The 110030-nt window shown below is 68.0% G+C and carries 106 protein-coding genes, 2 tRNA genes and 1 pseudogene (2 of these 109 only partly in view); 46 read left to right on the top strand and 63 right to left on the bottom strand.

The features are described from left to right. A protein-coding gene (locus tag AC1Q6E_RS09530; RefSeq protein WP_296557206.1) for a Bug family tripartite tricarboxylate transporter substrate binding protein crosses the window boundary here: on the bottom strand, window positions 1-155 show its 5' end (the start). Its footprint begins 856 nt before the window's first position; 155 of the gene's 1011 nt are visible here — the first part of the coding sequence; it begins with the start codon at window positions 153-155; its stop codon lies off the left edge, out of view. Between the two features lie 198 nt (window positions 156-353). Beyond that, window positions 354-1499 (bottom strand): 2-methylaconitate cis-trans isomerase PrpF family protein, encoded by a 1146-nt coding sequence (locus tag AC1Q6E_RS09525; protein ID WP_492572618.1) that lies wholly within the window; start codon window positions 1497-1499, stop codon window positions 354-356. Window positions 1500-1645: 146 nt separating this feature from the next. On the opposite strand from AC1Q6E_RS09525, the gene prpR reads away from it, so the two are divergent. Then, window positions 1646-3574, top strand: coding sequence for a propionate catabolism operon regulatory protein PrpR (gene prpR / locus AC1Q6E_RS09520; RefSeq protein WP_296557210.1), 1929 nt, complete (start codon window positions 1646-1648; stop codon window positions 3572-3574). 157 nt (window positions 3575-3731) lie between these two features. Next, entirely contained in the window at window positions 3732-4661 is a 930-nt protein-coding gene (locus tag AC1Q6E_RS09515) for a LysR family transcriptional regulator (protein ID WP_296557212.1), read from the top strand. On the opposite strand, the gene AC1Q6E_RS09510 is transcribed toward AC1Q6E_RS09515, so the two are convergent. From AC1Q6E_RS09510 to AC1Q6E_RS09490, 5 genes are all read right to left on the bottom strand, one after another. Beyond that, a complete protein-coding gene (locus AC1Q6E_RS09510) occupies window positions 4658-4816 on the bottom strand; it encodes a hypothetical protein (protein WP_296557214.1) in 159 nt (52 codons plus the stop codon). The two genes, AC1Q6E_RS09515 and AC1Q6E_RS09510, sit on opposite strands and share 4 nt — an antisense overlap. Before the next feature lie 17 nt (window positions 4817-4833). Continuing rightward, window positions 4834-7779: a putative bifunctional diguanylate cyclase/phosphodiesterase gene (locus tag AC1Q6E_RS09505; RefSeq protein WP_152798535.1), complete on the bottom strand. Its 2946-nt coding sequence runs from the start codon at window positions 7777-7779 to the stop codon at window positions 4834-4836. A 75-nt stretch (window positions 7780-7854) separates the two neighbouring features. Then, window positions 7855-8607 carry a hypothetical protein gene (locus AC1Q6E_RS09500; RefSeq protein ID WP_152798536.1) on the bottom strand — a complete coding sequence of 251 codons (753 nt, stop codon included), beginning with the start codon at window positions 8605-8607 and terminating at the stop codon, window positions 7855-7857. Window positions 8608-8759: 152 nt separating this feature from the next. Then, window positions 8760-9512 (bottom strand): sulfite exporter TauE/SafE family protein, encoded by a 753-nt coding sequence (locus AC1Q6E_RS09495; RefSeq protein ID WP_152798537.1) that lies wholly within the window; start codon window positions 9510-9512, stop codon window positions 8760-8762. 41 nt (window positions 9513-9553) lie between these two features. Next, window positions 9554-10345 carry an IclR family transcriptional regulator gene (locus AC1Q6E_RS09490; protein WP_152798538.1) on the bottom strand — a complete coding sequence of 264 codons (792 nt, stop codon included), beginning with the start codon at window positions 10343-10345 and terminating at the stop codon, window positions 9554-9556. A 96-nt stretch (window positions 10346-10441) separates the two neighbouring features. Here AC1Q6E_RS09490 and AC1Q6E_RS09485 point away from each other — a divergent pair, with 96 nt between their 5' ends. Then, window positions 10442-11410, top strand: coding sequence for a tripartite tricarboxylate transporter substrate binding protein (locus AC1Q6E_RS09485; RefSeq protein WP_152798539.1), 969 nt, complete (start codon window positions 10442-10444; stop codon window positions 11408-11410). Window positions 11411-11428: 18 nt separating this feature from the next. On the opposite strand, the gene AC1Q6E_RS09480 is transcribed toward AC1Q6E_RS09485, so the two are convergent. Further along, window positions 11429-12922, bottom strand: coding sequence for a class I adenylate-forming enzyme family protein (locus AC1Q6E_RS09480; protein WP_152798540.1), 1494 nt, complete (start codon window positions 12920-12922; stop codon window positions 11429-11431). Then, window positions 12919-13947, bottom strand: a complete 1029-nt coding sequence (locus AC1Q6E_RS09475; RefSeq protein ID WP_152798541.1) for an alcohol dehydrogenase catalytic domain-containing protein — start codon at window positions 13945-13947, stop codon at window positions 12919-12921. Before AC1Q6E_RS09475 ends, AC1Q6E_RS09480 begins: the two co-directional genes overlap by 4 nt. A 131-nt stretch (window positions 13948-14078) precedes the next feature. Between AC1Q6E_RS09475 and AC1Q6E_RS09470 the strand changes: the two genes are divergently transcribed. After that, window positions 14079-14828 (top strand): enoyl-CoA hydratase/isomerase family protein, encoded by a 750-nt coding sequence (locus AC1Q6E_RS09470; RefSeq protein WP_152798542.1) that lies wholly within the window; start codon window positions 14079-14081, stop codon window positions 14826-14828. Between the two features lie 9 nt (window positions 14829-14837). Here AC1Q6E_RS09470 and AC1Q6E_RS09465 read toward each other — a convergent pair whose 3' ends face one another. Then, on the bottom strand, window positions 14838-15764 hold the full coding sequence (locus tag AC1Q6E_RS09465; protein ID WP_152798543.1) for a LysR family transcriptional regulator: 927 nt from the start codon (window positions 15762-15764) through the stop codon (window positions 14838-14840). Between the two features lie 132 nt (window positions 15765-15896). Between AC1Q6E_RS09465 and AC1Q6E_RS09460 the strand changes: the two genes are divergently transcribed. The 3 genes from AC1Q6E_RS09460 to AC1Q6E_RS09450 are packed head-to-tail and all read left to right on the top strand — an operon-like array spanning window position 15897 to window position 18688. Next, window positions 15897-16871, top strand: coding sequence for a tripartite tricarboxylate transporter substrate binding protein (locus tag AC1Q6E_RS09460; protein WP_152798544.1), 975 nt, complete (start codon window positions 15897-15899; stop codon window positions 16869-16871). A 33-nt stretch (window positions 16872-16904) separates the two neighbouring features. Then, the gene (locus AC1Q6E_RS09455) at window positions 16905-17531 is read left to right on the top strand and encodes a DUF4286 family protein (protein ID WP_152798545.1); all 627 of its coding nucleotides are present in this window, start codon (window positions 16905-16907) and stop codon (window positions 17529-17531) included. Continuing rightward, entirely contained in the window at window positions 17528-18688 is a 1161-nt protein-coding gene (locus AC1Q6E_RS09450) for a mandelate racemase/muconate lactonizing enzyme family protein (protein WP_492572617.1), read from the top strand. Before AC1Q6E_RS09455 ends, AC1Q6E_RS09450 begins: the two co-directional genes overlap by 4 nt. A gap of 12 nt (window positions 18689-18700) precedes the next feature. Here the strand turns inward: AC1Q6E_RS09450 and AC1Q6E_RS09445 are convergent, their stop codons facing one another. The 4 genes from AC1Q6E_RS09445 to AC1Q6E_RS09430 all read right to left on the bottom strand — a co-directional run bounded on the left by AC1Q6E_RS09445 (window position 18701) and on the right by AC1Q6E_RS09430 (window position 23494). Beyond that, on the bottom strand, window positions 18701-20056 hold the full coding sequence (locus AC1Q6E_RS09445) for an amidase (protein ID WP_492572616.1): 1356 nt from the start codon (window positions 20054-20056) through the stop codon (window positions 18701-18703). A 198-nt stretch (window positions 20057-20254) separates the two neighbouring features. After that, window positions 20255-21361, bottom strand: coding sequence for a mandelate racemase/muconate lactonizing enzyme family protein (locus AC1Q6E_RS09440; protein WP_152798548.1), 1107 nt, complete (start codon window positions 21359-21361; stop codon window positions 20255-20257). A gap of 10 nt (window positions 21362-21371) precedes the next feature. Further along, on the bottom strand, window positions 21372-22355 hold the full coding sequence (locus tag AC1Q6E_RS09435; protein WP_152798549.1) for a tripartite tricarboxylate transporter substrate binding protein: 984 nt from the start codon (window positions 22353-22355) through the stop codon (window positions 21372-21374). A gap of 161 nt (window positions 22356-22516) precedes the next feature. After that, on the bottom strand, window positions 22517-23494 hold the full coding sequence (locus AC1Q6E_RS09430) for an asparaginase (protein WP_492572615.1): 978 nt from the start codon (window positions 23492-23494) through the stop codon (window positions 22517-22519). Between the two features lie 65 nt (window positions 23495-23559). Between AC1Q6E_RS09430 and AC1Q6E_RS09425 the strand changes: the two are divergent. After that, window positions 23560-24429: pseudogene (locus tag AC1Q6E_RS09425) on the top strand (LysR family transcriptional regulator); the annotation flags it as partial. Between the two features lie 20 nt (window positions 24430-24449). Here AC1Q6E_RS09425 and AC1Q6E_RS09420 read toward each other — a convergent pair. Together AC1Q6E_RS09420 and AC1Q6E_RS09415 are read right to left on the bottom strand one after the other, a co-directional pair. Continuing rightward, window positions 24450-25556: an NAD/NADP octopine/nopaline dehydrogenase family protein gene (locus AC1Q6E_RS09420; RefSeq protein WP_492572614.1), complete on the bottom strand. Its 1107-nt coding sequence runs from the start codon at window positions 25554-25556 to the stop codon at window positions 24450-24452. A 1-nt stretch (window position 25557) separates the two neighbouring features. Beyond that, a complete protein-coding gene (locus tag AC1Q6E_RS09415) occupies window positions 25558-26535 on the bottom strand; it encodes a Bug family tripartite tricarboxylate transporter substrate binding protein (protein WP_152798553.1) in 978 nt (325 codons plus the stop codon). A gap of 151 nt (window positions 26536-26686) precedes the next feature. Here AC1Q6E_RS09415 and AC1Q6E_RS09410 point away from each other — a divergent pair, with 151 nt between their 5' ends. Continuing rightward, the gene (locus AC1Q6E_RS09410; protein WP_492572613.1) at window positions 26687-27697 is read left to right on the top strand and encodes an LLM class flavin-dependent oxidoreductase; all 1011 of its coding nucleotides are present in this window, start codon (window positions 26687-26689) and stop codon (window positions 27695-27697) included. A 7-nt stretch (window positions 27698-27704) separates the two neighbouring features. On the opposite strand, the gene AC1Q6E_RS09405 is transcribed toward AC1Q6E_RS09410, so the two are convergent. Further along, window positions 27705-28070 carry a DOPA 4,5-dioxygenase family protein gene (locus AC1Q6E_RS09405; protein WP_152798555.1) on the bottom strand — a complete coding sequence of 122 codons (366 nt, stop codon included), beginning with the start codon at window positions 28068-28070 and terminating at the stop codon, window positions 27705-27707. A gap of 80 nt (window positions 28071-28150) precedes the next feature. On the opposite strand from AC1Q6E_RS09405, the gene AC1Q6E_RS09400 reads away from it, so the two are divergent. The 3 genes from AC1Q6E_RS09400 to AC1Q6E_RS09390 all read left to right on the top strand — a co-directional run bounded on the left by AC1Q6E_RS09400 (window position 28151) and on the right by AC1Q6E_RS09390 (window position 30932). Then, window positions 28151-28939 carry an SDR family NAD(P)-dependent oxidoreductase gene (locus AC1Q6E_RS09400; protein WP_296554994.1) on the top strand — a complete coding sequence of 263 codons (789 nt, stop codon included), beginning with the start codon at window positions 28151-28153 and terminating at the stop codon, window positions 28937-28939. Between the two features lie 116 nt (window positions 28940-29055). Next, window positions 29056-29493 carry a MarR family winged helix-turn-helix transcriptional regulator gene (locus tag AC1Q6E_RS09395; protein WP_152798556.1) on the top strand — a complete coding sequence of 146 codons (438 nt, stop codon included), beginning with the start codon at window positions 29056-29058 and terminating at the stop codon, window positions 29491-29493. A gap of 5 nt (window positions 29494-29498) precedes the next feature. Beyond that, window positions 29499-30932 carry a DHA2 family efflux MFS transporter permease subunit gene (locus tag AC1Q6E_RS09390; RefSeq protein ID WP_152798557.1) on the top strand — a complete coding sequence of 478 codons (1434 nt, stop codon included), beginning with the start codon at window positions 29499-29501 and terminating at the stop codon, window positions 30930-30932. Between the two features lie 269 nt (window positions 30933-31201). Here the strand turns inward: AC1Q6E_RS09390 and fumC are convergent, their stop codons facing one another. Continuing rightward, window positions 31202-32581: a class II fumarate hydratase gene (gene fumC, locus AC1Q6E_RS09385; protein WP_492572612.1), complete on the bottom strand. Its 1380-nt coding sequence runs from the start codon at window positions 32579-32581 to the stop codon at window positions 31202-31204. 132 nt (window positions 32582-32713) lie between these two features. Here fumC and pap point away from each other — a divergent pair, with 132 nt between their 5' ends. Together pap and AC1Q6E_RS09375 are read left to right on the top strand one after the other, a co-directional pair. Continuing rightward, complete coding sequence (pap, locus tag AC1Q6E_RS09380) at window positions 32714-34180, top strand: polyphosphate:AMP phosphotransferase (RefSeq protein ID WP_492572611.1); 1467 nt, start codon at window positions 32714-32716, stop codon at window positions 34178-34180. Then, on the top strand, window positions 34170-35411 hold the full coding sequence (locus AC1Q6E_RS09375) for an MFS transporter (protein WP_492572610.1): 1242 nt from the start codon (window positions 34170-34172) through the stop codon (window positions 35409-35411). Before pap ends, AC1Q6E_RS09375 begins: the two co-directional genes overlap by 11 nt. On the opposite strand, the gene AC1Q6E_RS09370 is transcribed toward AC1Q6E_RS09375, so the two are convergent. After that, complete coding sequence (locus AC1Q6E_RS09370) at window positions 35392-36831, bottom strand: M20/M25/M40 family metallo-hydrolase (protein ID WP_492572609.1); 1440 nt, start codon at window positions 36829-36831, stop codon at window positions 35392-35394. The genes AC1Q6E_RS09375 and AC1Q6E_RS09370 overlap by 20 nt on opposite strands. 247 nt (window positions 36832-37078) lie before the next feature. Between AC1Q6E_RS09370 and AC1Q6E_RS09365 the strand changes: the two genes are divergently transcribed. Continuing rightward, the gene (locus tag AC1Q6E_RS09365) at window positions 37079-37273 is read left to right on the top strand and encodes a DUF1328 domain-containing protein (protein WP_152798563.1); all 195 of its coding nucleotides are present in this window, start codon (window positions 37079-37081) and stop codon (window positions 37271-37273) included. 53 nt (window positions 37274-37326) lie between these two features. Further along, the gene (locus tag AC1Q6E_RS09360) at window positions 37327-39321 is read left to right on the top strand and encodes a hybrid sensor histidine kinase/response regulator (protein ID WP_492572608.1); all 1995 of its coding nucleotides are present in this window, start codon (window positions 37327-37329) and stop codon (window positions 39319-39321) included. 20 nt (window positions 39322-39341) lie between these two features. On the opposite strand, the gene AC1Q6E_RS09355 is transcribed toward AC1Q6E_RS09360, so the two are convergent. Both AC1Q6E_RS09355 and AC1Q6E_RS09350 read right to left on the bottom strand, forming a co-directional pair. Continuing rightward, window positions 39342-39569 (bottom strand): hypothetical protein, encoded by a 228-nt coding sequence (locus AC1Q6E_RS09355; protein ID WP_152798568.1) that lies wholly within the window; start codon window positions 39567-39569, stop codon window positions 39342-39344. Between the two features lie 58 nt (window positions 39570-39627). Continuing rightward, complete coding sequence (locus tag AC1Q6E_RS09350) at window positions 39628-41925, bottom strand: mechanosensitive ion channel domain-containing protein (protein WP_152798569.1); 2298 nt, start codon at window positions 41923-41925, stop codon at window positions 39628-39630. Window positions 41926-42078: 153 nt separating this feature from the next. Here AC1Q6E_RS09350 and AC1Q6E_RS09345 point away from each other — a divergent pair. Next, a tRNA-Lys gene (locus AC1Q6E_RS09345) sits at window positions 42079-42154 on the top strand. A gap of 199 nt (window positions 42155-42353) precedes the next feature. After that, window positions 42354-43265, top strand: a complete 912-nt coding sequence (locus tag AC1Q6E_RS09340) for a bifunctional GNAT family N-acetyltransferase/nucleoside diphosphate kinase regulator (RefSeq protein WP_492572607.1) — start codon at window positions 42354-42356, stop codon at window positions 43263-43265. 36 nt (window positions 43266-43301) lie between these two features. Here AC1Q6E_RS09340 and AC1Q6E_RS09335 read toward each other — a convergent pair whose 3' ends face one another. After that, window positions 43302-44009 carry a TerC family protein gene (locus tag AC1Q6E_RS09335; protein WP_152798573.1) on the bottom strand — a complete coding sequence of 236 codons (708 nt, stop codon included), beginning with the start codon at window positions 44007-44009 and terminating at the stop codon, window positions 43302-43304. A 271-nt stretch (window positions 44010-44280) separates the two neighbouring features. Here AC1Q6E_RS09335 and AC1Q6E_RS09330 point away from each other — a divergent pair, with 271 nt between their 5' ends. Beyond that, window positions 44281-45387, top strand: coding sequence for an acyltransferase family protein (locus tag AC1Q6E_RS09330; protein WP_492572606.1), 1107 nt, complete (start codon window positions 44281-44283; stop codon window positions 45385-45387). 19 nt (window positions 45388-45406) lie between these two features. Here AC1Q6E_RS09330 and AC1Q6E_RS09325 read toward each other — a convergent pair whose 3' ends face one another. After that, window positions 45407-46135 carry a GntR family transcriptional regulator gene (locus AC1Q6E_RS09325; RefSeq protein ID WP_152798577.1) on the bottom strand — a complete coding sequence of 243 codons (729 nt, stop codon included), beginning with the start codon at window positions 46133-46135 and terminating at the stop codon, window positions 45407-45409. Window positions 46136-46360: 225 nt separating this feature from the next. On the opposite strand from AC1Q6E_RS09325, the gene AC1Q6E_RS09320 reads away from it, so the two are divergent. The 11 genes from AC1Q6E_RS09320 to AC1Q6E_RS09270 all read left to right on the top strand — a co-directional run bounded on the left by AC1Q6E_RS09320 (window position 46361) and on the right by AC1Q6E_RS09270 (window position 55141). Then, window positions 46361-47245 (top strand): gallate dioxygenase, encoded by an 885-nt coding sequence (locus AC1Q6E_RS09320; protein WP_152798579.1) that lies wholly within the window; start codon window positions 46361-46363, stop codon window positions 47243-47245. Between the two features lie 10 nt (window positions 47246-47255). Further along, window positions 47256-47615 carry a protocatechuate 3,4-dioxygenase gene (locus AC1Q6E_RS09315; protein WP_152798581.1) on the top strand — a complete coding sequence of 120 codons (360 nt, stop codon included), beginning with the start codon at window positions 47256-47258 and terminating at the stop codon, window positions 47613-47615. Between the two features lie 153 nt (window positions 47616-47768). Continuing rightward, window positions 47769-48950 (top strand): ABC transporter substrate-binding protein, encoded by a 1182-nt coding sequence (locus tag AC1Q6E_RS09310; protein WP_296556734.1) that lies wholly within the window; start codon window positions 47769-47771, stop codon window positions 48948-48950. 68 nt (window positions 48951-49018) lie between these two features. Further along, window positions 49019-49888 carry a branched-chain amino acid ABC transporter permease gene (locus AC1Q6E_RS09305; RefSeq protein ID WP_152798585.1) on the top strand — a complete coding sequence of 290 codons (870 nt, stop codon included), beginning with the start codon at window positions 49019-49021 and terminating at the stop codon, window positions 49886-49888. 2 nt (window positions 49889-49890) lie between these two features. Then, window positions 49891-50877, top strand: a complete 987-nt coding sequence (locus AC1Q6E_RS09300; RefSeq protein ID WP_152798587.1) for a branched-chain amino acid ABC transporter permease — start codon at window positions 49891-49893, stop codon at window positions 50875-50877. Further along, window positions 50874-51632, top strand: a complete 759-nt coding sequence (locus tag AC1Q6E_RS09295) for an ABC transporter ATP-binding protein (RefSeq protein ID WP_492572605.1) — start codon at window positions 50874-50876, stop codon at window positions 51630-51632. The genes AC1Q6E_RS09300 and AC1Q6E_RS09295 overlap by 4 nt, the downstream gene beginning before the upstream one ends. Next, window positions 51625-52338, top strand: coding sequence for an ABC transporter ATP-binding protein (locus AC1Q6E_RS09290; RefSeq protein ID WP_296556736.1), 714 nt, complete (start codon window positions 51625-51627; stop codon window positions 52336-52338). The genes AC1Q6E_RS09295 and AC1Q6E_RS09290 overlap by 8 nt, the downstream gene beginning before the upstream one ends. A gap of 5 nt (window positions 52339-52343) precedes the next feature. After that, window positions 52344-53069 (top strand): alpha/beta fold hydrolase, encoded by a 726-nt coding sequence (locus AC1Q6E_RS09285; RefSeq protein ID WP_492572637.1) that lies wholly within the window; start codon window positions 52344-52346, stop codon window positions 53067-53069. Window positions 53070-53133: 64 nt separating this feature from the next. Then, window positions 53134-54336: a formaldehyde dehydrogenase, glutathione-independent gene (gene fdhA / locus AC1Q6E_RS09280; protein ID WP_492572604.1), complete on the top strand. Its 1203-nt coding sequence runs from the start codon at window positions 53134-53136 to the stop codon at window positions 54334-54336. A gap of 151 nt (window positions 54337-54487) precedes the next feature. Then, window positions 54488-54691, top strand: a complete 204-nt coding sequence (locus AC1Q6E_RS09275) for an endonuclease toxin domain-containing protein (protein ID WP_492572603.1) — start codon at window positions 54488-54490, stop codon at window positions 54689-54691. Between the two features lie 18 nt (window positions 54692-54709). Next, a complete protein-coding gene (locus tag AC1Q6E_RS09270; protein WP_492572602.1) occupies window positions 54710-55141 on the top strand; it encodes a hypothetical protein in 432 nt (143 codons plus the stop codon). Window positions 55142-55303: 162 nt separating this feature from the next. Here AC1Q6E_RS09270 and AC1Q6E_RS09265 read toward each other — a convergent pair whose 3' ends face one another. From AC1Q6E_RS09265 to AC1Q6E_RS09240, 6 genes are all read right to left on the bottom strand, one after another. After that, complete coding sequence (locus tag AC1Q6E_RS09265) at window positions 55304-55654, bottom strand: hypothetical protein (protein ID WP_492572601.1); 351 nt, start codon at window positions 55652-55654, stop codon at window positions 55304-55306. A gap of 581 nt (window positions 55655-56235) precedes the next feature. After that, window positions 56236-56529 (bottom strand): hypothetical protein, encoded by a 294-nt coding sequence (locus AC1Q6E_RS09260; RefSeq protein WP_492572600.1) that lies wholly within the window; start codon window positions 56527-56529, stop codon window positions 56236-56238. Continuing rightward, window positions 56513-57061, bottom strand: coding sequence for a hypothetical protein (locus AC1Q6E_RS09255; RefSeq protein ID WP_492572599.1), 549 nt, complete (start codon window positions 57059-57061; stop codon window positions 56513-56515). Before AC1Q6E_RS09255 ends, AC1Q6E_RS09260 begins: the two co-directional genes overlap by 17 nt. Before the next feature lie 271 nt (window positions 57062-57332). Further along, window positions 57333-57620 (bottom strand): hypothetical protein, encoded by a 288-nt coding sequence (locus AC1Q6E_RS09250; RefSeq protein WP_152798601.1) that lies wholly within the window; start codon window positions 57618-57620, stop codon window positions 57333-57335. A 2-nt stretch (window positions 57621-57622) separates the two neighbouring features. Further along, the gene (locus AC1Q6E_RS09245; protein WP_492572598.1) at window positions 57623-58384 is read right to left on the bottom strand and encodes an alpha/beta hydrolase; all 762 of its coding nucleotides are present in this window, start codon (window positions 58382-58384) and stop codon (window positions 57623-57625) included. An 83-nt stretch (window positions 58385-58467) separates the two neighbouring features. Then, window positions 58468-58761: a hypothetical protein gene (locus AC1Q6E_RS09240; RefSeq protein ID WP_492572597.1), complete on the bottom strand. Its 294-nt coding sequence runs from the start codon at window positions 58759-58761 to the stop codon at window positions 58468-58470. 266 nt (window positions 58762-59027) lie between these two features. Here AC1Q6E_RS09240 and AC1Q6E_RS09235 point away from each other — a divergent pair, with 266 nt between their 5' ends. After that, window positions 59028-60008: a tripartite tricarboxylate transporter substrate binding protein gene (locus AC1Q6E_RS09235; protein ID WP_492572595.1), complete on the top strand. Its 981-nt coding sequence runs from the start codon at window positions 59028-59030 to the stop codon at window positions 60006-60008. Between the two features lie 6 nt (window positions 60009-60014). On the opposite strand, the gene AC1Q6E_RS09230 is transcribed toward AC1Q6E_RS09235, so the two are convergent. Next, a complete protein-coding gene (locus tag AC1Q6E_RS09230; RefSeq protein WP_492572594.1) occupies window positions 60015-61130 on the bottom strand; it encodes an alpha-hydroxy acid oxidase in 1116 nt (371 codons plus the stop codon). Between the two features lie 20 nt (window positions 61131-61150). Then, the gene (locus AC1Q6E_RS09225; protein ID WP_492572593.1) at window positions 61151-61831 is read right to left on the bottom strand and encodes a Fe2+-dependent dioxygenase; all 681 of its coding nucleotides are present in this window, start codon (window positions 61829-61831) and stop codon (window positions 61151-61153) included. 130 nt (window positions 61832-61961) lie between these two features. Between AC1Q6E_RS09225 and aptA the strand changes: the two genes are divergently transcribed. Next, window positions 61962-63284 (top strand): omega-aminotransferase AptA, encoded by a 1323-nt coding sequence (gene aptA / locus AC1Q6E_RS09220; protein WP_492572592.1) that lies wholly within the window; start codon window positions 61962-61964, stop codon window positions 63282-63284. Window positions 63285-63437: 153 nt separating this feature from the next. Here aptA and maiA read toward each other — a convergent pair whose 3' ends face one another. Genes maiA through gtdA form a run of 3 tightly spaced genes read right to left on the bottom strand, consistent with a single transcriptional unit; the run spans window position 63438 to window position 65878 of the window. Then, the gene (gene maiA, locus AC1Q6E_RS09215; RefSeq protein ID WP_492572591.1) at window positions 63438-64073 is read right to left on the bottom strand and encodes a maleylacetoacetate isomerase; all 636 of its coding nucleotides are present in this window, start codon (window positions 64071-64073) and stop codon (window positions 63438-63440) included. Window positions 64074-64089: 16 nt separating this feature from the next. Continuing rightward, window positions 64090-64788: a fumarylacetoacetate hydrolase family protein gene (locus AC1Q6E_RS09210; RefSeq protein WP_152799397.1), complete on the bottom strand. Its 699-nt coding sequence runs from the start codon at window positions 64786-64788 to the stop codon at window positions 64090-64092. A 37-nt stretch (window positions 64789-64825) separates the two neighbouring features. Next, window positions 64826-65878, bottom strand: a complete 1053-nt coding sequence (gene gtdA / locus AC1Q6E_RS09205) for a gentisate 1,2-dioxygenase (RefSeq protein ID WP_152799400.1) — start codon at window positions 65876-65878, stop codon at window positions 64826-64828. 331 nt (window positions 65879-66209) lie between these two features. Between gtdA and AC1Q6E_RS09200 the strand changes: the two genes are divergently transcribed. The 4 genes from AC1Q6E_RS09200 (at window position 66210) to AC1Q6E_RS09185 (ending at window position 70369) form a co-directional block, all read left to right on the top strand. Continuing rightward, on the top strand, window positions 66210-67661 hold the full coding sequence (locus tag AC1Q6E_RS09200) for a circularly permuted type 2 ATP-grasp protein (RefSeq protein WP_296556779.1): 1452 nt from the start codon (window positions 66210-66212) through the stop codon (window positions 67659-67661). Next, window positions 67655-68608: an alpha-E domain-containing protein gene (locus tag AC1Q6E_RS09195; protein ID WP_152799402.1), complete on the top strand. Its 954-nt coding sequence runs from the start codon at window positions 67655-67657 to the stop codon at window positions 68606-68608. Before AC1Q6E_RS09200 ends, AC1Q6E_RS09195 begins: the two co-directional genes overlap by 7 nt. A 12-nt stretch (window positions 68609-68620) precedes the next feature. After that, complete coding sequence (locus AC1Q6E_RS09190) at window positions 68621-69412, top strand: transglutaminase family protein (RefSeq protein WP_152799405.1); 792 nt, start codon at window positions 68621-68623, stop codon at window positions 69410-69412. Window positions 69413-69499: 87 nt separating this feature from the next. Beyond that, window positions 69500-70369, top strand: coding sequence for a proteasome-type protease (locus AC1Q6E_RS09185; RefSeq protein WP_152799408.1), 870 nt, complete (start codon window positions 69500-69502; stop codon window positions 70367-70369). 9 nt (window positions 70370-70378) lie between these two features. On the opposite strand, the gene AC1Q6E_RS09180 is transcribed toward AC1Q6E_RS09185, so the two are convergent. After that, entirely contained in the window at window positions 70379-72127 is a 1749-nt protein-coding gene (locus AC1Q6E_RS09180; RefSeq protein ID WP_152799411.1) for a sensor domain-containing protein, read from the bottom strand. Window positions 72128-72423: 296 nt separating this feature from the next. On the opposite strand from AC1Q6E_RS09180, the gene AC1Q6E_RS09175 reads away from it, so the two are divergent. The 3 genes from AC1Q6E_RS09175 (at window position 72424) to AC1Q6E_RS09165 (ending at window position 75540) form a co-directional block, all read left to right on the top strand. Further along, complete coding sequence (locus tag AC1Q6E_RS09175) at window positions 72424-73668, top strand: LysR family transcriptional regulator (protein ID WP_492572590.1); 1245 nt, start codon at window positions 72424-72426, stop codon at window positions 73666-73668. A 319-nt stretch (window positions 73669-73987) separates the two neighbouring features. Further along, a complete protein-coding gene (locus tag AC1Q6E_RS09170) occupies window positions 73988-74995 on the top strand; it encodes a Bug family tripartite tricarboxylate transporter substrate binding protein (RefSeq protein ID WP_492572589.1) in 1008 nt (335 codons plus the stop codon). A 254-nt stretch (window positions 74996-75249) separates the two neighbouring features. Beyond that, window positions 75250-75540, top strand: a complete 291-nt coding sequence (locus tag AC1Q6E_RS09165; RefSeq protein WP_296556744.1) for a hypothetical protein — start codon at window positions 75250-75252, stop codon at window positions 75538-75540. An 80-nt stretch (window positions 75541-75620) separates the two neighbouring features. Here AC1Q6E_RS09165 and AC1Q6E_RS09160 read toward each other — a convergent pair. The 8 genes from AC1Q6E_RS09160 to ybgC form a co-directional block, all read right to left on the bottom strand. After that, a tRNA-Lys gene (locus tag AC1Q6E_RS09160) sits at window positions 75621-75697 on the bottom strand. Window positions 75698-75840: 143 nt separating this feature from the next. Continuing rightward, the gene (gene ybgF / locus AC1Q6E_RS09155; RefSeq protein ID WP_152799420.1) at window positions 75841-76614 is read right to left on the bottom strand and encodes a tol-pal system protein YbgF; all 774 of its coding nucleotides are present in this window, start codon (window positions 76612-76614) and stop codon (window positions 75841-75843) included. 12 nt (window positions 76615-76626) lie between these two features. Next, window positions 76627-77163 carry an OmpA family protein gene (locus AC1Q6E_RS09150; RefSeq protein WP_152799423.1) on the bottom strand — a complete coding sequence of 179 codons (537 nt, stop codon included), beginning with the start codon at window positions 77161-77163 and terminating at the stop codon, window positions 76627-76629. Window positions 77164-77318: 155 nt separating this feature from the next. Beyond that, complete coding sequence (gene tolB / locus AC1Q6E_RS09145; protein ID WP_152799426.1) at window positions 77319-78680, bottom strand: Tol-Pal system beta propeller repeat protein TolB; 1362 nt, start codon at window positions 78678-78680, stop codon at window positions 77319-77321. Further along, window positions 78677-79639, bottom strand: coding sequence for a cell envelope integrity protein TolA (gene tolA, locus AC1Q6E_RS09140; RefSeq protein ID WP_296556745.1), 963 nt, complete (start codon window positions 79637-79639; stop codon window positions 78677-78679). Before tolA ends, tolB begins: the two co-directional genes overlap by 4 nt. Window positions 79640-79645: 6 nt before the next feature. Continuing rightward, window positions 79646-80092, bottom strand: a complete 447-nt coding sequence (tolR, locus tag AC1Q6E_RS09135) for a protein TolR (RefSeq protein ID WP_152798759.1) — start codon at window positions 80090-80092, stop codon at window positions 79646-79648. Next, on the bottom strand, window positions 80092-80769 hold the full coding sequence (gene tolQ / locus AC1Q6E_RS09130; RefSeq protein WP_124690732.1) for a protein TolQ: 678 nt from the start codon (window positions 80767-80769) through the stop codon (window positions 80092-80094). Before tolQ ends, tolR begins: the two co-directional genes overlap by 1 nt. A 50-nt stretch (window positions 80770-80819) precedes the next feature. Next, complete coding sequence (gene ybgC, locus AC1Q6E_RS09125; protein ID WP_296556746.1) at window positions 80820-81257, bottom strand: tol-pal system-associated acyl-CoA thioesterase; 438 nt, start codon at window positions 81255-81257, stop codon at window positions 80820-80822. Window positions 81258-81877: 620 nt separating this feature from the next. Here ybgC and AC1Q6E_RS09120 point away from each other — a divergent pair. Further along, entirely contained in the window at window positions 81878-83479 is a 1602-nt protein-coding gene (locus AC1Q6E_RS09120; RefSeq protein WP_492572588.1) for a hypothetical protein, read from the top strand. A gap of 7 nt (window positions 83480-83486) precedes the next feature. On the opposite strand, the gene ruvB is transcribed toward AC1Q6E_RS09120, so the two are convergent. The 11 genes from ruvB to AC1Q6E_RS09065 all read right to left on the bottom strand — a co-directional run bounded on the left by ruvB (window position 83487) and on the right by AC1Q6E_RS09065 (window position 93889). Further along, window positions 83487-84557: a Holliday junction branch migration DNA helicase RuvB gene (gene ruvB, locus AC1Q6E_RS09115; protein WP_152798764.1), complete on the bottom strand. Its 1071-nt coding sequence runs from the start codon at window positions 84555-84557 to the stop codon at window positions 83487-83489. A gap of 70 nt (window positions 84558-84627) precedes the next feature. After that, window positions 84628-85275, bottom strand: a complete 648-nt coding sequence (locus AC1Q6E_RS09110; protein ID WP_152798766.1) for a glutathione S-transferase family protein — start codon at window positions 85273-85275, stop codon at window positions 84628-84630. A 19-nt stretch (window positions 85276-85294) separates the two neighbouring features. Then, window positions 85295-85870 carry a Holliday junction branch migration protein RuvA gene (gene ruvA, locus AC1Q6E_RS09105; protein WP_152798768.1) on the bottom strand — a complete coding sequence of 192 codons (576 nt, stop codon included), beginning with the start codon at window positions 85868-85870 and terminating at the stop codon, window positions 85295-85297. 30 nt (window positions 85871-85900) lie between these two features. Then, window positions 85901-86449, bottom strand: a complete 549-nt coding sequence (ruvC, locus tag AC1Q6E_RS09100; protein ID WP_152798770.1) for a crossover junction endodeoxyribonuclease RuvC — start codon at window positions 86447-86449, stop codon at window positions 85901-85903. A gap of 104 nt (window positions 86450-86553) precedes the next feature. After that, a complete protein-coding gene (gene purH / locus AC1Q6E_RS09095) occupies window positions 86554-88140 on the bottom strand; it encodes a bifunctional phosphoribosylaminoimidazolecarboxamide formyltransferase/IMP cyclohydrolase (protein WP_492572587.1) in 1587 nt (528 codons plus the stop codon). 61 nt (window positions 88141-88201) lie between these two features. Continuing rightward, window positions 88202-88438, bottom strand: coding sequence for a helix-turn-helix domain-containing protein (locus AC1Q6E_RS09090; protein ID WP_087781600.1), 237 nt, complete (start codon window positions 88436-88438; stop codon window positions 88202-88204). Window positions 88439-88461: 23 nt separating this feature from the next. After that, complete coding sequence (gene dusB, locus AC1Q6E_RS09085) at window positions 88462-89463, bottom strand: tRNA dihydrouridine synthase DusB (protein ID WP_492572586.1); 1002 nt, start codon at window positions 89461-89463, stop codon at window positions 88462-88464. Between the two features lie 100 nt (window positions 89464-89563). Then, a complete protein-coding gene (locus AC1Q6E_RS09080; RefSeq protein ID WP_296556781.1) occupies window positions 89564-90742 on the bottom strand; it encodes a UbiH/UbiF/VisC/COQ6 family ubiquinone biosynthesis hydroxylase in 1179 nt (392 codons plus the stop codon). Window positions 90743-90749: 7 nt separating this feature from the next. After that, a complete protein-coding gene (locus AC1Q6E_RS09075) occupies window positions 90750-92099 on the bottom strand; it encodes an aminopeptidase P N-terminal domain-containing protein (protein ID WP_152798777.1) in 1350 nt (449 codons plus the stop codon). A 33-nt stretch (window positions 92100-92132) separates the two neighbouring features. Next, complete coding sequence (gene murU / locus AC1Q6E_RS09070; RefSeq protein ID WP_296556749.1) at window positions 92133-92810, bottom strand: N-acetylmuramate alpha-1-phosphate uridylyltransferase MurU; 678 nt, start codon at window positions 92808-92810, stop codon at window positions 92133-92135. Next, window positions 92810-93889, bottom strand: coding sequence for an aminoglycoside phosphotransferase family protein (locus AC1Q6E_RS09065; RefSeq protein WP_152798781.1), 1080 nt, complete (start codon window positions 93887-93889; stop codon window positions 92810-92812). Before AC1Q6E_RS09065 ends, murU begins: the two co-directional genes overlap by 1 nt. Window positions 93890-94055: 166 nt before the next feature. On the opposite strand from AC1Q6E_RS09065, the gene AC1Q6E_RS09060 reads away from it, so the two are divergent. The 4 genes from AC1Q6E_RS09060 to rsmA all read left to right on the top strand — a co-directional run bounded on the left by AC1Q6E_RS09060 (window position 94056) and on the right by rsmA (window position 99815). Next, complete coding sequence (locus tag AC1Q6E_RS09060) at window positions 94056-96332, top strand: LPS-assembly protein LptD (protein ID WP_296556750.1); 2277 nt, start codon at window positions 94056-94058, stop codon at window positions 96330-96332. A gap of 23 nt (window positions 96333-96355) precedes the next feature. After that, window positions 96356-97825, top strand: a complete 1470-nt coding sequence (locus AC1Q6E_RS09055) for a peptidylprolyl isomerase (RefSeq protein ID WP_296556751.1) — start codon at window positions 96356-96358, stop codon at window positions 97823-97825. Between the two features lie 203 nt (window positions 97826-98028). Then, window positions 98029-99039: a 4-hydroxythreonine-4-phosphate dehydrogenase PdxA gene (pdxA, locus tag AC1Q6E_RS09050; protein WP_492572585.1), complete on the top strand. Its 1011-nt coding sequence runs from the start codon at window positions 98029-98031 to the stop codon at window positions 99037-99039. Next, window positions 99036-99815, top strand: coding sequence for a 16S rRNA (adenine(1518)-N(6)/adenine(1519)-N(6))-dimethyltransferase RsmA (gene rsmA, locus AC1Q6E_RS09045; protein ID WP_296556753.1), 780 nt, complete (start codon window positions 99036-99038; stop codon window positions 99813-99815). Before pdxA ends, rsmA begins: the two co-directional genes overlap by 4 nt. Window positions 99816-99842: 27 nt before the next feature. Here rsmA and AC1Q6E_RS09040 read toward each other — a convergent pair whose 3' ends face one another. Together AC1Q6E_RS09040 and AC1Q6E_RS09035 are read right to left on the bottom strand one after the other, a co-directional pair. Continuing rightward, a complete protein-coding gene (locus tag AC1Q6E_RS09040; protein ID WP_152798791.1) occupies window positions 99843-100811 on the bottom strand; it encodes a tripartite tricarboxylate transporter substrate binding protein in 969 nt (322 codons plus the stop codon). Between the two features lie 54 nt (window positions 100812-100865). Continuing rightward, a complete protein-coding gene (locus AC1Q6E_RS09035) occupies window positions 100866-101726 on the bottom strand; it encodes a polysaccharide deacetylase family protein (RefSeq protein WP_492572584.1) in 861 nt (286 codons plus the stop codon). A gap of 131 nt (window positions 101727-101857) precedes the next feature. Between AC1Q6E_RS09035 and AC1Q6E_RS09030 the strand changes: the two genes are divergently transcribed. After that, window positions 101858-102796, top strand: a complete 939-nt coding sequence (locus AC1Q6E_RS09030; protein ID WP_492572583.1) for a LysR substrate-binding domain-containing protein — start codon at window positions 101858-101860, stop codon at window positions 102794-102796. On the opposite strand, the gene AC1Q6E_RS09025 is transcribed toward AC1Q6E_RS09030, so the two are convergent. Both AC1Q6E_RS09025 and AC1Q6E_RS09020 read right to left on the bottom strand, forming a co-directional pair. Further along, a complete protein-coding gene (locus tag AC1Q6E_RS09025) occupies window positions 102778-104007 on the bottom strand; it encodes a nucleoside recognition domain-containing protein (protein WP_492572582.1) in 1230 nt (409 codons plus the stop codon). The genes AC1Q6E_RS09030 and AC1Q6E_RS09025 overlap by 19 nt on opposite strands. Before the next feature lie 78 nt (window positions 104008-104085). Beyond that, entirely contained in the window at window positions 104086-105027 is a 942-nt protein-coding gene (locus AC1Q6E_RS09020) for an AraC family transcriptional regulator (protein WP_152835787.1), read from the bottom strand. 128 nt (window positions 105028-105155) lie between these two features. Between AC1Q6E_RS09020 and AC1Q6E_RS09015 the strand changes: the two genes are divergently transcribed. Then, a complete protein-coding gene (locus tag AC1Q6E_RS09015) occupies window positions 105156-106325 on the top strand; it encodes an FAD-dependent oxidoreductase (RefSeq protein ID WP_296556757.1) in 1170 nt (389 codons plus the stop codon). A gap of 21 nt (window positions 106326-106346) precedes the next feature. On the opposite strand, the gene gloA is transcribed toward AC1Q6E_RS09015, so the two are convergent. The 5 genes in view from gloA to glyS are tightly spaced (at most 51 nt apart) and all read right to left on the bottom strand, a layout consistent with a single transcriptional unit that may run on beyond the window. Next, window positions 106347-106742, bottom strand: a complete 396-nt coding sequence (gloA, locus tag AC1Q6E_RS09010) for a lactoylglutathione lyase (protein WP_152792330.1) — start codon at window positions 106740-106742, stop codon at window positions 106347-106349. Between the two features lie 51 nt (window positions 106743-106793). Continuing rightward, the gene (locus AC1Q6E_RS09005; protein ID WP_152835789.1) at window positions 106794-107726 is read right to left on the bottom strand and encodes a M48 family metallopeptidase; all 933 of its coding nucleotides are present in this window, start codon (window positions 107724-107726) and stop codon (window positions 106794-106796) included. A gap of 5 nt (window positions 107727-107731) precedes the next feature. Beyond that, window positions 107732-108484, bottom strand: coding sequence for a lysophospholipid acyltransferase family protein (locus tag AC1Q6E_RS09000; RefSeq protein WP_152796076.1), 753 nt, complete (start codon window positions 108482-108484; stop codon window positions 107732-107734). Next, window positions 108484-109059, bottom strand: a complete 576-nt coding sequence (gene gmhB / locus AC1Q6E_RS08995; protein ID WP_152796078.1) for a D-glycero-beta-D-manno-heptose 1,7-bisphosphate 7-phosphatase — start codon at window positions 109057-109059, stop codon at window positions 108484-108486. The genes AC1Q6E_RS09000 and gmhB overlap by 1 nt, the downstream gene beginning before the upstream one ends. A gap of 1 nt (window position 109060) precedes the next feature. Continuing rightward, window positions 109061-110030, bottom strand: partial view of a glycine--tRNA ligase subunit beta gene (gene glyS, locus AC1Q6E_RS08990; protein WP_492572581.1) — the 3' end only. Its footprint extends 1223 nt past the window's final position; only the last 970 of its 2193 coding nucleotides appear in the window; its start codon lies off the right edge, out of view — the gene reads right to left on this strand; it ends in the stop codon at window positions 109061-109063.

Here is a 110030-nt window from a genome sequence, read left to right as displayed (position 1 = left end):
AAGGGCACGATCAGCTTGATGGGTTTGGTCGGGTAGTCGGCCGCCCGCGCGGCCTGCGACGAAACGGCGGCCAGCGTGCCCACCATCGCGGCGAGCAGGGTGCGGCGGAATGCCTTGAACGCCGAACCGGCGCGAGGCGTGAGGGGGTACGTCATGTAGGGTCTCCGGGGACGGTTCTTGTGTCTGGATGGAAGAACTGCCGAGCAAGGCGCGTGCCATGGGCCGCGGCCAGCAGGGGGGCCAGGGTCAAGTCGTTGATTCGTATGGAGTTTCGGGGCGCGGCCATGGTCGGTGGCAACGCGCCTCGGGAGTCCTGATGTTTCAATAATGTAACGCTTTTCGGTGAAACGGCATCACCGCCCGATGGGGGCGTAGACCTCGCCCCGCATCAGGCGGCGCGCGGTGCGCGTGACGGTCGTGCTTTCGACGCGTGGCTGCTGGCCGCCGCTGACGGCTGCGCCCACCGGCAGTGAGCCCGAGGCATGGCCGATGACGATGTCGCGGCCGTCCGCGGGGACGCGGCCCAGCTCGGCGCCCAGGGTGCCGGGCAGGCGCACGCAGGCGGCCAGGCACATCGCGCCCGTCAGCGGGCTTGCCCGGTGCGGCTGGCCGGCCGAGAACATGCGGGCGGTGATGTCCACGTCCTGGGCCCGCAGCGGCGCGCCCGAGGGCAGCACGACGTCGGCGGGCGGCGACAGCAGGCAGACCAGGGGCAGGTTGCGCAGGCGGGTACGCGCTTCGTCTTCGGTGGCGAGCCCCATCAGGATGGCGGCGGCCACGCGCAGTTCCTCGCATTGCCGGACCAGGTCCGGCCGCGCATCGATCTGCGCCGCCGATTCCGTGCCGGCCAGGCCGAAGTCCGCGGCGCGGGCGAAGACCGTCGGGTTGGAGACGTCGACGCAGGAGATCTCGATGGCGCCCACGCCGGGGATCGTGACGGTGTCGCGCGCGGCGCCGGTGGGGAGCAGCTTGCCGGTCGCGGCGCCGCCCGGGTCGAGGAACGACAGCCGGATGGGCGAGCCGGTGCCCGCCACGCCGGGCAGCACGAAGTCGCCCGCGACCGCGGCGCGGCCGTCGCTGAGAGCGAAATCGGCCACGATGATCTTGCCGGTGTTGGTGTTGTGGATGCGGACCGAGGCGCGGTCGCCCGATGCCCGCACCAGTCGTTCGTCCACGGCATAGGGGCCGATGGCCGACGAGATGTTGCCGCAGTTGCCGCGGTACTGGACCAGCGGCGCGTCGATCGCGACCTGGCCGAAGGTGTAGTCCACGTCGGCATCGTCGCGCGAAGGGGCGCCGACCACGGCGATCTTCGACAGCGACGAGATGCCGCCGCCCAGGCCGTCCAGTTGCCGCTTGCCGGGATCCGGGCTGCCCAGCGCGGCCAGGAAGACATGGTCGCGCGCGTCGCGGCCGGCGGGCAGGTCGCGGTCGTTGAAGACCAGGGCGCGGCTGGTGCCGCCGCGCATGTAGACGGCTGGATAAGCGGCTTGAGGCATCGAATTCTCCGGAAAGGGATGGCCGCCTGCTGCAAGGCCCATGCCAGCAAGTCCGCGCCGCGCGGGAGCCCGGCGCCGCGCGGCGGCGGGCCGGCGATGTTTCACCAGGAGGTTGGTTCGTGTTTCAATATTGAAAAGGAGTGAAAATGAGCATCGCCGCCTCCGATGACCGCCGGCCCCTGATCTGGGCCATCAGCGCGCACCGGCTGACCGAGGTCTTCCGCACCGTCAGCCCCGAGCTGGCCGACCGGGCCGCCATCGAGATCATCGACAAGGGCTTCGACGACGCGATCGCCGAGATCGCCCGGCGCAGCGACAAGCGGGCCTGCGACGTCATTGTCGCGGCGGGCGCGCACGGCGCCTATCTGCGCCAGAACGTCACCATCCCCGTGGCTTTCGTCAAGGTGGGCGGCTTCGACCTGATGGCCGCGATCTGCAAGGCGCGGCAGTTTTCCGACCGCATCGCCATGGTGATGCACCGGCGCGTGCCGCCAGCGCTGAACCGCTTCGCGACCTTGTTCTCGCTGCCCATGCAGATCCGCGCCTATCAGACGGCCGAGGACGCCCGGCACTGCATCCAGGAACTGGCGGCGGCCGGCGTCGAGGTGGTGGTCGGCCCCGGACTGATCGCCAACCTGGCCGATGAGGCCGGACTGACGGGCATCCTGGTCTATTCGCTGGATTCGGTGCGCGCCGCCTTCGACGACGCGATCGAGATCGCCGCCGCGCAGAAGGCCGAGAAGTCGCGCCGCACGCAGCTCGATTCGGTGCTTTATCACTTGAACGACGGTGTCATCGCCGTGGACATGGCCGGCCGCATCGTCGCCGCCAATCCGTCGGTGGACAAGCTGACCGGCCGCCGCGTGCGGGAGGCGCTGGGCCAGCCGCTGCGCCAGGTGTTGCCCGACCTCGAACCGGGGCAGGTCATGACCCGCGGAGCGAGCGAGATCGGCACCGTGCAGGAGATGGGCGGCAAGTCCGTCGTGGTCGACCGCGTGCCGCTGCTGGACGAAGGCATGCAGACCGGCGCCATCTTCACGCTGCATGGGTCCAGCGAACTGGAGCGCGCCGTCAGCAAGCTGCGGGCGCACACGCACCGGCGCTCGCGCGTGGCCCGGTACCGGCTGGACGACGTGGTGGCCGAGTCCGCCGCCATGCGCCAGGTGATCGCGCAGTGCCGGGTCTTCGCCGAGCACAGCGACGCGGCCGTGCTGATCCACGGCGAAAGCGGCACGGGCAAGGAGCTGTTGGCCCAGGGTCTGCACAACGCCAGCCGGCGCCGCCGGCATCCCTTCATCGCCATCAACTGCGGCGCTTTTACCGAGACGCTGCTGGAAAGCGAGCTGTTCGGCTATGACGAAGGCGCCTTCACCGGCGCGCGCCGGCAGGGCAAGCCCGGCCTGTTCGAGTCCGCCAATGAAGGAACGCTGTTCCTGGACGAGATCGGCGAGATGCCGCTGCCGCTGCAGACCCGGCTGCTGCGCGCCCTGCAGGAGAAAGAGATCACGCGCGTGGGCAGCGTCGACACCATTCCGGTCGACGTGCGCATCGTGGCCGCCACCCATCGCGACCTGCTGGCCATGGTCAGGGCGGGGGCCTTCCGCGAGGATCTGTACTACCGCCTGAACATCCTGCAGGTGGTGGTGCCGCCGCTGCGCGACCGGCCCGAGGACACCGAGGCGCTGGCCCGGCGCCTGCTGCCCGCGGCGTTGGGGCGGGCCGGCTTGCAGGACGCCGTGGCGCCGATGCTGGAGGCGGCGCTGCCCGTCCTGAAGGACGGTGCGTGGCCGGGCAATGTCAGGGAATTGGAGAACGTGTCGGAGCGCCTGACCATGGCCTGCCTGACCGAGGGGCGGCCACTGTCGCGCCGCGAGGTGCGCGCCATGCTGGCCGGCGCGCCGGCCCGGCGGCAGCCGCAGGCGGCGCGCAGCCTGTCGGTGGTGCGGGCCAGCCAGGAGGCCGCCCATGCCCGCGCGGTGCTGGCCGAATGCGCGGGCAACCACCAGGAGGCGGCGAGGCGGCTGGGCATCAGCCGCACCACGCTGTGGCGCAAGATCAAGGCGGTGCAGGCCTAGGGCCGACAGGCCCCGGAGGCGGCGATCCCGTGCCGGGGGCAGCGTAGGCTCCACCGTACAGAACTTGACAGGGTAGCCATGAACGTCGATTGTTTCTTCCTTGGCGGATACGATCGTGCGGCCGGAACAGGGTGGCGGATCGCTACTGGGAGACTTGGTGAAACTTACGACCCTGAGCGCGCTCGTCGCGGCGGTGGAGGAAGGCAGTCTGCGCGGAGCGGCGCGGCGGGTGGGCACGTCGCAGCCGGCGCTGACCAAGATGATCAGGGAGTTGGAGCTCGAGCTGGGCGTGACCCTGCTGCAGCGGACCTCGCGCGGAGTCGTTCCCACGGCCCAGGGCCGTGTCCTGTATGAGCGCTCGGTCAAGGCCCGCCGCGAACTGAACCTGGCGCTGGACGAGATCCGGCAGATGTCCGGTTCCATGGTGGGCGAACTGCACCTGGGCGCGGTGCCGGTAGCGGTCATGCTGCTGGTGCCCGAGGCCCTGAGGACCTTCAGCCAGGAGTTTCCCGGCATCCGCCTGCGCGTGAGCGAGGAGCTCTACGTCGCGCAATTGCAGAAGCTGCGGGCGCAGGAAGTGGACGTGACCCTGGGCGGCATACCGGAGGACCTGTCGGCGGGCGAGTTCCACATCGAGCCCCTGATCCGCACCTCGATGGTTCCCACCGCGCGACGTGGCAGCCCCTGGCTGAAAGCGCGCACGCTGGCCGACCTGCAGGGGGCCCGCTGGGTGTTCACCGGCTCCGATGGCGAGTCCGGCTATGCCCGGCCCCTGTTCGAGCAGCACGGCCTGGAGCCGCCCGCGGTGGCGGCGGTGGCGAACTCGACGCTGGCGCTGCTGTCCTTGCTGGCGGCGGGCGACTATGTCGGCCTGATGCCGCGCCAGATCGCCATGCAGCCCCTGGCGTCACAGTTCATGTCGGTGATCGAGGTCGAGGAGAAGGGCCACGACCTGACGGTGGGGGCCATCCTGCGCAGCGATTCGCTGCCGTCTCCGCTCATCCGGCACCTGATCACCCATCTGCACAGGGCTGCCCACCACGTCGGACACGACGGTGCGGGCTTCGTGCCGGTCCGGCACACCTAGGGCCGGTTGACCACCACGCCGGCGTCTATGGTGCCGTAGACGCTGATGCCGTTGCCGCCTTGCGCGGAGTCGGAGGGCGAGCGCGGTGCCGGGGTACAGGCCACGCAGAGGGCCGCCAGCAGCGGCCAGGTTGATTTGAGCAAACGTCCAGGCATGAGATTTCCTTTCCGCGTCAATGCAGGCCCCAGGCGGAGATGCCGTCCGGCTGTCCCGGCTGGGCGCCGCCGGCGATGAATGCCCGGACCTGTTCGTCGGTGATGAAGCTCGCGGAAGAACTGGCGCGCAGGATTTCCCCGGGCGCCATGGGCTTGGCGATGGCCCAGCCCTGCACATAGTCTACTCCCAGCTCCGCCAGGGCTTCCACGGTGGGATAGTCTTCCACCCATTCGGCAATGCTGCGCATGCCGAGGTTGCGCGCCAGTTCGACGATGGCCTCGACGATGGCGTAGTTGGCGGGATGCTCGTGCATGCGCTTGATGAAGCCGCCGTCGATCTTGAGCGCGTCGGCCGCGAACTCTTTCAGGTACGAGAACGAGGTATAGCCCGCGCCGAAATCGTCGAGCGCGATCTTGGCGCCGCAGGATTTCAGCCGGTCGATGAAGCGGCGCGAGTTGGCGATGTCGTGCAGGGCCACGCTTTCCGTGATCTCCATGCACAGGTATTTCACCACCGGTCCGAAGCGCGACAGGATGCGGAAGGTATCCTCGATGAAGGCTTCGTCGTTCAGCGACGCGCCGCTCAGGTTGACGCAGACGAAACGGGTCTTGGGCAGGCGCGGCAGGTTCTCGGTCAGCCAGACCAGCGTCGAGGTCAGCACCCATTTGTCCAGTTCGCCGATGGTGCCGTTGGCCTCCGCCGCCGCGATGATCTTGCCGGCCGGAACCATGGCGCCGGCGGAGTCCTGCATGCGGATCAGGACCTCGAAATCGAGCGAGGCCTCGGGCGCGCGCAGCGACATGATGGGCTGCATGACCAGCGACAGGCCCGTGGGCGTGAAGGTGCTGCCGAGTTCTTCGATCAGCCGCAGTTCTTCGGCGCGTTCCTGGAAGGCGGGCGCGTTTTCTTTGTAGATGACCAGGTGGCCGTGCTTGCCCTTCTTGGCTTCGCGACAGGCGCGGTCGGCCGCCGATACGGCATCCTGGACGCGCATCTTGGGCGTGATCTCGATCAGTCCGATGGACATCTTGACCTGGAACGAGCGCCGGCGCAGCTGGAACGGCATGTCGCAGATGTCGCTGATGATGCGGCGGCAGAGGTCGGTGGCCGGCAGCATGGCGGTATCGCGCAGGACCAGGATGAACTCGTCGCCGCCGATGCGGCCGACGTGGTGGTCTTCCCCCAGCGACCACTTGACCCGCTGGCATACCTGCTTGAGGACTTCGTCGCCGGTCTGGTGGCCGTACAGGTCGTTGATCAGCTTGAAGCGGTCCAGGTCCAGGTAGGCCAGGGCGATCGGGTGCGCCGGATCGAACTGCTTAAGCGAGGCTTCGAGGATGTGCTCGATGCCCCGGCGGTTCAGCGCGCCGGTCAGCGTGTCGTTGTTGGCCAGGAAGCGCAGCCGCTCGGTGGCCTTGCGCCGCTCGGTGATGTCCTGCAGCGAGCCTTCGATCCGGGTATGGGCCAGCGTGGCCTTGGCCAGGTACCAGCGCGGCTCCATGCCGCCTATGGGCTGGGCCTGGATTTCCGCTTCGCCGCCGCGGTCGGCGATGTCCTTGAGCCGTGCCAGCGCGCCCGGTTCGAAGTAGTTCTGCCAGCGCAGTTCATGCAGCGGCCGGCCCTCCAGGCCGAGCCTTTCCTGCATGGCGGTATTGGCGCGCACGAACCGGCCGTCGGGTTCCAGCGTGAACAGGCCCACGGGCGTGACTTCGTAGGCGCGTTGCAGCTCGGCCTCGGCATGTTCGCGTTCGATCCGTTCCACGCGTATCTGCTCGGCGAAGGCGAAGGCCGCCACGAGGCTGGACGCCAGCGCGGCCGTGACGCTGTTGAGCGCGCCGACCAGGGCCTTGAAGTCGAATGCCGCGGCGATGACCTCGGAGAAGGTGGAGAACAGGACGATGCCCAGCGCCGCGGCGTACCAGAGCGCGATGCGCGAACGCGTGACGACGACGATGCGAGCCAGGAAGAAGATGACGACGAAGATGCCGAACGAGGCCACCACCCACATGGCGGGCAGGAAAGAGGCGAAGCTCAGGACGAGGGCCAGGACCAGCAGGACCAGGCCGGAGCGCGAACCCGCGCGCAGCAGCCAGCCGTAGCCCACGCGGCTGAGCTCGGTCCGCATGAACTGGCTGAACAGGGTGTAGGTGACGATGTAGTAGGCGGCGATGGTCAGCTTGCGGGTCATCGCCATCCATTCGTTGGGAATGGTGCGTTCCAGCCATTGCGTGTCGAAGCCCATGGTGATGCCGCCCAGGCGCAGGTTGCCGACCAGCCAGATCGCGAACAGCAGGTAGCGCGCATCGCGATTGATCAGGGCCGTCATCAGCGTGAGCACCGTGAGTGTCAGCAGCCCGCCTTCGAGCACGCCGGTCGCGTGGTGATAGGCGAGATGGGACAGCGCCAGCTCCGATTCGGGCCAGGCCTCGACGGTGATGCGGGCGGGCCCCGAGAAGTGCGCCTGGCACAGTACGTCGTGGGGATGCGGGTGCGCGCCCAGGTCCAGCGCGAAGCCGGATTTCACCGATCGCAGGCTGCCGGACGTGCCGGCGCGCGTGGCCGTGCCCAGGGGCGCCAGGCTGGTGGCGCTCCAGCATGAGATGTCCTGTGCATGGCGAGAGGGGAGTTCCACGCTTTGGGGCGTGTTCGAAGGCGGGGCGGTGAAGCGGAACCAGAACGGCGTTTCGGCCAGGCGGGTGTCGTGGAACTGGACACCGGGTTTGGAAGCCAGGGCGGTCAGCGCTTGCGAAGCGGTCAGGCCCGTGTCGTCGGCAACCACCGCGAAGGACAGGACGCGGTTGTCGTTGGTGTCGTAGATGCTGTGTTCCAGCGTGAGCGCCACCAGCGAGAAAACGAAGATCGCGGCCGGCACGAGGTAATACGAGAAGTTGCTTAAGAACCAGTCGATCTTGGCTGTAACCCAGGCTATGCGGGTAGAGGGTTCCGCCGGAGGGGGCTGCATGTTCGCCTTGTCAAGGAGGGGTCTTTTCGTTTCGTGGGCGGCCCGCCCCCCGGGCGGGCCGCCGATCGTGCCGGATCAGGCCTGCGGTTGAAGGAGGTCTTCCCGTTCCCGCGAAGCACTGCGCAGTGCGTCAATGTTAATCAAATTCCCATCGATGCGAATGTCCGGATGATGGGTCTTGAACACAAATTGATACAAAGGATGGCTGCCTTCGCGCCACCGTTTTTCGGCCGTCGAGATTTCGAAAGCCAGCACCCGGTGCGGGATGTTGCCCGCGTGGCGCATCGGCATGAAACCTTGGCCGGGGAATACCTCGCGGAACATCAGCGCCTCGTATTGGCGATCGAGCGGAGACCGCCCGGCGATAACCATCCAGTCTATGCCAGCTTGCACGCAAAAGAGGAAATAGGCTTTGAAAAGAGCCGTTTTCGCGACACGGCCCATGCGTTCGCTGGCGACGCCCAGCCGGGTGGCTTCGGCCAGGGCGTAGCCCGAGAGCCAATCGGGCAGGGTGACCGATTGTTCCAGCCACAGCGGACCGCACATGTTGGTCTGGACGCGCATGGTTCCGAGCGGAGCGCCGTCGAACTTGGATTCGGCCAGCAGCACGACGGAGCCGGGATCGTGGTCGTGAAGTTCCGGTTCGCCCAGGTTGCGGGCGATTTCCGGCACGTGGCGGCCGTAGGCCGACTGCCGCATGGTGATGGCTTTGTCCATGGCTTCGTCGTCCCGGGCGATGCGGACGATGAAGGGCAGGTTCTCGGCGGTTTGCTCGGAAAGTGGCAGCAGCAGGCCGGACCGGGTGGGGAGAGCGTTGTCGTAAGACATTTGACTTCCTTGTGATGATGAGAAGGCGTGCCCGTTGCGGATATCGCAGCGGTGACACCAGATTCGCATGTCTCGGCGGGAAGTTGCTTACAACGGCGGGGGAAAAGGGGGTTATGGCCCGGTTTTTGTTGTGCAATGCACAATAAACGGTTTCAGTTGTTCAGGCTGGCCCAGATCAGGCTGGCGCCGGCCAACATGAGCAGTGCGCACACCAGCCATTCGATGGTGCGCCGGGAGATCGGCGGCGGATGCTTGGCCTGCCACCACGACACGCCCGCGACCACGGGAACGGCGCAGACGCCCAGCAGCAGCGAACGCCATTCGAAATGCCCGCTGGCGGACACCAGCACCAGGCGCAGGGCGGCGCTGGCGGCGAACATCATGAACAGGCACTCGCGCACCAGATCCCGGTCCAGGGGCTGCCGGTACAGGTGATAGACCATGGGCGGCCCCGACGTCGAGAAGAGGCCGCCGAGCAGCCCCGACAGGACGCCGAAGAACCAGAGCGCCGGCTTGCCCGACGGCTGGGAGCGGGGAGCGGCCTGCACGAGCAGGAGGATGGAGCAGCCGATGATGGCCACGCCCAACAGCAGGCGCAACGTCGTGACCGCGTTGGCGCTGAGCCAGGCCAGCAGCGCGACGCCGCCGAGCACGCCCAGCAGGCTGCTGATCAGGATGGGGCGCAGCAGGGGCCAGTCGAAGGTGACGCGGTTGTAGCGCCAGTAGGCCCAGGCGTTCGCCAGGCTCAGGACGCTGGCCACGTTGGCCGCCTCGGGAATGGGCATCAGTCCGAAGGCGCCGACCATGCCGAGCAGCAGCAGGGCGAAGGCAAAACCGGTAAGGTTCTGGCAGTAGGCCGACAGGCCCACGCAGGCGAGGAACAGCAGGAAGGTCAGTACGGTCATGAACCCGGAATACTAACCGAAAAGGACGGTCTTTCCCGGGGCTAGCTCGCGCGCAGCACGGCCGAGATATTGGCCGCGCTGCGCAGCGCGTGCTGGGCCAGGGGGGCCTCGGGATCGAGTTCTTCCTCCAGCGCCAGCCCGGCCACGATCAGCGCGGCCACCGCCTCGCCGCCGCGGCCGAACACCGGGCATGCGAGCGTCCCCACGCCGGGCCGCATCTCGCTCAGTCCGAACGACAGGCCCCGGGCCGCGCGTATCGACTCCAGCCGTTCCGCGGCGGCGGCATAGCGTTCCTCGCCCACGTGCGCGATGCCCTGCTCGCGCGGCCAGGCCGCCAGGATCGCGCGTCCGCTCACGCTGGCGTCCAGCGGGAAATGGGTGCCGATGTCGGTGATGATGTTCAGCGGCACGGATGGGGCCCAGATGCGTTCGATGATCACCACTTCATCCAGCGCCGGCACGGAGATCGAGACGATCGCGCGGCGCTTGCCCACGCCTTTCTCCTGCAGCTCGATCGCGTGCGGCAGGGCGGCCCGCCGTATGCCGAGCCGGTCGTGCTGGGCCGTTCCCAGCACCAGGCACTTCGGCCCCAGGGCGTAGACGCCTTCCCGCGCTTGCACCATGCCCCAGAAGGCCAGGGTGCGCAGCACGCGATGGACCGTGGTGCGGTCCAGTTCCGTCGCCTGGGCCAGTTCGAGCGCCGACGCGCCCCGCGGCATGCGCATCAGCACGTCGAGCAGGAGCATGGCCCGGTCGATGACCTGGACCCGATTGCCGGGCGGCGCTGCGGAAGTGGAGGGCTGGCGGGGCATGGGCACGATAGCGGGAATCATTGACGTCGCGACATGGTATCGCTAATCTTTGAGTGCGTATTACAAGCTTGTAGTGCGTAATATGCACAATACCAACGATCATGAGAGGTTGTGGCCATGCCGTCCCTGCGTGCTTACTGGTTTGCGTCGTTTTTCGTGCTGGCCGCTGTGCCCGCGGCGGCGGATGAATACCCCTCCCGGCCGGTCAGGCTGATCGTGCCGTTCGCGGCCGGCGGCGCGGTGGATGCGGTCGCGCGCACGCTCGCGGTGCGCCTGTCCGAGCAGTTCTCGCAGAAGGTGGTGGTCGAGAACCGCGCCGGCGCTTCCGGCAACATCGGCGCCGATGCGGTGGTCAGGGCACCGGCCGACGGCTATACGCTGCTGTTCACGGCGTCGACCCTGGTCGTCAATCCGCTCATCATGAAGGACAAGCCGCCCTTCGATCCCGGCAAGGACCTGACGCATCTCGCGCTGGTCGCGTCGGGGCCGCTGCTGTTCGTCACGCCGGCGTCCGCGCCGGCCGAGTCGGTGCAGGACTTCGTGGCGAAGGCCAAGGCGGCGCCTGACCGGTACAGCTTCGCGGTGGGAGGTTTCGGCGCGGCCGGCCATCTGGCGGTGGAGTCTTTCAAGTACCGGGCCGGGCTGGCCGTGCCCACCGTGCTCTACAAGGGCACGGGGCCGGCGCTGGTGGACCTGATGGGCGGCCAGGTCAGCGGCATGATCGATCCGCTGCTGACGTCGTTGCCCCCGGTCAAGGCCGGCAAGCTCAAGGCGCTGGCGGTCACGGGGAACAAACGCAGCGCGTTGGCCCCCGAGGTGCCGACGTTTGCCGAGGCGGGCTATCCCGAGGTCAATTTTTCGACCTGGTACGGGTTGTGGGGGCCGGCCGGCCTGCCCGCGCCCGTGGTGGACAAGCTGGAAGCCGCCGTCAAGCGCTTCGTGGCGGAGCCGGATACGCGCGCCTGGTTCGAGCGCCAGGGGCTCGAACCGTCGGGCGTGTCCGGCGCCCGTTTCCGGGCGTTCATCGACCAGGAAACGGCCAAGTCGCGCGAGATCGTGAAGCTGGCCAATATCGCGGAGCAGTAACGCCCGGGCTTGGCGTCCTCAGGCCTCGTCCACCAGCAGCGCACGTACCTTGGCCCGCTGCACCTTGCCGTAGTGGGACTTGGGGATGGCCGGGGCGAAACGGATCACGCGCGGCTTCTTGAAGCCGGACAAGGACTGGCGGCAGTGTTCCATCAGTTCCTCGGCCGTGGCCGCCGCACCCGCGCGCAGCACGACCGCGGCGCCGACGATCTCGCCCCACTCCGGGTCGGGAAGTCCGGCCGCGGCCGCTTCGGCCACCGCCGGGTGGCTGCACAGCGCGCGTTCCACCTCGTCCGGAAGAATGGACTTGCCGCCGCTGCGTATCACTTCCTTGAGCCGGCCGGTGATGCGCAGCACGCCCGACGCGTCGAGGATGCCGAGATCCCCGGTGCGGAACCAGCCGTCGCGGAATACCCGGGCGGTCAATTCCGGCTGCCGCCAGTAGCCGGCCGCGACGTGCGCGCCGCGTATCAGCACTTCGCCTTCGGTGTCCGCCGGCGCGGGATTTCCATCGTGTTCGATGCGGATCTCGCAGCCGAACACCGGCCGGCCCACGCTGCGCACGGCCTGTGCCCGGCCGGCGGGATCGGCCAGCGCGTCCGGCGGCTGGTAGCAGCTCCACGACGCTTCGGTCAGTCCGTACAGGATGCCCAAGCGCGGTCCGAAAGCTTCGATGGCGGCCAGGAAGGTGTCGGGCGGAATGGCCGCCGCCCCCACGTCCATGCTGCGCAGCGCACTCAGATCGTGGTCGGCGGGCCGGGTTTCTTTCAGCAGCCGCACCAGGTGCGTGGGAACCAGGGAGGTCGAGGTGGCGCGGTGATGGGCCAGCAGTTCCAGGAATCGAACGGGCTCGAAACGGCCGGCAAGCACGACCGCGCCGCCCGCGGCCAGCTGGGCCAGCACGATGATGGCGGCGATCGGCCACAGCGGCCGCATGTTGAGCATGACGTCGCCGGGATGCTGGCCGCGGGCCATGGCGATGTTCTGCAGGGCGGAGGTGATGCTGCCGTGGGTGATGACCACGGCCTTCGGGGCGCCCGTGCTGCCGCCCGTGTAGTTGAGCGAGGCCATGGCGTCGGCGGCGGGGGTGGCCGCGGGCGTCTCGCGGCTGCCCGCGTCGGCCTCCAGCGGGCGCAGCCGCAGTCCGGGCACGCGGGCAGCCAGTTCGCGCGCGCGTTCGCCGTATTCGGCGCCGTATGCCAGCAGGCTGGCCTGGGCGTCGGCCAATTGCGCCGCCTGCTCGTCGGCGCTGAGCGCCGGATCGAGCGGCACCCGGACCAGCCCCGCCGACATCGCGCCATAGTCCCAGACCAGATAGGCGGGCGTGTTGTCCCCCAGGATGGCGATGCGTTCACCGTCGCCGAGTCCGTCCGCGCGCAGCGCGTGGCCCAGTCCGAACACGCGCGCGGCGAACGATTGGAAATCGAGGACGCTGCCGTCGCGCGCGTCCACGACCGCGGGCTGGCGGGGCCAGCGCTGGGCACACTGCCGAAGAAGGGCGCCGATGTTCATAGCCAGCCCTGCATGATCACGCGGCCTTCCACGGCCTTGGTGTCGAGGAGTTCGTGGGCGCGGCGGATCTCGTCAAAAGGCAAGGTGGCGGAGACCACTGGGCGGATCTGGCCGGAAGCCAGCATCGCCAGCGCCTGGCGGATGTCTTCCAGCGTACCGCTGCCCGACCCCATGACGCGTATCCTGCGGCCGATCAACAGGCCGGGCAGCACGTCCACCGCCTGGCCGCCGATGTTGCCGAGCACGACCACCGTGCCGCCCTGGGCCATGCTGCGCAGGGTCTCGGGCAGGGACAGGCCGAGGTTGTCGATGGCGATGTCCACGCCCTGCTTGCCTGTGAGCTGCCAGGCCTGGGCGCTGAATTTCAGGTCCGGGGCCACGATCACTTCGTCCGCCCCGAGCGACCGCAGATGCGCGGCCTTGGCCGGACTCGAGGTGACGGCGATCGAACGCGCGCCCAGGGCGCGCACGATCTGGATCTGATGCATGCCCAGGCCGCCGCTGGCGCCGGTGATGAGGACCGTATCGCCGGGATTGGTGCCGGCCAGGGTCCGCAGCGCGCGCAGGCTGGTGCCTATCGGGCAGCACGACAGCGCCGCGGCTTCCCAGGGCAGGCCGCGCGGCACGGGGATGGCCATGGGCGCGGGCACGCAGACATATTCCGCGTAGCCGCCCACGGTATCGACGGCGGGCAGGCCCAGTGCCCGGCACATGTCCTGCCGGCCGCGCAGGCAGTTGCGGCACAGGCCGCAGAACTGCCGCTGGTAGATGACCACGGGGTCTCCCACGCTGTGCGTGAGCACGCCGTCGCCCACCGCCACGACCTCGCCCGCGGTCTCATGGCCCAGGACAACGCCGGCGCGCGCGCCCGGCAGCTTGCCCGCGCGATGCAGGACGTCGTGATGGCAGATGCCGGCCGCCTTGACCTGCACCAGGACCTCGCCGGCCGTGGGCGAGGGGGTGGGGATCTCGCGGATCTCCAGGGTATCGGGGGCGCCGAAGGCGGAAAGAATGACGGCTTTCATGGTAAGGGCATCCTGGGTTGAAAGTGCATAATATGCACATAATGTTTACTATTCACACATGAGGTATAGTTTGCATAGCCGGCGTCGACCTGTCAACGTATCGCCGGCGCCATTCACGCGTAGAGGCCAGCATGGGTATCGACTACCGTCCGCTCGACAGCGGCATTCACGAGATCGTCATCAATCGCCCGGAGCGCATGAATGCGCTGGACGTGCCCGCGAAGCGGGAACTGGGCCGCATCTGGCGTGAAGCCGCCCAGGATCCCGCCGTATCGGTGTTGCTGCTGCGCGGCGCGGGCGAGAAGGCCTTCTGCGCGGGGTCGGACATCAAGGAGATGCAGGCCACCGGCACCATGGTGGACACGCGGACGCTGATGGACGCGATCCCCGGCATAGGCGTGGAACTCCACAAGCCGGTCGTGGCCGCGCTGCACGGCTTCACCATAGGCATGGGGCTGACCCTGGCCATCCATGCCGATTTCCGTATCGCCGCCGAGACCGGCAGGCTGGGGTTTCCCGAGGTCCAGCACGGCATGCTCTCGGGCGTCAGCGCCGTCACCCTGCCGGGGCTGGTGGGCGAGCCGCGCGCGCTGGACCTGATGCTGACGGCCCGGCTGATCGAACCTCGGGAAGCGCTGCGCATCGGGTTGGTGGACGAGGTCGTGCCCGACAGCGTCGCGGCCGCGCTGGCCCTGGCCCGGCGCATCGCCTCGAACTCCGCGGCCGCGGTGGCGCAGACCAAGCGCCTGATCCTGCTGGAGCGCCGCCGCCGCGCCCGCGAACACGCGGCCGTCATCGACGAGGCGCGGCTGGCGATTCTCGAATCCCGTGAGTTCGGCGACGTGGTGTCCCACAAACCGGGAGCGGGCCGCATCCGCTAGCCGGCCAGTCTATCCGTCTATCCGCCGTCCCGCGTCGAGCAGGCGGCCGATGTCCTGCGCGGCCAGCAGGGCCACCGTGCCCTGCGCGAGTTGCGACAGCGGGCGCTCGCGGGCGGTGGCCAGTACGAGGTTGTTGCGCATGCGGGGCGAAGCGATGGTGGAGATCCTGAACGGACCGCCTTCCACCCGGCTGGCGGTGGGCGCCGCGCTGCGCGGCACGATCGCATAACCCTGGCCGCTCAACGCCAGCTTGAGCAAGGTGTGCACGGCGTCGACCTCGGCCACGACGTTCAGCTTGATGCCGTGCGGCCGGCAGCCGGCCTCGATCACGTTGCGCACGGCGTTCGGAATGCTGGGCACGAGGACCGGATACCGCTCCAGTTCCCGGGCCGCCAGCCTGGCGGGCAGCGGGAACGCTTGCTTGGGACGCCCGCACAGCACCATGTCCTCGCGGTACAGGCTGAGGTATTCGAGCCGGGGGCTGGGCGGCGGATCGAACAGCAGCGCGATCTCGATCTTGCCCAGTATCAGGTCTTCGCGCAGCGCGACGCTCAGGCCCTCGGAAACGGAAATCGATGCTTCCGGATACAGGCGCCGGAATTGCTTGACCAGCTCCGGCGTCAGTACGTGCGCGATACGCGGGGGCAGGCCCACGGTCAGCCTGCCGGTGGGCTGTTCGCGCAGCGCCTGGATGTCGGCGCGGGCCTGCCGCGTCAGCTTCAGGATGGCGTTGCCGTAGGAGAGCAGGCATTTGCCGGATTCGGTCAGTTCCACGCCGCGGCCGGTGCGGACCAGCAAGTGGGATTTCAGCTCGAGTTCCAGCAGGCGGATGTGGCGGCTGAGCGTGGGCTGGGAGACACCCGCCACCAGCGCGGCGCGGGTCAGGCTGCCGAGTTCGGCCACGCGCACGAAGGATTCCAGCTGCTGCAGGTCCATGGTATTTAATTTGTGGATATCAGATGTAGAAGCTATTTTATTGATGAAAACGGCATGCGTGCGCACAATGCCGCCTCTTGATGAAACACCGCCAGCGGGATACCGCCAAGGCGGCATGCACGAGGAGACCCCATGCATATGTCCCGCAAATTCCTGGTCCCGGCGGTTGCCGTGGCACTGGCCGCCACGCTGGGCGCCGCGCGCGCCGAGGACTATCCCGGCCGCCCCGTGCGCATCGTGATCCCGTTCGCGCCCGGCGGCAGCAACGACATCGTCGGCCGCCTGATCGGCGAGGAGTTGACCAAGCGGCTGGGCCAGCCGTTCATCGTCGACAACCGGGGTGGCGCGGGCGGCACCATCGGCACCGAGGTGGTGGCCAAGGCCCGTCCCGACGGCTATACGCTGCTGCTGATCTCGACGCCGCACACGGCGAATTCGACGCTGTACAAGAAGCTGTCCTACGATCCCGCCAAGGACTTTTCTCCCGTTGCCCGGCTGGCGACCGCGCCGCTGCTGGTCTCGGTCTACCCGGGCCTGCCGGTCAAGACGCTGTCGGATCTGATTTCCTACGCCAAGGCCAACCCGGGCAAGCTCAACTATGTGTCGTCCGGCGTGGGTAGTTCGCAGCACCTGGTCAGCGAGCTGTTCGAGATCCGGGCCGGCATTTCCATGACGCACGTGCCGTACAAGGGCGCGGGCGCGGCCTTGACGGATGTCGCCGCGGGCCATGCGCAGGTGTCGGTCGGCACCGTGCTGCAGGCGCTGCCGCACGTCAAGGCCAACCGCCTGCGGCCGCTGGCCGTCAGCGGCCCCAAGCGCCAGCCGGTGCTGCCCGACGTGCCCACGGTCCAGGAAGCGGGCCTGCCGGGCTACGACGGCGACAACTGGTGGGGCATCCTGGCGCCGGCCGGTACGCCGCCGGCCATCGTCGACAAGCTGAGCAAGGCCATCGGCGATATCCTGGCCCAGCCGGACATGCGCCAGCGCCTGGAGGCCGAGAGCGCGTCGGTGGCCTATCTGTCACCCGAGCCTTTCGGCAAATTCCTGGCCGGCGAGACGACCAAGTGGGCGGAATTGATCAAGCGCCTCGGCATCCAGGCCGATTGACGCGCCTGGTCGTGACTTCTGGAAGATGCATCTATGAGTAGACCCGCCGCAGTGCTGTTGCGGTATTCCCCGGTGCCCGCCGACCTGGCGGCCATCGAACGGCTGGGGGCCGAGGTCGTGGCCGCCCACCCCGGGTGCTTCGAGCGCGTGGACGCCAATCGCGCGCTCGACGGTTCCCAGCTGTACCTGTATTTCTGGTCCGCCCGGCCCGGCGGGGTGGAACTGGCCGGCGCCATCGCCGAGCGGGCCGGGCGGTTGCTGCCGGCCCAGGCGCCGGACGTCCTGGTCCTGTCGCCGGTGCAGGACCTGCCCGGTGTCTCGCAAGGCCAGCCGGCCACGCATCACTATGTGGTCGAGACCGATGTGCGCCCGGAAGTGGCCGAGGACCTGTCGAGCTGGTATGGGCAGGAACACCTGCCCGGGCTGGCCGCGGTGGCTGGCAACGTGCGCGCGCGCCGGCTGGTGGCGGACAATGCCGACGGCAGCCAGCGGTCGCTGGCCTGCTATGACCTCACGACGCCCGCGATCCAGCAGGATCCCGAGTGGATGGCGGTGCGCGCGACCGACTGGAGCAGCCGCGTGCGCCCGCATTTCCAGAATACGCGCCGGGTCATGTGCGAACGGATCTACGCACTCGAGCCCGGCCAAGGAGCGATATGACTTCCGCAATCCGACAAGACGGCGCGCCGGCCCTCGTCGACGCCCGCATCACCCGCATCGAGACCATTCCGCTGCGGGTGGAACTCGAGCGCCCGGCCACGGGTTCGACCTTGAAGCTGACCCATCGCTGCACCATCGTCACGCGCGTGCACACCGACGCCGGCGTGGTGGGCGAGTGCTTCAACGGCAACGACGACGAATTGCAGCCGGCCATCATCAGCCTCATCCATGACGAACTGGAGCCGCTGCTCAAGGGCCGCCGCGTGGCTGTCATCGACGACGCATGGGCGGCCACGCGCCGCGCGACCGAGCCTTTCCTGCGCGACCGCCGGGTGGCGTTGCGGGCCCAGGCCTGCGTGGACAGCGCGCTGCACGATGCCGTGGGCAAGCTGGCCGGCCTGCCGCTGCACCTCATGTGGGGCGGCGCGCGCGAACGGGTGCCGGTGGTGGCGCTGGGCGGGTATTACCGCCAGAGCGGCGACCTGGAAGCCCTGGCGGACGAGGTGGCCGAACTGAAGGCTTTCGGCATCCACGGCCTGAAGCTCAAGCTGGGCGGCAAGACGCCCGCCGAGGACGCCCTGCGTGCCCAGACCGTGCGCCGGGCCGGTGGCGACGCCTTTGTGCTGGCCTGCGATGCCAACCAGGGCTGGAGCCGCGAGGAAGCGCTGGAGTTCGTGCGCCGGACCCGCGACCTGAACCTGGCCTGGTTCGAGGAGCCCTGCCGCTGGGACAACGACCGCGCCGACATGGCGGTGGTGCGGACCGTGGGTGGCGTGCCGGTGGCCGCGGGGCAGAGCGAGCTGTCGCGCTTCGGCTGCCGCGATCTGCTGGTGGCCGGCGCCATCGACATCTGCAACTTCGACGCCAGCTGGGGCGGCGGTCCGACCGAATGGCGGCGCGTGGCGATGCTGGCCTCGGCCTTCAACGTATCGATCATGCAGCACCTGGAGCCGCAGATCGGCCTGATGATGTCGGCGGGCGTGGCCAACGGCCGCTATGCAGAAGTCATGCTGCCCTGGCGCGATCCGTTCTTCTACAAGCTGATCGCGAACCAGCCGGCACGGCCGTTCGTGGATGGGTTCTACACGCTTCCGACCGCGCCGGGCTGGGGCATGAGTTTCGACCCCGAGTACCTGGAGTTCGCGCGGCGCAAGTAGGCGTCCGCCGGGTCAGCGCGCCGCGAGCAGGGCCTCGACGGCGCGCGCCGCCGCCAGCAGGCGGCGGTCCTGGCCGCCCAGGGCCGCCAGCATGAGTCCGACGGGCGCCGTGCCTGGTTCGTGGCAGGGCAGGGATATGGCGCATCCGTCCAGGAAGTTGACGAAGGTCGGGTTGCGCAGCACCAGCAGGTTGGTCCGGCCATAGGCCTCGTCGCTGGCCAGTTCCCGCACCGCCGGCGCGATGACGGGCACCGTGGGACAGGCGATCAGGTCCAGCGTCTCGAAGTGCCGGCTCGCGCGCCGTATCCAGTCGGCCCGTTGGGCGTGCAGCGCGGCGATGTCCTGGGCGGTGAGCCGCGTGCCTTTCTCGATGCGCACCCTGACGCGCGGGTCGTACCGATCGCCATGCCGGGCCATCATGTCCCGGTGCAGCGGATAGGACTCGGCGGCCGTGTAGCCGCCCTTGGCATTGATGGCCGCCAGCTCCGAGAGCTCCGCGAAAGGCAGGTCCACGATGGCGGCGCCGGCCTGCGACAGCCGCCGCAGCGAGGCCTCGAACGCCGCGGCGACGTTGCCGTCCATGCCGTCCAGCACGAGGGTCCGGGGCACACCGATGCGCAGGCTGGCAAGCGGCGCCTGTTCGTCCGGATACGCCGGGTCGCCCGACAGGACGGCGTCGACGGCGGCGCAGCAATTCACCGTGTGGCCGATGCCGCCTATGCTGTCCAAGGTCGTCGAAAGCGGAAAGGCGCCGGTGGCGGGCACGCGCGCCGCGGTGGGCTTGAAACCGGTCAGTCCTGTGAGCGCGGCGGGGATGCGGCAGGAGCCCCCGGTATCCGTGCCCAGGCCCACGGCGGCCATGCCGTCCGTGACCGAGACGGCCGCGCCCGAGGACGAGCCGCCGGGGATCCGGCCGGTCTTGCGGTCGTAGGGATTGAGCGGCGTGCCGTAGTGGGGATTGAGTCCCAGCCCCGAATAGGCGAACTCCGTCATGTTCGTGCGGCCGATGATGACGAAGCCCGCCGCGCGCAGGCGGGCGACCGCGGCGGCATCGCGCGTGGCGGGCGGGGCATCGGCCAGCACGCGCGAGCCGGCCGCCGTGACCTGGCCTTCGATGTCGAACAAATCCTTGATCGAAATGGGGATGCCCGCGTGGCGCCGGGTACGTTCCCCGCGCGTCCGGGCGGCATCGGCCGCATCGGCCGCGTGCCGCGCCCCGTCCGCGTCCACGCGGGTGTAGACGCGCGTGCCTTCGCCGGATGGGTCGGCGATACGCGCCAGGCAGGCCTCCACCAGCTCGCGGCTGGTCAGGCGGCCGGCGTCCAGCCCGGTGCTCAGGTGTTCGAGGGACATGTCGGGCGGAGTCATATCAATCATCTATGCCGAAGCGGTGTTGTCGACCCGGGGCACGGCGGATCCGGCCCGGCCGGTCCGCCCGCGCCGCCCGAAGGGCGCAGGGCCTCGTACCGGATTCCCGTAGTGTATTGCCAGTGGCCGACAGCCCCCGTCCGGGCCGGATGGACCGCGTATCGGGTTCCGGGCGCCGCGTGGCGCCCGTTGTGTCCCTCAGGACGCGGACATCGGCAGGCGGTGCCGCTCCAGCCGTTCGAGGTCTATCCAGTCGTCCAGGGAAGGGGACGCCGGCAGCGTCACGCGGCCGCGCCGGATGACCGGCTCGGCGGGCACGATCTGCTCGGCCAGCGTCAGGAAGAACGTCTGTTCCGCCGCGAAGGCGCAGTCGGCGGCCGGGACGGCCGCGGCCTGCTGCAGGTTGATCAGGGTGCCCAGCGCGCTTTCCGCATAGATGCCGGTGGCGACGCGGGCGCCGTGCCTGCGCGCGAGATCGCCGATGGCCAGCGTCTCGGTCATGCCTATGCGTCCGGGCTTGGCGCTGAGCGCGCGCGCGCCCCGTTCCAGGAACAGCGCCGCATCGGCGGCCGTGGCGCAGGGGCTGTCCACGAGGATGGGCAGGACGGTGCCGCGCTGCAACGCCTCGAAATGGGCGTCCGGGCGCAGCGGGCAGGGATCTTCCGCGGTCTCGACTCCTTCGTCCTCGAGCAGTCGCAAGTAGGCCGCGGCCTCTCCCGGCGTGTAGGCCGAGTTGGCGTCCACGTTGAAGACCGCGCCGTCGCCCACCGCCCGGCGGATGGCCCGCAGCGCCTGCCGATCGATGTCCATGCCTTGCCCGCCCTTGATCTTGAAGGCGCGGATGCCATGGCGCTCGGCCGCGCCGGAAGCTTCGCGGGCCATGACTTCCGGCGGCTGCCGGGTCACGGTCCAGGTCACTTCGACATCGGGCGTGCCGTTCCAGAATTGCCACAACGGCTGGTTCGCGCGGGCGGCGCGCAGCATCCAGCAGGCGGTTTCCAGCATGCCCTTGGCCATGCGGTTCTCGGGCAGGGGAGCCAGTGCCTGGCGCAGCGTTGCCGGATCGGAAACGTCCAGGCCGGCGGCCGCAGGCATCACCAGGTCCCGGAAGGCCGCGGCTAGCGAGGCCGGCGACACGCCGGACCAGGTCGCCTTGACGGTGCCCTCGGCCATCCCGGCCAGGCCATCGTCGGACTGGACGCGCAGCAGGGCGTAGACGCCCGCGTCCTCGATCGCGTTGGCCCAGACCACCTGGCGGCGGTAGGGCAGGCGGTAGAAATCCAGCGACCAGCGGGCGATCTTCATGGCAGGCGGGTCAGCCCATCGTGATGTTGGCTTTCTTGATCAGCTTGCGCCAGGTCTCCATCTCCTGCTCGACGTGGTTCCGGAATTCATCCGGCGTGGTGCCCAGCATCTGGACGCCCTGGGACTTGAAGTGCTCCCTGAACTCGGCGGACTGCACGATCTTGTTCAACTCACGGTTCAGCTTGTCGACGATGGGCTTGGGCGTGCCGGCCGGCGCAACGTAGCCCCACCAGCCCGAGGCATCGTAGCCGGGCAGGGTCTCGGCGATGGTGGGCACGTTGGGCAGTACCGACATGCGTTCCTTGCCTGTGACGGCGATCGCCTTCACGCGCCCGGGTTGCAGGTAGGCCATCGCGCCGGTATAGGTGCTGAACGTCAGTTGCACCTGTCCGCTGGCGACGTCGTTCAGGCCCTGGGCCAGGCCTTTGTAGGGGATGTGCATCAGGTCGACCTGGGCCATGTCCTTGAGCAGTTCTCCCATGAGGTGGGCGCTGCCGCCGTTGCCGGTCGAGGCGTACGAGATCTTGCCAGGCTGCGACTTGGCCAGCGCGATCAGTTCGGGGACCGTGTTGGCGGGCAGGCTGGGCGTGGCGGTCATCACGTAGGGCGAGGTACCCACCAGGGTGATGAAGCTGAAGCTCTTGATCGAATCGTAGGGCAGCTTGGCGACCAGGCTGGGATTGATCGAGTGGGAAGCCGCCGTCTGCAGCAGGGTGTAGCCGTCGGGTTCGGCGCGCGCGACGTATTCCGTGCCGATGACGGTGCCGCCGCCGGGCTTGTTCTCCACGACGACCGACTGCTTGAGCGCCTCGGACAGTTGCTGCGCGATGCGGCGCGCCAATACGTCATTGATCGCGCCGGGCGTGTAGGGAACGATGATGCGTATCGGCCGCGACGGGTAATTGGCCGCGGAATCGCTTTGCGCCCAGGCGGGCAGCGTCATCGCCACGGCAGCCGCGGCTGCTCCCAGTTGAAGGGCGAAACGGGTCTTCATGCTGTCTCCTCGATGGGGCTGTCCCGGGGACTGGGCGTCCTTGCCGGGAAAAACAGATTGTTGTTTAAATCAACTATGGACTTTATCAACTATACCGTAACAAGTTGCCGTTTTCAACGATGGGGCGCTGGGGAAAACCCCGGGCGCCCCGCCCGCATCATTCATTCGTAGGAGAGCGTGTCGAACAGGGATTGCAGGTCCGACGGCGGGATGCCCGCGGCCAGCGCGAGCATCAGCGCGATGCGCGCCTTGTAGGGATCCAGGCCGGCAGCCTGGATGAAGCCGTCCGTGCCGGGGCGTCCGACCCGGCCGGCGCCGGTGCGGGTGGCGAGCACGACCGCCAGGCCCTGCCGGCCCGCTTCGCGCAGGAGCGGTTCGATACGGCCGCTGATCGAACCGTTGCCGTAGCCGGCCCAGACCAGCCCGCGCGCGCCGCCGCGCAGGACCGCATCCACCATCGCGGTGGAGATGCCGGGATAGTCGAACAGGATGTCCACGGGCGCGAGCGGGGTTTCCGGCGCGAAGCGCGGCGCGGGCCGGTGGGCCGGCGAGAGCCAGCCGACGTATCCGTCCTGGATGAAGCCGGCGGGGCCGGCCTCCGGGCTGTCGAAGGCATCCACGCGATGCGTGTGCGTCTTGCGCAGATGGCGGGCGCGATGGATCCGGCCGTTGAGGACGGCAAGCACGCCGTGCCGCGCCGCCTGCGGGCAGGCCGCCACCTGGACGGCCTGCAGCAGGTTCATGGGGCCGTCGGCGGAAGCCGCGGTGGCCGGACGCATGGCCCCGGTGACGACCAGCGGCTTGGCCAGCGCCAGCGTCAGGTGGAGGAACCAGGCGGTCTCCTCCAGGGTGTCCGTGCCGTGGGTCAGCACCACGCCGTCGACGTCCGGGTCCGCCTGCGCCCGCGCGAGTTCGCCGGCCAGCATCTGCCAGAAGCCGGGCAGCGCGTCCTTGCTGTCCAGCGAGGCCAGTTGCCGTGCATCGAGACGGATGTCGTCCAGGGCGGGAAGGGCGGCCAGCAGCGCATCGACCGGCAGGGCGCCGGCACGGTAGCCGCTGGTGTCGCAGGGCGAAGGCGCGGCGCCGGCGATGGTGCCGCCGGTGGCCAGGATGCGCACGGCGGGCGGACGGCGCGTCATGCCGCCTCCACGGGGTATGCTCGGGTGGGGGCGCGAGGCCGCGCCCGGCAGTCAGGACGATCCGTATGCACGATGCGACACACCGGTTGCTGGCCGCGCTCAGGATGCGCCAGCTCGAACTCATCAGCACCCTGGCCGACGCCGGCAACATGCGGGCGGCGGGCCAGCGGCTGCACCTGAGCACCGCGGCGGTCAGCAAGGGGCTGCGCGAGGTCGAGGCGCTGTTCGGCACCGCCGTCTTCCATCGCCTGCCGCGGGGTGTGGTCACGACCGCGGCCGGAGACCTGATCGTGCAGCGCGCGCGGGTGTTGCTGGGCGAGGTGGCCCAACTGGCGGATGAACTGGCCGCGCACGGCATGCCGGCCGACCAGGGCATACGGGTGGGCGCGCCGCCGTTCATCGCCTGGACGCTGGTGCCCCGCCTGCTGCGCGACCTCGCGGCCCATGGCGGCCTGCCGCCCGTGCGTATCGTGGAGGGACGCCTGGCCGACATGTGCCAGAAGCTGGAAGCCGGCGATCTCGACGTGCTGGTCACCATGAATACGCCGTCCGAACTCGGCGGCCTGAGACCGGACGGTTTCGTGATCGAACAGATCGGCACAGAGGAGTGGACCGTGGTCTGCGCGCCGGCGCATCCGCTGGCCGCGGACCGCCGCCGGCGCCATGCCTGGCGGGCGCTGCGCGACGAGGCCTGGATACTGCCGCCGCGGCCGACCAATGCCCGCATGATGGTGGAGCAGGTCATGCTGCAGCACGGGCTGGCGCCCATCGTGCCCCGGATCGAATCCACCAATGCCATTACCAACCTGCAACTGGCCGAGCAGTCGCTGGGCGTGACGCTGGCGGCGCGCTGCGTGATCGAGGACCGCGTGCGGCGCGGGACCCTGGTGGAGATCGGCATGGAGGATCTCCCCGCGCCGGTCCCCATCGCGATGGTCTATCGCTTCAGCGGCGCTCATCGCGGCGGCGTGTCGGCGCTGCGCGAGGCGGCGCAGCGGCTGCGCAGCGCCGACACGCCGTCCGAGGCCAGCCCGAGTTCCTCCACCAGGAAGTTCTCGGCCCGGAAGTCGCGGGCGTAGGCGGCTTCCAGGATGTCGATGCAGGCCGACAGCAGCGGCGACTCCACGCCCGCCGCCCGGGCCAGCGCTTCCTGGAACGCCAGTCCGAAGGGCGCGTCTTCCAGCACGTAGCGGTGGTCGAGGCGCGCGGGGCCCGAGGGCCCCATGCCGCGTGCCTGGATGGCGGCGGCCATCTCGTGCAACGGCCCGGCCTCGATATGGTAGGAGCGGCTGTAGTGCTCGGCCAGCGTGGGCAATGCGAACCCCAGCGCCGCGGCGGTGGCCAGGCGTTCCCGGTCGAGTCCCTCGGCCAGCCGGCCGACCACCGGCGTGAAGCAGCCGAACAGCGGCCAGTCCTCGCCCCGGTCCATGCGGGTCAGATTGGGGATCACCTCGGCGGCGTGGGCGATGGGATTGATGTTGGCCAGCGTCGGCGCCAGCAGATCGCCGGCATCGACGAAGCGGTCGCCCAGCAAGGCCGCGCAGAGCCCGAGGATGCGGTCGCCCGCGCCGGTCGCCGCCATGTCGATGCGATGGCGCAGCGGATTCGCGTGCAGGCGGCCGTCCGGCAGGAAGTGCGCGGTGGTGGGCGTCGTGGCCCAGCCGGCGGCATGCAGGTCGCAGCCGCGCCGCGCCGCGCGCTCGCGCAGCCAGAGCGGCGCCAGGCTGAGCGCGCCGCTGACAATGATGGTCTGGCCGTCGCGCCACAGCGGCGACAGCCGTCCCAGCACGTCGGCATAGGCGTTGCCGGGCAGGCAGACAATGACGGTGTCGAAGCGGGCCAGCCGCTCCGGCGCGTCGAGCAGGTCGATCTCCACGTCGCCGTCCAGCGCGCCCGTGCAGGCGATGCTGGCCATGTCGCCGTGGCGCTTGAGCCGCGCCGCGGTGGGAGACCACAGGAAGGGACGATGTCCGTGACGAAGCAGGTAGGCCGCCGTGGCGCAGCCGATGGGCCCGGCGCCGACGACCGCGACGTCGAGCGCGGGGTGGGGAAGCGATGCCATCCTAGTCCAGCACGATGCGGCGTTCGCTGATGATGCGGGCCCACTTGGCGCTTTCGGCGGAGGCCGCGCGGCGCAGTTCGTCGGGCGAGCCGTCGACGATTTCCACGCCCTGCCGGCGCAGCCTGTCGCGCAGGTCGTTGCCCGCCAGGACCTTGTGCACGGCCTGGTGCAGGCGATCGATGATCGGGCGCGGGGTGCCGGCCGGGGCGAACAGCGCGAAATTGGTGGTCGACTCGAAGCTGGGCACGCCGGATTCGCCCACGGTGGGAACCTCGGGCAGCAGCGGCGAGCGGGCGGCGCCCGTCACGGCGATGGCCTTCAGGCGGCCGGCGGAGGCGAACGGCAGGGCGACTCCCAGGTCCAGGAAGGCCGCGTCGACCTCGCCCGCGGCCACCGCGTTGTTGGCCGGGCCGCCGCCCTTGTAGGGCACGTGCACCATCGAAATGCCGGTCTGGCTCATGAACAGTTCGGCCGCCAGGTGGCTGGTCGAACCGTTGCCGCCCGATGCGATGTTCAGGCGGCCGGGCTGCTTGCGGGCCAGCGCCAGCAGCTCCTTCACGCCGCCTGCCTCCAGCGTGGGGCGCACGGCCAGGATGAGCGGGCTCGAGGCCAGCAGCGAGATCGGGGCGAAGTCGCGTTCGTGCCGATAGGGCAGCGACTTGTACAGGTGCTCGGCGATGGCGTAGGTGCTGTTGGTGGCCAGGATCAGCGTGTAGCCGTCGGCCGGGGCGGCCGCCACCTGGCCGTGGCCGATGGTGCCATTGGCGCCCGGCCGGTTGTCCACCACCACCTGCTGGCCCAGTTGCGCGCTCAGCTCCGTGGAGACCATGCGGGCCAGCAGGTCGGTCGCGCCGCCGGGAGACCACCCGACCACCATCTTGATGGGACGGGTGGGATAAGCGCCGGATTGCGCCTGGGCGGCCGGCATGGCGGCGATGGCCAGCGCGGTCCATAGGCTTATGGCGGGTAAGGTTTTCATCGAGTGGAGTCCGGGGTGAAGGGTACGATGAGTGTATTGAGCGCCCCCCCGCCTGACGAGCGACGTCTTTTCAAGTCTCGTCAACCCACGGTTAACGCAGCGTGGCCATCGCCCGCTCCGCCGGTGGGCGCATCCCTCGCACGAGAGCAGAATGACCGCACTGTCCGTATTGGATCTGTCACCGATCTGCGCCGACGGCACCGCCGCCGACGCCTTCCGCAACACGCTGGACCTGGCTCGGCATGCCGAGCGCTGGGGCTATCGCCGCTACTGGCTGGCCGAGCACCACAACATGCCCGGCATCGCCAGCGCCGCCACGGCCCTCGTGATCGCCCACGTGGCCGCCGGGACGCGGCACATGCGCGTGGGCGCCGGCGGCATCATGCTGCCCAATCATGCGCCGCTGGTCATCGCCGAACAGTTCGGCACGCTGGCCTCGCTGTATCCCGGCCGCATCGACCTGGGCCTGGGCCGGGCGCCCGGATCGGACCAGGCCACGGCCCGCGCGCTGCGCCGGGGGCAGGGCGATACCGCCGACCGTTTCCCCCAGGACGTGGCCGAGTTGCAGCACTATTTCCAGGCGCCGAGTCCCGGGCAGCCGGTACAGGCCGTGCCCGGCGGCGGGCTGGACGTGCCGCTGTGGCTGCTGGGGTCCAGCCTTTTCAGCGCGCAGCTGGCGGCGCAGATGGGGCTGCCCTTCGCCTTTGCCTCGCACTTCGCGCCGGGCTATCTGACGGCGGCCCTGGATCTCTACCGCACGCGCTTCCAGCCTTCCGAGGCCTTGCGGCAGCCCTATGTGATGCTGGGCATCAACGTGTTCGCCGCGGACACCCGGGACGAGGCGCACCGTCTGTTCACGTCGCTGCAACTGCAATTCGTCAATCTGATCCGGGGCATGCCCGGCAAGCTGAACGCCCCGGTCGACAACATCGGGGAAATCTGGAGCGGAGCCGAGAAGGCGCACATCGAGCGTTCGCTGTCCTGTGCGGTGGTGGGGACGCCGGAAGACGTCGAGACCGGACTGGACGAGTTCGCGCGCCGCCACGGAGCCGACGAGCTGATGGTGACCGCCCAGGTCTACGACCATGCGGCGCGCCTGCGCTCGTTCGAGATCACCGCCGCGGCCGGCGCCCGGCTGGGCTGGCTGGAAAACGCGGCGTGAGGGAGGCTCAGTCGTCGCGCTCGGGCAGGCGCTCGGCCTTCAGCGGCAGCACCCGGCCCAGCCAGAATCCGTGGACCAGGTGATCGCGGCGGGGGAGGCCGGTGTCCGGATGCACCAGCACGTCCAGCCCGCGCCGGTTCAGCATCAGCCAGGGCACGAGCGAGGCGAAGACGCCGGGATCGAACAGCAATTGGTACATCGCCTGGGTATGCGGGCCGACGGGCACGTCGTGCCAGCGGCCGGCGCGCAGGGGAAAACGCGCGATGGCTTCCTCGCGCACGGCCGCGGCCACGTCGCGGGTGGTCGCGGGATCGTAGTAGACATGGGCATGGAATGCGCGAATGATGCCGGTGTCGTAAAAGTCTGCCTGCATGGCGATAGGCCTGGATAGCGGTGCGGATTGCGGTGGTGGATGGAGGGCGAGGCGGTGGCCGCGCCCTGTTTGGATTCTATGTGACGGAGCGACAAGTGGATCTGGGATTGAAAGGAAAAGTGGCGGTGGTGACGGGCGCGACGGCCGGCATAGGCCTGGCGGCCGCGCTGAAATTCGTGGAAGAGGGCGCCCGGGTGGCGATCTGCGCGCGCAGCGCCGACAAGCTCGCGGCCACCGTGGAGCTGTTGCGCGCCAAGGGCGGCGATGTCTTCGGGCTGGCGACGGACATTTCCAGGCCTGAAGAGATCGAGCGGTTCTTCACCGCTGTCGCGGGCCATTTCGGCCGCATCGACATCCTGGTCAACAATGCCGGCACGTCGATGCGCGGCCCGTTCCTGAAGGTCAGCGACGCCGACTGGGACGCCGACCTCGAACTGAAGCTGTACGGGGCGATCCGCTGTTCGCGCCTGGCCGTCCCGCACATGAAGAAACAGGGGGGTGGCCGCATCGTCAACATCTCGACCATAGGCGGCAAGCAGCCCGCCGCCACCTCGATGCCGACCTCGGTGTCGCGTGCCGCCGGGCTGGCCCTGACCAAGGCGCTGTCGCGCGAGTTCGCGGCCGACAACATCCTCGTGAACGCGGTCTGCATCGGCAAGATCAAGGCCGGGCAGCATGAGCGCACCGCCGCCTCCAAGGGGCGCGATGCCGACGACCTGTACCGCGAGTTCGCGCAGGACATCCCCCTGGGCCGGGTGGGCGAGGCCGAGGAAGCCGCCAACGTCATCGTCTTCCTGGCGTCCGGGGCGGCCAGCTATGTGACCGGCTCCAGCGTGAACCTCGACGGCGGCGCCTCTTCCGTCATGTGACGGCGGCGCGGATCCCGGTCCGCGGCGGGGCTTGCAATTCCCGGCCCGCGTCTATATAGTTAGTTCAACTAACTAACTTATTGGACGCGGCGCCCACGCGCGCGTCCGCCAGGACCATGCTGGATCCCACCGGTAACGAAGCGATCGATCTGGCCGCGCAATTGCGGCCCGCCATCCTGCGCCTGAACAGGCTGCTGCGGCGCGAGACCCAGGCTTTCGGCGTCTCGCCGCTCATGGTCATGCTGTTGTCGACCATTGACAAGGAACCCGGCATCGGTGTCAACGATCTCGCCAACCGCGAGAACATGCGTGCCGCCAGCATGAGCAACCATGTCAAGCAGCTCGAGGCCGCCGGCTACATCCAGCGCGACCAGACCCTGCATACGGACAAGCGCCGTGTCGGGCTGGCGGTGACCCCGGAGGGGCGCAAGCTGGTTGCCGAGGTGCGCAAGCGCCGCACCGACTGGCTGGCCGGCCGCATCACCACGCTCGACCCCGACGACCGCGCCGCGCTCGCCCGCGCGGTGGGAGCCCTGCGGCACCTTGGGGAGTGAAAGACATGGCCTTGTCCACCAACGATCATGTTTCTTTCGTCTCCCGCATCACGCAGCGGCTCGCGCCCATGGTCGTGCCGCTCATCGTCGGCTGCGCGCTGTTCATGCAGATGCTGGACTCCACCGTCATCGCCACGGCCCTGCCGGCGATGGCGCACTCCTTCGGCGCGGATCCGGTCCGGCTCAACGTCGCGATCACCGCCTACCTGCTCAGCGCCGCCGTGTTCGTGCCCATCTGCGGCTGGGCCGCCGACCGGTTCGGCGCGCGCCAGGTCTTTGCCTCCGCCATTGTCCTGTTCACCATCAGCTCCACGTTGTGCGGCTTGTCGCAGACCCTGGGCCAGATGGTGGCCGGACGGATGCTGCAAGGATTCGCGGGCGCGATGATGGTCCCGGTGGGACGCATCGTGCTGCTGCGCACCGTGTCCAAGTCGGAACTGGTGCGCGCCATGTCCTTTCTCAGCATGCCAGCGCTGCTGGGCCCCATCTTCGGGCCGGCGGTGGGCGGTTTCCTGGTCGAGTACGGCTCCTGGCGCTGGATCTTCTTCATGAACCTGCCCATCGGCGTCCTGGGCGTGATCCTGGCGCTGCGCTACATCCACGATACCGAGGCGGGCCAGCCGCAGCCGCTGGACGTCATCGGTTTCCTGTTGACCGCCGTCTGCCTGGGCACCCTGGTGTTCTGCTTCGAGGCCGTGGGCCACGGCGTGCTGTCGACGCCCATGCTGCTGGGGCTGCTGGTGCTGGGCGGCGTGTGCGGGCTGCTGTATGTCAGGCACGCGGAGCGTTCGCCCCATCCCATCCTGGACTTCCGCCTGCTGAAGATCCCGACCTTCTCCATCGCGCTGTTGGGCGGCAATCTTTGCCGGCTCGCGGTCGGCGCCGTGCCCTTCCTGCTGGCCATGCAATTGCAGGTGGCGTTCGGCATGGGCCCCTTCGCCGCGGGGATGCTGACCTTCGCCGGCGCGCTGGGCGCGCTGATGATGAAGATGAGCGCCAGCCCCATCATCAAGCGCTTCGGCTTTCGCCGCACGCTCGTGGTCAACGCCTTCCTGACCGGGGCGTCCATCATCGGCTGCGTGCTGTTCACCCCGGTCACGCCGCATGCCGTCATCATCATCGTGCTGCTGCTGGGCGGGTTCTTCCGGTCGCTGCAACTGACCGGCGTCAACTCGCTGGCCTATGCCGACATCGGCCCCGACCAGATGGGGCGTGCCACCGGCATGGCCAGCGCGGTCCAGCAACTGGCCATCAGCCTGGGCGTGGCCGTCGCCGCCTTCGCGCTCAAGGTCAGCATGGCCACGCGCGGCACCGCCACGCTCGACGCCTACGACGTGATCCCCGGCTTCCTGGTCATCGGCATCACGATGATGCTGTCGGTGCTGTTCTTCAGCCGCCTTTCCGCCAGCGCCGGCTCCGCCGTCAGCGGAAAAAGATAGCCCCCCCCTACGCCCTTCGGGCGCCCCCCAGGGGGCGATGCGGGTGGACCGGCGGAGCCGGATCCACCGCATCCTGGGTCTAGTACCGCTGTCTTGGGTTGTGGCGCAGGTGCTTCGCTGGCAGCCAGCGGTAGCAACCGTGCTTCAGTCCAAGATAGCTTCCCTAGACCCCGGAAACCGCGGATCTGGCTCCGCCAGTCCGCCGGTTTCGCCCCCTGGGGGGCGCCCGAAGGGCGTAGGGGGGGGCTTTCCTAGGGGACGTTTTCCCTCTAGACCATGTTTCTTGGGATGACCCACTGGTCGAACTGCTCGTTCGTCACATAGCCCAGGGCCAGCGCGGATTCGCGTAGCGACAGGTTTTCCTTGTGCGCCTTCTTGGCGATCTGCGCGGCCTTGTCGTAGCCGATGTGGGGATTGAGCGCGGTGACCAGCATCAGCGAGCGCTCCACCAGTTCTGCGATGCGGTCGCGGTTGGGTTCCAGGCCGGCCACGCAGTTCTTCTCGAAGCTTTCCATGCCGTCGGCCAGCAGGCGCACCGATTGCAGGAAGTTGTGGATCAGCATGGGCTTGAAGACATTCAGCTCGAAGTTGCCGCTGGCGCCGCCGATGTTGATGGCGACGTCGTTGCCCAGGACCTGGGCGCCCAGCATGGTCAAGGCCTCGGACTGGGTCGGGTTGACCTTGCCGGGCATGATGGAGCTGCCGGGTTCGTTCTCGGGGATGCTGATCTCGCCCAGTCCCGAGCGCGGGCCGCTGGCGAGCCAGCGCACGTCGTTGGCCAGCTTGATCAGGCCGGCGGCCAGGGTCTTCAGGGCGCCATGGGAGAACAGCAGGCCCTCGTGCGAGGCCAGCGCCTGGAACTTGTTGGGCGCCGATTCGAAGGGCAGGCCGGTTTCCCGGGCCAGCTCGGCGGCCACTTTCGCGCCGAATTCCGGAGGGGTGTTCAGGCCGGTGCCGACCGCGGTGCCGCCTATGGCCAGCTGCAGCAGGCCGCGCTGGGCGTGGCGGATCTGTTCCTCGGCCAGCAGGAGCTGGGCTTCGTGGCCGGACAATTCCTGCCCCAGGGTCAGGGGCGTGGCGTCCTGCAAGTGGGTGCGGCCGATCTTGACGATGCCGGCATAGGCTCGCGCCTTGTCGCCCAGCGTCTTGCGCAGGCGTGCCAGGGCGGGCAGCAGGCGGGCGTGGATCTGCAGCGCCGCCGCCACGTGCATGGCCGTGGGGAATACGTCGTTGGAGGACTGGCCGCGGTTGACGTGGTCGTTGGGATGGACCAATCGCGCCTCGCCCCGTTCGCCGCCGAGCAGTTCCGAGGCGCGATTGGCGAGCACCTCGTTGACGTTCATGTTGGTCTGGGTGCCGGAGCCGGTCTGCCAGACGCTAAGGGGGAATTCGTCCGGCCAGCGCCCGGCGATGATCTCGTCGGCGGCGGCTTCGATGGCATGCGCGGTCCGGCCGTCGAGCAGGCCCAGGCCGGTGTTGACGCGGGCGGCGGCGCGCTTGACCTGGGCCAGGGCCGTGATCAGCGGCTGGGGCATCTTCTCGTGGGAGATCGCGAAGAACTGCAGCGATCGCTGGGTCTGGGCACCCCACAGGTGATCGGCGGGAACGTCGATCGGACCGAAGGTGTCCTTTTCAACACGGGTATGCATGGCCATCTCCTTGCCTGCCCGGCCTGCGGGCCTGGATGAGCCCAGGTTAGCAGAAGCCTTTCGCGCACCGGCTTGTGTCCCTGCAAGCGACTGTGGTAAAGGATACGCGGTACCAGAACCAGGGAGCTTTTCGTGTTCGAACGAGCCGAGCGGGACCCGTCCATGGACGAGAAGGAGTATGAGCGGCGCGAACTCGTGCTCAGGACGGAACTGCTCCAGCAGCAGTACGAACTCCTGAAACAGCGCGACCGCGCCGTGCTGATCGTGGTGGCGGGGGTCGACGGCGCGGGCAAGGGATCCGCGATCAACCTGCTCAACGAGTGGATGGACCCGCGCCACATCCGGACCCTGGCCTTCGGTGCTCCCAGCGTGGACGAGGCCCAGCGGCCCGCCATGTGGCGTTATTGGAATGCGCTGCCCGCGCTGGGGCAGACCGGCATCGTCTTCGGCTCCTGGTATGCGCCTCTCTTCAAGGAAGCGGCGCGCAAGAAGCCGGACATGGACCGCATCGAGGCGATGGCGGCCGAGATCCTGCGCTTCGAGGCCATGCTGGCCAGCGAGCGGGTGCGGATGCTCAAGCTCTGGTATCACTTGTCGCGGGGGGCGCAGATCGCCCGTATCGACGCGCAACTGGCGGATCCCGCGACGGCCTGGCGGGTGTCCGAGGCCGACTTGAAGGTCCGCAAGAAATTCGATCGCCTGCGCGCGGCGGGCGAGATCGTGCTGGGTGCCACGGACGCCACCTATACGCCGTGGCGGGTGGTGCCGGGTGCGGACGACCGGCTGCGCGCCGTCGAGACGGCTTCGGCCGTCTTGCAGGCGATGCGCGAACCGCTGCCGCGTGCGCCGCGCCGGCCGCCGTTGCAGGTCGTGCGCCATGGCGGCCGGTCCAAGGCGGTACTGGAGCCCATGCCTGGCGGCGGCAAGCTGGACGAGGTCGACTATGAACGGCAACTGGCCGGCTGGCAGGCCCGTTTGTCGGAGCAGGTCCGCGCCAAGCGCTTCCGCAAGCGCTCGCTGGTGCTGGTGTTCGAGGGGGTGGACGCCGCCGGCAAGGGCGGCGCGATCCGGCGCGTCTCGCACGCGCTGGACGTGCGGGACTTCGGCATCGTGCCGATCTCCGCGCCCAGCGACGACGAACTGGCCCATCCCTATCTGTGGCGGTTCTGGCGGCACCTGCCGCTGCATGGCAGGGTATGCATTTTCGACCGCTCCTGGTATGGCCGGGTGCTGGTCGAGCGGGTCGAGTCGCTGATCCCGCCCGCCACCTGGCGGCGCGCCTACGACGAGATCAACGACTTCGAGGACCAGTTGCGCCGTGGCGGGGCGGTGGTGCTGAAGTTCTGGCTGTCGGTCTCGCGCGAGGAACAACTGCGCCGCTTCAAGGAGCGCCGCGATTCCCCCTTCAAGAGTTTCAAGCTCACGCCGGACGACTGGCGCAACCGGCGCAAGTGGGACGACTACATGTCGGCCGCGCGCGAGATGATCGCGCGCACGGACTCCGCGCACGCGCCCTGGGTCGTCGTCGCCGATGACGACAAGCGCACTGCCCGGATCAAGGTCCTGGAGCACATCGTGCGGGCCATGGATGACGCCTAGCCCGCGCCAGCCTTCCACGGCGTGGGTACTGGCCGTCACGCTCGCGATCCAGTCGCTGGCCTCGGCCGCCACCATCGCGCCGGCCGTGGTCGCCCCGGTGGCCACGCGCGAACTCGGCCTGCCTTCCAGCGCCATCGGTTTCTACATGGCCCTGGTCTACCTGGGCGCGATGTTCACCAGCGTGATCGGCGGCACCCTGGTCAATCGGCTGGGGGCGGTGCGCTGCAGCCAGGCGGCGCTGCTGTTGTGCGGCCTGGGCATGGGGCTCCTGTGCAGCGGCGGTCCCGTGCTGGCGGGCTTGGGGGCGCTGGTCATCGGTGCCGGGTATGGTCCCATCACGCCCTCCAGTTCGTATCTGCTGATGCGCAGCACGCCTGCCCATCGCATGTCCCTGGTGTTCTCGGTCAAGCAGACCGGCGTGCCGCTGGGCGGGGTGCTGGCCGCGCTGGCCAGTCCGCAGATCGAGCACGTGTTGGGCTGGCGCTGGGCGCTGGGGGGGTGCGCGGTGGCCTGCCTGCTGTGCATGTTGGTCGCGCAAAGCGTGCGGCGCAGCCTGGACGTGCCGGGCGAGCCCGCCGCCCCGTGGCGCTGGCAGGACCTGGCGCGGCCGGTCGGACTGGTCTGGCGCACGCCCGCGCTGCGCCTCATGGCGGTGTGCTCGCTGTTGTTCTCGTTCATCCAGTTGGCGATCACGGCCTACCTGGTGACCTACCTGAACCTGTCGCTGGGATGGACGCTGATCGCGGCGGGCGTCATCCTGTCCTTGTCGCAGGTCGCGGGCGTGGCCGGTCGGATCCTGTGGGGCATCGCGGCCGATCGCTGGGCGCCGCCGCGCAAGGTCCTGGGCGGATTGGCCCTGACGATGGCGGCAAGCTGCGTCGCCACCGCCTTCCTGCAGCCTTCCACGCCGTGGATGCTGGTGGCCGCCGTCGCGGTGTTGTTCGGCGCCTCGGCGATCGGCTGGAACGGCGTGTTCCTGGCCGAGGTCGCCCGGCGCGCGCCGGCGGGGCAGGCCGGCGTGGCCACGGGCGGGACACTGCTGTTCACCTATTTCGGGGTACTCGTGGGCCAGCCCTTGTTCAGCTACGTGGCGTCGCTGACGGGCCGGGCCGGCCAGCCGGGTTATGCCTGGGCATACGGGCTGCTGGTGATTCCCGCGCTGTTCTGCGCCACCTGGCTGCTGCGCGCGCGGGACCCGGTACGGGCAGGCCCTAGCGAACCTGCGCGATGACGTGGGCCACGGCCGCGGTCAGCTTCTTCACGTAGGGAATGTGCAGGAACTCGTTGGGCCCGTGGGCGTTGGACCGGGGGCCCAGCACGCCGGTGATCAGGAACTGGGCCTCGGGGAATTTCTCGCCCAGCATGCCCATGAAGGGAATGGTGCCGCCTTCGCCTATCCACGCCGTGCCTTGCCCGAACGCCGACTGCGACGCCGCGCCCAGCGCGCGGGCGAGCCAGGGGGCGGTCGGCGGCGCGTTCCAGCCGCCGGCGCCGCCCTCGCTCTCGAACCTGACCCGGGCCTGATAGGGCGGATCCTTTTCCAGCGCCGCTTTCATCGCATGCGTGGCCCGTTCGGCGTCCACCGTGGGCGGCAGGCGCATGCTGAGCTTGAGCGAGGTCTTGGGGCGCAGCACGTTGCCGGCGGCGTCGATGGACGGCAGGCCGGCCGCGCCGGTCACGGACAGGGCCGGCCGCCAGGTGCGGTTCAGGATGCCTTCGACCGGGTCGGTGGTGGTGGGCTGGGCGTGGGCATGGCCGTCGGCGCCGTGCGAGCATCCCACCCACGGAAATTGTTTCCACACCTGGTCGCCCAGGATGGCGCCCGCCGTGTGGGCCTGGGCCAGGCGTTCGTCCGGGATGCCGGCATGGAGCTCCGGCAACAGCACGCGCCCGGTGGCCGGATCGTCGATCCGGTTGAGCAACTGGCGCGCGATCCGGAACGAGGACGGCACCAGGCCGCTGGCCATGCCCGAATGGACGCCTTCGTCCAGGATTTCCACCGTCAGCACGCCGCCGGTCAGCCCGCGCAGCGAGGTGGTCACCCACAATTGCTCGTAGTTGCCGCAGCCCGAGTCCAGTCCCACGACCAGCGTAGGCGGCCCGATGCGGGGGGCGAGCAGGTCCAGGTAGGCCGGCAGGTCGTAGCTGCCGCTTTCCTCGCAGGTCTCGATCAGCCCCACGCAGCGGGGGCGGGGGATGTCCTGGGCGTCCATCGCGGCCAGCGCCGCGAGGGCGGCGTAGATGGCGTAGCCGTCGTCCGCGCTGCCGCGTCCGTACAGCTTGCCGTCCTCGATCTTCGGTGTCCACGGGCCCAGGTCCGCGCGCCAGCCGGTCATCTCGGGCTGCTTGTCCAGATGGCCGTAGAACAGCACGGTGCGGTCGCCGCCCAGGCCCTGGGTGGCAGGCGCCTCGAAATACAGGCAGGGGGTGCGGCCCGGGATGGCGACGATCTCGACCTTCAGCCCGGTGACCGGCTGAGCGCGCGCCCACTTCGCCGCCGCGTCCACGACCGCGGCCAGATGACCGTGCTTGGCCCAGCTGGCATCGAACATGGGCGACTTGGCGGGGATGCGCACGTAGTCGGCCAAGAGGGGAATCAGTTCGTCGTCATAGCGGCGCGCCAGCACCGCGGCAAGGTCGGACAGGTCCATGAGGGGCTCCCGGGTCAGCCTTCAGTGTAGAACTTGTAGCGGAGGACGGCAGCCGGTCGCCTGCTTGCAAGATTTACATGTAATTCTTACCTTGGGCTGAGACAGGGGCCATGCAAATCTTATAAGGACGGGCTCGCGTCCTCTCTGCGCCGGCGGTTTTCCGGCCGCGACACCGGGCATGGTACGGAACCTGCACGTCACCCGCGCGGTGCCGTGCAGTTTTCCGGGAAAGCCAAGGAGAAGAATCATGTTGCGCTGGGCTACTATCTTTTTCGTGATTCCCTTGCTGGCCGCCGTTGTGGGAATCAGCGACTTCGCGGCCAGTGCCGCGCACATCGCCATTGCCTTGTTCCTGGTTTCGCTGGGGGCCTTTCTCGCCACCTTCTTCGTCGATCCCCCGGATGGCGGGGAAGAGGACTGCGAGGGGGAATGGTCGCTTTGATTGCGGAGGGCAGGCAAGCCGATGGACACGCAGCTCCTTTCTCGCCGGTGAACATGGTTGCAAGACGCGCCTCGCGGGCGGCCGGGCCGCCCGATTCCTCCTATCGCCGGTTGGCGGAGCACGCGCCCGGCGTGCTCTGGGCAGCCGCGACGACGGGTGAATGGCTGTACGTGAATCCCGCCTGGACCCGGCTGACGGGGCAGTCCGCCGACGCGGCCCTGGGGTGGGGCTGGCTGGACCGTGTGCCGGCCGACCAGCGTGACCGGGTCGGGGCGGCCGTCGCCCAGGGGGCCGCCGAGGGCGTTTCTTTCGACATGGTCCATGGGCTGATCGCCGCCGATGGCCGGCAACTGGACGCGCATACGCGGGCCCATCCCAGCCTGGAGGCCAATCGGCAGTTCGTGGGCTTCAGCGGTACCTGCCTGCCTTTGCGCGAGGCCGCCGCGGCCAGCCTGGCGGCCGACGACGGCATCGACGGGCGGCAATTGCTGGACCTGCTTCCCCAGGCTTGCGTGGCCTACGATGCGTCGTTGCGCTATCTGTACGCGAATCGGGCGGCCGGCGAGCTGTTCGGCATCGAACCGGCCGTCTTTCCCGGCAAGACCGCTCGGGAGCTGGGCGTGGCGCCCTATATCGCGTCGGCGCATGAACAGGCCGTGGCCGACGCGCTGGCCACGGGCACGCCGCAGGTTTTCGACTACCGCATCGACACCGGATCTTCCACGCACCACTTCCGCGTCCGTGTCGTGGCCGACCGCGACGGCCGGCGCGCGGTGGCGTCGACCACCGACGCCACCGCCTGGGTGCGCGGCCAAGTGGAGCTCGATACGTTGCTGTTGCGCGAACAGGCAGCCCGGACGCAGGCGGAGACGGCCGTCGGAATACGCGACCAGTTCCTGTCCATGGTTTCCCACGAATTGCGCTCTCCGCTCAACGGTATCCAGAGCTGGGCGCATGTGCTGGAGAGCCGGGTGGATGCCGGCGTGCCCACGGTCGCGCGGGCCCTGGCGGGCATCCGCACGGGCGTGCAGCAGCAGGTCAGGCTGATCGACGAACTGCTCGATGCCACGCATGCGATGACGGGGCGCCTCCGGTTGTCGATGACGCTGGAGGCGCTGGCGCCCATCGTCGAGCGCGCGATCGCCGGCGCCGCTCCCAAGGCGGCCGGGCGCAACGTGCGGCTGCGGGCCGAGTTGCCGCCCGGCGAGATCCTGGTATGGGGCAGCGCCGAACGCATCGAGCAGATGGTGGGGCATCTGTTGACCAACGCCATCAAGTTCAGCCGGGAGGACGGCCAGGTCTCGGTGCGGGTCGAGGCGGTACAGACCGACGCGCGGATCGCTGTCGGGGATACCGGCAAGGGTATCGCGGCCGACGTCATGCCCTATCTGTTCGATCCTTTCCGCCAGTTCGATGCCTTTCGCGCCCGCCGTCCGGACGGCCTGGGACTGGGGTTGACGCTGGTGCGCCACCTGGCCGAACTGCAGGGCGGCAGGGTGGCCGCCCAGAGCGCGGGCGAGGGGCAGGGGGCGGTCTTCTCGATCTATCTGCCGCTGGCCGGCGAAGGCGGAGCACCCGCGCCTCCCGAACGGCGCGAGGCGGACGGGACGCCCGCCGGCACCCTGGGCGACGTGCGCATCCTGCTGGTCGAAGAGCATGCCGAGGCCCGCGGCGCGCTGGCCGAATCCCTGCGGCAGTCGGGGGGCGCCGTGGTCGCGTGCGACTCCGGCGCGTCGGCCCTGGAGCACCTGCGCCGGACGGAGCCGGGCCAACTCCCCCATGTCATCGTCAGCGACATGACGCTACCCGGCATGGATGGCAGCGACACGCTTGCCCGTATCCGCGAACTCGAACGCGCCGCGCCGGACCGTTTTCCCGTGCCGACTCCCGCGGTCGCGCTGACCTCGGCCAGCCGGTGCGAGGACCGTATCGGCGCGCTGGCGGCCGGCTTCCAGGTCTACCTGGCCAAGCCGGTGGAGTTTCCGCAACTGGTGGGATTGATACAGAGCCTGGCGCGACGCTGCGGCCCCGCTTCGTCACCGGGGTAGTCCGGGCCGCGCGCGGCCCGCTATTTCCTGGGGTGGCTGGGCTTGAGCTTCCAGTCCTTGTCGTCCTTGCCGGTGCTGATTGCCTTGTCCGCGTGGGCGGCGGCCCCGGGCGAGATCGGATCGCTTGCCGGGAAGGTGTCCTCCAGCGAGTCGTCCAGCAGTTCCTGGTAGGTCGGCAGTCCTTCGCCGGACTGCGTGGCCTTGTCCTTCGGATCCTTCCCGGGACGGTGCTTGGGTCCTGTCTTCATGCCATGCTCCCGCAAGTTGTCGCGTGCCTGGTTCAGCGGCAAGAGTCGTGCCCGGGCCTCAGGCCCCCGCGGCACCGTCCGCCGCCGGTCGCGGTGCCGCGGTCCGTGGCTCGTCGCCGTCCAGACGGCGGACGAAACTGGCCTGCGGATTCGCGAACTGTATTCCCAATTGCCTGAAACGGCGATAGATGCGCTGGTTGAAACCGCGCTGCACGGCAGTCCTGCCGCGATCCAGCGTCCGGATCTGTCCCGCCAGCGTGACCGAGGCGCCGTCCACCTGGTCCACGCCCCACAAGTCCAGGTCCGCCAGCATCAGCGGCCCCAGGTTGGGATCGTTGCGCATTTCCTCGCCCACGTTGCGGATCGCGGCGATGACCTCGTCCAGGTCCGAATCGGCGCTCACGCTGACCCGGACGGACGCGTTGCCGATGCCGCGGTTGCTGTTCGAGACGGTCCCCACCGCGCTGAACGGGACCACGTGCAGGGATCCGTCTCCCGCGCGCAGCCTGACCGTCCGTATGGACAGGTACTCGACCGTGCCGGACACGCCCGCCAGCGTCACCGAGTCGCCCACCTGCATCGCGTTCTCCATCAGCAGGAAGATGCCGGTGATGAAATCCTGCACGAGTTTCTGCGAGCCGAAACCGATGGCCACGCCGATGATGCTGGCGCCGGCCAGCAGCGGCGCGATGTTGATGCCCAGTTCATTGAGCGCGGTGAACAGCACGATCAGCGCGATCACGATGAACAGCGTCGTGCGCAGGATGGGGACCAGCGTGCGCAGCCGCGTGGCGCGGGCGAGGTCGCCGGCCCGGGTCCAGCGTTCCATGCGCCGGTTGATCGACAGATTGGCGGCTTCCCAGGCGGCCAGCGCCAGGATGCAGGACACCGCGATGGTGGCGGTGGCCGAGACCAGCCTGCGGCCCACCGTGCCGGTCTCGAACCAGTCCAGCGCATGCACGCCCCAGACCTCCAGCAGCGCGATGGCGGTGGCGGCGAAGACCAGGATCATCACCACGCGCTGCGCCAGCGTCTGGTAGGGCCGCCGGCCCGGCTGGCCGTCGCCGGCGGCGGGAGTGTCGCTGTAGAAGGCCCGGTCCAGCGCTCCCAGCAGGATCATGCTGAGCACGGTGGCCGCCAGCATGACCAGCGCCGTGCGCCAGACGTAGTGCAGCAGTTGCGACAGCCCGCTGGCCGTGCCCAGCGCCCACACCACCCAGAGCCCGGCGATGACCACGATGGCGGTGGGCGCCCAGACATTGGCCAGCACCGCCCGCAGTCCTTCGCGTTCCTGCCCGCGTATCCAGTGCGAGACCTGGCGCCGCCGCTGGACCACCATGACGATCAGCATCGTGTGCACCGCCAGGCCGACCAGCTTGGACAGCGCATTGCGCGCGTCGTCGCCGGCCCCCAGCAGATAGGCGATCTCGGTCGCGGCCACGCCGAAGGCGCCGACCGCCACCACGCGCCGCAGCCACGTATCCAGGTAGCGCGCCGATTCGTCGCCCAGCCGGGACAGGCGCAGGCAGGCGGCGGACGGCGAGGTCAACAGCCGCAGCGCGGTCATCGTCAGGCGCATGGCGAGATAGGCGCCGATCAGCGGCAGGATGAACGGATAGAAGCCGGCGGTCGGGGCGCCGAACAGCGTCATCAATACCGTCGCCACGGCCAGGAAGCCCGCCAGGGGCACCAGGGACAGGACGGCGCGGACCAGCGCGGCGGGCAGCCGGCGCACGATGCGCAAATGCTGGTCGGGCTCGGCGGGCGTTTCCGTGTCGGGGTCCGGCGCGGAGGGCGGGACGGTGTCCGGGGTGTGCCGCCGTTCCGCGTAGGCCAGCAGCCTCGCGCGCGGGCGGCGCAGCAGCAGCCCGATCCCGGCTTCCACACCCAGCGCCGCCGCCAGGATCAGCAGGATCGTGCCCAAGCCCTGGAGGGTGGCCGCGCGGGCTTCCGGCGTACCGAGGTAATACTGCCACCACGCGCCCGCCGAACGCAGCGACAGCAGCGTGGCGCCGGTCAGCCGCAACTCGCCCAGCGCCGAGTCCACCCACTTGCCCGCCTGCGTGAAGGCCTGGGCGATCAATCCGTCTTTTTCCAGCGCGACGGGCACCTCGGGCGCGGCGGGTTCGGCTGTCTGGGGGGGCGCCTGCTGTTCCACCGCCTCGGCGATGACGCCGAGCGTTTGTTCCAGCTCCGCCCGCCGGGCATCGTCGCGCAGCAGGTCCAGGACGTGGCGCGCCTCGGCCGGCGTCACGGCAGGTGCGGGCGCCTCGGCGGCGTTGGCGGGCGGCGGCATCCAGAGGGCCAGGCCTAGCAAGGCGAGGGCGGTCCAGGGGCTTGGGCGTCGTGTCTGCATGGGGGCGGTCGGAAGGGGGGATACAGCGATTCTACCCAGCCGCGTCGTCCTCCTGGCCAGGGAGTTGCAGCGAAAGTTGACCGCGGCGGCGGCGGGGCGAAGATCCTGATTCGCACAAGTCAAAAAAAGTCGATATAATCTTTCTTCTTTGCAGGGCTGTTAGCTCAGTTGGTAGAGCAGCGGACTCTTAATCCGTAGGTCGAGTGTTCGAGCCACTCACAGCCCACCAGAATTCAGTAAGGAAACAATGCCTTAGGCGCTCCGGCGGCCTAGGGCGTTTTTCTTTTTGGCGCGCCCGCGCACGAAATCGACACCTACCGCGTGTCGAGTGCCAGCCGCGGCTCTTGGAATGAGCACTCTGTCGAAAGAACCGTCATGGCCGTGGCCATGAAGGGCTTTCATTTTCGCAACCATACATGGTGAAGACGATGAGCAAGCCTTTCATTTCGCTGTGTCCAGAGATCACTCGGACAGACGCACTCACTCTGATGGACTGGCTGGAAGACGAGCGTGTCATCCGCTATCTGAGCGATTCGCGTCATGTCTCCCGGTTCATCGAACAGGTCGTCGGCCGGGTCCAGTTGCCGATCCTGACCCATCTGTTCAACCAGGGCGGCCGGTTCTTCATGGCCTACGACCGGCATGACGTGCCGGTGGGGTTCGTGCGTCTCGTCAAGACGGGTTCGAACTGCGAGATCGTCCTGGTCATCGGCAACCGCGACAACTGGGGCCGCAAGCTCGGCGCCAGCGCCATCCACGAAGGCATGAAGCTCGCCTTTCTCGAGATGAGGGCCGAGAAGCTCATCGCCAAGGTTCATCCGGACAACGCGCGCTCGCTGAAAGCCTTCCTGCGCTGTGGTTTCCTGCTTGAAAGCGAAACGCCGACGATCAAGTCCTTTTCCATGACGTCCGAGCGCTATCTCCAGCTGCTGCGCGAAAACGCCGTGGGTGATTCCTCCGACATCTACATCACTGAAATCGACAAGGCCCGGCTCGGCAGCCTGATTGCGCTCGAAGAGGGCCCGGCTGTCGTCGACCTCGAGCACGAGATCGAGCGCGCCATCGTCGTCGATCCGCGTCAGGTGGCGCGCAATGTCGTCACGATGAACTCCCGGGCCTTGCTGCATCTGGGCGACCAGGAAGTGGAAGTCTCCCTGGTCTACCCTCAGGACGCCGATGGCAGCGCCGGGAAACTGTCGGTGTGCTCCGACTTCGGCGCGGCGATCCTGGGCTACCAGGAAGGCGATACCATCGACTGGCGGATTTCGGACCGGACCCGCTGTATCAGCATCGAGAAAGTGCTGTACCAACCGGAAGCCGCGGGGGATTTCCACCTGTAGGGCCGTACGCTGGCTGCGGCTGATCGGGACGGCACACTAGCCAATGGAAGGCTGATGCCGCCGGTGCATGGCCAGCCACTTGCCCACGGCGATGACCGACAGGGCGGCGATGATCTCCACCGTCAGTTCGACCACGGGGCCGGGTTCGCCCAGGTGTTCGACGACGAAGGTATCGCTGATCAGCATGCCGCCGGCGATCCATCCCAGCATGCCCGCGCCCAGCATGACGATCGCGGGGAAGCGGTCTATCAGTTTCAATACCAGCGTGCTGCCCCACACGATGATGGGCACGCTGACGCACAGGCCGAAGATCACGTAATACAGCTGATGCCCGAGATGGGCGTTCTCGGCCGCGCCGGCGATGGCGATGATGTTGTCCAGGCTCATGGCGAAGTCGGCGATGATGATGGTCCTGATGGCGGCGAAGACAGACGTGCCGCCGTCGATGTCGCCGTGCCCGTCCTGGTCCTGGGCGAGCAGCTTGATCCCTATCCATATCAACAGGGCACAGCCCACGATCTTCAGGAAAGGCATGCTCAGCAGCGCCAGGGCGAAAGCGATCAGCAGCACGCGGAGCAGGATGGCGCCGGCGGTCCCCCAGAGAATGCCCTTGATTCGTTGGCCGGAAGGCAGGTTGCGGCAGGCGAGGGCGATGACGATGGCATTGTCGCCGCCCAGCAGGATGTCGATCAGGATGATCTGGAAGACGGCGCCCCAATGGAGCGTCTCGACGAATTCGAGCATGGCCCTGGCCTCCTGAAAAGAACGAGGAATGCTGCATCGATGCGCTCGCACCGGATGAGCTGCCACCCATTCTAGGCAGGGGCCGCTGGAAACGTTCTAATAATAGTACTATTGGTGTGGTCACTCCTCGCGGACCGTGTGTGAGGGGCCGCGCCGAAGAGTGTTGTAAAAAGGCCGTTTCCCCAGGCCGGCCGGGCCGTCCGGCGCTAAGATACGCGCCACCCCCGAACAAACGCGTCGCGTCGAACGCCGGTTCGCCACACACCTGGCCATGTCCTCCACTTCTTCCCGCATGCCCCTGATCGATGCGATCAAGGCCGTTGCCTGCCTGTCCATCGTGCTGCATCACCTGGCCTTTTACGGGCCCATGTCGGAGGTCGCCCATCCGCTCATGCCGCGTGTGCTGGATGCGTTGCAGCACTACGGCAGGATGGCCGTCATGGCGTTCTTCGTGGTGTCGGGATTCCTGGCCGCCCGCGCCCTCGCTCCGGCGGGCGTGTCGCGGCTGGAGCAGCCCCTGGCGGTGATCAGGCAGCGCTATGTCAGGCTGGCCGTGCCGTTCCTGGCGGCGCTGGTCGTGGCCATGGGTTGCGCGGCGCTGGCGCGCGCCTGCATGCAGCACGATTCCATCCCGGCCTCGCCCACGGCGCAGCAACTGGCCGCCCACGTGCTGCTGAGCAACGGCCTGCTGCGCCAGGAATCGCTGTCTGCGGGGGTCTGGTACGTGGGCATCGATTTCCAGTTGTTCAGCGTCATGGCGCTGGTGCTGTGGCTATCGCGCTGGATCAGCCTGCGGCGTCCGGCCTGGGGGTGGCTGGGGGCGGGGGCGATAGGCGGCCTGACGGTGGCATCGTTGTTCATCTTCAATCGCAATCCCTATTGGGACGAGACCGCGCTCTACTTTTTCGCCTACTACGGCCTGGGATGCTGCGCCTACTGGCTGACCGGCCGGGCCAGGGGCGGGCTGTGGCTGCTGGCCATGGCGGGGGTGGTGGCCGTGGCGCTGGCGGCGGATTTCCGCGAACGCATCGTGGTGGCGACGGCCATCATGCTGCTGCTGGGAGGGGCCCGCCAGGCGGGCTGGCTGGAGAGCGTATCGGTGCCGGGCTTCGTCAGCCGGCTCGCGCGGATTTCCTATTCGGTGTTCCTGGTGCATTTTCCGCTGTGCCTGGTGGTCAGCGCGCTGGTGTTCCGCCTGTATCCCGAACAGGCCGCGGCCAATATGCTCGGCATGGGGTTGGCGCTGCTCGTCAGCCTGGCCGGAGGCGCTCTCTTTCACCGATGGGTGGAGCGCCGGATGCTCGAGCCCATGGTGCGGCGCGCCGTCATGGCGCTCTTCGCCGTGGGCGGCGTGCTGGCGGTCTACGCGCACGCCTGAGGCGCCGCCGCCCGTCGCCCTACATCAATCTCGGACCCTGGCGGCCGCGCCGCCCTTCGGCGGCCGAGGTCAGCCCGGCTTCTTTTTCGAAGTCCGCCCCCTGGCTCTGGACCTGGGTATAGGCATGCTCGCGGAACAGGTTCTCGGCCCGGTCGGGCTGCCCGCTTTCTATGGCCGTGACGATGGCGTGATGCTGCCGGTGGGCGTAGAACAGGAAGTTGAACATCATGTCCCGGCTCTGTGTATCGAACGCCAGCGTGAGCGGGTCGGTGAACGGCACGATGTTGCAGCGGCTGACCAGGCTGGCCAGCAAGGGCATGTCGGCGCCTTCCAGGATCAGCGTATGGAAGCGCGCATTCATTTCCGCGTACCGGATCTCGTCGTCGTCCGACAGCCTGCGGTCGGTGAAGATGCGGTCGCCCTGGGCCAGGCAGTCCTTGAGTTCGGCCAGCAGCTCGGCGCTGGCGCCGTTGGTGGCCAGCGCGCGCGCCGCCAGCCCCTCCAGCGCGGCGCGCACGTGCAGGGCCTCCGTGCTTTCGCGGGCGGAAAAGGCGCGGACCGCGAAGCCGCGCGCGCCGGAAGGTACCAGCAGGCCTTCCTGGGCGAGCGCGGGCAGGGCCTGGCGCACGGGCGTGCGCGACGTGCCCAGCCGTTCGGCCAGATCGGCTTCCCGTACCCGTTCACCCGGCGCGAGTTCGCCCCGGAGGATCATTTCACGAATATGCAGCATGGTCGTGGTCTGCTGCATGCCTGCTCCCTGAGTGATGATGTGCCTGCCTCGCGGCTGGCGAGGTGGGTGCAAGTATAAGACCCATTTGGGATCCCGTATTGGATCCAAAACGGGCGACTAACCCCGAAAAAACCCTTTATTGCTTTATTTCGGGATCCCATATAATCTCCGCTACGCATAAAAAGGGTCGGTGGCGCACGGCGATGCGGCCGCGCCGGCTTCATTCCAGACGGAGTACGCACCATGGCAAGAATCATCGGCGGCATCGGCAGCTCGCACGTGCCGACCATAGGCGTCGCCTATGACAAGGGCAAGCAGAACGATCCGGCCTGGGCGCCGCTGTTCGACGGCTACAAGCCGGTCGCTGCCTGGCTGGCTGAAAAGCAGGCCGACGTGCTGGTGTTCTTCTACAACGACCATTGCACGACCTTCTTCTTCGACATGTATCCCACGTTCGCGCTGGGGGTGGGCGAACGTTTCCCCATCGCCGACGAGGGCGCGGGCCTGCGCAACCTGCCCGCCATCCGCGGCAACGTCGATTTCCAGGCCCACATCGCCGAGTCCCTGGTGAACGACGAGTTCGATCTCACCGTTTTCCAGGACAAGCCCATCGACCACGGTTGCGCGTCGCCGCTGCCGCTGCTCTGGCCGCACCAGCCCGACTGGCCGGGCACCGTGGTGCCCGTCGCGATCAACGTGCTGCAATATCCGCTGCCCACGGCGCGCCGCTGCTATCGCCTGGGCCAGGCCGTGCGCCGCGCGGTGGAGTCCTATCCCGAGGACCTGAAAGTGGTGGTGGTCGGCACCGGGGGCCTGTCGCACCAGGTCCATGGCGAGCGCACCGGCTTCAACAATACCGAGTGGGACATGGAATTCCTGCGCCTGCTGGAAGAAGATCCCGAGGCGCTGACGCGGATGAAGCATGCCGACTACGTGCGCCTGGGCGGCGCCGAGAGCGTGGAGCAGATCATGTGGCTGGCCATGCGCGGCGCGCTGGGCACCGGCCCGCTGCGCAAGCTGCACCAGAACTACTACCTGGCGACCACCACCGCGATGACCGTGGTGCTGTACGAAGAAGGCGAGCCCGTCGCCCGGCAGGCCGGCCAGGCCGCCACGGCCGTGGCCTGAGGAGCACGCGATGAATCCGCAACTGGAAGGCATCGAGCAGATTCCCGGCACCTACGCGTTCGACCTGCGCGTCAGCAACCGTACGCTGAAGATCAACCGCTTCTTCTGGAACATGATAGGCGCCGACTGGCGCGAGCGCTTCGTCGCCGACGAGGAAGGCACGATGGATGCCGCCGGGCTGACGGAAGAGGAAAAAGCCCTGGTGCGGGCGCGCGACTGGCTCGGCTTGATACAGCACGGTGTCAACTTCTTCGTGCTCGAGAAGTTCGGCCGGGTCGTCAAGAAGACCAACCTCGAGATCTACGCCATCATGCGGGGCGAGTCCTTCGAGGAATTCATGAAGACGAGGCTGGTCCCCGACGCTAGGTAAAGCACCCCCAGGGGAAGCCCCCCGTACGCGCTTCGCGCGCCCCCCAGGGGGCGGCACTGACGGACCGGCGGAGCCGGATCCGCTGTGCCCTGGCTATACCCATTACATCGCAACACCACCGACAAAGGGCGCAGCGCGCCAAGGAGAGAGACTATGCGAATCGCGAAACGCGTGGCGGGGCTGCTGTGCGCGGCCGCGGCCGTGGCGGCGGCGGGAACGGCCGCCGCGGCGGAAATCAAGGTCGGCCTGTTGAGCCAGTTCTCGGGCGCCTACACCTGGTGGGGCCGGGAGTACCAGCGCGGCGTCGACCTGTACCTGGCCCAGCGTGGCGGCAAGTTCGGCGAGCACACCATCACGGTGCTGTCGCGCGACGAGGCCGGCTCCAACCCCCAGCGCGCGAGGCAACTGTCGCAGGAGCTGGTGGTGCGCGACAAAGTGCAGTACCTGATCGGCGGCGTCTTCACGCCCACGGTGCTGGGCGCCGCCGATGTCATCAACCAGACCAAGACGCCCTACGTCATCCTGAACTCGGGCACGTCCAGCGTGACCGACAAGTCGCAGTACTACGTGCGGGCCGGGTTCACGCAGTGGACGGTCAGCATCCCGCTGGTGCAGTGGGCCTATGACCAGGGCATGAAGAATGCCGTGGTCCTGGCGGCGGACTATGCGCCGGGCCACGACGCGCTGGAAGCCTTCGGCCAGACCTTCACCAAGCTGGGCGGCAAGATCGTCGGCGAGATCAAGGTGCCCATGGGCACCACCGATTTCTCCAGCTACCTGCAACGCGTGCGCGACCTCAAGCCGCAGGCCGTGTTCATGTTCATGCCCGTGGGCCCCATGTCGGCCGGCATGATCCGCAGCTTCAAGGAGCGCGAGCTGGACAAGGCCGGCATCACGCTGCTGGTGACCAACGAGGCGCAGGAAGAGGACATCGCGCCCATCGGCGACGCCGCGCTGGGCCTGACCTCGGCGCTGCACTATTCGCCTTACCTGGATACGCCCCTGAACAAGGAGTTCGTGACCGCCTACAAGGCCAAGTACGGCAAGGATGAGCTGCCCAGCGTCGCATCGGTGGCGGCCTACGATGGCATGCGGCTGATCGAGCAGATGGTGCGCGCCACCAACGGCGTGAAGGACGGCGACAAGGCCATGGCCGCCATCAAGGGCTACAAGTGGGACAGCCCGCGCGGCCCGGTCAGCATCGACCCGCGTACCCGCGAGATCGTCCAGAACGTCTACATGCGCAAGGTCGAGAAGATCGACGGCAAGCTCGGCAACAAGGTGTTCCACACCTATCCGGCCGTGAAAGATCCCTGGCACGAGATCAACAAGTAACAGACTCCCCGCGCGGACGCGGCCCTGGCGCCGTGTCCGCCCCCTCCCTTCCTCGCGCCGGATGACGCATGACTTCGACGCTCGCCACTTTCCTCAGTCTTGCCGTGGACGGTATCGCCTACGGCATGATGCTGTTTCTCATCTCGGTCGGCCTGACCATCACGCTGGGCGTGATGCGCGTGGTCAACCTGACTCACTCGGCCTTCGCCATGATCGGGGGCTATATCGCGCTCTGGTTCATCCAGCGCGCGGGCGTGCATTTCTTCCTGGCGGTGCCGCTGGCGGTCGTGGTCACCATGGCCATCGGCGCGGTACTGGAACGCACGCTGTACCGCTGGGTCTACGGCACCCACGGACTGGGCCAGTTGCTGATGACCATCGGCCTGACCTTCATCATCACGGCCATCGTCAAGAACCTGGCCGGCACGCAGTTGCAGTCCCTGCCGCTGCCTTCCTCGCTGCAGGGCAATTTCAGCGTGGGGCCGCTCACGCTGTCGGTCTACCGGGCCTTCCTGATCGGCGCCAGCGCGGCCGTCGCGCTCGCGCTGTGGCTGGGCATCGAGCGCACGGCCTTCGGCGCGCGCCTGCGCGCCGCGGTCGACAACCAGCGCATGGCGCGCTGCGTGGGCATCAACGTGCCGGCGGTGTTCTCGGCCACCTTCGCCATCGGCTGTGGGCTGGCGGCGCTGGGCGGCGCGCTGGGCAGCCCCATGCTGCCGCTGGAGCCCTACTATGGCCTGAAGTACCTGGTCATCGTGCTGATTGTGGTGGCCGTGGGCGGCCTGGGCAGCCTGCGCGGATCGCTGTACGCGGCCCTGCTGCTGGGCCTGATCGACACGCTGGGCCGCTACTACCTGCCCGCCCTGGGCGCTTTCGTGATCTACCTGGCCGTGCTGGCGATCCTGCTGGTGCGTCCCCGTGGCCTCGTGGCGAACTGATCATGACGACTCCTTCCCTGAACTCATCCGTCGCGCGCGCGTTCTCGCGCCACCGCTACAACCTGCTGGACCTGGTGCTGCTGGGCGCGGCGGTCGCGACTTTCTTCCTGGCCGACCTGTACCTGGCCCTGGCCACCGCCGTGCTGATCATGATCGTGTTCGCGCTGTCGCTGGACATCGCGCAGGGCTATGGCGGGATCGAGACCCTGGGCCACGCGGCCTTCTTCGGCACCGGCGCCTATGCCGCGGGCCTGTACGCCATGCACGTGTCGCCCGAGCCGATCTCGGGCCTGTTCGTGGGCATGGCGGCGGCCGCCGTGGTCGGGTTGCTGTCCGGCCTGGCCGTGCTGCGCACCGCGGGCCTGACCCAGATCATGCTGACCCTGGTCTGCGCGACACTGCTGCTGGAGCTGGCCAACGTGGCCAAGCCGCTCACCATGGGCGATGACGGCCTGACCGGCTACTCGGTGGCCCCGGTGCTGGGCCTGTTCCAGTTCGACATCGAAGGCCGCACCGCCTACTGGTACGCCTTGGCCGTGCTGGTGCTGGTCTATGCCTTCTGCAAGTTCCTGGTCAGCTCGCCGCTGGGCCTGACGGCGCAGGGTGTGCGGGAGAACCCCACGCGCATGGCGCTGCTGGGAGTGCCCGTGCGCCGGCGCCTCTTGACGCTGTACGCCATCTCGGCCGCGCTGGGCGGGGCGGCGGGCGCGCTGTCGGCCCAGGTCAACAACATCGTCGGGCTCGACAGCCTGGGTTTCACCATGTCCGCCAACGTGCTGGTCATGCTGGCGCTGGGCGGCACGGGCCGGCTGTACGGCGCCTTCCTGGGGGCCATCGTCTTCATGCTGCTGGCAGACCGCGCGGCGGCGCTGGACCCGACCAACTGGCTGGCGGCACTGGGCGTGCTGCTGATCGTCGTCGTGCGCTTCGCGCCCACCGGATTGTCGGGTTGCCTGGCGCGGTGGACGAGCAGGGAGGGCACGCAATGAGCGCCCCTCCGCTGCAACTCGTGGGCCTGTGCAAGCAGTACGGCGCGCTGAGCGTGACCCGCGACGTGAACCTCACGCTGGAGGCGGGCGCGCGGCATGCGCTGATCGGCCCCAACGGCGCGGGCAAGAGCACGCTGGTGCACCAGATCACCGGCGTGATCCGGCCCAATGCCGGCAAGGTCCTGCTGGAAGGGCGGGACGTCACCGACATGCCGGCCGAAAAGCGCGTCAAGCTGGGGCTGGCGCGCACCTTTCAGATCAATTCGCTGTTCAACCACCTGACCGTGGGCGAGAACATCGGCCTGGCGCTGTCGGCGCATCGCGGCCTGGACGGCCGCATCGGGCCACCGTTGACGGCGCGTCCGGTGTTCGTCGAGGAAGCGGTGGAGTGCCTGCGCGAGCTGGGGTTGCTCGACCTCGCGGGCAGGCGGGTGAGCGAACTGGCCTATGGCCAGCGCCGCCAGATCGAGATCGCGCTGGCCCTGGCGCTCAAGCCGCGGGTGCTGCTGCTGGACGAACCGGTGGCCGGCGTGCCGTCGACCGAAGGCAAGCGCCTGTTCGAACTGCTGGAGCGCCTGCCGCGGGACGTGGCCGTGCTGGTGATCGAGCACGACATGAGCCTGGTGTTCCGCTTCGCGCGGCGCATCACCGTGCTGGTCGAGGGAGCGGTGCTGCTCGAGGGCGGCGTGGACGAGGTCCGGACGGATCCGCGCGTGCGCGACGTCTACCTGGGCAAGCGGGGGCATCATGACTGAGCGAGTGCTGGAACTGCGCGACCTGAGCGCCGGTTATGGCGAGACCGTGGTGCTGGAGGACGTGTCGCTGCACGTGGACGCCGGCGAGGCGCTGGCGCTGCTGGGCCGCAACGGCGTGGGCAAGACCACGCTGCTGACCACCCTGCTGGGCCTGAACACCGTGCACCGCGGCAGCGTGCGCTACGTGGGCCAGGACATCGCCGCCTGGCCGGCGCACGTGCGCGCGCGCAAGGGCCTGGGGCTGGTGCCGCAGGAGCGGGAGATATTCCCGTCGCTGACCGTGCAGGAGAATCTGACCGTGGCCGCCACGGCGGGGACCTGGACCCTGGAGCGGGTGTACGAATTGTTTCCCCGGCTGGCGCAGCGGCGGCGCAACCTGGGCTATCAGTTGTCGGGCGGCGAACAGCAGATGCTGGCGATCGGCCGCGCGTTGATCGGCAACCCCAAAGTGTTGCTGCTGGACGAACCGTTCGAAGGACTGGCGCCGGTGATCGTCGATGCCCTGGTCGATGCCTTCGGCAAGTTGCGCGAAGGCGGGGCGCTGTCCATCGTCCTGGTCGAGCAGCATGCGGAACTGGCGCTGGACCTGACCGAGCGCGCCGTGGTGCTGGACCGGGGGCGCATCGTCTGGCAGGGCGCGAGCCCGGATCTGCGCGGTGATCCGGAGCGGTTGGCGTCGTTGATAGGTTTGGAGGAAGTGCAATGAGCAGTCTGTCGAATCCGCCCCTGGTGCTGCTGCCGGGCCTGCTGTGCGATGCCACCGTCTGGGAGGACCAGCGCGCGCGCTTCGGTGCGCAACGCGAGTGCCAGGTGCCGGACTACGGCACGCTGGATACGCTCACGGCCATGGCCGAGCATGTGCTGCAACATGCGCCGGCCGACCGCTTCAACCTGGCTGGCCACTCCATGGGTGGCCGCGTCGCCCTGGAGGTCACGCGCCTCGCGCCCGAGCGCGTGCTGCGCCTGGCGCTGATGGACACCGGCTACCAGGGCCTGGCCAAGGGCGTGGCGGGCGAATCCGAGCGCGCCGGTCGGCTGGCGCTGCTCAAGACCGCGCGCGAACAGGGCATGCGCGAGATGGGGCGGGTCTGGGCGCGCGGCATGGTGCATCCCGACCGGCTGGACGGGCCGGTGTTCGAGGCCGTGCTCGACATGATCGAGCGCCGCACCCCCGAAGTGTTCGAGGCGCAGATCCATGCCCTGTTGAACCGGCCCGACGCCTCGGACCAACTGGCCGGTATCGCCTGCCCGACGCTGGTGCTGTGCGGCCGGCAGGACACCTGGAGCCCCTTGTCGCGCCACGAGACCCTGGCCGCCGGCATCCCGGGCGCGACGCTGGTCGCCATCGAGGATGCCGGCCACATGACCACCATGGAGCAACCCGGCGCGGTCAACGATGCCCTGGCGCAATGGCTGCGGGCGGAGGTTGGCCACTGATTTCGCAACCCTTCGCGCGGGGCCGCGCGGCTCGCGGCGCGAAGTCATCACTGAGGAGACTCACATGTCGTCCAATCGCGGTGTCGTCTACGTAGGTCCCGGCAAGGTCGAGGTGCAAGGCATCGCCTTCCCCGAACGGGTGAGTCCGGCCGGCAAGTCCATCGAGCATGGCGTCATCCTCAAGGTGCTTTCCACCAACATCTGCGGTTCGGACCAGCACATGGTGCGCGGCCGGACCACCGCGCCGGCGGGGCTGGTGCTGGGCCACGAGATCACCGGCGAGGTGCTCGAGGCCGGGCGCGACGTCGAGACCCTGAAGAAGGGGGACATCGTCTCGGTGCCGTTCAACGTGGCGTGCGGCCGCTGCCAGCTGTGCAAGGAACAGCAGACCGGCGTCTGCCTGAACGTGAATCCCTCGCGCGCCGGCGGCGCGTACGGCTACGTGGACATGGGCGGATGGATAGGCGGGCAGGCCGAGTACGTCATGGTGCCGTACGCCGACTTCAACCTGCTGAAATTCCCCGACCGCGACCAGGCCCTGGCCAAGATCCGCGACCTGACCTGCCTGTCGGACATCCTGCCCACCGGCTATCACGGGGCGGTCACGGCGGGCGTGGGGCCGGGCAGCACGGTATACGTGGCCGGCGCCGGACCGGTGGGCCTGGCGGCCGCCGCCTCGGCCCGCCTGCTGGGCGCGGCGGTGGTCATCGTGGGCGACGTGAACCCCGCGCGGCTGGTGCATGCGCGCAAGGTGGGCTTCGAAACCGTGGACCTCTCGAAGGATGCCTCGCTGGGTGACCAGATCGCCCAGATCCTGGGCGTGCCCGAAGTGGACAGCGCGGTCGACGCGGTGGGCTTCGAGGCCCGCGGCCATGGACACGAAGGCGCTCGCCACGAGGCGCCGGCCACCGTGCTCAACTCGCTGATGGAAGTCACGCGCGCCGCTGGCAAGATCGGCATTCCCGGCCTGTACGTGACGGACGATCCCGGCGGCGTGGACAAGGCCGCCCAGCATGGCTCGCTCAGCATCCGCCTGGGCCTGGGCTGGGCCAAGTCGCACAGCTTCTTCACGGGCCAGACGCCGGTGATGAAGTACAACCGCGCCCTGATGCAGGCCATCCTGTGGGACCGCATCAAGATCGCCGAGATCGTGGGCGTGGAGGTCATCACGCTGGACGAGGCGCCCAAGGGGTATGCCGAGTTCGATGCCGGCGCGCCCAAGAAATTCGTCATCGATCCGCACGGGCAGTTGCCGAAGGCGGCTTGATTGAGTTTGGCGCGGGGAGACCCGCGCCGGATATTCTTGGCGAAGATCTGCGCAGCTTGATGATGAGGTCTGGAATTCCGTATTTAGGGTGGCGGAGGTGAGTAAGCCTCCAACCCAATCAGCGCGAAGTTCGACTATCCGAGGAACAGCGATGGTAGCGATCGTCACGGGTAGCAGACTTTCAGGGGTGGACATGGGCCGGTTTTCTCGTATTCGGCAGCAAGACATTACGGGGCGTGCGCTCGACCTTGCGATCCCCCACAGCGACTCGGCGGCGCCGCTGACTATCATCAATCAAACAGTGAGGTATGGAGTCTCACGCGGCATCACTGTGAACGTCACACCTTTTCCCTAGTCGAGACGAGCTTGATCAATGAAAGCTGCAACAATCTACGAGCGAAAAGACAAGCTGTATGTTCACAGCTCATCAAAAACGACTGCCGGGGTTTGGGTTATTACTGCCCCGATTCTGGCCGTTGATAAGAAAAATCCTGAAGAAGTTGGTCGTGCGCTTAGGGAGTGTCTGGCGGCCTCTCGCGAGGGCGTTTCGCACCCGAAGTCGTTCACAAGCTTGTTCAATCCAGTGCTTGATCTTGCGGGTGTCAAGTCGCTCAGTACGTTCGTAAAGTCGGCCAAATGCATAGAAGTCGAGACGCGTGACGATATGGCTGTAACGTTGATCCCGACACGAAACGAGGGCGTCGATGAAGGGTTCGCCCCGTTGCCCAACAAGACGGAAACCACCCCTGGCTCAGATGAGGCTTTGGGTTCTTTAGTGGGTACGGTGCTCGCAATGGCGGAATGATGAGCGCGAATTTTAGGCAGGAAGGTAATCCCCCCATTTTTAGCGTTTGCTAGAAGCAGGACCCTGCTGCCTTGGCCAGCCGCTACTTTGAGGCAAGTCAGCAACGCCCCACCTGTTATACAGAGCTATCACGGGGCTGAGGCAACCATCAAACATATAAACCTATCTGACCACACCTTCATCTTCAACGAGAAACAGGCTCTGCAAATCTCCGCTCAGCTTCTGGTCTTGATCGTAAAGAAGGATGAAGCCCGCTTGTCCTTCCTCAAGGGTGTTCACTCCGTCGATTACTCCCAGCACGTTCGATGTGGTATCGACGCTCACTTGGCGAATGACTTCAAAGAACACGGACCGTTGCTCATCGGACAACGAAGCAAAGAGAGCAAGGGCTCGTTTCCAATACTGATCGGAAGCCGCATCCGGTGAAGTTTGTGAGAACAGCGTACGATAGATTGCCATATTCTCATCAACGACTTCCCGCATCAGCCCAGCGGCCAAATCCTTTGGTGTCATGCTATTTTCCTCTCGTGAAGGACTACGAATAATGGGTCTTGTTCATGTTGACTAGTGCCTGAAATCTAGCATTAGGGATGTCAGGATAAACTCGTCGAAGCTCCACAATGTCCCGCCCGACCACCTGCCTCGGTGTGGTCAGTCCGAATACCCTTCGAGAAATAATTCCGCTCGGCCCATGAATCGTATGCCCGGCCTTTGGGATCAATATCGAGAGGGCTGTCAGCGGATCGTATCCGGGAATCATATCTCCCAGTAGGGCCTTCTGGCCTACATGGTGCGGATCCAGACCAGGGACGGCACCCCCGATATCGTTGTAAGGGCCGACTCGATAGAGACTGGCTCTTGAGCCAAGACCTTCAATCCCTGAGATGCCACGAACGCCAGCTCCTTCCAAAGCAACAGGCTTGACACTAGGCACAATCGTACTCGTGTTTCCCTTCTCTACTCACATCCCAAACCTCTCTTGCCATCGCATATCGTATGTGGCCGCGCCAGATTCGCTACCATCTCGGCCGTGAGATTACTTTCTCTCCAATACCTTACCGTATGGCAGGTGTAGATAGCACCCTTTCAAAGGCTCAGTTCTTGGCCACTTGATACTTGATGTCCGATGGATCCACAGCGATTACGCCGGTCACTGTGCGGATCCAGACCCTCCCTGCTTTTTCCATGACAAGCGAACCCATCATTTCGAAATCGAAACGAGGGCTTATATATGGAGAGCTGTAAGTAATCTTACGTTCTTGGGCGATCGCTTCATCCTTTTCGCCAGCGATATACGTCAGCAGTGCTTTATAAGCAGCAACGCTGGCTATTTGAAGCTCTGAGGTCTTGGTTTCTGAAAACGCAGAAAGCTCATCCAGGGTATACATTCCGGGCAATTGGTATTGATACCGCCTTACCCATTTTTTTTTGCTCATCCTGTCCCTCAAAAAGAATAACCGATGAGACATGAACGGTTGTTTCATTCGTCTTTGAGATGAATGCAAACGGAGTGACCTTGATATCACCTTGGGTCACCGAGAGTTGCAGCGGGAAATCTGTAGAAGATGCTGCCTGTTGCAACTCAGCCTCAGGATTCAAGTTGATCTTGCCTTTGAGTTTTTCTACGTCCCCCATCGTGACGCTTTCGATCATTTTCATATTTGCGGCGGCACCCAGCGGCCCCAAGAGCAGCCCCAGGCCAACACCACCGCCCCCCTGGTTCTGAAAATAGAAGATGGACTGCCCTTCATTTAGGGACTGAGTCATATGGTCGGTTTTTGCTATGGACTCATTCTTGGCAAGACCGTATTTTTGATTCTGAGACGAGATTGGTCGAGCGCCTTGCAAGGACGGAGCGGTTGCGCAACCCGCTAAACCAGCAACGCCAATGACCAAGCATGCCACACGTATCGACCACATGAATTCTTTCCTCTTGGTTTGAGAGTCACTGTTTAGCCTCCGTGATTCTTAGGAGGGGGCCGTCTACTGATAGGTATGGAGAAGAAAGGGCACTAGCATTGGTGTTGACGGGCATTTCAGCAATTTCGTATTCAAACTCATCATTTGATCGCATCAAATAGCGAGCCTTGTCACGCTGCTCTAGGCGTTCCTGGCTGGAATACTCCTGGACCCAAAGAACGTCGGCAATAACGCAAATGACATGGGAAATGCCGCAGCAGCCCAAGTTTCTTTACTCGATGTAGAACTTCACTGGTAACACAATCACCATAACTACAGGAATCACCGTCGCCAGCCAGTATGCCCAGTCCAGCCATTTCCTGCGCTCCAGCACTCGACCAATCAGCCACAACAACGCGCTGACAACCACATACTCCGCGATGAACAAGGCGCTGAATGAACCTATTCCCTTGCCAGCGATCAGAAGCGGCCAATGGATGGCGATCACAAAAATCGTCCCTCCCACGCTGATGACTAAACTGAGAAAATACAAAGCCGTACTCAAATTTTTACGCAACATGATCACCTCAAACCGCTGCGATAAGGCGTTGTAGCTAAGTCATTTCGCCTTGCTTGACCAACAGCAGTGTTGGGCGCGTAGTAGAAGTGTCCGGTACCTTGAGTCATCTGATAGCCAAGCGTCGGCGCAGCAATGATTAGTTCAGTCCGGCTCATCCCCGCCTTAATTGGATCGCCCTGCGCTGTAAGGTCCATCACCACCACGTTCTTGATATTTGGCGTGTTCCTTAGCTCATTGAGGAACTCTTTTTCAATCGGCGAGCCGAGCAGGACCAAATTGTCCACCTGCGTTCCTGCCTGCGCGTAGTTGATGGCAACTTGCGAAGCTGCAAGAGAGCCATAGGAGTAGCCTATCAAGTTGAACTGTTGTCCTCCCTGTTTGAAGTCGTCCAACAAAACTTGGATCGGCTGCTTACCAGTCCTAAACAGATCCACCCCGAGGGTTGCATCAAGGGCCGTCCCGCCGGACCATTTGTTCATATCAACAGGCGTGAGAGCGATGCCACTCTCACCAAAGGCGCGAACCATGTCTTTGATATAGGGCCCATCCATGCCAGCCCCACCAAAGAACAAATTGCCCTTGATACTCTCTCCTGGCTGCAGCGCGCGCGGCTGCACGTCTGCAACGAGCCCCAATCCCATACCCATAGCTACCATGGAACCTGCTTGCCCACCAGTCAACAGCGCTTCGCCTCCATAAGTCTGCACATACTTGTCGGCTATCGACGGTAGCGGATCACTGTCTCTCATGTAGCCACTGTTCACGCTGCGTTCTACGTAAGTGGATAATCCGTCAGGGCTATTCCCTACTTTCGGCGTGGCTACTTTAGCAGAGGACTCTTGATCGTTTACCACCGGCAATAGTCCAATAGGCCCGTGATCCGGCGCGTGTCGCCCGTGCGCCAGTCCGGCCCCACCCCCGTGCCCAGGCTGTTGTACGAACGGTAGACCGCCGCGTCCGGCCCCTGGCCCACCAGCCACTGGTCCTGCGCCCCGATCACCAGGTTGCCGTTGGCCGCGTTCACATAGGCCTGGTCCCGCCCTCGTCCGAGCTGCGCCTGCCCAAGCTGACCCGCGCTGCCCAGCACAAGACCCGACCCCGCCTGGACACCCAACCCGCTACCCGTGACGATCGCTACCATCGATGTATCCCCGACCCTAGGACCGCCCGGCAACATGCCCGCGTCCCCTCGAATCAAGTTATCCAGCGATTCCGAAAAAAGTTTAGGCGGTCGGGTTGGGGTATGTACCTAGACTCACGGCGCCCGCCAACGATTGACGTTGCGAGCGCCGTGTTCCATTATTCTCCTGCAATTCACCAAAAGGTGAATTAAGCGCGGATGGCAAGGTTCGGTCTCCGCGCCGCACCGGTTGCATGCGTATAAAGACACCGCACCAGGAGACAACCATGAACTTCGTCCGCGCCGCAGCACTCGCTCCGGTATCGTGCCTGATCGCCCTGGCCCACGCGCCGGCCGGCGCCCAGGAGGCCGCCTATCCCACCCGGCCCATCCGCGTGATCGTGCCGTTCACGGCGGGCAGCACGACCGACATCATCGCCCGCGCCATTACCGACAAGCTCGGTTCCAGCCTGGGCCAGCCGGTGGTGGTCGAAAATCGCGCCGGGGCCGGCGGCACCATAGGCGCGGCCCAGGTTGCCCAGGCCGCGCCCGACGGCTATACGATCCTGATCCATTCGTCATCGCATACGGTCAATCCGTCCACCTTCGCCAAGCTGCCGTTCGATACGGTGAAGGACTTCGCGGGCGTGACGCCGATTTCGACGCTGCCCAACGTGCTGGTGATCGCGCCGTCCAAGAACATCAAGTCGCTGTCGCAATTGCTGTCCACCGCGCGCAGCCGCCCCGGCAGCCTCAACTACGCGTCCTCCGGCACCGGCAGCGCCACGCACCTGAACGCCGAACGTTTCCGGCTGCAGGCCAAGATCGACGCCACGCACATTCCCTTCAAGGGTTCGCCCGAAGCCGTGTCCGAGGTCATCAGCGGCCGGGTCGACTACTACTTCTCGCCCGTGGCGCCGGTCATCGGGCAGATCAAGGAAGGCCACCTGGTGCCGCTGGCGGTCGGATCGCCGCGCCGCTCCAGCATCCTGCCGGACGTGCCGACCACGGCGGAGGCGGGCGTGCCGGGCTCCGAGTTCAACTTCTGGATAGGCATGATGGTGCCGTCCAAGACGCCGCGCCCCATCGTCAACAAGCTGCAGGCCGAGGTCGCGAAGGCGCTGGCCACGGAAGAGGTCAAGGCGCGCTTCGCCGCGGTGGGCGCCGATGCCTTCGTGCTGGCGCCCGAGAAGTTTGATGCCTACATCAAGGATGAGATCGAGTCGAACGCCCAGTTGGTGAAGGCGGCCGGCATCGAACCGATGTAGCAGGTTCTAGGCGATGGCCGGGTGGGGCCAGAGCGCGGCGCGGTCGATGTCCCGCAGTGTGCGGCAACCCGCCAGGGCCATCGCGATCTCGAATTCCGTGCGCAGCATGTGCAGCACGTGGATGACGCCCACGGCGCCGGCCGCCGCCAGCGCATGCATGTAGCCCCGGCCCACCATCACGGCGGTGGCGCCCAGCGCCAGCGCCTTGAAGACGTCGGTGCCGCGCCGGATGCCGCCATCCACCAGGACGGGCAGGCGGCCAGCCACTTCGGCTACCACCCAGGGCAGGGCCTCCAGCGTGGCGGGCAGCGTATCCAGGCCGCGCCCGCCGTGATTGGACACGACGATGGCGGCCGCGCCGGCCTCGATCGCCAGTCGTGCATCGGCCGGCGCCAGGATGCCCTTGAGCACCAGCGGCAGCCGGGTGGCCGAACGCAGCCACGCGATGTCGTCCCAGGACGGCGCGCCATCCAGCATGCCGCCGCCGAAGACGGCGCTTTCCCCGGCCCGCGCCACCGTGCTTCCCATGGGGCGCATGCCCCGCAGGTTGACGGCTTCGACGCCTGGCGGCAGCGTGAAGCCCAGCCGTTGCTCGCGGTTGCGCACGCCGTTGACGGGCGCATCCACGGTGACCACCAGCGCGCGATAGCCGGCGGCTTCGGCGCGTCGGACCAGTTGCAGGGTGTCGTCGCGTTCGCGCTGGAAATAGAGCTGGAACCACAGCGGCGTTTCGGCCGGGCGCGCCAGGTCTTCGAGCGCGACGCTCGATTGCGTGCTGGCCACCATCACCGTTTTCATGGCGGATGCCGCCAGCACGGCGGCCAGTTCGCCTTGCGGATGGAACAGCTTCTGGTAGGCCACCGGCGCGAGCAGGATGGGGAAGGGCAGCGGCGTGCCCAGCAGGGTGAGGCCGGTGCCGCCGCCCGTCAGGTCGCGCAGGACGCGCGGCAGTATGCGCACGCGCGCGTAGGCCTCGCGATTGGCCCGCAGCGTGTGTTCGTCGGCCGCGCCGCCCGACAGGTAGGCCCAGGCGGCATCGCTCATGCGCTCCCGCGCGTAGTCCTCGTAGTCGGCCACGGCGGCGATCTGCGCGGGGATCTGTGTCAGGGGAGGCAGGGGCATGTCGGCTCCGGGGCACCGGTTCAGGTCTGCGACCATTGCCGCAACAGGTTGTGATAGATGCCGGTCAACTGGACCACGGCGTCGCTGCCTGGGACTTCGCGGGACAACTGCTGGATGGCCGTGTCCATGCGGTACAGCGTCTCGCGTTGCGTCTCGTCGCGCACCAGGCTCTGTACCCAGAAAAAAGCCGAGACGCGGGCGCCGCGGGTCACGGGGGTGACGCGGTGCAGGCTGGTGCCGGGATAGATCACGAGGTGGCCGGCGGGCAGCTTGACGCGGTGGGCGCCGTAGGTGTCCTCGACCACGAGTTCGCCGCCGTCGTAGTCTTCCGGCGGCGTCAGGAACAGGGTGGCCGAAATGTCGGTGCGCACGCGGTGGGCGGAGCCGGGCAGGCTGCGGATGGCGTTGTCGATGTGGTTGCCGTAGTTGCCGCCGCCTTCATAGCGGTTGAAGGCCGGTGGCAGCACCTTCAGCGGCAGCGTGGCGGAAATGAACAGCGGGTTGGCGCCCAGCACGTCCAGGATCTGGTTCCCCAGTTGCGGGCCCAGCGGATCGTCGGCGGCCAACTGCCGGTTGTGCTTGGCATGGGCCGCCATGTGCCCGGCCGTGGCGCGGCCATCGACCCAGGCGGCACCCGCCAGCGCCTGCCGGCAGCGCGCCACCTGCTCGGCCGTCAGCACGTCGGGAAGGGTCAACATCATGACGGAGTGTCCTCGTGGGGAGTCCCGGCAAGTTTACCCCCGCCGCCCGGCGTTTTCCCCGGGGGTGGATCTCAATACACTAGAGGGCAGGCGCGCAAGGCCCGCCGCGCCGCCCACCCAGGAGCCCCGCATGTCCGCCGAGATGCCCGATCTGCAATCCCTATGGATGCCCTTCACCGCCAATCGCCAGTTCAAGGCCGCGCCCCGGCTGCTGGTGTCGGCCAAGGGCATGTACTACACCGATGCCGATGGCCACCGGATCCTGGACGGCACCGCCGGCCTCTGGTGCTGCAACGCCGGACATGGGCGCGAGGAGATCATCGAGGCCGTGCACATGCAGATGCGCGCGCTGGACTATGCGCCGCCTTTCCAGATGGGGCATCCGCTGGCCTTCGAGGCGGCGCGCAGGCTGGCCGCGCTGATGCCGGCGGGCCTGGACCGCATCTTCTTCACGAACTCGGGGTCCGAGTCGGTCGATACCGCGCTCAAGATCGCGTTGGCCTACCACCGCGCGCGCGGCGAAGGGCAGCGCATGCGGTTCATCGGCCGCGAGCGTGGCTATCACGGCGTGGGGTTCGGCGGCATGTCGGTGGGCGGCATCGGCACCAACCGCAAGGCGTATGCGGGCAACCTGATGCCGGGCGTGGACCACCTGCCGGCCACGCTGAACATCGCCGAGGCGGCATTCACGCGCGGGCAGCCGGCCTGGGGCGCGCACCTGGCCGGCGACCTGGAGCGGTTGCTGGCCTTGCATGATCCTTCCACGGTGGCGGGGGTCATCGTCGAGCCGATGGCGGGTTCGGCGGGCGTGATCGTGCCGCCGGTCGGCTACCTGGAGCGCCTGCGCGAACTATGCACGCGCCACGGCATCGCGCTGATCTTCGACGAGGTCATCACCGCCTTTGGCCGGCTGGGCGCGGCCACCGCGGCGCAACGCTTCGGGGTGACGCCGGACCTGCTGACGATGGCCAAGGGCGTCAACAATGCCGCCATCCCCATGGGCGCGGTGGCGGTGTCGCGGGAGATCCACGACACGATCATGGCGGCGGGGCCGGGCAACGCGATCGAGCTTTTCCACGGCTACACCTATTCGGGGCATCCCGCCGCGGCGGCGGCCGCGGTGGCCACGCTCGATCTGTACGAGAAAGAAGGGCTGTTCGCGCGGGCGGCAAGGCTGGAACCGGTGTTCGAGTCGGCCGTGCACGGCCTGCGGGGAGCGCCGCATGTGAAGGACATCCGCAACATCGGGATGGCGGCGGCGATCGAACTGGAACCGCGCCCGGGACAGCCCGGGGCGCGCGCCTACGAGGCGTTCCTGGCCTGCCTGAAGGCGGGGGTGCTCGTGCGCTTCACCGGCGACATCCTGGCGTTCTCGCCGCCGCTCATCATCGACGAAGAGCAGATAGGAACGTTGTTCTCAGTGGTGGAGACGGCACTGCATTCCGTGGATTAACCAGGGCGCAGCGGATCCGGTTTTGCCGGTCCGCCGGCGCCGCCCCGGGGTCCGGCGCCGGGCCGCCCCAAGGCGGGCCCCGGCCCCCTTTGGGGGGCTGCCGCGCAGCGGCTGGGGGTCCACCATTCCGGGCGCCCGCAAGGGCGTGGGGGGTTAGTTGTAGTCCGGCTGTTTGGCTGGCACGGCCTGCTGGAAGGCCGGCTGCCGCTGGCAGTGCTCGTACACGGCCATCACCCGCGGATACGCCGAGGTGTCGCAGCCCATGCGCTGCGCGTTGCCGACCTGGGGAACCAGGCAGCAGTCGGCCAGCGTGGGGGCGTCGCCGAAGCAGTACGGGCCGGAGCCGTGCGCCTGGAGCAGGCGTTCGACCGCGGCCAGGCCGTCCTGGATCCAGTGGTCGTACCAGGCCTTCTTCTGTTCCTCGGTAACGCCGATGACGTCGGTGAGGTACTTCAGGATGCGCAGGTTGTTGACCGGATGGATGTCGCAGGCGATGGCCAGCGCGACCTCGAGCACGCGGGCGCGCTGCATCTTGTCCTGCGGGATCAGGCGCGGCTCGGGGTAGGTGGCGTCGAGGTAGTCGAGGATGGCCAGCGACTGCCCCAGTTGCACCTCGCCGTCGACCAGCAGCGGGACGTTGGCCGAGGGGTTCCTGGCCACGTAGTCCGCCGCGCGGTGCTCCAGCTTGCGGATGTTGACACCGTGGTACTCGTAGGCCAGGCCCTTGAGCGCCAGCGCGATGCGGACCCGGTACGAGGTCGAACTGTTGAAGAAACTATAGAGTTCCATGTCGGCTCGTCCGGCCTCAGACCACGCGGACCTTCAGTTCGCCCAGGCCGGCCACGCCGCCTTCCATCAGGTCGCCCTTGACCACGGGGCCCACGCCTTCGGGGGTGCCCGTGAAGATCAGGTCGCCCGGTTCCAGGCGGAAGTACTTGGACAGGTAGGCCACCGTTTCGGCGATCGACCAGATCAGCTTGGAGGTATCGCTGCGCTGCTTGTCCTGGCCGTTGACCTTGAGCCACAGCTCGGCCTTGTCCATGTCGCCGACGTCGGCGGCCCTGTGCAGCGGCGCGGTGGGCGCGCCCTGGTCGAAGGCCTTGCCGAGTTCCCAGGGGCGGCCGACTTCGCGCATCTGGATCTGCAGGTCGCGGCGGGTCATGTCCAGGCCCACGCCGTAGCCCCAGACGTAGTCCAGCGCCTGTTCGACGGGGATGTTGGAGCCGGACTTGCCGATGGCGGCGACCAGTTCGATCTCGTAGTGGAAGTTCGAGGTTTCGGACGGGTAGGGCAGGTCGAGCGTCGTGCCGTAGGGCACGGCCACCACGGCGTCGGCCGGCTTGCAGAAGAAGAACGGCGGTTCGCGGTCGGGATCGAAGCCCATTTCGCGCGCGTGGGCGGCGTAGTTGCGGCCGACGCAGTACACGCGGCGCACGGGGAATTGTTCGTTGCTGCCGACGACGGGCAGCGTGGTGACCGCTTCGGGTTGGAAGACGTACGACATGGACGGATAACCTTTGGTGGAAGGATGGGAAAAGGGATCAGGCGATGCGCTCTTCGCGCAGCAGCCCCAGCGCGGCCTGCACCGGACGATCAGAATAGCTGAAGAGCACCGCGTCTTCGAGCGCGGCAAGTTGCACCGGTTTCCAGGGCGGGACGGCAAACACGTCGCGCGGGCCGAACTGGAAGACGTCGTCGCCGATGCGCACGCTGCCCTGGCCTTCCACCACGCTGAACACGGTGGAGTCCGAAGTGCGGTAGGTCTTGCCCTGGAAGCCGGCGGGCAGCCATTGCATGAAGGTCGCCATGGTGGGCATGGGATAGCCGCCGGTGGCCGGGTTCACGTAGCGCAGCTTGACGCCGTCCCAGGGGTCGAGTTCGCCGCGGCGCGCCAACTGGTCGAGTGCTTCGCGCGAGCGTTCGTAGGGATAGTTGAAGATGGGCGAGGAGGTGCCGCTGAAGGTATGGCGCACCGGCGCCATGTTGTAGCCGTAGCGGGCGAAGCTGTCCCCTTCGGGGCGCATGACGGGCTGGGAAGCCTCGGGATAGTTCTCGGCGAAGCCGGCGTCCAGCGAACGCAGCAGCGGGATGTCCAGGCCGTCGAGCCACACCACCGGCTCGCCGCCTTCGGCTTCGGTGGGGTTGCCGTGGTCGTGCCAGGTCCAGGACGGCGTGATGATGAAATCGCCGGGATGCATGGTGGTGCGTTCGCCATTGACCGCCGTGTAGGCGCCCTTGCCTTCGACGATGAAGCGCAGCGCGGACTGGGTGTGGCGGTGGCTGGGAGCGATCTCGCCGGGCAGGATCAGTTGCAGGCCCGCGTACAGCGTCTGGGTGATGGCCGACTGGCCCTTCAACCCGGGGTTCTCCAGGATCAGCACCCGGCGCACCGCTTCCTCGGCGCTGATGATGGCGCCCGATTCCATGACGTCGGCGCGCAGCTTCTCGTATTTCCAGATGGCCGGCACGCACCGTGGCTGCGGCTGGGGCGGGACCAGGGTGTGCAGGGATTCCCAGAGCGGGCTCAGGTTTTTCTGCGCGATGCGGTCGTAGTACTCGCGGCGCGCGGCATCGGGAGCGGTCTTGTCGAGCATGGATGTCTCCGTGTCTGGCGGAATGGCGCGGAGTGCCCCCGCAGCCGTGGTTTCGGCCATTGTATGTGTCGAGGTATGCAAAACGATATGAAATTATCTTATCAACCATATCAATAAGAATATGCCTTGCGGTGTCAGGGCCAAGCGCCCTGGCCGGCAATGGGCACCATTCCGGTGTCTGCCAGGCGCCCCGGGATGGCGCATGCGGGCCCGGACCTGGTGCGCGGCGCAGCCACCGACCGCCATTCCCGCGCGCACGATGCGCGTGCATCGGCGCCCGGTACGGCCCTTGCTTGAGCAACGATGGATGCTGCCAGGAACGAAGGTGCCCATGCTGTCCTACGACGAAATGCAGTTCGAGACCGGCGCCGTGCGCCGGCACTACAAGCGGTTCTGCGCCTGGCTGGACCGCCAGAGCGGCGACACCCTGGCCAGGAAGCGCGCCGAGGCCGACCTGGTGTTCCGGCGGGTCGGCATCACCTTCGCGCTGGGAGGCGATGCCGGCGATGTGGAGCGCCTGATCCCGTTCGACCTGATCCCGCGCATCATCCCGGCCGACGAATGGGAACTGCTGCAACGGGGCATGGCGCAGCGGGTGCGGGCGCTGAACATGTTCATCCACGATGTCTACCACGAGCGCCACATCGTGCGCGCCGGCGTGGTGCCCGCGGAACAGGTCTACACCAACGCGCAGTACCGTCCCGAGATGCAGGATGTGGACGTACCGGGCGACATCTACGCGCATGTGGCGGGAGTGGACGTCGTCAAGGCCGGGGGGGACCGCGGCGGCACGTTCTACGTGCTGGAGGACAACCTGCGAGTACCGTCGGGCGTGTCCTACATGCTGGAGAACCGCAAGATGATGATGCGGCTCTTTCCGGAATTGTTCGTGCAGAACCGGATCGCCCCAGTGGCCCACTATCCGGACCTGCTGCTGGAGAACCTGCGCTCGGTGGCGCCCATGGGCGTGGACGACCCCACCGTCGTCGTGCTGACGCCGGGCATCTACAACTCGGCCTACTTCGAGCATGCCTTCCTGGCGCAGCAGATGGGCGTGGAACTGGTACAGGGCAGCGATCTTTTCGTGGCCGACAATACCGTGTTCATGCGCACCACGCGGGGACCGCAGCGCGTGGATGTGATCTACCGCCGGCTGGATGACGACTTCCTGGATCCGCTCGCCTTTCGCGCCGATTCGGCGCTGGGGGTGCCGGGGCTGTTGTCGGTGTACCGCGCGGGGCGGGTCACGCTGGCCAATGCCATCGGCACCGGTGTGGCCGACGACAAGTCCATCTATCCCTTCGTACCCGACATGATCGCCTTCTACCTGTCGGAAGAGCCCATCCTGCAGAACGTGCCGACCTGGCAATGCCGCAAGCCGGACGAGCTCTCGCACGTGCTCGCGCACCTGCCGGAACTGGTGGTCAAGGAGGTGCACGGCGCGGGCGGCTACGGGATGCTGGTGGGCCCGACGGCCAGCCGCGCCGAGATCGAGGCCTTCCGCGCCCGCCTGCTGGCCAGGCCGCATGGCTACATCGCCCAGCCCACCCTGGCGCTGTCGACGTGCCCGACCTTCGTCGAGCAAGGCGTCGCGCCGCGCCATATCGACTTGCGGCCGTTCGTGTTGTCGGGCCGCAATGTCGCCATGGTGGCGGGCGGCCTGACCCGGGTCGCGCTGCGCGAGGGGTCGCTGGTCGTGAATTCCTCGCAAGGCGGGGGAACCAAGGACACCTGGGTGCTCGATGCCGTCGAAGGCGCCGCCAGGGAGGATGCGACATGCTGAGCCGCACCGCCGATCATCTGTTCTGGATGGCCCGCTACATGGAGCGGGCCGAGAATACCGTCCGCATGCTGGACGTGACCATGAAGGCGCTGCTGCTGCCGCAGACCGACGAAAGCGCCCTGCGCAGCCAACGGGCCGTGTTGGCGATCTCCGAGCTGGACGAGGCCTTCGCCGGCCGCTACGACGCGGTGACGGCGGACAACGTGCTGTGCTTCATGGTGGCCGATCCCGGCAATCCCTCCAGCATCCTGTCGTGCCTGCGCGCCGCCCGCGAGAATGCCCGCGCGGTGCGGGGCGCGTTGACGACCGAGTCGTGGGAAACCATCAACCACACCTGGCTGGACTTCAATCGCCAGATCGACGAAGGCATGCTGGCGGTGGATCCGGATTCGGTGTTCGAGTGGGTCAAGCTGCGCTCGCACCTGTCGCGCGGCGTGACGCTGGGCACGGCGCTCAAGGACGAGGCTTTCTATTTCACCCAGCTGGGGACGTTCCTGGAGCGCGCCGACAATACCGCGCGCATCCTGGACGTGCGCTTCGCCGACGGCTCGCCGGGTGCGCGCGCGTCCGCCGGGGCCCAGCTCGACGACTTCTATTACTGGACCTCCATCCTGAGTTCCGTGTCGGGGCTGGAGATCTACCGCCAGGTCTATCGCGATGTGCTGGTCCCCGAGCGCGTGGCCGAGCTGCTCATCCTGAACCCATCCATGCCGCGATCGCTGCTCGCATCGCTGGAGCATGTGTGCGAGAACCTCGCCATGCTCAGGACCGGCAATTCCCGCGACTGCGAGCGCGAGGCCGGCCGGCTGCGCGCCGAATTGCTGTACGCCGAGATACGGCCCATCCTGGCGCGCGGCCTGCACCAGTACCTGACCGAGTTCCTGGGGCGGATCGCCATCCTGGGCAACAAGATCAGCTTGGCCTTCCTCCTGCCCTTGACCGCCTGACGGGGGTATTCCATGCGTCTGTTCATCCACCACGAGACCACGTATCGCTACGATGCGCCGGTGCATTATTCCATCCAGCAACTGCGGCTGGTGCCGGGATCCGGCCCGGCGCAGGTCGTCGTCCATTGGGACCTGAACGCACCCGGCAAGCTCGACGCGGCCACGGATGCCTACGGCAATGCGGTCCAGATGCTGGTCATGACGCGGCCCTTGTCCGAGATGCGATTCGTCGTGCGCGGCGAGGTCGAGACGGCGTCGCTGCGCGACGGGCGGCTGGAGGAAGGGCCGGGACGCATCCCGCTCGAGCATTTCACCTGCGCGACACGGCTGACCGAGGCCGACGCCGCCGTGCGGGGCCTGGCTCGCGAGAGCGGGCGGCTGGACCGGCCGGCGGCCCTGCTCGAACTGGCGCGGCATATCCAGGAACGCGTCGCCTACCGGTCCGGCATCACCCAGGTGACCAGCACCGCGGCCGAGGCGCTGGCGCTCGGCCAGGGGGTCTGCCAGGACCATGCCCACCTGTTCATCGCCTGCTGCCGTGCCCAGGGCATACCTGCCCGCTATGTCAGCGGCTACATCGATCCTGGCGACGTTCCCCATGCCGCCAGCCATGCCTGGGTCGACGCCTGGCTGGACGAGGGCTGGGTGTCCGTGGATGTGACCCATGCCCGCTACGCCTCCGGTCCTTATTGCCGTATCGCGGTCGGCGCCGACTACGATCGCGCCGCGCCGGTCCGCGGCATGCGCGTGGGAGGCGGCGCCGAGGCGATGACGGTCGACGTGAGGGTGGGGGCCGGGCAATAGCCGCGTCCGGCGACCGCCTGCCCATCCATGCGCCGGCTGGCCGCCGGCGCTAGAATCGCTGGATATTCCGACCAACGTGATGCCGGTATGACCTATTGTGTGGCGACGCGCGTGGACCAGGGGCTGGTGTTCCTGGCGGACACGCGCACCAACGCGGGCGTGGACCACGTCAGCACCTTCCGCAAGATGACCGTGTTCGAGCAGCCCGGCGAACGCGTCATGGTGCTGCTGACCGCCGGCAACCTGGCACTGACCCAGTCGGTGGTGCAGCTTTTGTCCGAGCCGTCCGACCCGGAGCTGCCCACGCCGTGGAACGTGCCCAACATGTTCGAGGCGGCCTGCCTGGTGGGGCGGGCGGTGCGCGACGTCCACCGCATGCACGGCAGCGCGCTGAGCGATTTCAACATCGAGTTCAATTGCAGCTTCGTGCTGGGCGGCCAGATCGCGGGGCAGCCCATGCGGCTGTTCCAGATCTACGCGGCCGGCAATTTCATCGAGGCCTCGACCATGAGCCCGTATTTCCAGATCGGCGAGGCCAAGTACGGCAAGCCCATCCTGGACCGGGTGCTGACGCCGTCGATGCCGCTGGACGAGGCGGCCAAGTGCGCGCTGATCTCGATGGACTCCACGCTGCGGTCCAATGTGTCGGTCGGCCTGCCGCTGGACCTGCTGGTCTACGAGAAGGACAGCCTGCGCGTGACCAAGTTCGCGCTGATCGACCACGACAACGACTACTTCAGGATGATCCATTCGTCGTGGGGCGAACGGCTGCGGCAGGTGTTCGCCGAGATCCCCGATCCGCAGTGGGCGCCGGTGTCGGCGCTGCCCGAGGGCAAATCGCCGTTGCGTTCCGAGCCGCCGCTGGCGACGGGGCTGGGGCTCCACAAGCCGGTGAACGAGCCCGCCCTGGCACAGACCCTGGCGCAGGCGCAGGACGGGCAGGCCGAGCCGGATTAGCGGGGAGCCCTAGGCGATGGGCGTCAGCGCGTTCTCCAGCGCCTGGGCGGTAAGCGGCCGCGAGAACCAGAACCCCTGGGCTTCGTCGCAACCCAGCTCGCCCAGCTGCCGGGCATGGGCGGCGGTTTCCACGCCCTCGGCGGTGACCTTGATGCCCAGCGCATGGGCCATGCCGATGATGGCGCTGATGATGGCATCGCCGTTCTTGACGGACGAAATCGCCCGCACCAGCGAACGGTCGATCTTGATGCGATTGACCGGGAAACGCGCCAGGTAGGCGAAGCTGGAATAGCCGGTGCCGAAATCGTCGATCGCGATGGCGACGCCCAGCTTGCGCAGGCTTTGCAGCGTGTCCGACACCTGGCGGGTGTTGTCCAGCAGCAGCCCTTCGGTGATCTCCAGTTCGAGACAGTCCGGTGGCAGGCGCCAGCGTTCGAGGGCGGAGGCGACCACGCCGTACAGCTTGCGGTCGCGCAGCTGGGTGGGAGAAATATTGATCGCCATGCACGGGGACTGGCCGAACTTGGCATGCAGGCGCACGGCCTGCTGGCAAGCGGTATCGATGACCCATGCCCCGAGTTCGTCCATCAGGCCCAGGTCCTCCGCCATGGGGACGAACTCGGAGGGGCCCACGGCGCCAAGCCGTGGATGCTGCCAGCGAAGCAGGGTTTCGGCGCGGGTGATGTGGCCGGTGCGCAGGTCGACCTGCGGCTGGTAGGCCAGCGAGAACTGGCGCGTTTCCACCGCCTCGCGCAGCAGGGTTTCCAGATGGTTGCGGCGCGCCGACTGTGTCTGCATGCCGAAGTCGAAATGGCGGGCGGTGCCGCCGCCGCTGCGGCTGGCCGCGTGCAGGGCCAGCAGGGCGCGCTGCAGCAGGGCGCGGGTGTCGTTGCCGGCGGTAGGATAGGAGCTGACGCCGATGCTGGCGCTGACGTGCAGGGTCGCCGAGGCGAACGGGATGGGGCGGGAAACTTCGGCCAGCAGCGCGGCTTCGCGTTCGGCCGACAGCGTGTTGCGGCCGGTGGAGATCATGCCGAACAGCGATCCGCGCATGAGTCCGAGCACATGTTCGTCGCCGCACAAGCGCTTCAGGCGTGCCGCCACCTGCTTGATGGCGGTATCGGCGGCCGCATGGCCGAGGGTGTCGCGCAGCTTGCGCAGGTTGTCCAGCTCCAGCAGCACCAGCAGGACCGGATCCCTGCCGGATTTCGCGCGTTCCAGCGCCAGCCCCAGGCGTTCTTCCAGCAACTCCTGGTTGGGCAGGCCGGTCAGGGGATCGTGGTGCAGCAGGTGCCAGAGCTGCAGGCCGTTGCGGGGGCGGCGAGAGTTGTCGAAGACCGTGCCCACGTAGCCGGCGGCCTGGCCGTCGGCCAGTGTGAGCCGGGTCAGGGCCAGCGTGACGGTCACGCGGGCGCCGTTGCGGCGCATATAGGTCCAGTCGGCTTCAGTGCCCTGGCTGGCGATCATTTCGGAGCCCGGAGACAGGCCGATGATGTCGCGCACCGGAGGCGAAGCGAGTTCGCCCTGGCGCAGCGCCAGTTCCGAGGGATCATGGAGGGCGTCGAAACGCAGCTTGCCGATCAACTGGCCGGCGGAATAGCCGGTGATGCGCTCGTAGGCGGGATTCACCATGGTGAAGACGCCATGCGCATCGCACATGAATATGCCGCAAGGTGCCGACTGCATGGCCAGTTGATAGGCGGTGGCGGTCCATTGCTGAGCGGACCACGCCGTCGTGGCGCCCGCTTCGTTGTGCACGGTTTCATTCCTCCACGACCAGGGACATACTGCCGCGCCGGCCTTGCCGGGCGCGATAGCTATTGAATCACAAGCGGCCTGGGCGCGGCAGCCGGTAAGTGCGCGATGACACGGCCTTTCCGGGGTTTCCCTGGGGAGATTTTTGCCGTGGGCCGATATTTTTTGTAACTTCGTTCCGACGCAGGCCGGATCCGCGCCTGGAAGCGCTTCGGGGCGGGGGCGTTTGCCGCGGATGCGGCGCCTTCCCCGGAGCGGCGCCCGTACAATCCAGGCGGTGCCACGGGACACGGACGGACATGACGCGGAACGAAGAAAACGATGCGCCCGTGCCGCTGCGGGTGCTGCGCGCGGTGGCCGCGGTGGCCGAGGCCGGGGGGGTGACCCATGCCGCCTCGGTGCTGCACCAGTCGGCGTCTTCCGTGACACGCGCCATCCAGGAGGCGGAGGCCAGGTTCGGCATACGGTTGTTCGACCGCGGCGCGCGCGGCATGGCGGCCACCGCGGCCGGCGAAGTCCTGGCGCTGCGGGTGGCGCGCGCGACGGCCCTGCTGCGCGCGGCCGCCGACGGGCTGAGGCTGCGTGGCGCCCCGGCATCGGTGATGGCGTTGCCGCGGCTGGTCGGCGACACCTCGCTGGCGGCGCTGGCCCTGCGCGCCGAACATGCCACCGAAGGCGCGGCGGCCGAGGCGCTGGGCATTTCCCAGTCGGCGCTGCACCAGGCCCTGCGGCGGCTCGAACACCTGGCGAAGCTCCCGCTGTTCGAGCGGACGCGGGTCGGCACGCGGCTCAACGAGTCGGGCCGCTGGCTCTTGCTGCACGCGCGCCGGGCGGTCGCCGAGATCCGGATTGGCCACGAGGAGCTGGCGCGCTGGCGCGGCCTGGGAGGGCGGCGCGTGTCGATCGGCTCGTTGCCCATGGCCGGCGACGTGCTGGTGCCTCGCGCGGCCGCGCTCGCGATCGGCGCGGAATCCGACCTGTCGCTGACCATCAAGGGCGGCACCTACGAGGCGCTGACCGAAATGCTGCGCGCCGCGGACATCGACTTCATGGTCGGTCCGCTGCGCGGTCCCGCGCTCGCCGCCGATTTCGTCGAAGAGGTGTTGTTCGTCGACCGCTTCGTCGCGGTCGTGCGTGCCGGCCACCCGCTGCTGGCGCGTCGTCGGCGTCCCTCGCTGCGCCAGATGGCGGCCTACCCCTGGGTAGGGCCCTTGCCCGGTACGCCGGCGCAGCGGGTATTCGACCGCCTGTTCACCCAGGCGGGCATTCCGATGCCCGGTGTTTCCATGCAGGCCCACAGCACGGCCGTGGTGCGGTCGGTGCTGTTGTCCGGCGATCATGTGGCGCTTGTTTCCCCGCTGCAGGTCCGGGCGGAAGTAGAAGCCGGTCTCCTGGTCCATGCCATGGGTCCGCTGGCCGGCACGGAGCGCGGCATCGGCATCACCCAACGGCGGGACGCACTGGCGTCGTCGGCCTGCGTGGTCGTCATGGGCGCCTTGCGCCGAGCCGCCGCCGAGGCGGTCGGTCTCCTTTCCGATAAGTAAAGCGCAACGCAAGCTCCCCAACACGCAAGGCTCGGCCCGCATCGGCGCGGGTGCAGTTCGTATACTGCCTGACATGGAAGTTCTTCGTCCGTGCGCGGGCCGTGCAAAGGGTGATCGACCGATGGACACGAAAAGAAGGAAGGGGGAGCACGAGATGTGGAATAGCTTGCGCGCAACGATTTGCGTGGCGATCGCGGGATTGGCGGCGGGCTGCGCGCTGCCTTGGGGGCAGGTCCGGGCCCGGGGGCAGCCGACGAGTTTCCGGCGGCGCCCCGGCCTTTCGCATTCCCGTATACCACCTACAAGAAAGAGACGAACCATGATGCCATCTGCCTCCATCCTGCCGCGCGCGCGGTTTGCCGCGGCCCTCGCCGCCCTCATGGCCTGCGCGGCCACCGGCGCGGCCCGCGCGCAGGATACCGCCAGCAACTATCCCAACCGGCCGTTGCGCCTGGTGGTGCCCTTCACGCCGGGTGGTTCCACCGACATCCTGGGCCGTACCATCGGCCAGCAATTGAACCAGGCCTGGGGCCAGGCGGTGGTGGTCGAGAACGTGCCGGGGGCAGGCGGCAGCATAGGCGCCGACAAGGTCGCCAAGGCTCCCGCCGATGGCTACACGCTGTTGATGGGGCACATCGGCACGCTGGCCGTGACGCCTTCGCTGTACGCCAAGCTGCCCTACGACCCGGTGAAGGCCTTCGCCGCCGTGGCCTGGGTGGCGCGCGTGCCCAATGTGCTGGTGGTGCATCCCTCGGTCCAGGCCAAGACCCTGCAGGAATTGGTCGCCTATGCCAAGGCGCATCCCGACGCCATCAACTACGGGTCCGGCGGCAACGGCAGCGCCGCGCACATCGCCACCGAATACCTCAAGCTGCAGAGCGGCGCGAGCATGCAGCACGTGCCCTATAAAGGCACCGCGCCGGCGGTCAACGACCTCGTCGCCGGGCACATCAAGGTGATGTTCACCGGCGTACCCGCCGTGATCGCGCAGATCAAGGCGGGCCAGTTGCGGCCGATCGCCGTGTCCTCGCCCCAGCGTATCAAGATGCTGGCCGACGTGCCCACGGTGGCCGAGAGCGGCTATCCGGGCTTCGAGGCCGATCAGTGGTACGGCGTGGTCGCTCCGGCCGGCACGCCCCGCGAGATCGTGGCCAAACTGAACAAGCAGATCAACCAGTCGCTGTCCTCGCCCGAGATCGAGCAGCGCCTGGCCGGCGAGGGCGCCGAAGCCACGCCCAACCCGCCCGAGGTCTTTGCCAGGCTGATCACTTCCGAGATCGCCCGCTGGCGGCCGGTCATCGAGAAGGGCGGCGTCAAGGTGGACTGACGTTTCTTCCGCGATGAGTGGACAAGGGGTCCGGTGCGGTGGCACCGGACCCCTTGTTGCATTGCCGATACGTCCACGGTCATGTCGCTGTCATCCGCGGGCACGGAACCGGGGGGAATCGGCGCATGTCCCCGGGTTGCCGCGGTGGCGGCGGAAAGCGTTACATCTACGAAGGTAAAACATTCGCGAAAATCGGCTGGCAGCGGATGCCTTGGATTAAGCTTTGCCCAACCCCACTTCAATTGGAGGGCATGATGTTCGAGTGGCTTCGCAGGTGGGTGCTGAGTCACGCCCCGACCCCGGAAAGAGAAGCGGAGAAAGCGCTGAACGAGGCGCGGCTGGCGCTGTACCGCGCCGAGCAACGGGTTCGCGACGCGATCATGTACGCCGAGTACTACCGCGAACGGGTCAGTTTCCTGAAGCGGGTCAAGGAAGAAGGCATCGAGAACGTCACCGACGTGCGGGCCATGCGTCCGTATGCGGGGCAGGCGGGAGGTTCGCAGGCGACGCTGCGGCTGCACCCGAAGGCGGTCACGAACGAGTAGCGGGTAGCTGGTGCGTCGGTGGGGCCGACGCAAAAAAGCCTCCGCTTGGGAGGCTTTCGCTGCAACCATCGGAAGATGGTTGGTAGGGTGGGAGGGACTCGAACCCTCGACTCTCTGATTAAAAGTCAGATACTCTAACCAACTGAGTTACCACCCCACGTTCTCAAAAATTGCCCGAGAACTCAGGCGCATGCAACTAGGCTTGCGACCCGAAGCCCAAAATTATGGCAATCTGAAAGGGCTTTGTCAAATGAAAAGGGCCGGTGCAGCCGACCCTTCAAGTCCTGCACGGGGATCACGTTACTTCAGCAGTTCCAGGCGGTCCTTCGCGGTTTGCGCGGCGGGTACGCCGGGATAGTCGCGGACGATGCGTTCGAGCGTGGTGCGCGCGCCGCGCCGATCGTTCAGTTCGACCTGGCTGCCGGCGATGACCAGCAGCGCGTCGGGCGCGCGGACGTTGCTGGGGAAGTTCTTGACCAGGGTCTGCTGCTGCGCGATGGCGGCCTTGTAATCCTTGAGCGCGTAGTGGCTGCTGCCGACGTAGAACTGCGCGGCGGGCGCATAGGGGCTTTGCGGATACTGGCGGACGAAGTTCGACAGGGCCGGGATGGCGTCGGCGTAGTTGCCGTTGCGGAAGAGGTCGATGGCGGCGTCATAGGCGCGCTTTTCATCGGCGCCCACGGTGGCTTGCTGGCCGTCTATCGAGGCGGTCTGGGGTTCGAGGCGCTTGAGGCGCGTGTCGAGGTCCAGGTAGATGTCTTTCTGGGCCTGTTGGGTATCGGCCACCTGCTTGGTCAGGATCTCGACCTGGCCTCGCAGGCGGGCGATTTCCTGCTGCAACTGCTCGATCTGCGAAGCGAGCTGCAATTGGCTGCGCTGGCTCTGGGCCAGGTCGTCGGCCAGCTTGCGGCCCTGCTGGTCGGACCGCTCGCGCACTTCCTTGCGCAGGTCGATGATGGCCTGGCGCGCCTCGTCGTCGGAGAACAGGGCCGCGTGGGCCGAGAAACCCGTCAAGCTGGCGCCGATGCAGGCGGTGGCGGCCAGCAGGCGGAGGCGGGAAGTGCGGAGCGTCATGAGGGCGGATCCTTAGCGGTAGGCGATGTCGGCGCGGCGGTTCTCGGCGCGCGAGGCTTCATCCGTGCCGGTGGACTTGAGCTTTTCCTTGCCGAAGCTGATGGCCTCGACCTGGTCGTCGCGCACGCCCAGCAGCACCATCATGCGGCGCACGGCTTCGGAGCGGCGCTGGCCCAGGGCCAGGTTGTACTCGCTGCTGCCGACGTCGTCGGTGTTGCCTTCGATCACGACCTTGCGGTTGCGGTTGTTGTTCAGGAAGCGTGCATGGTTCTCGACGATGGGACGGTACTGGTCCTTGACCACGTAGCTGTCGAAGTCGAAGTACACCGAGCGCTGGGCCAGCACGCCCTTGGGATCGTTCAGGGGGTCGAGGCCCTGCTGGGTGGTGTCGACGCGGGCGACGCCGCTGGTGTTGGCGCTGGTGTTCTGGCCGGACCGGTCTTCGACCGGGACGTTGCTGCTCTCATCGAGCTTGACGGGGCTGCTGCAAGCCGAGACTACCGCGACAACGCTCGCCACGACGAACATTTTGAATGCACGAGTAGACATGATTTTTCCTTGGGTTCCGAGGGACGATAATGGGTTGGAAAAGACGATGACCAGACCGAAACGTGATCCTAAAGTGTCACATGGGCCCCATGGCGCGCAAGGTTGCAAGACGTGACAACGATGCGGCGCCGCGACAGCGGGCCCGTTTCAGATAATCAGTTGTTCAAGAAAGGCCCCCAGGTGGGTTCGCGTACGTCGCCGTTGAGCACCGACAATGTCTGGGTAACGCGACCGTCGCTCGAGACCGCGGCCAGTACGCCACGGCCGGACTGCGACGTTGCATAGAGAATCATCTTTCCGTTGGGAGCAAAGCTGGGGGATTCGTCCCGGCCGCCGTTGGTGAGGACAAGCTCATTACCGGTGGCGAGGTCTAGCGAAGCTATCTGGAAGCCGGCGCGGCGGGTGACGTACAGCAAGGTTTTGCCATCAGGCGACAACTGGGGAGAAATATTGTAAGTCCCTTTGAACGTGACGCGCTCGACTTGATTGCTGTCCAGGTTCAGGCGATAGATCTGCGGGCTGCCGCCGCGGTCGCTGGTGAAGAGAATGGCGCGGCCGTCGGGCGTGAAAGTGGGCTCGGTGTCGATCCCGGGGGACTGGGTCAGGCGCCGCAATCCCGAGCCATCGGCGTTCAGCATGTACAACTGGGACAGGCCGTCGCGGGTCAGAACGACCGCCAGGCGGTTGCCGTCGGGCGCCCAGGCGGGAGCGCTGTTGTTGCCCTTGAAATTGGCGACCGGTATCCGCTGGCCCGTGGTGATAGTGTGTACATACACAACCGGCTTGCGCGATTCGAAGCTCACATAGGCCAGGCGGGTACCGTCGGGCGACCACGCGGGCGAAATGATGGGCTCGCGCGAACGCAGGGCGGTCTGGGAGTTCTGGCCGTCGGCGTCGGCGATCTGCAGTTCGTAGATGTTGTCGCGCTTGAGCACGTAGGCGATGCGTGTTGCAAAAATACCACGATCACCGGTCAGCTTTTCATAGATGCGGTCGGCGATCTGGTGCGCGGTGCGGCGCATTTCGTTCGCGCCCGAGGCGAAGGCCACGCCATCGATCTGGGCCTGCTTGACCGTGTCGACCAGGCGATAGCGGACGTCGTAGCGGCCGTCGCCGGTGCGCTGCACGCTGCCCACGGCCAGCGCGTCGGCGCCGCGGGTCTTCCAGGCGGCGAAGCCGATGACGGCCGAGTCCGACAACGGGGTGTCGCCGGCATCGACGATGCGGAAGAGCCCGGTGCGGTTCAGGTCGGCGCGGATGATCTCCGCGATCGCCTTGCCCTGCGGATCGGCCGACTCGAAATTGGCGATGGCCACCGGGTACTGGTTGGCGCCGGCGCCGGAGATCTGGACCGTCAGTTGGGCGCGGGCCGGCGCGGAGCCCAGGGCGAAAGCCGTCGCGGCCAGCGCCGCGGCGCATTGCAGGAGCCGCCGTCCTAGCCGGTTGCCGAGGCCACGCAGGCGGGCGCTGCCGGACAGGGCGGACGAGGGGGGGAAAGCGGGATTTGCAAATGTCATCGGTCAAGCATCCAATATTCAACGTCTATGTTGGGCTCATATCGTCCGGAAGACGGCCGTGGGAAGGGGTTGCAGCGCCGGATACCGTTGTCGACGGCACGATCGAATGTCGGCACACCGGAAGAGCGGAGGAGGCGCGGCGCACCCGCCTGTTCCCCGGTGGGTAGCAACTGGACCCGGAACACGACGGAAGGGTTCCCGTTGGCGGAACTGCCACTTGCACTATAAATGACTCCAGGTTTGATGCAAGCGCGCACCAGGTCCGCATAGCCGGCGTCGCCTCCGCCACCGCCCGCCTGGTTGCGGCTGGCGGTGCCGCCCTCGCGCCCGCCTTCCAGGCCGGCGGCGCGGGCGGTGTCGTTGCGGAAGGCCTCGCGCAGCTTGCGGTCGCGTTCGGCCTGGGCCTGCTTGTCGGCGGCCGCTTTCTTGTCGGCGGCCGCCTTCTCCGCGGCGGCTTTCTTGTCTGCCGCGGCCTTGTCGGCGGCCAGCTGGTCGGCCTTTTTCTTCTCGGCTTCGCGCTGTTCGGCTTCCTTTTTCTCCTGCGCGCGTTTGTCGGCCAGCTTCTTTTCTTCCAGCTTCTGTTGTTCCCGCTTGCGCTCGGCCTCGCGCTCCTCGGCTTCGTGCCGTTGGGCTTCGCGGCGTTTCTTTTCCTGCTCGATGGCGATGTCGGGCTTCTCTTGTGTCACCTGGGGTTCGGGCGGCGGCGCGGGCGGCGGGGGAGGTTTGACCGGGGCGGGCTGCGGCTCGGGCGTGGGGGTCGGCTCGGGCTGGTTGGGCGAGGGCAGCGCCGTCCACAGTTCGGCCTGGACCGGGCCCGGCGAGCGCCGGTTCCAGTCCAGGCTGAAAATCAGGGCGGCGGCCAGCAGCAGGTGCATCAGCACCGCTAGGCCGAAGGATTGCCACTTGCCGGGTTCCGGCGGTCGTCGGAGAGGTCGGTTGGATCGGTCGTTGGGCGCCATGGGCGATCAGGAGCCTTGTTGCTTGACCAGCAGGCCCACCCGCTTGACGCCCTGGCGCTGCAGGTCGTCCATGACTTTCAGCACGGACTCGTATTGGGCCTTGCGGTCGGCGGAGATGACGACGGGCTGGTCGGGGTGTTCGGACTGGCGCTCGCGCGCGATGCGGGCGAGGTCGTTGCGCGGGATGGCATGAGGCGTGCTGTCGCCGCGCTCGCGGTCGCGGATGGTGACGTTGCCGTCGGCGGCCAGGATGATCTCCAGCGGCTTGACCGGCACCTGCGAGGCCTTGCCCACCGTGGGCAGATCGATCAGGCCCGGCGACATCATGGGCGCGGTGACCATGAAGATCACCAGCAGCACCAGCATGACGTCGATATACGGGACGACGTTGATCTCGTTCATGGCGCGACGCCCGCCTCGGCCGCCGCGGTTGCTGGAGCGGTTCGAGGGCATCAGCGCACCTGTCGTTGCAGGATGTTCAGGAACTCGTCGATGAAGCTGTCGAAGCGGATGGACAGCCGGTCGATGTCGTGCGAGAACCGGTTATAGGCGACCACCGCGGGAATGGCGGCGAACAGGCCGATGGCCGTGGCCACCAGCGCTTCGGCGATGCCGGGCGCGACGCTGGCCAGGGTGGCCTGTTCGACGTTGGCCAGGCCGCGGAAGGCGTGCATGATGCCCCAGACCGTGCCGAACAGGCCGACGTAGGGGCTGACCGAACCGGTGGAGGCCAGGAAGGCGAGATGGGATTCGAGCGAATCCATTTCGCGCTGGTAGGCGGCGCGCATGGCGCGGCGGGAGCCGTCCAGCAGCGTATTGACGTCGCTCAGCTTGCTCTGGCGGCCTTTGACGAATTCGGCCATGCCGGCTTCGAAGATGCGCGCCAGCGCGCCTTGCTCGCCGCGCCGGGTGGTGACGGCCTGGTGCAGCATGTTCAGGTCGCCCCCGGACCAGAAATCGGCCTCGAAGCGTTCGGTCTGCTGCTTGGCGCGCTTGATGGCGAAATGCTTGCGGAAGATGTAGGTCCAGGACATCAGCGACACGATGGCAAGGATGGCCATCACGCACTGGACGGTAAAGCTTGCCTGGGTGATCAGGGACAGGATGGACATATCCTGGTTGACGTTCATGCAGAGTCCTTTGGGGGCGAAAGAGGGTGCCTGAAGGGGTGGAGTCGGGACTAATCGGTTGCGGGTGCCGCCGCGAGCGGCGCGAGCGCCAGGACCAGGTCAGGGGGCAGCGCGCGCGGACGCAATGTCGCGTGATCGACGCATCCTACCTGGACCTTGCCGGTCGCGAGCAGTTCATCGCCGCGTTCGCAAAATTGCAGGAAATCGATGGAAGCCTTGCCCAGGCGCGAGACCTGGCAGCGGATGGTCAGGGAATCGTCCAGCGCGGCCGGCCGCCGATACTGGGTCTCGATACCGCGCACGATGAAGATGCAGCCGGTCCTGGCGGCCAGCGCGCGCTGTTCGACGCCCAGCGCGCGCAGCCACTCGGTGCGCGCGCGTTCGAAGAACTTGAGATAGTTGGCGTAGTAGACCACGCCGCCGGCGTCGGTATCTTCGTAGTAGACCCGGATCGGGAACCGGAAATCTTCACTGGCGGGTTGGAGCACGAGGCAGGCCTTGGACGAGTCGAGCGAGCTTGGGGCCGAAAAGGCCCTGGGGCGAAATTGTAAACAACCCGCCGGCCCGGGGCATCCGACCGCCGTCCGCGCATTGTGCCAAATGTGACGGCTTGTAAAGCGGGAAACTTTAGCGCGCCAGGTCCGTCAGATGCCAGGAAGCGTTGATTGCAAGCCTGTGCGGCTTCGGGTGCGTGGGTGGCGCCGTCCGGGTTATCGACGCTTCCACCCTTTTATGGGTCGGACGATTTTGCTCCGTGCTGTCATGGCCGCGTCATCGGCGCCGTTCATGATGTCGTCCGACTTGATGTCAACTGTGCCCTGCACAGTCGAGCCCGTGACCTGGGGGATGCCCAGCACGGGCTTTTCCTTTTGGCGAGTCCGGCGCGGGGCTCCGGCGGCGACGTGCCTGCCGCATCGGGAACTTTCCCCGCCCGGCGGGCATTCATCCGGGAAGGCGGTTCTCCCGCCCGCCCCGTTGACGAGCCACCATGCCAAGCCCCATTTCACGTTCCCCCAGTCCTGCAGCCGGCGATGCGCTGGCATCGACGCCTGCTACGCCCGAGCGGCGACCGGCGGAGGGGCCGGCCGCCGGGCCAGGGGCGCCTGCGATGTCGGCCGCGCAAGGACGTACGCAGGCCGAGCGGGCCCGGGCCAGTGTCCTGCGCGACTTGATGCGGCAGCAGTCCTTGGTGGGGATGTCCGAGAATATCGTGCAGCATGAGACTGTCAGCGACGAGGCGATGGCCCGCGTACGCGCCCTGGTCGCGCGGGGGCCCGTCGTTCCGGCCCCGGGCGATGGCCATGAAGGGGCCGGTGCCCAGGGCATGAATCCGGCGATCCCCTACGTGGTGGAGGCGCGCAAGCGCCTGCTGCGGCTGGAGGATCCGCCCGCCACGCGGCGAGAGTGCGACGAGCTGCGCGAGCAATTGGAGCTATGCCATCTCGATCCGGCGTCTTATGGCATCGGGGAGACGGCCTTGCAGGCCCAGACATACCGGGCGTATGTGGAAGCGCTGATATGGGCGGCGTATGACAGCAACTCATCCTTCGAGGATGTCCCCTTCGCGGACGACCTGCTTCCCCCGCAGGTGCCGGGTCGGCAAGGCCGGGCGTTGAACGAACTCGGATTTTCCGACATCGATGTCATTCATATCGGCTCCAGCGGAATCCGGAATCTGGACGGAACGGTGGCGCTGAGCCCTGTCCTGCTTTCGCCGGAGTTCGGTGTGAACCATATCGCCGGTATCGCCATACGGCCGGATGGCCACGCCACCCTGGCGGTGATGGACCGGTACATCCGGGAGCTGACCAGGCTCGGTCATGGGATGCAGGACATCGCCTATGTCGCGGGAGAATTCGAAGGGGTCAGGAACTTGCAGGCGGTGCTCAGGTTGACCGGCCGGCTTCGGGAGCTGGGATTCCGCCACGGCCAGATCGCGAACATGGCCGCGCGTTTTCGTGGAGACCGGAACCTGGAGCAGGTGGTTGCCGAACCCACGGTCGCGCTGTTGCGGCAAGGCTTTCCCACGGACGGCATCGAATGTGTGGCCGCGCACTTGCACGGAAGCAGGAACGTGGAAAAGCTGGTCGAGCTTTATGACGATCTGCGCGCCCTCGGCTTTTCCGAGGCCGACATCATAGGCATCGGCGGGCAGGTACGCGGCGACCGGAACCTGGAAGCGGCGCACGGGTGCGCTGCCGGGCTGGGCGAACACGGCTTCGCTCCGGCGCAGGTGGCCGCGATGGCGCGACAGCAGGGCGGATATCGGACCGTGCGGAAGATGGCCGAACTGGCGCCTGCATTCGAGCGGCTGGGTATCCTTCCGGACAGCCTTTCGGAGGTCGCCACGCATCCCGAGGGGGACCGGAACCTGGAACGGCTGCATGAACTCGCCGGCAGGCTACGGGAACTGGGGTTTTCCTTGGAAGATATCGTTCGCGTCGCGAGCTTTCCCGAGGGAGACCTAAACTTGCAGACGATGTCCGAGGTGGCCCCCCGCCTTGCCGGGCATGGGTTGTCCAACGATGACATCGTGCGTATCGCGGCGTTCTTCGGTGGGTACGACAACCTGTCCGCGACCGACAGGCTGGCTCCGCGACTGCTTGAGCTGGGGATGCAGCTTGGCGAGCTCGTCGAGCTGGCCGCCGCCTTCGAGGGGGATTTTGCGTTGCGGGCAAGCCTGCCGGACGACGACCGGTCGTGGCAATAGTCCCGTGCTACGCGAACAGATCGCCCCCGCCCGCCTGCGTCGGCGGCGTCAGGCCCAGGTGGCGGTAGGTACCCTGCGTGGCGATCCGGCCGCGCGGGGTGCGCTGCACGTAGCCGTGCTGGATCAGGTAGGGCTCGATCACATCCTCGATGGTGTCGCGTTCCTCGCCGATGGCGGCGGACAGGCTGTCCAGGCCGACGGGGCCGCCGTCGAACTTGTAGACGATGGCTTCCAGCAGCTTGCGGTCCATGATGTCCAGGCCGGCGGGGTCGACGTCCAGCATGGACAGCGCGGCCTGGGCCACCTCGCCGGTGATGCGGCCGCCGGCCTTGACCTCGGCGTAGTCGCGCACCCGGCGCAGCAGCCGGTTGGCGATGCGGGGCGTGCCGCGCGAACGGCATGCGATTTCGCGGGCGCCTTCCTCGGCGATGGCGGCGTTGAGCAGGCCGGCGCTGCGGGTCACGATGGAGGACAGCTCGTCGGCGGTGTAGAACTCCAGGCGCGCGATGATGCCGAAGCGGTCGCGCAGCGGATTGGTCAGCATGCCCGCGCGGGTGGTGGCGCCGACCAGCGTGAAGGGTTGCAGGTCGAGCTTGACGCTGCGGGCGGCGGGGCCTTCGCCGATCAGGATGTCGATCTGGAAGTCTTCCAGCGCGGGGTAGAGGATTTCCTCGACCACCGGCGACAGGCGGTGGATCTCGTCGATGAAGAGGACGTCGTTGCGTTCCAGGTTGGTCAGCAGCGCGGCGAGATCGCCCGGCCGCTCCAGCACGGGGCCCGAGGTCTGGCGCAATTGCACGCCCATCTCGCGCGCGACGATGTGGGCCAGCGTGGTCTTGCCCAGGCCGGGCGGGCCGAACAGCAGGACGTGGTCCAGCGATTCCTGGCGGTTGCGCGCGGCGGCGATGAAGATCTCGAGCTGTTCGCGGATGCGGCGCTGGCCGACGTATTCGTCCAGCGCCTTGGGGCGCAGCGCGCGTTCGATGGCCTCTTCGTTGGGGGACGAGGCGCGCGGCGAGATCACCCGCATGTCGGGGGCGTCGTCTCGGATGGAAAGCTTGTCGGGCTGGATCGCCATGGGGGTATTCTGCCTAGAACTGCCGGTATGTTAGCCCGTTCCGTGCCGGGGCGCGGCCGCGGGCGCCGGGTCAGTAGTCCAGCCGTCCGTACAGTTCGCCGAAGGGCACCATGACGTGCTCGCGGTAGCTCGGGCGCTGCTGTAGCCGCTGGTACCAGGCCTGGACGTGGGGCACGTCGGGCCGGGCGATGTCCAGGCCGAAATAGCGGTACAGCGCCGTGCCGGCGGGGATGTCGGCCAGGGTGAGCCGGTCGCCGCCAAGAAAGGGCCGGGTCGCCAGCAGGGTATCCAGCAGGCGGAAGTACCCGGCGCATTCCTCGACGCGGGCGCGGATCCGGTCGGGATCGCGCAGGGGTTCGGGGGTCCGGTAGTAGCCCCAGAACACGCCGGTCAGGAAGGCGGGTTGCAGGGACGTGTGTGCCCAGTCCATCCAGCGTTCGGCCTGCGAGCGCGCGGCCGGGTCTGCCGGCCAGAAGTCCGGGGCGCCGTGGCGGGCCGCCAGGTAGCGCAGGATGGTATGGGATTCCCAGACGACGGTGCCCTGGTCGTCGATGACCGGCACCCGGCCATGGGGGTTCATGGCGCGGAATTCAGGCGTGTCGACCAGGCCATGCTCGCCGCCGGCGGGGATGTGTTCGCAGGCCAGGCCCAGTTCGCCCGCGAACCAGAGCACCTTCTGTACATTGAAGGAACTGCGCCGTCCCCAGATCCTGAGCATGCGGCCTCCCTCGGCGTGCCTACCGCGCGAGCGCCTTGAGCGCCAGCTTGATACCTTCCGAGACGCCCACGCCGGCCGGCAGGTTCTTTACCGAGGCGACGGCTTCGCGATCGGAATAGCCCAGCGCCACCAGGGCGTTGAGAATGTCCGTCTGGCCGTCGGCCACCACGTGGCCGGCCGCGGCACCGAGATCGGCGCCCAGCTTGCCCTTGAGTTCCAGCAGCAGCCGTTCGGCCGTCTTCTTGCCTATGCCCGGCACGCGGGTCAGGCGCCCGGCCTCCTGCAGGGTGACGGCCTGCGACAGCTCGGCCACCGTCATGCCCGACAGCACGGCCAGCGCGATCCTGGCGCCCACCCCGCTGACCTTGATGAGTTCGCGGAAGGTGACGCGTTCGGCCGCGGTGCCGAAGCCGTACAGCACGTGGGCGTCCTCGCGTATGGCCAGGTGGGTGAGCAGCGTCACCCTGGCACCGAGTTCAGGCAGGGAATACAGCGTGCTCATCGGCACGTCCAGTTCATAGCCCACGCCGTTCACATCCAGGCAGACGGTGGGCGGTTGTTTCTCGACCAGCGTTCCGGTCAGGCGTCCGATCATGAGTTCACCTTGGCGACTTGTCGTCGCACGTCATACTAATCTTCCGGCCCGCAGCCGGTTGCCGCGGCGGGCGAATGCGGGGTGGTCGCCATGCTCGCGCAGGCGATCCGCCATGGGGGCGACGTGCGCATGGCAGATGGCGCAGGCCAGCGCGTCGGCGGCGTCGGCCGCGGGGGCGCCGTCCAGCGACAGCAGGTGCCGCACCATGGATTGCACCTGGGTCTTGGCGGCCCGTCCGGTGCCCACCACCGATTTCTTGATCTGCAAGGCGGTGTATTCGTGCACCAGCAGCCCGGTGTCGGCCAGCGCGCACAGGGCCGCGCCGCGGGCCTGGCCCAGCAGCAGCGTCGAGGCGGGGTTGGTGTTGACGAAGACTTTCTCGACGGCGGCGAAGTCGGGCGCGGTGTCGCGCACGACCTGCCGCAGGTTGTCCAGGATGATCTTGAGCCGCGCCGACAGGTCGTCGTCGGCGGGCACTACGATGGTCCCGCTGGCGACGTAGCGCAGCCGCGGGCCATCCGATTCGATCACGCCGAAACCCGTGCGCCGCAGGCCGGGGTCCACCCCAAGAATACGCATGATGTCAGCCTACCCCATATCCAGGGCGCCGCGGATCCGGCTTTGCCGGTCCGCCAGCGCCGCCCCCTGGAGGGGGCGCCCGAAGGGCGTCGGGGGTGGTCTCATCAGTGGCGGAAATGGCGGGTGCCGGTCAGCACCATCGCGATGCCGCGTTCGTCCGCCGCCGCGATGACTTCCGCGTCCCGCAGGCTGCCGCCCGGCTGGATGACGCAGCTCGCGCCCGCGTCCACCACCACGTCCAGGCCGTCGCGGAACGGGAAGAAGGCGTCGGACGCCACGGCCGAACCCTGGAGCGACAGGCCGGCGTTCTCGGCCTTGATCGAGGCGATGCGGGCGGAGTCGACGCGGCTCATCTGGCCGGCGCCCACGCCCAGCGTCATGCCGCCGCCCACGAACACGATGGCGTTGGACTTGACGAACTTGGCCACCTTCCAGGCGAACAGCAGGTCGTCCATCTGGGCTTCGGTGGGCGCGACCTTGGTGACGACCTTGAGCTGGTCGCGCGCGACGTTGAACGAGTCGGGCTGCTGCACCAGCCAGCCGCCGCCCACGCGCTTGACGTCGAAGGCGTTCACGCCGTCGCCCATCGGGATCTCGAGCAGCCGCACGTTCTGCTTGGCGGCGAAGATCTCCAGCGCGCCGGCCTCGTAGGCGGGGGCCAGCAGCACTTCGACGAACTGCTTGCTGACCGCCTGCGCGGTGGCGGCGTCCACCGGACGGTTGAAGGCGATGATGCCGCCGAAGGCGGACGTGGGATCGGTCTTGAACGCCTGCTGGTAGGCATGGAGCGCGTCGGTCGAGACCGCCACGCCGCACGGGTTGGCGTGCTTGACGATGACGCAGGCCGGCGCGTCGAAGGTGCGCACGCATTCCCAGGCGGCATCGGCATCGGCGATGTTGTTGTAGGACAGTTCCTTGCCCTGCAACTGGCGGTAGTTGGCCAGCAGGCCGGCGGCCGGCGCGGTGTCGCGATAGAAGGCGGCGGACTGGTGGGGGTTCTCGCCGTAGCGCATGGCCTGGCTCTTGGCGGCCTGGAAGCTCAGGATCCCGGGGTAGGCCTCGCGCGCGGGCACGGCCTCCTGGGCCGGCGCGTCGGCCAGGCTGGTCAGGTAGTTGGCGATCGCGCCGTCGTACGAGGCGGTATGGGCGAACACCTTCTTGGCCAGGTTCAGGCGCAGGGCGTAGGAGGTCGCGCCGGTGGCATCCATTTCCTTCAGCACCTGGGCGTAGTCGGCCGGATCGATGACGACCGTGACGCCGCCGGCTTCCGTGCCATGGTTCTTGGCCGCCGCGCGCAGCATGGCCGGTCCGCCGATGTCGATGTTCTCGACGGCGTCGGCGAAGGTGCAGTCGGGCCTGGCGACGGTTTCGCGGAAGGGGTAGAGGTTCACCACCAGCAGGTCGATGCGGCCGATGCCGTGCCCGGCGATGGCGTCCAGGTGGGCCTGGGCGTCGCGGCGGGCCAGCAGGCCGCCGTGGATCTTCGGATGCAGCGTCTTGACGCGGCCATCCATCATCTCGGGAAAGCCGGTGTAGTCGGAGACTTCCTGCACGGGCAGGCCGGCCTGGGCCAGCAGCTTGGCCGTGCCGCCGGTAGACAGCAGTTGCACGCCGCGGTCGTGCAAGGCCCTGGCGAAGTCGACGATGCCGGATTTGTCGGAAACGGAAAGAAGCGCGCGTTCGATTTTCATGAGAGTGGGGCAGAATGGCGTGCCAGGGCAGGCACGGAACAATGGGGAGGGAGTCGCCGCGTCAGACCTTGATCTGGTAGTGGTCGAGCTTCTTGCGCAGGGTGTTGCGGTTGATGCCGAGCATCTCGGCGGCACGCGACTGGTTGCGGTCGGCCTTTTCCAGCACGACCTCCAGCATGGGGCGCTCGACGGCCGTCAGCACCATGTCCCAGATGCCGCTGGTGGTCTCGCCTTCGAGATCCTTGAAGTAGCGGTCCAGGGTGTGGCGCACGCACTCTTCAAGCGTATGTTCTTTCATTGGTTGTTTCCTTGATGCGCGGCCTAGGCGGCCAGCCGCGAAGCCGTCGGTTCCATCGGGCGATCGAACCAGTCGGCTACCGCCCGCCATTGGTCGCGCGTGTTTTCTATCAAATTCAGCTGCGCACAGAACTGCGGCCCTCCCGGCAGCATGCCCAGATACCAGCCGATATGCTTGCGCGCGGTCCGCACGCCCGTGTACTCGCCGTAGAAACGGTAGTGGTCGTCGAGGTGCTGCAGCAGCAGTTCGCGCATCTCCGCCTGCGTGGGAGCGGGCAGGCGGGTGCCGGTGCGCAGGTAGTGGTCGATTTCCCGGAACAGCCAGGGCCGGCCCTGGGCCGCCCGGCCGATCATGACGGCGTCGGCGCCCGTGTCGTCCAGCACGCGGCGGGCCTTCTCGGGCGAGTCGATGTCGCCGTTGGCGATGACGGGGATGGTGAGTTCGGCCTTGACCGCGGCGATGGTCTCGTACTCCGCATCGCCCATGTAGAGGTCCTCGCGGGTGCGGCCGTGCAGGGCCAGGGCCGCGATGCCGATGTCCTGCGCGCGCCGCGCCACCCGCAGGACGTTGCGGTCGGCACGGCGCCACCCGGTGCGGGTCTTGAGCGTGACGGGCACGCCCAGCGGTTCGCACGCGCGCACGACGGCTTCCAGGATGCGCGCGACCAGGTCTTCGTCGCGCAGCAGGGCCGAACCGGCGGCCAAGTTGCAGACCTTCTTGGCCGGACAGCCCATGTTGATGTCGATGATGCGGGCGCCCTTGCCGACGTTGAAGACGGCGGCCTGCGCCATCATTTCCGGGTCGCTGCCGGCGATCTGCACGGCGATGGGATCGCTTTCGCCCTCGTGGTCGAGCCGGCGCGAGGTCTTGACGCTGTTCCACAGGCGGGGGTTGCTGGCGGCCATCTCGGACACGGCATGGCCGGCGCCCAGCCGTTTGCACAGTTGGCGGAACGGACGATCCGTCACGCCCGCCATGGGAGCGACGAAAACGTTGTTCGGAAGGTCGTAGGGGCCGATGCGCATGACTGAATGCGCCGTCAGCCCCATTCATGGGGGGATGCGGCGCGTGGGCAAAATGTCCGAGGAAGGCGGGGATTGTACCGCTGTCGGGGCGCCGCGGCGATCAGGCCCGGAGTCCCTCCATCAATTGTCTCGCCAGCGGCCCGCGCAGCGTGCGCGACATGTCCAGTCCCAGCAGCGCCAGGCCGCAGGCGTGTTCGACGGGGGCCAGGCCGGTCGCGAAAATGCGCGGCATGACATCGGTCAGGCCGCTGGTCAGCCAGCGGTCGGCCCCGCGGGCGCGGGCGTAGGACGCCAGCAACGGGGCGGCGTGGGCGGACGGGTCGCGCAGCAGGGGGGCGAGGCTTTCGGCCAGCCGCGCGGCGTCGCGCAGGCCGAGATTCATGCCCTGGCCGGCGACGGGATGCAGGGTCTGGGCGGCGTTGCCGATGGCGACGATGTTGCCGTCGGCGACGTGGCGGCGCAGGTTGATGCCCAGGGGGTAGCGGTGGCGCGGGCCGGCGGCGGCGAAGCTGCCCAGCCGGGTGCCGAAGGTCTGGCCCAGGGCGTCGGCGAAGGCGGCGTCATCCAGGGCTGCCAGGTGCTCGGCATGGCCGGGGCGGCAGCACCAGACCAGTGCATGGCGGCCGGTGTCGTGGGCCGGGCCGGCGGGGTAGGGGAGCAGGGCCAGGGGGCCTTCGGCGGTGAAGCGCTCCCAGGCCCAGCCCGGGCGTGGGCGGCTGGCGCGGACGATGGCCAGCACGGCATGCTGGCCGTAGTCGCGGTGCAGGTCGTTGCGGGCCTGGTGGTCGAAGGTGCCGCCTTCGGCGTGCACGCAGGCCCGGGTGGTCCATTCGTCCCCGTCCTGGCCGATCACGGGCGCGCCGGTTTCCTGGCGCAGGATGGCCGCGGGCCCGCCCGCGCGGATGGTGACGCCCGAGAGCGCCAGCGCGGCGTCCAGGGCGTCGACGATGGCGGTGTACGGCAGCACCGTGCCCAGGGCGGGCACGCCGAAGTCGGCGTGCGAGATATGGGTGCGGCCCAGGCGGCCTTGCTGCGAGACGTGGACGTGCAGGATGTCGGCGCCGCCCGCCGGCCAGGCGCCCAGCGACTTCAGCAGTACCCGGCTGCCGTGGTTGAGCGCCATCGAGCGCGGGTCGGCCGCCGTGGCGGCGGGCGCGATCGCCGCGCGCCGCGGGCGGCACAGCACGATGCGCCCGGGGCGGGTGGTCGCGCGGGCCAGGAGCAGCGCCAGCGTGGCCCCGACGGGGCCGCCGCCCAGGATGGTGACGTCCGCCTGCATGCCTGCGTCAGCCACGCATGATGGCTTCGATCTCGTCGGCGGCGACGGGGACGCCGCGGCTGATCAGCTCGCAGCCGGACTCTGTCACGACCGCATCGTCCTCGATGCGGATGCCGATGTCCCAGAACCGCTCGGGCACGTCGGCCGCGGGGCGGACGTAGATGCCGGGCTCGATGGTGAGCACCATGCCCGGCCGCAGCGTCCGCCACGGACGGGGTTCGTCCGCGGACTGCGCCGCGCCGGGTTCGCGGTAGTCGCCCACGTCGTGCACGTCCATGCCCAGCCAGTGGCCCGTGCGGTGCATGTAGAAACGGGCGTACTGCTGGGATTCCAGCACGCCGTCCAGCGTGCCGGTCAGCAGGCCCTCGTCGATCATGCCCTGGGCCAGCACGCGGACCGCGGCGTCGTGGCCTTCGTTCCAGCGCGCGCCGGGGCGGGTCAGGGCGGCGGCGGCGTTCTGGGCTTCCTGCACGAGGTCGTACAGCGCGCGCTGCGGGCCGCTGAAGCGGCCGTTCACCGGGAAGGTGCGGGTAATGTCCGAGGCGTAGCCGTCCAGTTCGCAACCGGCGTCGATCAGCATCAGGTCGCCGTCCTTCAGTTCGGCATCCCCGGCGCGGTAGTGCAGCACGCAGGCGTTGTGGCCGGTGGCGACAATGGAGTTGTAGGCCACGGACTGCGAGCCGTGGCGGCGGAATTCGTGCAGCAGCTCGGCCTCGATCTCGTATTCGCGCAGGCCCGGACGCGACGCCCGCATGGCGCGCACGTGGGCGTCCGCCGAGATGGCGCCGGCACGGCGCATGGTCTCGATCTCGAAGGCGTCCTTGACCAGGCGCATTTCCGCCAGGATGGCGCGCAGGTCGTAGCTGCCGGCGGGCGCGGTGGCGCCGGACCGGCCCATGGCGCGCACGCGGTCCAGCCAGCCGCGCAGGTGGGTGTCGAACAGGCGGTCGCTGCCCATGGGCACGAACAGGGCCGGCTGGTCGGCGATGAGCTTGGGCAGCTCGTCGGCCAGCGCCTCGACCGGCAGGGCGCGGTCGAAGCCGAACTGCCCGGCGGCCGCGTCGGGGCCGATCCGGTAGCCGTCCCAGATCTCGCGTTCCAGGTTCTTGCCGCGGCAGAACAGGATGCTGCGGTCCTCGGCACCCGCGATCAGCACCAGCCAGGCCTCGGGTTCGGGGAAGCCGGTCAGGTAGAAGAAGTCGCTGTCGAAGCGGAACGGGAATTCGGCGTCGCGGTTGCGGACGAGCTCGCGGGAGGTGGGCAGGATCGCGATGCCGCCGCCGCGGGCACGCATGATGTCCAGCACGCGCCGGCGGCGCGCGGCGAAGGGGGTGAGGTCCTGGGCGGGAATGCTCATGGCGATGGATCCGTGCGCGGGAATGACCAATGTTTATTGTAGGCTGGCATCGAGGTCGGCCAGGCGCCGGGGCGTGCCGACGTCGGTCCAGCGGCCGTCGTGGCGCATGCCGCCGGCCCGGCCCGCCGCCATGGCGGTGCGCAGCAGGGGCGCCAGCCTGGCCGGTTCGCCCGCCGGCAGGCCGGCGAACAGCGCCGGCTGGTAGACGCCGATGCCGGCGAAGGTCAGCCGGGGCTCGCCGTCCTGGACCTGTCCGGAGGGCGCCAGGCGGAAATCGCCCGCGGGATGGTGCGCGGGGTTGGCGACCAGCACCAGCCAGGCCAGGTGGTCCTGCCGCGACAGGTCGCCGGCGGCGGCCTGGGCCAGGGCGGGATCCCAGTCGGTCCAGATGTCGCCGTTGATGACCAGGAACGGTTCGCCGCCCAGCAGCGGCAGGGCCTGGCGGATGCCGCCGGCCGTTTCCAGCGCGGTGGGCTCGGCCGAATAGCGCAGGCGCACGTCCCAGCGCGAGCCATCGCCCAGCGCTTCCTCGATGCGCGCGCCCAGCCAGGCGTGGTTGACGACGATGTCGCGCAGCCCCGCCCGCGCCAGCCGTTCGATGTGCCAGACGATCAGGGGCTTGCCGCCCGCCGGCAGCAGCGGCTTGGGCACGGTATCGGTCAGCGGCCGCATGCGTTCGCCGCGTCCGGCCGCCAGGATCATGGCGCGCATCAGAAGGTGTAGCCGGTTGCGGACGCCTGCCCGTCCAGCCGGTCCAGCAGCTTCATCAGCGGCTTGAAGGCCAGGTAGCGGCTGGCGACCTGCCGTACGTAGGCGTTCACGCGCGGCATGTGGTCCAGGTAGGCGAGCTTGCCGTCGCGATGGGCCAGGCGCGCGAAGACGCCCAGGATGCGCAGGTTGCGCTGCAGCCCCATCCATTCGTAGGCGCGATGGAAATCGGCGAAATCCGCCGCCACCGGCAGCCCGGCCTTGCGCGCCATTTCCCAGTAGCGGATGCCCCAGTCGAGCTGCTGCGGCTCCTCCCAGGTGGTGCGGGCGTCGGTCAGCACCGAGGCGAGATCGTAGGTGATGGGGCCGACCACCGCGTCCTGGAAGTCGATGACGCCGGGATTGGGGCCGTAGTCCGGTCCGCCGGCCGGCAGGTCGGTGAGCATCAGGTTGGGCGAGTGGTAGTCGCGGTGCACCAGGACGAAGGGCTGGGCCAGGTTGGCGTCGATCAGGGTCTCGAACACGGCATCGAGCGCGGTCCGGTCGGCCGTGTCCAGGGGCTGGCCGCGGTAGCGCGCGGCGTACCAGTCGGGGAACAGTTCGAGTTCCGTCGCCAGGCGGGCCTTGTCATAGCGCACCAGGCCGGTGGTTGCGCTTTGTTGCAACTTCACCAGCGCCGCCAGCGCGTCCATATAGATGCGGTGGGTGTCGTGCGGGGTGGGCGTGCCCCGCAGGTAGTCGACGTAGGTGCTGCGCCCCAGGTCCGACAGCAGCAGGAAGCCCTGGCCGAGGTCCTGCGCCAGCACGCGGGGCACGTGCACGCCGGCCGCGTGCAGCAGTCCGGCCACGTGCAGGAAGGGACGGCAGTCCTCCTTGTCGGGCGGGGCGTCCATCACGACCGCGGTGCCGGGGCCCATGGCGATCCGGAAATACCGCCGGAAGCTGGCGTCGCTGGAGGCCGGCTGGAGGGTGGACGGGTCGAGCTGGAGAGCCGGGGGAAGGCTGGACAGCCAGGCGGCGGCCTGGGCGCGCCTGGGGTCGGCGCCGGCCTGGCCGGCGGCTTGATCGGGGATGGCATTCATGCCTCCTATAATACCGACCGATATCGGTTCCCGGAACGAACCCGGCCCCCTTTTCGGCGGGGCCCGGCGCCCCCGCTGAACGCCGCGGGCCGCTATCTTTTTTTACCGCGCGTGGCCGTCGGCTCGCGTATTCTTCGACTTTCCGTTTTTTCATTCCTCGAGGCCCGTGCGATTGATCCGGTGGTTCAGCCTGTTTGCAGCATTTGCGGTAGCGCCGATGGCCTATGCGCAAGACGGTCCGTCCGAACCGCAGGCCGGGGCCGGGCCGGTTTCCGGCCGTGGCCTGCGCCTGTCGCCGGGCCTGCGCGAGCACACCTATGATCCCGACCGGCTGCCGGCGTTCATGCAGGCCGACACACTGACGGCCGATGGCCAGGACAAGCTCCGGCTGGAAGGCAACGCGCAGGTGCGGCGCCAGGGCACCATCCTGAAGGGCGACACCATCGAGTACGACCAGGTCGAGGACGAACTGGACGCGCTGGGCAACGTGCGGCTGGTGCGCGACGGCAACCTGCTGACGGGGCCGAGGCTCAAGCTCAACATGAGCAGCGGCACGGGCGAGATCGACAACGCCCGGTTCTTCTTCGGGCTCAACGGCGGCAGCGGCTCGGCCGAGCGTATCCGCATGCTGGGGCAGAACCGCGTCCACGCCGACAGGGTGCGCTATACGGGATGCGCCTGCGAGAAGCCGGACTGGGAACTGCGTGCCCGGAGCGCCGATTTCGACTACGACGCCGGCGAGGGCGTGGGCTACGGCGGAGTGCTGTATTTCAAGAACGTCCCCATCCTGGCATCGCCCGTCATTTCCTTCCCGCTCAACAACGCCCGCAAGTCGGGGTTCCTGTCGCCCACCTTCGGCCTGACCAGCAAGAGCGGTCCGGAATTCGCGATCCCGTACTACTTCAACATCGCGCCCAACCGCGATGCCACCCTGACCCCGAAGTTCATGCTCCGCCGCGGGCTGCAACTGTCGGGCGAGTTCCGCTACCTTGAACCCTCGTTCAGCGGGGTGACGCGGTTGAGCTACCTGCCCGACGACAGGGTGGCGCAGCGCGACCGCTATCTGTTCAGTTCGCAGCACCGGCAGCAACTGACGCCCAACCTGGGGTTCAACTGGAACGTCTCCAAGGCTTCGGACGACGCCTATTTCCGCGATCTGTCCGTGCTGGGGACGGGCCTGGCCTCGACCGCGACGCTGGAACGCTCGTTCTCGATGAACTGGCAGCAAGGGTACTGGGAAGCCTACGGCCGCGTGGTCAGCTACCAGACATTGCAGGATCCGCTGGCGCCCATCGTGCCGCCCTATGGCCGCGAGCCGCAACTGCACCTGACCGGCCAGCGCTACGACTGGAACGGCTTCGACGTGCGGATGGACGCCGACGCCACGCGCTTTCGCAGCAATACGCTGGTCAACGGTTCGCGCGCCTACGCCTATCCGTCGGTGTCGTATCCCATCATCCGGCCGGGCGGATTCTTCATTCCCAAGGTCGGCATCCATTCCACCCGCTACAACACGGATTCCTTCCAGGGCGCGGCGTCCTACACCGCGAACCGCACCGTTCCCATCGTATCGCTGGACACGGGCCTGATCTTCGAGCGCGACAGCACGCTGCTCGGCAGGGAGGCCCGCCAGACGCTGGAACCCCGCCTGTACTACCTGCGCGTGCCGTACCGCAACCAGTCGAACCTGCCCATCTATGACACGGCGCTGGCGGATTTCAACTTCGCGCAGATCTTCTCCGAGAACCTCTATTCCGGCTGGGACCGGATCGCCGAGGCCAACCAGTTGACCGCGGCGCTGACCACGCGCTGGCTCGATCCCAAGACCGGGGTGGAGCGCGCGCGCATCATGGGGGCCCAGCGGCTGTATTTCAGCGACCAGCGCGTCACGCTGCCGGGCGAGGAGCCCAGTTCCGACGGCCGTTCCGATTTCCTGGTGTCGGTCTACGGCGCGCTGACGTCGACGCTCAGCGGCGAGACGACGGTGCAATACAATCCCAAGATCGAGCGCGTGACCCGGTCCACGATCGGCGCGCGCTGGAGTCCGCAACGGCTGAGCACGATCTCGCTGGCCTACCGCTACAAGCGGGAGTCGGTCAGCGTGCCGGGCCAGGATTTGATCGATATCGCTTTCCAGTGGCCGCTGGCCCCCCGCTGGTTCGGCATCGGGCGCATCAACTATTCGCTGTTCGAGAACCGGATCGCCGAGGCGGTGGCGGGAATCGAATATAACGGCGGGTGCTGCTGGGCTTTCCGCCTGGTCGGCCAGCGCTACGCGGTGGCCAAGGACAACGCCACGACCGCGATGTTCTTCCAGCTCGAGCTGACCGGATTCGGCGGCATCGGGGCGAGCCCGATGACGACGCTGCGCCGGAGCATCCCGGGTTATCAGGTAATCAACCCGCCGCCTGAGAAAGGGACGGTGTTCGAAAGGTACGAATGATGGTTTCCAAAGTATTGCCCAGAATGACGAAAGCGGCGCATGGCGTCGCCCTTTGCTGCCTGGCCGCTTTGGCGGGCGGGTCGGCGGTGGCCCAGGGGCTGCGCATGCCAGGCGACCTCGGCGGTTCGCCGGGGGGCAGCGGGCCCACCCTGCTCGGACCGCAGTCCGCGCCGCCGGCCGCCACCCAGGCTCCCGTGGCGCCCGCTGCTCCGGCCGCCCAGGCGCCGCGCGGCACGAGCGGCTCGCGCATCCAGTTGGGCGACAACATCGTCGCCGTGGTCAACACCGACGTCATCACCCGCCGCGAGCTCGATGCCCGCGTGCATGCCGCCCAGGCCACGCTGGCGCGGCAGCAGATCGCGCCTCCGGACGCGGCCACGCTGGAGCGGCAGGTCCTGGAGCGCATGGTGGTCGAAAAGACCCAGTTGCAGGAAGCGGCGCAGACCGGCATCCGCATCGACGATTTGCAGCTTGACCGCGCCATCAGCCGGATCGCCCAGCAGAACAACGTGTCGGTCTCGCAGATGCGCGACCAGATCGAACGCGATGGCCTGCCGTTCTCGATCTATCGCGACGACCTGAGGCAGGAAATCACGCTGCTGCGTTTGCGCGAGCGCGCGGTCGACAGCCAGATCCAGATCTCCGAGCCCGAGATCGATGCCTACCTGTCCGAACAGCACGAAGCCGCGCCTTCCGAGCTGACGCTGTCCCAGATCCTGGTGCGCGTGCCCGAAGGCAGCTCTTCCGACATGGTGGCGCGCTTGCGCCGCAAGGCCGAGACCCTGCTCCAGCAGGCGCGCGGCGGCGCCGATTTCGCCCAGCTGGCCGCCTCCTCCTCGGATGGCGAGGAAGCCCTGCGCGGCGGTGATCTCGGCACCCGTCCCACCGACCGGTGGCCGTCGATGTTCGTCGACGCGGTGGCGCAGTTGAGCGTGGGCGGCATCAGCGAGATCATCCAGAGCGGCAACGGCTTCCACATCGTCAAGGTGGTCGACCGCAAGTCCTCCGGCGGCACCACGGGCGGCGGCGCGATGCCCGTGCGGCAGACCCATGCCCGCCATATCCTGATACGGCCGACCGAAGTGCTGACCGCCGAGCAGGCGCGCGAACGCCTGGCCAATATCCGCCAGCGTATCGTGGAAGGTGGCTCCAGCTTCGCCGACATGGCCCGGCAGTATTCCAATGACGCCTCGGCCCCGCAGGGCGGCGACCTGGGCTGGCTCTCGCCCCAGGAAACCGTGCCGGAGTTCGAGCGCGCCATGGATGCGCTGCAGCCCGGCCAGGTCAGCGAGCCGGTGCAGTCGCCGTTCGGTTGGCACCTGATCCAGGTCGTCGAGCGCCGCACGCAGGACGTCGGCCGCGAGCGGCAGCGCGCCGAGGCGCGCCAGACGCTGTTCCAGCGCAAGCTGGACCAGGCGTATGAAGACTGGGCGCGGCAGTTGCGGGACAAGGCCTACGTCGAATTCCGGTTGAATCCTCCCCCCGCGCCCTGAGGGGGAGGCCCCAGCCGCTACGCGGCAGCCCCCCAAGGGGGCCGGGACCCGCCTTGGGGCGGCCCGGCGCCGGGTCCCGGGGGGCGGCTCTGGCAGACCGGCGGAGCCGGATCCGCTGTGCCCTGGGGTACAACTTGGCTAATGGGGACGGCGTTTTGGGCGCCGTTTTTTGTTTTTCGTGAGGCCGGTCGTCAGGCTGGCGGATGAGTGAGATGAGTACGATGCGCAGGCTGGTCTTGACGACCGGCGAACCGGCGGGGATCGGGCCTGAGTTGTCGGTCGCGGCCGCGGCGTGGTTCGCGCGGGAGCGCGGGGCGGGGCGGGTGCCGGCGGATGTGGAGCTGGTGCTGGTGGGCGATCGCGATCTGCTCGTCCAGCGTGGCGGGCAGGATGCCGCCGCGTTGGCGGGGGTGGGCGTGCATCACGTGCCGCTGCGCGCGCCGTCGGCGCCGGGCCGGCTGGACGTGGCCAATGGGCGTTATGTGCTGGACACGCTGGATGCCGCCATCGCCATGGTGGCCGATGGCCGGGCCCAGGCCATCGTCACGGCGCCGGTCCACAAGGGCGTGATCAACGACGCTGGCGTGGCTTTCTCGGGGCACACCGAATACCTGCAGGAGAAGGCGGGCGTCGACAAGGTCGTGATGATGCTGGCCGGCGGCGGCCTGCGGGTGGCGCTGGCGACCACGCACCTGCCGCTGCGGGCGGTGCCCGATGCGGTCACCGCGCGGACGCTGGACCAGGTGCTGCGCATCCTGGATGCTGACCTGCGCCGGCGTTTCGGGCTGGCGAGTCCGCGCATCGCGGTGTGCGGCCTGAATCCGCACGCCGGCGAAGGCGGCCACCTGGGGCGCGAGGAAATCGAAGTCATCGCGCCGGCCATCGCCCGGGCCCGCGCCGCCGGCATCGATGCGCATGGCCCGCTGCCCGCCGATACATTGTTCGTGCCCGCGCACGTCGCGCAGTTCGACGCGGCGCTGGCCATGTTCCACGACCAGGGCCTGCCCGTGCTCAAGCACGCGAGTTTCGGGCATGGCGTCAACATCACCCTGGGCCTGCCCTATGTGCGGACTTCGGTGGACCATGGCACCGCGCTCGACCTGGCCGGAACGGGCAAGGCCGATCCCGGCAGTTTGCAGGAGGCCATCGTCATGGCCCTCCAGATGATACGAACCGGCACCCAGGCGGATGCCGGCTCCGGAGTTTCCGCATGAAACATCAGGCGCGCAAGCGCTTCGGCCAGCATTTCCTGGTCGATGAAAGCATCACCGATTCCATCGTCCGCGCGGTGAACCCGCGCCGGTCCGACAACGTGGTGGAGATCGGCCCCGGCCTGTCGGCGCTGACCCGGCCGCTGCTGGACAAGCTGGATTGCCTGAAGGTCGTCGAGATCGATCGCGACCTGGCGGCGCGCTTGCGCGGGCAGTATGCGCCCGAACGCCTGCAGGTGACCGAGGCCGACGTGCTGACCGTGGATTTCGCGCCGTTCGGCCAGGCGCTGCGCGTGGTGGGCAACCTGCCGTACAACATTTCCAGCCCGCTCTTGTTCCACCTGATGGCCTATGCCGACCAGGTGCGCGACCAGCATTTCATGTTGCAGCGGGAAGTCATCGACCGCATGGTGGCCCGGCCGGGCGATGCCGACTACGGCCGCCTGTCGGTCATGCTGCAGTCGCGCTACGACATGGAGAAGCTGTTCGACGTGCCGCCCGAGGCCTTCGATCCGCCGCCGCGCGTGGTTTCCGCCGTCGTGCGCATGATTCCGTTGCCGGCCGACCGCCCGCGCGCGCGCAGCGAGGAAGCCCTGTCGGCCACCGTGGCCCGGGCGTTCGCCCAGCGCCGCAAGATGCTGCGGCGCGGCCTGGGTGACTGGGCGGCGCTGGTGCCCTGGCAGCAGTTGGGGATACCCGACACCGCGCGCGCCGAGGAGTTGTCGGTGGCGCAGTTCATCGCCATGGCCGACGTGCTGCACGAAGCCGGCGTGGCCTGACCGCACCGGCCTGCCGTGGCGGGCGCGTCATTCGGGCTGGATGCCCGCCTTGGCGACGATGCCCCGGTAGGTGTCCACGCTGCCGGCCAGCAGCGACGCGAATTTTTCCGGCGAAGGATGGGCCTCGACCTCGAAGCCCGCGGTCTCCAGGCGTTCCTGCAGGTCCGGCGAGGCCAGGGCCTTTTCGACGCCGCTGCGTAGTGCCTCGACCACGGCGGGCGGCATGCCGGCGGGGCCGAGCAGTCCCACCCAGGTGTCGGGCACGGAGAAACCGGGCAGGCCGGCCTGGGCCAGCGTGGGCACGTCGGGCGCGGCCTTGGCCCGTTCGGCCTGCAGCACGCCCAGCAGTCGCAGCTTGCCCGCCTTCACGTGCGGCAGGACATTGGAAAGGACCAGGATGCCGACCGGCACCTGCCCGCCCACCACGTCGTTGAGCGCCGGCGCGCCGCCTTTGTAGGGCACGTGGATCATGTCTATGCCGGTCGTCGCCTTGAGCAGTTCGCCGCCCAGTTGCTGGGACGATCCGACGCCCGACGTGCCGTACGAGAGCTTGCCGGGCCGCGCCTTGGCATAGGCCAGGAATTCCTTCAGGGTCTTCACGGGCAGCCCGGCGTTGACCACCATGGCCTGCGGCGCCGTGCCTATCATCGCCACCGGCGTGAAATCCTTGACCGGATCGTAGGGGACGTTGCGCGAGAAGAACGGCAGCGTATTGTGGGGCGGCCCGAGTTGCATCAGCAGCGTGTAGCCGTCCGGGGCGGCCCGCGCCACCAGTTCGGAGCCGATCATGCTGTTGGCGCCGGCGCGGTTGTCGACGATGAAGGTCTGGCCCAGCGCTTCGCCCAGCTTCTGGGCCACGGACCGCGCGACCGTATCCGCGGCGCCGCCCACGGCGAAGGGAACGACTACCCGGACGGGGCGGTCGGGATAGGTTCCGGCCAGGGCCGGCAAGGGCATCAGGCAAAGGGCGGCCAGCGCCCGCCTCATGGGATTCATGGTGTCTCCTTGGTGTTCGTGGTCGCGGCCGCGCGAGAGGCGGCCGTCGTCGTATCAGGCTTTCGGCGGAAAGCGCTCGGAATAGGGAATGAAGCCGATGCGGTGTTCGTTGACCCAGTGGGCCAGTTCGTCGTGACGGGGGAACCAGACGCCGGGGTGGGAGGTGATGTAGCCCAGCACCTCGTCCAGCATCGCGCTGATCAGCGGCCGTCCGCCGAAGTGGCCGTGCACGGTGATGTTGATGAACGCGTTGGGTTCCTTGCGATACAGGAAATCGAAGGTATCGCGGTAGCACTGGAAGAAGTCGCGCGGGGCGGCGCGCAGCACCCGGTTGTCGGCGAAATCGCTGTGCGGGATGGCGACCATGCCGCCGTGCCGGGTCTGGATCTGGCAGGGCAGGTCCAGGTAGTTGTAGTCGCCGTGCCAGAGCATGCCTTCCTCGGCCAGCAGGTCCGCGGTCCGCTCGGTGGTCGCGATGGTGGAACTCAGCCAGCCTTGGGGCCGCACGCCGGCGGTGCGCTGCAGGATGTCCAGGCTCTTGCGGATCAGGGCGCGCTCCTGCGCCTCGTCCAGGCCGGGCAGCACTTCATCCTGCGCGTAGTTGTGCCCGGCCAGCTCGAAGCCTTGGCCGACGATGGCGTGGATGACCTCGGGAAACAGTTCGGCCACCCGCGCATTCACGCAGAACGTGGCGGGCAGCCCGCGCTCGCGCGCCAGCCGCATCAGCCGGTAGGCACCGGCCCGCGCGCCGTATTCCGACCAGGTGATGCCGGCCAGGTCCTTCGCGCCGGGCTTGGGGGGGCTCGTCATGGGCGAGTAGGGCGGGGCCTTGCCTTCGGACCAGCTTTCGACCAGGAAGGTGAGCGCCACGACGATGCGCGCGCCGCCCGGCCACATGGATGCGGGAGTGGACATGAAGTCTCCGTTGACGTTGCCTACGGGCTGGCCGTAGCGATGCCGTCCACTATCCCTGCTTCCCGGACTTTTAACAATTTTAACTTTTTTAATTAAAATTAAGGATTATTGTAAATCGGCCTTCTTTTTCCATGCCCGACGCGTTCAAGATCCCCCAGCTTCGTCAGTTCGTCATCGCCGCCACGCGGCAGAGCCTGCGGGCCGCGGCCGAGGAAACCCATCGCACCCAGGCCGCCGTCACGCTGGCGATGCAGGGCCTGGAAGCCCAGGTGGGCGGCAGCCTGTTCGAGCATGGACACCAGGCCCGGCTGACACCCCTGGGCGAGTCCGTGCTGCCCTTGCTGCGAGAGTTGGTGGCCCTGCACGACCGCGTGCAGAACGAGGTCGGCTTGCTGGCGTCGGGCGAACAGGGGTCGATTGCCCTGGCGGTCATGCCTTCGCTGGCGGAGGAGTGGCTGCCGTTGATGCTGCGGCGGTTCGCCGTGGACTATCCCGGCGTGAGCCTGAAGATCGCCGATGTGTCGTCGCCCCAGGTCGGCCCCATGGTGGCCAGCGGCGAGGCCCAGCTCGGCATCGCCGGACTGGGCGCGGATCTCGCTGGCCTGCACTGCATACCCGTGGCCCAGGACACGTTCGGCGTCGTCTGCCGCCACGACCACTCCATCGCGGGGCGCGGGCGTTCGGTGTCCTGGCGGATACTGGAAGGCGAGCCCATCATCGAGAACACCACCTTCCACGCGCTGCGAGAGCATCGCATGGCGGCGCTGCTGCAGCGGCCCCACCTGGTCATCAAGAACCGCACGTCGCTGATCGCCGCCGTGAAGGCGGGCCTGGGCATTACCGTGCTGCCCACACTGGCGCGCCCGGCCACCGAGCACGATCTGGCATTCGTCCCGCTGACGGCGCCGCGTATCGAACGCCGTGTCGGCGTGCTGCACGGCGCCGGCCGGTCGTTGTCGCCGGCGGCGGCGCACATGCTGGGGCTGATGCTCGATTCGTTGCGGGAGTTCGCGCGGGCCAAGGGCGCGCGGCCGATTCCCCCGCCGGTGGGTCAGCCGAAGAACCAGTAGCACACGCCTATGGCGGCCAGCACGCCCGCCAGGTCGGCCAGCAGCGCGCAGCCGACGGCGTGCCGCGTGCGCTGGATGCCGACCGCGCCGAAATACACGGCCACCACGTAGAAAGTGGTTTCCGTGCTGCCCTGTATGGTGGCCGACAGCAGCGCGGGGAAACTGTCCACGCCGTGGTTCTGCATGGTCTCTATCATCAGCGCGCGCGCGGCGCTGCCCGAGAAAGGCTTGACCAGCGCGGTCGGCAGGGCGTCCACGAAACGGGTGTCGAAACCCAGCCACTGGATCGCCAGGCGCAGGCCGTCCAGCACGAAATCGAGCGCGCCCGAGGCCCGCAGCACGCCGATCGCGCACAGCATGGCGACGAGGTAGGGCAGCAGGCTCTTGGCGACGTCGAAGCCGTCCTTGGCGCCTTCGATGAAGCTTTCGTAGACGGGGACCTTGCGGATCGCGGCCACGACCAGGAAGAACAGGATCAGCGCGAACAGCGTCAGGTTGCCCAGCAGCGAGGACAGCGCGCCCAGCGCCGCCACCGACAGCGTGGACAGGAACGCCATGAAGCCGCCCAGCAGCAGGGCGGTGCCGCCGATCCAGGCCAGCACCACGGGATCCCAGACCCGCAGGCGCTGCACCGCGGCCACGCACAGGAAGCCCGCCAGTGTCGAGGCGCTGGTGGCCAGCAGGATGGGCAGGAAGACCAGGGTGGGGTCGGCCGCGCCCTGCTGCGCGCGATACATGAAGATCGTGACCGGCAGCAGCGTCAGCGACGAGGCGTTGAGCACCAGGAACAGGATCTGCGCATTGCTGGCCGTGGAGCTGCTGGGGTTGAGCGTCTGCAGCGATTTCATCGCCCGCAGGCCGATGGGGGTGGCGGCGTTGTCCAGGCCCAGCACGTTGGCGGCGAAGTTCAGCGTGATCAGGCCGATGGCGGGATGGCCGCGCGGTACTTCGGGCATGAGCCGCGCGAACAGCGGCCCCAGGATCCGCGCCAGCGCATCGACCAGTCCGGCCTGTTCGGCGATCTTCAGGAAACCCAGCCAGAGCGCGATGGTGCCGAACAGCAGCACCATCACTTCCACCGACAGTTTGGCCATCGCGAATAGCGAGGCGACCATGGCCTGGAAGACCGCCGGGTCGTGGGCGATGCCCCAGCGCGCCAGGGCGGAGACCGCCGCGGCGACGAAAAATCCCAGCCAGAGTTTGTTCAGCATGCGCGACAGGAGTGGGAGAAGGCACCGGCCCGGCGGGCGCGGCAGTCCGCTGATTGTAGCGACTCGCCCCGTGGTCGGTCAGCGGCGGCGGGCGAATGCCGCCGGCGTGACGCCGTTCCAGCGCCGGAAGGCGCGCGCGAAGGCCTTGTCCGATTCGTAGCCCGCCGCGGCGGCGACTTCGTCCAGCGTCAGGGCGGGATCCTTGAGCTTTTCGGCGGCGACGGCCATGCGGTACGAAGTCAGGTATTGCATGGGTGTCATGCCGACCAGATGACGGAAGCGCTCGCTGAACACCGTGCGCGAGAGGTAGCAGGCCGAGGCCAGCGTGGCGACGGTCCAGGGGCGCTCCGGGTGGTCGTGGATGGCCAGCATGGCGCGCGCGATGCCTTGGTCCGCCATGCCGCGCAGCATGCCGGCGCCCCGTTCGGCCGACGCGCGCAGGTGTTCCCCCAGGACGTGGACCAGCAACAGGTCGGCCATGCGTGCCGTCGCCAATTGCCATCCCGGCGGTTGCAGCAGCGACTGGTCGACCAGCGATGCCATCGTCTGCGCCAGCGAGGCGGTCATCGGCGTCTCGCGCCGGCGGATCACGACCAGCCGGGGGAGGGTGTCGACCAGCATGCCCGGACCGCTGTCCGGCATCCATAGGTGGAGCGAGAACATGTCCGTGACCGGGCCGCCACCGCCGTGCGAGAACACGATGGGCCGTTCGCCGTGGGCGCCGACCTGATGCGCCGAGATCAGGGGCTGGAACGGACGGGCGGGCAGCCCGGGGGCGGACGAGATGGTGTGGGTGTCGCCGTGAGGCAGCATCAGGATGTCGCCGGCCTCGATCAGCCGCGGTTCGTCCTGGCCGACGGCGATCCAGTAGGACGTGCCGGTGGCCATCCTGATCAGCGCGCCTTCCACGCCGTCCGACCGCAAGGCCCACGGCGCGGAAAGCGCGAAGCGGGCCGTCACCGCGCGATCGGATCGCCAGTGGGCCAGCAGGCGGCTGAGGAGGTCACCGGAGGCGTGCATGCGGGGTCGGAGGTCAGGGCGGGGCCGCGTGGCGGATTTCCGGACGCCTGGTGTCCGGATCCGGCGTGCCGGGGGTTGAGGCGGGCGCCGGCGGCATCGACACTTATGGCATCGACACGGAGATTATCATGCCTCGAATCGACCACGCCCTGATCGTCGGCGCCGGCATCGCCGGCTGTTCGGCGGCGATCGCGCTCGCTCAGCGGGGCACGCGCGTGACCATGGTGGAACGGCAGCGGGCCTGGCAGTTCCAGAGCTCCGGCCTGTTCATCTACAGCAACGGCCTGCGGGCGCTGCGGGAGATCGGCGTACTCCCGCAGATCCTCCTGGCGGGGTTCGCCGTGCCGGGCGGCCGCAACCGCTATTTCGGCCCGGCCGGCTCGTTCATCGTCGAGACGGTCTATCCCTCGCTCGACGGGCTGCCCGCCATCCTGGGCATCAAGCGCGCCGAACTGCATCGTATCCTGGCCGCGCGTATCGAGGAGCTGGGCATCGTGCTCAAGCTCGGCACGACGGTGGCGGACCTGCCGGCCGGCGACGGCGACGGACCGATGCGCGTGGCGCTGTCAGATGGCACGCAGGTGGCCTGCGATCTCGTCATCGGCGCCGATGGCATTCGTTCCCAGGTGCGGGCCGAGGCGTTCCCGGACCTCGTGCCGAGCTATTCGGGCTTTGGCGTCTGGCGCAGCGTCCACGACCGTCCGCGGGACCTCGACGCCAAGATCATGATGATGGGAACGGGCAAGCGCCTGGGCATCATGCCCATCAGCGACGAGAAGCTCTATCTGTTCGGCGTGATGCTCGAACCGCAGGACTCCTGGTACGAGCGTGCCGAGTGGCCGGCGCTGATGCGGGAGCGCTTCGCCGAGTTCAGGGGCCCGGCGGGGCCCTTCCTGGATCAACTGGGAGAAGGCGCGGAGGTGCTCTACACCGGCGTGGAGGAGGTGATCGCCCCTTTGCCCTGGCACCGCGGGCGGGTACTGCTGATCGGCGATGCCGCCCATGCGTCGACGCCTTTCATGGGGCAGGGCGGCGCGATGGCGCTCGAGGATGCGGTGGTGCTGGCCGAGGCGCTGGGATCGGACGCGACGCTGGACCAGGCGTTGCTGGCGTTCGGCCGACGCCGCCATCCCATGTGCAGGCTGGTGCAGGATGTCTCGCGGCAAGTGGGGCAGGCCGGCGCGCTGGAGGACGCCGAGGGCTGCGCGCGCCGCGACGATGCGTTGCGGCGGGAAGGGCAGGCGAAGGTGGATGGTTTCTTCGCCGAGCTGGAACGACTGCGCGCGGCGGGCCGGTAGCGGCCGCCGCGCGACGGGGCGTCAGTCCTTGTGGGTGTTGGCCTGGATGAATTCGATCTTGTAGCCGTCCGGGTCTTCGACGAAGGCGATGACCGTGGTGCCGTGCTTCATGGGACCGGCCTCGCGCGTGACCTTGCCACCCAATTCGCGCACGCGGTCACAGGCGGCATAGGCGTCGTCCACCGCCACCGCGATGTGGCCGTAGCCGGTGCCGAGGTCGTACTTCTCCACGCCCCAGTTGTGCGTGAGTTCGATCACGGCGCCGTCTTTTTCGTCTTCGTAGCCGACGAAGGCCAGCGTGAATTTGCCGTCGGGATAGTCTCTGCTGCGCAGCAGGCGCATGCCCAGGACCTTGGTGTAGAAATCGATCGAGCGTTGCATGTCGCCGACGCGGAGCATGGTGTGGAGTAGTCGCATGGGTTACCTCGCTAATCGTGAAAGCGTGAACAGGCCCTAGTGTAAACAGGCCTAGTCGAACCTCGGCAGGCTGCCCGGGTCGTGGCGCCGCAGCGTCTCGCGGGCATTCTCGAAGCCGGGCATCAGTTGGCCGACCTCGGCCCAGAAGCCGGGGCCATGGTTCATCTCGCGCAGGTGCGCCAGTTCGTGCGCGATGACGTAGTCGATGATGATGACCGGGAAATGGATCAGGCGCCAGTTGAGCAGGATGTTGCCCTCGCTGGTGCACGAGCCCCAGCGCGTGGCGGCCGACGACAGCCGCCAGCGGTTGATGGACAGGCCGGTGCGGGCCAGGAACTCGCGCAGGCGGACATCGAACAGGACGCGGGCGCGGCCTTGCAGCCAGGCCTGGACGGTATCGCGGATGCGGGCCGCCGTCGCGTCGGGCGGCAGGCCCAGCCAGAGCACGTCGCCGTCGGCGGGTGCGTCGAGGTCCGCCGTGGCCAGCGCCGTGTCGCGCTGTGCGTCCAGGCGCATGACGATGCGGCGGCCCAGGTAGGGCAGGTCGCCGCCGTCCTCCCAACGCGTCTGGTTCAAGGCGAGGCGTTCCCTGCGCTGCTGCCATTCGTGCAGCTTGGACAGGATCCAGCGCGCCTTTTCGCGGACAGCGCCGTCGATCTCGGCCAGGCCGACCCAGCGCGGCGCGGTCACGCGCAGGCCGTCGTCGCCGATCAGGAAGCCGATGGTGCGGCGGCGCGAGCGTTGCAGGACGAAACGTATCCGCTGTCCCTCGGCCACCACTTCGTGCCAGCGCGCGCCGGGCGGCAACTGGAGGGCCGGGGCCGGGATCGACGGCGCGGCGGGCGGGGGCGCGGCGGGCGTTGCCGCCGGCACCGCCACGGCCCGGGGCGGCTCGGCGAACAGGTCGAGCTGCGCGGACTGGGGAGCGGTCTCCCGCTTCGGAGCCGTGGGCGCGCCGGTGTCGGAAGCGGGGCGTGTGGCCATGGGGGCTAGCCGGCGGCGCGTTCGGCGCCCCGGGTGTCCGGATAGCGCTCGGGGTTGAGTTGGCGCATTTCGGCCTCGATCCAGTCCTCGGCACGCCGATTGATCTCGTCGGCGGTCAAACCCTGCGGATCGATCGGCGGCCCGATGGATACCGTGATCAGGCCGGGCCGCTTGACGAAGGCCTTGCGCGGCCAGCATTCGCCCGCGTTGTGGGCGATGGGCACGACCAGCGCGCCGGTGCGCGCGGCCAGGCGCGCGCCGCCGCTCTTGTACTTGCCCTTCTTGCCCGGGGCGATGCGGGTGCCTTCGGGGAACATGACCATCCAGCGGCCGGAGGCCAGGCGTTCGCGGCCCTGTGCCACCACCTGCTCAAAGGCATCGCTGCCTTTCTTGCGGTCGATGGCGATCATGCGCAGCCCCGCGAGCCCCCAGCCGAAGAACGGCACCCAGTTCAGCTCGCGCTTGTACACGTAGCAGACTTCGCGCGGCATCCAGGCGGGCAGGAACATGGTTTCCCAGGCCGACTGGTGCTTGGGCAGCAGGATGGCCGGCTGGTCGGGAAGGTTTTCCCAGCCCTTGATGCGCCAGCGTATGCCGACGATCCAGCGGGCGCTCCAGATCATCAGGCGGGGCCAGCCTATCGTGAGCCGGTAGCGCCATCGCAGGGGCAGGGGAAGCCACAGCACGCAGACGATGGCGTAGGGAATGACCGTGACGACGAGGAAGATGGCGAACAGCAGCGACCTGAGCCAGCGCATCAATGCTCCTCGGCCTGGGCGGCGGTTTCGAGCGCGTCGGCGACTTCGCCCAGATCCTTCCAGACCATCGTGCCGGGCGGCAACTGGCCTTTGGCGAGGGTCTTGGGGCCGTTGCCGGTCAGCACCAGCCAGGGCGCGCAGCCGGCGGCCGCGGCGGCCTCGAGATCGCGGCCTGAATCACCCACCGAGGGCACGCCGCGAAGATCGGTCTCGAAGCGCCGGGCGATTTCGCGATACAGGCCGGGCAGCGGCTTGCGGCAGTCGCAGCCTTCGTCCGGGGCGTGCGGACAGATGAAGATGGCATCGACGCCGCCGCCATGCCTGGCCAGCGCGGCCCGCAGCTTGGCGTGGATGGCATTCAGCGTGGCCGCATCGAACAGGCCGCGGCCCAGGCCCGACTGGTTGGTGGCGATCACGACACGATAGCCGGCCTGATTGATGCGGGCGATGGCCTCCAGCGCGCCGGGAAGTGGAATCCACTCGTCCGGCGACTTGACGAAATCGGGGCTGTCCTGGTTGATGACGCCGTCGCGGTCCAGGACCACCAGCTTGGGGCGGGCAGGGGGAGTGGGCATGTTAAGCGGTCGCCAGGCGGGATAGATCGGCCACGTGGTTCATCATGCGATGCAGTTCGGCCAGCAGCGCCAGGCGGTTGGCGCGCACGGCGGGGTCCTCGGCCATGACCATCACGTCGGCGAAGAAAGCGTCGACCGGTTCGCGGGCTTGCGACAGTACCGTCAGGGCGCCGGCGAAGTCGCCCTGCGCGAACTTGCCTTCGGCCTGCGGCCGCAGCCTTTGCACGGCTTGCGCCAGCGCCTGCTCGGCCGGCTCGCCGAGCAGGGCCGGGTCCACCGCGCCGGGTTCGCCCTCGGCCTTCTTGAGCAGATTGCCGATGCGCTTGTTGGCGGCCGCCAGCGCGGCGGCCTCGGGCAGCGCCGAGAAGGCGACCACCGCGCGCACCCGCGCCGGCACCTGGGCCAGGGGCGGCGTGACGGCGACCACGGCATCGACCGCGGCGCGGTCGAACTGGCCGGCCAACTGGTTGCGATAGCGTTCGAACACGAAGGCGCGGACCTCGTCGACCTGGGCGGCCGTGGGCGGGGTGGCGAAGGTTTCCGCCGTCCGCGCCAGCAGGCCGTCGAGCGTGAGTCCGGTCCCGTCGGCGGGCAGGCGTGCGCCCGCGCCGAGCTGCTCGAACGCGCTGATCAGCCCCAGGGCCGCTCGCCGCAGGCCGTAGGGATCCTTGTCGCCGGTGGGGACCAGGCCGATGCTCCAGATGCCCAGCAGCGTTTCCGCGCGTTCGGCCACGAACAGCGCGGCCGCCGTGGCGTCGTCGGCGCCGACGGGCTGGTCCAGGCGGATACGGTATTGCTGGCGGATGGCTTCGACCACGTCGGGCGCCTCGCCGTCGGCCGCCGCGTAGTAGGCGCCCATGACACCTTGCAGCTCGGGGAACTCGCCCACCATGCCGGTGACGAGATCGGCCTTGGCCAGCAGGGCGGCGGGGGGGGGGGGGGGGGGGGGGGGGGGGGGGGGGGGGGGGAAG

Source organism: Pigmentiphaga sp. MLSB6-MA01 (genome assembly GCF_058793475.1).
The sequence above is the reverse complement of the archived record's forward strand: the minus strand, read 5'-3'. Positions and strand labels throughout refer to the sequence as shown.

Excerpts from the sequence above, each read along its gene's own strand:
- prpR (WP_296557210.1), top strand. The coding sequence starts at position 1,646 with ATGAGCATCGCCGCCTCCGATGACCGCCGGCCCCTGATCTGGGCCATC.
- ruvB (WP_152798764.1), bottom strand. The coding sequence starts at position 84,557 with ATGGCGATCCAGCCCGACAAGCTTTCCATCCGAGACGACGCCCCCGAC.
- AC1Q6E_RS09490 (WP_152798538.1), bottom strand. The coding sequence starts at position 10,345 with ATGATTCCCGCTATCGTGCCCATGCCCCGCCAGCCCTCCACTTCCGCA.
- AC1Q6E_RS09315 (WP_152798581.1), top strand. The coding sequence starts at position 47,256 with ATGAATCCGCAACTGGAAGGCATCGAGCAGATTCCCGGCACCTACGCG.
- AC1Q6E_RS09470 (WP_152798542.1), top strand. The coding sequence starts at position 14,079 with ATGGGTATCGACTACCGTCCGCTCGACAGCGGCATTCACGAGATCGTC.
- AC1Q6E_RS09200 (WP_296556779.1), top strand. The coding sequence starts at position 66,210 with ATGCTGTCCTACGACGAAATGCAGTTCGAGACCGGCGCCGTGCGCCGG.
- AC1Q6E_RS09325 (WP_152798577.1), bottom strand. The coding sequence starts at position 46,135 with ATGCAGCAGACCACGACCATGCTGCATATTCGTGAAATGATCCTCCGG.
- tolR (WP_152798759.1), bottom strand. The coding sequence starts at position 80,092 with ATGCCCTCGAACCGCTCCAGCAACCGCGGCGGCCGAGGCGGGCGTCGC.
- AC1Q6E_RS09360 (WP_492572608.1), top strand. The coding sequence starts at position 37,327 with ATGGTTGCAAGACGCGCCTCGCGGGCGGCCGGGCCGCCCGATTCCTCC.
- fdhA (WP_492572604.1), top strand. The coding sequence starts at position 53,134 with ATGTCGTCCAATCGCGGTGTCGTCTACGTAGGTCCCGGCAAGGTCGAG.
- AC1Q6E_RS09310 (WP_296556734.1), top strand. The coding sequence starts at position 47,769 with ATGCGAATCGCGAAACGCGTGGCGGGGCTGCTGTGCGCGGCCGCGGCC.
- AC1Q6E_RS09265 (WP_492572601.1), bottom strand. The coding sequence starts at position 55,654 with ATGACACCAAAGGATTTGGCCGCTGGGCTGATGCGGGAAGTCGTTGAT.
- AC1Q6E_RS09225 (WP_492572593.1), bottom strand. The coding sequence starts at position 61,831 with ATGATGTTGACCCTTCCCGACGTGCTGACGGCCGAGCAGGTGGCGCGC.
- fumC (WP_492572612.1), bottom strand. The coding sequence starts at position 32,581 with ATGCATACCCGTGTTGAAAAGGACACCTTCGGTCCGATCGACGTTCCC.
- AC1Q6E_RS09450 (WP_492572617.1), top strand. The coding sequence starts at position 17,528 with ATGACTTCCGCAATCCGACAAGACGGCGCGCCGGCCCTCGTCGACGCC.
- tolA (WP_296556745.1), bottom strand. The coding sequence starts at position 79,639 with ATGGCGCCCAACGACCGATCCAACCGACCTCTCCGACGACCGCCGGAA.
- AC1Q6E_RS09290 (WP_296556736.1), top strand. The coding sequence starts at position 51,625 with ATGACTGAGCGAGTGCTGGAACTGCGCGACCTGAGCGCCGGTTATGGC.
- AC1Q6E_RS09330 (WP_492572606.1), top strand. The coding sequence starts at position 44,281 with ATGTCCTCCACTTCTTCCCGCATGCCCCTGATCGATGCGATCAAGGCC.
- AC1Q6E_RS09240 (WP_492572597.1), bottom strand. The coding sequence starts at position 58,761 with ATGGTAGCGATCGTCACGGGTAGCGGGTTGGGTGTCCAGGCGGGGTCG.
- AC1Q6E_RS09080 (WP_296556781.1), bottom strand. The coding sequence starts at position 90,742 with ATGCAGGCGGACGTCACCATCCTGGGCGGCGGCCCCGTCGGGGCCACG.
- AC1Q6E_RS09430 (WP_492572615.1), bottom strand. The coding sequence starts at position 23,494 with ATGACGCGCCGTCCGCCCGCCGTGCGCATCCTGGCCACCGGCGGCACC.
- AC1Q6E_RS09075 (WP_152798777.1), bottom strand. The coding sequence starts at position 92,099 with ATGAGCATTCCCGCCCAGGACCTCACCCCCTTCGCCGCGCGCCGCCGG.
- ybgF (WP_152799420.1), bottom strand. The coding sequence starts at position 76,614 with ATGACGCTCCGCACTTCCCGCCTCCGCCTGCTGGCCGCCACCGCCTGC.
- AC1Q6E_RS09255 (WP_492572599.1), bottom strand. The coding sequence starts at position 57,061 with ATGTGGTCGATACGTGTGGCATGCTTGGTCATTGGCGTTGCTGGTTTA.
- AC1Q6E_RS09090 (WP_087781600.1), bottom strand. The coding sequence starts at position 88,438 with ATGAAAGAACATACGCTTGAAGAGTGCGTGCGCCACACCCTGGACCGC.
- AC1Q6E_RS09525 (WP_492572618.1), bottom strand. The coding sequence starts at position 1,499 with ATGCCTCAAGCCGCTTATCCAGCCGTCTACATGCGCGGCGGCACCAGC.
- ruvA (WP_152798768.1), bottom strand. The coding sequence starts at position 85,870 with ATGATCGGACGCCTGACCGGAACGCTGGTCGAGAAACAACCGCCCACC.
- tolB (WP_152799426.1), bottom strand. The coding sequence starts at position 78,680 with ATGACATTTGCAAATCCCGCTTTCCCCCCCTCGTCCGCCCTGTCCGGC.
- AC1Q6E_RS09110 (WP_152798766.1), bottom strand. The coding sequence starts at position 85,275 with ATGCTCAGGATCTGGGGACGGCGCAGTTCCTTCAATGTACAGAAGGTG.
- dusB (WP_492572586.1), bottom strand. The coding sequence starts at position 89,463 with ATGCGCATCGGCCCCTACGACCTTCCGAACAACGTTTTCGTCGCTCCC.
- gmhB (WP_152796078.1), bottom strand. The coding sequence starts at position 109,059 with ATGCCCACTCCCCCTGCCCGCCCCAAGCTGGTGGTCCTGGACCGCGAC.
- AC1Q6E_RS09495 (WP_152798537.1), bottom strand. The coding sequence starts at position 9,512 with ATGACCGTACTGACCTTCCTGCTGTTCCTCGCCTGCGTGGGCCTGTCG.
- AC1Q6E_RS09500 (WP_152798536.1), bottom strand. The coding sequence starts at position 8,607 with ATGTCTTACGACAACGCTCTCCCCACCCGGTCCGGCCTGCTGCTGCCA.
- purH (WP_492572587.1), bottom strand. The coding sequence starts at position 88,140 with ATGAAAATCGAACGCGCGCTTCTTTCCGTTTCCGACAAATCCGGCATC.
- AC1Q6E_RS09005 (WP_152835789.1), bottom strand. The coding sequence starts at position 107,726 with ATGGCCACACGCCCCGCTTCCGACACCGGCGCGCCCACGGCTCCGAAG.
- AC1Q6E_RS09165 (WP_296556744.1), top strand. The coding sequence starts at position 75,250 with ATGTTCGAGTGGCTTCGCAGGTGGGTGCTGAGTCACGCCCCGACCCCG.
- AC1Q6E_RS09475 (WP_152798541.1), bottom strand. The coding sequence starts at position 13,947 with ATGAAAGCCGTCATTCTTTCCGCCTTCGGCGCCCCCGATACCCTGGAG.
- AC1Q6E_RS09120 (WP_492572588.1), top strand. The coding sequence starts at position 81,878 with ATGTCGGCCGCGCAAGGACGTACGCAGGCCGAGCGGGCCCGGGCCAGT.
- pdxA (WP_492572585.1), top strand. The coding sequence starts at position 98,029 with ATGAGTGAGATGAGTACGATGCGCAGGCTGGTCTTGACGACCGGCGAA.
- AC1Q6E_RS09190 (WP_152799405.1), top strand. The coding sequence starts at position 68,621 with ATGCGTCTGTTCATCCACCACGAGACCACGTATCGCTACGATGCGCCG.
- gtdA (WP_152799400.1), bottom strand. The coding sequence starts at position 65,878 with ATGCTCGACAAGACCGCTCCCGATGCCGCGCGCCGCGAGTACTACGAC.
- AC1Q6E_RS09250 (WP_152798601.1), bottom strand. The coding sequence starts at position 57,620 with ATGTTGCGTAAAAATTTGAGTACGGCTTTGTATTTTCTCAGTTTAGTC.
- AC1Q6E_RS09065 (WP_152798781.1), bottom strand. The coding sequence starts at position 93,889 with ATGAATGCCATCCCCGATCAAGCCGCCGGCCAGGCCGGCGCCGACCCC.
- AC1Q6E_RS09335 (WP_152798573.1), bottom strand. The coding sequence starts at position 44,009 with ATGCTCGAATTCGTCGAGACGCTCCATTGGGGCGCCGTCTTCCAGATC.
- AC1Q6E_RS09480 (WP_152798540.1), bottom strand. The coding sequence starts at position 12,922 with ATGAACATCGGCGCCCTTCTTCGGCAGTGTGCCCAGCGCTGGCCCCGC.
- AC1Q6E_RS09390 (WP_152798557.1), top strand. The coding sequence starts at position 29,499 with ATGGCCTTGTCCACCAACGATCATGTTTCTTTCGTCTCCCGCATCACG.
- AC1Q6E_RS09435 (WP_152798549.1), bottom strand. The coding sequence starts at position 22,355 with ATGAAGACCCGTTTCGCCCTTCAACTGGGAGCAGCCGCGGCTGCCGTG.
- AC1Q6E_RS09235 (WP_492572595.1), top strand. The coding sequence starts at position 59,028 with ATGAACTTCGTCCGCGCCGCAGCACTCGCTCCGGTATCGTGCCTGATC.
- AC1Q6E_RS09260 (WP_492572600.1), bottom strand. The coding sequence starts at position 56,529 with ATGTATACCCTGGATGAGCTTTCTGCGTTTTCAGAAACCAAGACCTCA.
- AC1Q6E_RS09410 (WP_492572613.1), top strand. The coding sequence starts at position 26,687 with ATGACCGCACTGTCCGTATTGGATCTGTCACCGATCTGCGCCGACGGC.
- maiA (WP_492572591.1), bottom strand. The coding sequence starts at position 64,073 with ATGGAACTCTATAGTTTCTTCAACAGTTCGACCTCGTACCGGGTCCGC.
- AC1Q6E_RS09440 (WP_152798548.1), bottom strand. The coding sequence starts at position 21,361 with ATGAAGATCGCCCGCTGGTCGCTGGATTTCTACCGCCTGCCCTACCGC.
- ruvC (WP_152798770.1), bottom strand. The coding sequence starts at position 86,449 with ATGCGTATTCTTGGGGTGGACCCCGGCCTGCGGCGCACGGGTTTCGGC.
- AC1Q6E_RS09025 (WP_492572582.1), bottom strand. The coding sequence starts at position 104,007 with ATGCTGAACAAACTCTGGCTGGGATTTTTCGTCGCCGCGGCGGTCTCC.
- AC1Q6E_RS09300 (WP_152798587.1), top strand. The coding sequence starts at position 49,891 with ATGACGACTCCTTCCCTGAACTCATCCGTCGCGCGCGCGTTCTCGCGC.
- AC1Q6E_RS09320 (WP_152798579.1), top strand. The coding sequence starts at position 46,361 with ATGGCAAGAATCATCGGCGGCATCGGCAGCTCGCACGTGCCGACCATA.
- tolQ (WP_124690732.1), bottom strand. The coding sequence starts at position 80,769 with ATGAACGTCAACCAGGATATGTCCATCCTGTCCCTGATCACCCAGGCA.
- AC1Q6E_RS09020 (WP_152835787.1), bottom strand. The coding sequence starts at position 105,027 with ATGCACGCCTCCGGTGACCTCCTCAGCCGCCTGCTGGCCCACTGGCGA.
- AC1Q6E_RS09295 (WP_492572605.1), top strand. The coding sequence starts at position 50,874 with ATGAGCGCCCCTCCGCTGCAACTCGTGGGCCTGTGCAAGCAGTACGGC.
- gloA (WP_152792330.1), bottom strand. The coding sequence starts at position 106,742 with ATGCGACTACTCCACACCATGCTCCGCGTCGGCGACATGCAACGCTCG.
- AC1Q6E_RS09275 (WP_492572603.1), top strand. The coding sequence starts at position 54,488 with ATGGTAGCGATCGTCACGGGTAGCAGACTTTCAGGGGTGGACATGGGC.
- AC1Q6E_RS09305 (WP_152798585.1), top strand. The coding sequence starts at position 49,019 with ATGACTTCGACGCTCGCCACTTTCCTCAGTCTTGCCGTGGACGGTATC.
- AC1Q6E_RS09000 (WP_152796076.1), bottom strand. The coding sequence starts at position 108,484 with ATGCGCTGGCTCAGGTCGCTGCTGTTCGCCATCTTCCTCGTCGTCACG.
- AC1Q6E_RS09170 (WP_492572589.1), top strand. The coding sequence starts at position 73,988 with ATGATGCCATCTGCCTCCATCCTGCCGCGCGCGCGGTTTGCCGCGGCC.
- AC1Q6E_RS09055 (WP_296556751.1), top strand. The coding sequence starts at position 96,356 with ATGACGAAAGCGGCGCATGGCGTCGCCCTTTGCTGCCTGGCCGCTTTG.
- aptA (WP_492572592.1), top strand. The coding sequence starts at position 61,962 with ATGTCCGCCGAGATGCCCGATCTGCAATCCCTATGGATGCCCTTCACC.
- AC1Q6E_RS09195 (WP_152799402.1), top strand. The coding sequence starts at position 67,655 with ATGCTGAGCCGCACCGCCGATCATCTGTTCTGGATGGCCCGCTACATG.
- AC1Q6E_RS09150 (WP_152799423.1), bottom strand. The coding sequence starts at position 77,163 with ATGTCTACTCGTGCATTCAAAATGTTCGTCGTGGCGAGCGTTGTCGCG.
- AC1Q6E_RS09270 (WP_492572602.1), top strand. The coding sequence starts at position 54,710 with ATGAAAGCTGCAACAATCTACGAGCGAAAAGACAAGCTGTATGTTCAC.
- AC1Q6E_RS09455 (WP_152798545.1), top strand. The coding sequence starts at position 16,905 with ATGAGTAGACCCGCCGCAGTGCTGTTGCGGTATTCCCCGGTGCCCGCC.
- AC1Q6E_RS09365 (WP_152798563.1), top strand. The coding sequence starts at position 37,079 with ATGTTGCGCTGGGCTACTATCTTTTTCGTGATTCCCTTGCTGGCCGCC.
- AC1Q6E_RS09370 (WP_492572609.1), bottom strand. The coding sequence starts at position 36,831 with ATGGACCTGTCCGACCTTGCCGCGGTGCTGGCGCGCCGCTATGACGAC.
- AC1Q6E_RS09510 (WP_296557214.1), bottom strand. The coding sequence starts at position 4,816 with ATGCCTGGACGTTTGCTCAAATCAACCTGGCCGCTGCTGGCGGCCCTC.
- AC1Q6E_RS09505 (WP_152798535.1), bottom strand. The coding sequence starts at position 7,779 with ATGCAGCCCCCTCCGGCGGAACCCTCTACCCGCATAGCCTGGGTTACA.
- AC1Q6E_RS09030 (WP_492572583.1), top strand. The coding sequence starts at position 101,858 with ATGCCCGACGCGTTCAAGATCCCCCAGCTTCGTCAGTTCGTCATCGCC.
- AC1Q6E_RS09040 (WP_152798791.1), bottom strand. The coding sequence starts at position 100,811 with ATGAATCCCATGAGGCGGGCGCTGGCCGCCCTTTGCCTGATGCCCTTG.
- AC1Q6E_RS09230 (WP_492572594.1), bottom strand. The coding sequence starts at position 61,130 with ATGCCCCTGCCTCCCCTGACACAGATCCCCGCGCAGATCGCCGCCGTG.
- AC1Q6E_RS09465 (WP_152798543.1), bottom strand. The coding sequence starts at position 15,764 with ATGGACCTGCAGCAGCTGGAATCCTTCGTGCGCGTGGCCGAACTCGGC.
- AC1Q6E_RS09185 (WP_152799408.1), top strand. The coding sequence starts at position 69,500 with ATGACCTATTGTGTGGCGACGCGCGTGGACCAGGGGCTGGTGTTCCTG.
- rsmA (WP_296556753.1), top strand. The coding sequence starts at position 99,036 with ATGAAACATCAGGCGCGCAAGCGCTTCGGCCAGCATTTCCTGGTCGAT.
- AC1Q6E_RS09485 (WP_152798539.1), top strand. The coding sequence starts at position 10,442 with ATGCCGTCCCTGCGTGCTTACTGGTTTGCGTCGTTTTTCGTGCTGGCC.
- AC1Q6E_RS09460 (WP_152798544.1), top strand. The coding sequence starts at position 15,897 with ATGCATATGTCCCGCAAATTCCTGGTCCCGGCGGTTGCCGTGGCACTG.
- AC1Q6E_RS09340 (WP_492572607.1), top strand. The coding sequence starts at position 42,354 with ATGAGCAAGCCTTTCATTTCGCTGTGTCCAGAGATCACTCGGACAGAC.
- AC1Q6E_RS09445 (WP_492572616.1), bottom strand. The coding sequence starts at position 20,056 with ATGACTCCGCCCGACATGTCCCTCGAACACCTGAGCACCGGGCTGGAC.
- AC1Q6E_RS09375 (WP_492572610.1), top strand. The coding sequence starts at position 34,170 with ATGACGCCTAGCCCGCGCCAGCCTTCCACGGCGTGGGTACTGGCCGTC.
- AC1Q6E_RS09405 (WP_152798555.1), bottom strand. The coding sequence starts at position 28,070 with ATGCAGGCAGACTTTTACGACACCGGCATCATTCGCGCATTCCATGCC.
- AC1Q6E_RS09175 (WP_492572590.1), top strand. The coding sequence starts at position 72,424 with ATGACGCGGAACGAAGAAAACGATGCGCCCGTGCCGCTGCGGGTGCTG.
- AC1Q6E_RS09015 (WP_296556757.1), top strand. The coding sequence starts at position 105,156 with ATGCCTCGAATCGACCACGCCCTGATCGTCGGCGCCGGCATCGCCGGC.
- AC1Q6E_RS09210 (WP_152799397.1), bottom strand. The coding sequence starts at position 64,788 with ATGTCGTACGTCTTCCAACCCGAAGCGGTCACCACGCTGCCCGTCGTC.
- AC1Q6E_RS09350 (WP_152798569.1), bottom strand. The coding sequence starts at position 41,925 with ATGCAGACACGACGCCCAAGCCCCTGGACCGCCCTCGCCTTGCTAGGC.
- AC1Q6E_RS09035 (WP_492572584.1), bottom strand. The coding sequence starts at position 101,726 with ATGTCCACTCCCGCATCCATGTGGCCGGGCGGCGCGCGCATCGTCGTG.
- murU (WP_296556749.1), bottom strand. The coding sequence starts at position 92,810 with ATGCGCGCCATGATCCTGGCGGCCGGACGCGGCGAACGCATGCGGCCG.
- AC1Q6E_RS09420 (WP_492572614.1), bottom strand. The coding sequence starts at position 25,556 with ATGGCATCGCTTCCCCACCCCGCGCTCGACGTCGCGGTCGTCGGCGCC.
- AC1Q6E_RS09395 (WP_152798556.1), top strand. The coding sequence starts at position 29,056 with ATGCTGGATCCCACCGGTAACGAAGCGATCGATCTGGCCGCGCAATTG.
- AC1Q6E_RS09415 (WP_152798553.1), bottom strand. The coding sequence starts at position 26,535 with ATGAAAACCTTACCCGCCATAAGCCTATGGACCGCGCTGGCCATCGCC.
- AC1Q6E_RS09355 (WP_152798568.1), bottom strand. The coding sequence starts at position 39,569 with ATGAAGACAGGACCCAAGCACCGTCCCGGGAAGGATCCGAAGGACAAG.